General features: G+C 65.7%; 103 protein-coding genes, 1 tRNA gene and 1 pseudogene (2 of these 105 only partly in view). 63 read left to right on the forward strand and 42 right to left on the reverse strand.

Annotation, left to right across the window (positions count from 1 at the left end):
• Positions 1-1,167, reverse strand: the 5' portion of a protein-coding gene (locus tag VSR71_RS01840) for a serine/threonine protein kinase (protein ID WP_342912234.1). The gene continues 888 nt to the left of window position 1, outside the view; only the first 1,167 of its 2,055 coding nucleotides appear in the window; the start codon lies at positions 1,165-1,167; the stop codon falls past the left edge of the window.
• A gap of 426 nt (positions 1,168-1,593) precedes the next feature.
• Here VSR71_RS01840 and VSR71_RS01845 point away from each other — a divergent pair, with 426 nt between their 5' ends.
• The 5 genes from VSR71_RS01845 (at position 1,594) to VSR71_RS01865 (ending at position 5,816) form a co-directional block, all read left to right on the forward strand.
• Positions 1,594-1,863, forward strand: coding sequence for a hypothetical protein (locus VSR71_RS01845; RefSeq protein ID WP_342912235.1), 270 nt, complete (start codon positions 1,594-1,596; stop codon positions 1,861-1,863).
• 51 nt (positions 1,864-1,914) lie between these two features.
• The gene (locus VSR71_RS01850; RefSeq protein ID WP_342912236.1) at positions 1,915-2,184 is read left to right on the forward strand and encodes a hypothetical protein; all 270 of its coding nucleotides are present in this window, start codon (positions 1,915-1,917) and stop codon (positions 2,182-2,184) included.
• A gap of 91 nt (positions 2,185-2,275) precedes the next feature.
• Entirely contained in the window at positions 2,276-2,548 is a 273-nt protein-coding gene (locus VSR71_RS01855) for a hypothetical protein (RefSeq protein WP_342912237.1), read from the forward strand.
• A 195-nt stretch (positions 2,549-2,743) separates the two neighbouring features.
• Positions 2,744-2,995, forward strand: coding sequence for a hypothetical protein (locus tag VSR71_RS01860; protein ID WP_342912238.1), 252 nt, complete (start codon positions 2,744-2,746; stop codon positions 2,993-2,995).
• Between the two features lie 859 nt (positions 2,996-3,854).
• Entirely contained in the window at positions 3,855-5,816 is a 1,962-nt protein-coding gene (locus VSR71_RS01865; protein ID WP_342912239.1) for a DEAD/DEAH box helicase, read from the forward strand.
• 93 nt (positions 5,817-5,909) lie between these two features.
• Here VSR71_RS01865 and VSR71_RS01870 read toward each other — a convergent pair whose 3' ends face one another.
• Together VSR71_RS01870 and egtD are read right to left on the reverse strand one after the other, a co-directional pair.
• Positions 5,910-7,169, reverse strand: coding sequence for an SUMF1/EgtB/PvdO family nonheme iron enzyme (locus VSR71_RS01870; RefSeq protein ID WP_342912240.1), 1,260 nt, complete (start codon positions 7,167-7,169; stop codon positions 5,910-5,912).
• A 136-nt stretch (positions 7,170-7,305) separates the two neighbouring features.
• Positions 7,306-8,412 (reverse strand): L-histidine N(alpha)-methyltransferase, encoded by a 1,107-nt coding sequence (egtD, locus tag VSR71_RS01875; RefSeq protein ID WP_342912241.1) that lies wholly within the window; start codon positions 8,410-8,412, stop codon positions 7,306-7,308.
• A 535-nt stretch (positions 8,413-8,947) separates the two neighbouring features.
• Between egtD and VSR71_RS01880 the strand changes: the two genes are divergently transcribed.
• From VSR71_RS01880 to ilvA, 4 genes are all read left to right on the forward strand, one after another.
• Positions 8,948-9,652, forward strand: a complete 705-nt coding sequence (locus VSR71_RS01880) for a TerC family protein (protein WP_209759915.1) — start codon at positions 8,948-8,950, stop codon at positions 9,650-9,652.
• Between the two features lie 131 nt (positions 9,653-9,783).
• Complete coding sequence (locus VSR71_RS01885; protein WP_342912242.1) at positions 9,784-10,578, forward strand: thymidylate synthase; 795 nt, start codon at positions 9,784-9,786, stop codon at positions 10,576-10,578.
• Complete coding sequence (locus VSR71_RS01890) at positions 10,575-11,075, forward strand: dihydrofolate reductase (protein WP_342912243.1); 501 nt, start codon at positions 10,575-10,577, stop codon at positions 11,073-11,075. Before VSR71_RS01885 ends, VSR71_RS01890 begins: the two co-directional genes overlap by 4 nt.
• 215 nt (positions 11,076-11,290) lie before the next feature.
• Positions 11,291-12,898: a threonine ammonia-lyase, biosynthetic gene (ilvA, locus tag VSR71_RS01895; RefSeq protein WP_342912244.1), complete on the forward strand. Its 1,608-nt coding sequence runs from the start codon at positions 11,291-11,293 to the stop codon at positions 12,896-12,898.
• A gap of 81 nt (positions 12,899-12,979) precedes the next feature.
• On the opposite strand, the gene pmbA is transcribed toward ilvA, so the two are convergent.
• Complete coding sequence (gene pmbA / locus VSR71_RS01900; protein WP_342912245.1) at positions 12,980-14,347, reverse strand: metalloprotease PmbA; 1,368 nt, start codon at positions 14,345-14,347, stop codon at positions 12,980-12,982.
• 56 nt (positions 14,348-14,403) lie between these two features.
• Between pmbA and yjgA the strand changes: the two genes are divergently transcribed.
• Complete coding sequence (gene yjgA, locus VSR71_RS01905; RefSeq protein WP_428979332.1) at positions 14,404-15,018, forward strand: ribosome biogenesis factor YjgA; 615 nt, start codon at positions 14,404-14,406, stop codon at positions 15,016-15,018.
• Positions 15,015-15,662, forward strand: a complete 648-nt coding sequence (gene mog, locus VSR71_RS01910; RefSeq protein WP_342912247.1) for a molybdopterin adenylyltransferase — start codon at positions 15,015-15,017, stop codon at positions 15,660-15,662. Before yjgA ends, mog begins: the two co-directional genes overlap by 4 nt.
• Before the next feature lie 78 nt (positions 15,663-15,740).
• On the opposite strand, the gene VSR71_RS01915 is transcribed toward mog, so the two are convergent.
• Both VSR71_RS01915 and orn read right to left on the reverse strand, forming a co-directional pair.
• Positions 15,741-16,622 (reverse strand): AEC family transporter, encoded by an 882-nt coding sequence (locus tag VSR71_RS01915; RefSeq protein WP_342912248.1) that lies wholly within the window; start codon positions 16,620-16,622, stop codon positions 15,741-15,743.
• A gap of 90 nt (positions 16,623-16,712) precedes the next feature.
• Positions 16,713-17,348: an oligoribonuclease gene (orn, locus tag VSR71_RS01920; protein ID WP_342912249.1), complete on the reverse strand. Its 636-nt coding sequence runs from the start codon at positions 17,346-17,348 to the stop codon at positions 16,713-16,715.
• Between the two features lie 96 nt (positions 17,349-17,444).
• On the opposite strand from orn, the gene VSR71_RS01925 reads away from it, so the two are divergent.
• The 3 genes from VSR71_RS01925 to VSR71_RS01935 are packed head-to-tail and all read left to right on the forward strand — an operon-like array spanning position 17,445 to position 20,006.
• Positions 17,445-18,692 (forward strand): M48 family metallopeptidase, encoded by a 1,248-nt coding sequence (locus tag VSR71_RS01925; RefSeq protein ID WP_342912250.1) that lies wholly within the window; start codon positions 17,445-17,447, stop codon positions 18,690-18,692.
• Entirely contained in the window at positions 18,689-19,669 is a 981-nt protein-coding gene (rsgA, locus tag VSR71_RS01930; protein ID WP_342912251.1) for a ribosome small subunit-dependent GTPase A, read from the forward strand. Before VSR71_RS01925 ends, rsgA begins: the two co-directional genes overlap by 4 nt.
• 31 nt (positions 19,670-19,700) lie before the next feature.
• A complete protein-coding gene (locus VSR71_RS01935; RefSeq protein WP_342912252.1) occupies positions 19,701-20,006 on the forward strand; it encodes a putative signal transducing protein in 306 nt (101 codons plus the stop codon).
• A gap of 30 nt (positions 20,007-20,036) precedes the next feature.
• On the opposite strand, the gene VSR71_RS01940 is transcribed toward VSR71_RS01935, so the two are convergent.
• Positions 20,037-21,029 carry a CobD/CbiB family protein gene (locus tag VSR71_RS01940; RefSeq protein WP_342912253.1) on the reverse strand — a complete coding sequence of 331 codons (993 nt, stop codon included), beginning with the start codon at positions 21,027-21,029 and terminating at the stop codon, positions 20,037-20,039.
• 169 nt (positions 21,030-21,198) lie between these two features.
• A complete protein-coding gene (locus VSR71_RS01945) occupies positions 21,199-21,897 on the reverse strand; it encodes a pirin family protein (RefSeq protein WP_342912254.1) in 699 nt (232 codons plus the stop codon).
• Positions 21,898-22,058: 161 nt separating this feature from the next.
• Between VSR71_RS01945 and VSR71_RS01950 the strand changes: the two genes are divergently transcribed.
• A complete protein-coding gene (locus VSR71_RS01950) occupies positions 22,059-22,982 on the forward strand; it encodes a LysR family transcriptional regulator (protein ID WP_342912255.1) in 924 nt (307 codons plus the stop codon).
• Between the two features lie 10 nt (positions 22,983-22,992).
• A complete protein-coding gene (gene gluQRS, locus VSR71_RS01955) occupies positions 22,993-23,898 on the forward strand; it encodes a tRNA glutamyl-Q(34) synthetase GluQRS (RefSeq protein WP_342912256.1) in 906 nt (301 codons plus the stop codon).
• Between the two features lie 30 nt (positions 23,899-23,928).
• Here gluQRS and VSR71_RS01960 read toward each other — a convergent pair whose 3' ends face one another.
• The gene (locus tag VSR71_RS01960) at positions 23,929-25,428 is read right to left on the reverse strand and encodes a DEAD/DEAH box helicase (protein WP_342912257.1); all 1,500 of its coding nucleotides are present in this window, start codon (positions 25,426-25,428) and stop codon (positions 23,929-23,931) included.
• Between the two features lie 356 nt (positions 25,429-25,784).
• Here VSR71_RS01960 and VSR71_RS01965 point away from each other — a divergent pair, with 356 nt between their 5' ends.
• Positions 25,785-25,922, forward strand: coding sequence for a hypothetical protein (locus VSR71_RS01965; RefSeq protein WP_342912258.1), 138 nt, complete (start codon positions 25,785-25,787; stop codon positions 25,920-25,922).
• A gap of 659 nt (positions 25,923-26,581) precedes the next feature.
• Here VSR71_RS01965 and VSR71_RS01970 read toward each other — a convergent pair.
• Complete coding sequence (locus tag VSR71_RS01970) at positions 26,582-26,935, reverse strand: DUF1428 domain-containing protein (protein WP_029045558.1); 354 nt, start codon at positions 26,933-26,935, stop codon at positions 26,582-26,584.
• Positions 26,936-27,266: 331 nt separating this feature from the next.
• Here VSR71_RS01970 and VSR71_RS01975 point away from each other — a divergent pair, with 331 nt between their 5' ends.
• From VSR71_RS01975 to VSR71_RS02065, 19 genes are all read left to right on the forward strand, one after another.
• Positions 27,267-27,803: a PAAR domain-containing protein gene (locus VSR71_RS01975; RefSeq protein WP_342912259.1), complete on the forward strand. Its 537-nt coding sequence runs from the start codon at positions 27,267-27,269 to the stop codon at positions 27,801-27,803.
• Between the two features lie 15 nt (positions 27,804-27,818).
• The gene (locus VSR71_RS01980) at positions 27,819-28,427 is read left to right on the forward strand and encodes a hypothetical protein (RefSeq protein WP_342912260.1); all 609 of its coding nucleotides are present in this window, start codon (positions 27,819-27,821) and stop codon (positions 28,425-28,427) included.
• Positions 28,424-29,215, forward strand: coding sequence for a hypothetical protein (locus tag VSR71_RS01985; RefSeq protein ID WP_342912261.1), 792 nt, complete (start codon positions 28,424-28,426; stop codon positions 29,213-29,215). The genes VSR71_RS01980 and VSR71_RS01985 overlap by 4 nt, the downstream gene beginning before the upstream one ends.
• A gap of 253 nt (positions 29,216-29,468) precedes the next feature.
• A complete protein-coding gene (locus VSR71_RS01990; protein ID WP_342912262.1) occupies positions 29,469-30,791 on the forward strand; it encodes an integrase family protein in 1,323 nt (440 codons plus the stop codon).
• Between the two features lie 83 nt (positions 30,792-30,874).
• Complete coding sequence (locus VSR71_RS01995; RefSeq protein ID WP_342912263.1) at positions 30,875-31,153, forward strand: hypothetical protein; 279 nt, start codon at positions 30,875-30,877, stop codon at positions 31,151-31,153.
• Between the two features lie 68 nt (positions 31,154-31,221).
• Positions 31,222-32,064 carry a hypothetical protein gene (locus VSR71_RS02000; RefSeq protein ID WP_342912264.1) on the forward strand — a complete coding sequence of 281 codons (843 nt, stop codon included), beginning with the start codon at positions 31,222-31,224 and terminating at the stop codon, positions 32,062-32,064.
• Positions 32,065-32,225: 161 nt separating this feature from the next.
• Entirely contained in the window at positions 32,226-32,435 is a 210-nt protein-coding gene (locus VSR71_RS02005; protein ID WP_342912265.1) for a helix-turn-helix domain-containing protein, read from the forward strand.
• Positions 32,436-32,509: 74 nt separating this feature from the next.
• Positions 32,510-32,776 (forward strand): hypothetical protein, encoded by a 267-nt coding sequence (locus VSR71_RS02010; protein WP_342912266.1) that lies wholly within the window; start codon positions 32,510-32,512, stop codon positions 32,774-32,776.
• Positions 32,773-32,976 (forward strand): hypothetical protein, encoded by a 204-nt coding sequence (locus tag VSR71_RS02015; protein ID WP_342912267.1) that lies wholly within the window; start codon positions 32,773-32,775, stop codon positions 32,974-32,976. The genes VSR71_RS02010 and VSR71_RS02015 overlap by 4 nt, the downstream gene beginning before the upstream one ends.
• Positions 32,973-33,800 (forward strand): DUF7146 domain-containing protein, encoded by an 828-nt coding sequence (locus VSR71_RS02020; protein WP_342912268.1) that lies wholly within the window; start codon positions 32,973-32,975, stop codon positions 33,798-33,800. Before VSR71_RS02015 ends, VSR71_RS02020 begins: the two co-directional genes overlap by 4 nt.
• Complete coding sequence (locus VSR71_RS02025; protein WP_342912269.1) at positions 33,797-34,891, forward strand: AAA family ATPase; 1,095 nt, start codon at positions 33,797-33,799, stop codon at positions 34,889-34,891. Before VSR71_RS02020 ends, VSR71_RS02025 begins: the two co-directional genes overlap by 4 nt.
• Before the next feature lie 210 nt (positions 34,892-35,101).
• Complete coding sequence (locus VSR71_RS02030; RefSeq protein ID WP_342912270.1) at positions 35,102-35,779, forward strand: hypothetical protein; 678 nt, start codon at positions 35,102-35,104, stop codon at positions 35,777-35,779.
• Entirely contained in the window at positions 35,779-36,687 is a 909-nt protein-coding gene (locus tag VSR71_RS02035; RefSeq protein ID WP_342912271.1) for a hypothetical protein, read from the forward strand. The genes VSR71_RS02030 and VSR71_RS02035 overlap by 1 nt, the downstream gene beginning before the upstream one ends.
• Before the next feature lie 3 nt (positions 36,688-36,690).
• Complete coding sequence (locus VSR71_RS02040; RefSeq protein ID WP_342912272.1) at positions 36,691-36,897, forward strand: hypothetical protein; 207 nt, start codon at positions 36,691-36,693, stop codon at positions 36,895-36,897.
• Entirely contained in the window at positions 36,894-37,808 is a 915-nt protein-coding gene (locus tag VSR71_RS02045) for a helix-turn-helix transcriptional regulator (RefSeq protein WP_342912273.1), read from the forward strand. Before VSR71_RS02040 ends, VSR71_RS02045 begins: the two co-directional genes overlap by 4 nt.
• Positions 37,805-38,203 (forward strand): phage antirepressor KilAC domain-containing protein, encoded by a 399-nt coding sequence (locus VSR71_RS02050; RefSeq protein WP_342912274.1) that lies wholly within the window; start codon positions 37,805-37,807, stop codon positions 38,201-38,203. The genes VSR71_RS02045 and VSR71_RS02050 overlap by 4 nt, the downstream gene beginning before the upstream one ends.
• Positions 38,203-38,394, forward strand: a complete 192-nt coding sequence (locus VSR71_RS02055; RefSeq protein WP_342912275.1) for a hypothetical protein — start codon at positions 38,203-38,205, stop codon at positions 38,392-38,394. Before VSR71_RS02050 ends, VSR71_RS02055 begins: the two co-directional genes overlap by 1 nt.
• On the forward strand, positions 38,312-40,993 hold the full coding sequence (locus tag VSR71_RS02060) for a glycoside hydrolase family 19 protein (protein WP_342912276.1): 2,682 nt from the start codon (positions 38,312-38,314) through the stop codon (positions 40,991-40,993). The genes VSR71_RS02055 and VSR71_RS02060 overlap by 83 nt, the downstream gene beginning before the upstream one ends.
• A gap of 275 nt (positions 40,994-41,268) precedes the next feature.
• Entirely contained in the window at positions 41,269-41,688 is a 420-nt protein-coding gene (locus VSR71_RS02065; RefSeq protein WP_342912277.1) for a hypothetical protein, read from the forward strand.
• A 5-nt stretch (positions 41,689-41,693) separates the two neighbouring features.
• Here VSR71_RS02065 and VSR71_RS02070 read toward each other — a convergent pair whose 3' ends face one another.
• Both VSR71_RS02070 and VSR71_RS02075 read right to left on the reverse strand, forming a co-directional pair.
• Positions 41,694-42,014, reverse strand: coding sequence for a hypothetical protein (locus VSR71_RS02070; RefSeq protein ID WP_029050109.1), 321 nt, complete (start codon positions 42,012-42,014; stop codon positions 41,694-41,696).
• Positions 42,015-42,201: 187 nt separating this feature from the next.
• Entirely contained in the window at positions 42,202-43,029 is an 828-nt protein-coding gene (locus VSR71_RS02075; RefSeq protein WP_342912278.1) for a lysozyme inhibitor LprI family protein, read from the reverse strand.
• Between the two features lie 310 nt (positions 43,030-43,339).
• Between VSR71_RS02075 and VSR71_RS02080 the strand changes: the two genes are divergently transcribed.
• Positions 43,340-43,627, forward strand: coding sequence for an addiction module antidote protein (locus VSR71_RS02080; protein WP_342912279.1), 288 nt, complete (start codon positions 43,340-43,342; stop codon positions 43,625-43,627).
• Positions 43,628-43,736: 109 nt separating this feature from the next.
• Here VSR71_RS02080 and VSR71_RS02085 read toward each other — a convergent pair whose 3' ends face one another.
• The 8 genes from VSR71_RS02085 to VSR71_RS02120 all read right to left on the reverse strand — a co-directional run bounded on the left by VSR71_RS02085 (position 43,737) and on the right by VSR71_RS02120 (position 53,476).
• Positions 43,737-44,846 carry a hypothetical protein gene (locus VSR71_RS02085; protein ID WP_342912280.1) on the reverse strand — a complete coding sequence of 370 codons (1,110 nt, stop codon included), beginning with the start codon at positions 44,844-44,846 and terminating at the stop codon, positions 43,737-43,739.
• Positions 44,846-46,096, reverse strand: a complete 1,251-nt coding sequence (locus tag VSR71_RS02090) for a hypothetical protein (RefSeq protein ID WP_342912281.1) — start codon at positions 46,094-46,096, stop codon at positions 44,846-44,848. The genes VSR71_RS02085 and VSR71_RS02090 overlap by 1 nt, the downstream gene beginning before the upstream one ends.
• A 322-nt stretch (positions 46,097-46,418) precedes the next feature.
• Positions 46,419-46,497: transfer RNA gene (locus VSR71_RS02095), tRNA-Ile, on the reverse strand.
• A 10-nt stretch (positions 46,498-46,507) separates the two neighbouring features.
• Positions 46,508-49,048 (reverse strand): RNA polymerase sigma factor RpoD, encoded by a 2,541-nt coding sequence (gene rpoD, locus VSR71_RS02100; RefSeq protein WP_342912282.1) that lies wholly within the window; start codon positions 49,046-49,048, stop codon positions 46,508-46,510.
• Between the two features lie 201 nt (positions 49,049-49,249).
• On the reverse strand, positions 49,250-51,070 hold the full coding sequence (gene dnaG, locus VSR71_RS02105; RefSeq protein ID WP_342912283.1) for a DNA primase: 1,821 nt from the start codon (positions 51,068-51,070) through the stop codon (positions 49,250-49,252).
• A gap of 200 nt (positions 51,071-51,270) precedes the next feature.
• Entirely contained in the window at positions 51,271-51,720 is a 450-nt protein-coding gene (locus VSR71_RS02110; RefSeq protein ID WP_342912284.1) for a GatB/YqeY domain-containing protein, read from the reverse strand.
• 150 nt (positions 51,721-51,870) lie between these two features.
• Positions 51,871-52,083, reverse strand: coding sequence for a 30S ribosomal protein S21 (gene rpsU, locus VSR71_RS02115; RefSeq protein WP_342912285.1), 213 nt, complete (start codon positions 52,081-52,083; stop codon positions 51,871-51,873).
• 133 nt (positions 52,084-52,216) lie between these two features.
• Positions 52,217-53,476: an NAD(P)/FAD-dependent oxidoreductase gene (locus VSR71_RS02120; protein WP_342912286.1), complete on the reverse strand. Its 1,260-nt coding sequence runs from the start codon at positions 53,474-53,476 to the stop codon at positions 52,217-52,219.
• Positions 53,477-53,632: 156 nt separating this feature from the next.
• Between VSR71_RS02120 and tsaD the strand changes: the two genes are divergently transcribed.
• Entirely contained in the window at positions 53,633-54,667 is a 1,035-nt protein-coding gene (gene tsaD, locus VSR71_RS02125) for a tRNA (adenosine(37)-N6)-threonylcarbamoyltransferase complex transferase subunit TsaD (RefSeq protein WP_342912287.1), read from the forward strand.
• Positions 54,668-54,732: 65 nt separating this feature from the next.
• Here tsaD and folE2 read toward each other — a convergent pair whose 3' ends face one another.
• The 4 genes from folE2 to VSR71_RS02145 form a co-directional block, all read right to left on the reverse strand.
• Complete coding sequence (gene folE2 / locus VSR71_RS02130; RefSeq protein ID WP_342912288.1) at positions 54,733-55,536, reverse strand: GTP cyclohydrolase FolE2; 804 nt, start codon at positions 55,534-55,536, stop codon at positions 54,733-54,735.
• Positions 55,537-55,782: 246 nt separating this feature from the next.
• A complete protein-coding gene (gene dxs, locus VSR71_RS02135) occupies positions 55,783-57,699 on the reverse strand; it encodes a 1-deoxy-D-xylulose-5-phosphate synthase (protein WP_342912289.1) in 1,917 nt (638 codons plus the stop codon).
• A 43-nt stretch (positions 57,700-57,742) separates the two neighbouring features.
• The gene (locus VSR71_RS02140) at positions 57,743-58,627 is read right to left on the reverse strand and encodes a farnesyl diphosphate synthase (protein ID WP_342912290.1); all 885 of its coding nucleotides are present in this window, start codon (positions 58,625-58,627) and stop codon (positions 57,743-57,745) included.
• A complete protein-coding gene (locus VSR71_RS02145) occupies positions 58,624-58,935 on the reverse strand; it encodes an exodeoxyribonuclease VII small subunit (RefSeq protein ID WP_342912291.1) in 312 nt (103 codons plus the stop codon). The genes VSR71_RS02140 and VSR71_RS02145 overlap by 4 nt, the downstream gene beginning before the upstream one ends.
• A 392-nt stretch (positions 58,936-59,327) precedes the next feature.
• Here VSR71_RS02145 and VSR71_RS02150 point away from each other — a divergent pair, with 392 nt between their 5' ends.
• The 3 genes from VSR71_RS02150 to VSR71_RS02160 all read left to right on the forward strand — a co-directional run bounded on the left by VSR71_RS02150 (position 59,328) and on the right by VSR71_RS02160 (position 62,457).
• Complete coding sequence (locus VSR71_RS02150; protein WP_342912292.1) at positions 59,328-60,431, forward strand: aromatic ring-hydroxylating dioxygenase subunit alpha; 1,104 nt, start codon at positions 59,328-59,330, stop codon at positions 60,429-60,431.
• A gap of 188 nt (positions 60,432-60,619) precedes the next feature.
• On the forward strand, positions 60,620-61,543 hold the full coding sequence (locus VSR71_RS02155; protein ID WP_342912293.1) for a DMT family transporter: 924 nt from the start codon (positions 60,620-60,622) through the stop codon (positions 61,541-61,543).
• 56 nt (positions 61,544-61,599) lie between these two features.
• Positions 61,600-62,457: a sulfurtransferase gene (locus VSR71_RS02160; RefSeq protein ID WP_342912294.1), complete on the forward strand. Its 858-nt coding sequence runs from the start codon at positions 61,600-61,602 to the stop codon at positions 62,455-62,457.
• Between the two features lie 19 nt (positions 62,458-62,476).
• On the opposite strand, the gene VSR71_RS02165 is transcribed toward VSR71_RS02160, so the two are convergent.
• From VSR71_RS02165 to polA, 4 genes are all read right to left on the reverse strand, one after another.
• Positions 62,477-63,289: a ZIP family metal transporter gene (locus VSR71_RS02165; RefSeq protein ID WP_342912295.1), complete on the reverse strand. Its 813-nt coding sequence runs from the start codon at positions 63,287-63,289 to the stop codon at positions 62,477-62,479.
• A gap of 203 nt (positions 63,290-63,492) precedes the next feature.
• A complete protein-coding gene (locus VSR71_RS02170; protein ID WP_342912296.1) occupies positions 63,493-64,371 on the reverse strand; it encodes a dienelactone hydrolase family protein in 879 nt (292 codons plus the stop codon).
• Positions 64,372-64,493: 122 nt separating this feature from the next.
• Positions 64,494-65,819, reverse strand: coding sequence for an NAD(P)/FAD-dependent oxidoreductase (locus tag VSR71_RS02175; protein ID WP_342912297.1), 1,326 nt, complete (start codon positions 65,817-65,819; stop codon positions 64,494-64,496).
• A gap of 161 nt (positions 65,820-65,980) precedes the next feature.
• Positions 65,981-68,791, reverse strand: a complete 2,811-nt coding sequence (gene polA, locus VSR71_RS02180) for a DNA polymerase I (protein WP_342912298.1) — start codon at positions 68,789-68,791, stop codon at positions 65,981-65,983.
• 4 nt (positions 68,792-68,795) lie between these two features.
• Between polA and VSR71_RS02185 the strand changes: the two genes are divergently transcribed.
• The 4 genes from VSR71_RS02185 to VSR71_RS02200 all read left to right on the forward strand — a co-directional run bounded on the left by VSR71_RS02185 (position 68,796) and on the right by VSR71_RS02200 (position 72,353).
• Positions 68,796-69,755: a TIGR00730 family Rossman fold protein gene (locus tag VSR71_RS02185; protein ID WP_342912299.1), complete on the forward strand. Its 960-nt coding sequence runs from the start codon at positions 68,796-68,798 to the stop codon at positions 69,753-69,755.
• 245 nt (positions 69,756-70,000) lie between these two features.
• Positions 70,001-70,414, forward strand: coding sequence for a hypothetical protein (locus tag VSR71_RS02190; RefSeq protein WP_342912300.1), 414 nt, complete (start codon positions 70,001-70,003; stop codon positions 70,412-70,414).
• A 142-nt stretch (positions 70,415-70,556) separates the two neighbouring features.
• On the forward strand, positions 70,557-71,549 hold the full coding sequence (locus VSR71_RS02195) for a homoserine kinase (protein ID WP_342912301.1): 993 nt from the start codon (positions 70,557-70,559) through the stop codon (positions 71,547-71,549).
• A 6-nt stretch (positions 71,550-71,555) separates the two neighbouring features.
• Entirely contained in the window at positions 71,556-72,353 is a 798-nt protein-coding gene (locus VSR71_RS02200) for a BPSS1780 family membrane protein (RefSeq protein WP_342912302.1), read from the forward strand.
• A gap of 177 nt (positions 72,354-72,530) precedes the next feature.
• Here the strand turns inward: VSR71_RS02200 and VSR71_RS02205 are convergent, their stop codons facing one another.
• Positions 72,531-73,289, reverse strand: a complete 759-nt coding sequence (locus tag VSR71_RS02205) for an IclR family transcriptional regulator (protein ID WP_115661522.1) — start codon at positions 73,287-73,289, stop codon at positions 72,531-72,533.
• A 179-nt stretch (positions 73,290-73,468) separates the two neighbouring features.
• Here VSR71_RS02205 and sauS point away from each other — a divergent pair, with 179 nt between their 5' ends.
• From sauS to VSR71_RS02225, 4 genes and pseudogenes are all read left to right on the forward strand, one after another.
• On the forward strand, positions 73,469-74,914 hold the full coding sequence (gene sauS / locus VSR71_RS02210) for an acylating sulfoacetaldehyde dehydrogenase (protein ID WP_342912303.1): 1,446 nt from the start codon (positions 73,469-73,471) through the stop codon (positions 74,912-74,914).
• Entirely contained in the window at positions 74,911-76,440 is a 1,530-nt protein-coding gene (locus tag VSR71_RS02215) for an acyl--CoA ligase (protein WP_342912304.1), read from the forward strand. The genes sauS and VSR71_RS02215 overlap by 4 nt, the downstream gene beginning before the upstream one ends.
• A 230-nt stretch (positions 76,441-76,670) precedes the next feature.
• On the forward strand, positions 76,671-77,963 hold the full coding sequence (locus VSR71_RS02220; protein WP_342912305.1) for an MFS transporter: 1,293 nt from the start codon (positions 76,671-76,673) through the stop codon (positions 77,961-77,963).
• A 123-nt stretch (positions 77,964-78,086) separates the two neighbouring features.
• A pseudogene (locus VSR71_RS02225) lies at positions 78,087-78,272 on the forward strand (BPSS1780 family membrane protein); the annotation flags it as partial.
• A 359-nt stretch (positions 78,273-78,631) separates the two neighbouring features.
• Here the strand turns inward: VSR71_RS02225 and VSR71_RS02230 are convergent.
• From VSR71_RS02230 to VSR71_RS02240, 3 genes are all read right to left on the reverse strand, one after another.
• Positions 78,632-79,375, reverse strand: coding sequence for a hypothetical protein (locus VSR71_RS02230; RefSeq protein WP_342912306.1), 744 nt, complete (start codon positions 79,373-79,375; stop codon positions 78,632-78,634).
• A gap of 3 nt (positions 79,376-79,378) precedes the next feature.
• Positions 79,379-79,915, reverse strand: coding sequence for a PAAR domain-containing protein (locus VSR71_RS02235; protein WP_342912307.1), 537 nt, complete (start codon positions 79,913-79,915; stop codon positions 79,379-79,381).
• Between the two features lie 400 nt (positions 79,916-80,315).
• Positions 80,316-82,664 carry a UvrD-helicase domain-containing protein gene (locus VSR71_RS02240; protein ID WP_342912308.1) on the reverse strand — a complete coding sequence of 783 codons (2,349 nt, stop codon included), beginning with the start codon at positions 82,662-82,664 and terminating at the stop codon, positions 80,316-80,318.
• A gap of 264 nt (positions 82,665-82,928) precedes the next feature.
• Between VSR71_RS02240 and VSR71_RS02245 the strand changes: the two genes are divergently transcribed.
• Together VSR71_RS02245 and galU are read left to right on the forward strand one after the other, a co-directional pair.
• The gene (locus VSR71_RS02245) at positions 82,929-85,796 is read left to right on the forward strand and encodes a valine--tRNA ligase (RefSeq protein ID WP_342912309.1); all 2,868 of its coding nucleotides are present in this window, start codon (positions 82,929-82,931) and stop codon (positions 85,794-85,796) included.
• A 122-nt stretch (positions 85,797-85,918) separates the two neighbouring features.
• Positions 85,919-86,809 carry a UTP--glucose-1-phosphate uridylyltransferase GalU gene (gene galU, locus VSR71_RS02250; protein WP_342912310.1) on the forward strand — a complete coding sequence of 297 codons (891 nt, stop codon included), beginning with the start codon at positions 85,919-85,921 and terminating at the stop codon, positions 86,807-86,809.
• A gap of 66 nt (positions 86,810-86,875) precedes the next feature.
• Here galU and VSR71_RS02255 read toward each other — a convergent pair whose 3' ends face one another.
• From VSR71_RS02255 to VSR71_RS02280, 6 genes are all read right to left on the reverse strand, one after another.
• A complete protein-coding gene (locus VSR71_RS02255; protein ID WP_029045528.1) occupies positions 86,876-87,103 on the reverse strand; it encodes a sulfurtransferase TusA family protein in 228 nt (75 codons plus the stop codon).
• A 28-nt stretch (positions 87,104-87,131) separates the two neighbouring features.
• The gene (locus VSR71_RS02260) at positions 87,132-87,716 is read right to left on the reverse strand and encodes an NUDIX domain-containing protein (protein ID WP_209759834.1); all 585 of its coding nucleotides are present in this window, start codon (positions 87,714-87,716) and stop codon (positions 87,132-87,134) included.
• Between the two features lie 61 nt (positions 87,717-87,777).
• Complete coding sequence (locus VSR71_RS02265; protein WP_342912311.1) at positions 87,778-88,809, reverse strand: low specificity L-threonine aldolase; 1,032 nt, start codon at positions 88,807-88,809, stop codon at positions 87,778-87,780.
• 51 nt (positions 88,810-88,860) lie between these two features.
• A complete protein-coding gene (locus VSR71_RS02270) occupies positions 88,861-89,049 on the reverse strand; it encodes a 4-oxalocrotonate tautomerase (protein WP_342912312.1) in 189 nt (62 codons plus the stop codon).
• Between the two features lie 54 nt (positions 89,050-89,103).
• On the reverse strand, positions 89,104-89,880 hold the full coding sequence (locus tag VSR71_RS02275; RefSeq protein WP_342912313.1) for a class II aldolase/adducin family protein: 777 nt from the start codon (positions 89,878-89,880) through the stop codon (positions 89,104-89,106).
• Positions 89,881-90,019: 139 nt separating this feature from the next.
• Positions 90,020-91,291 (reverse strand): YbfB/YjiJ family MFS transporter, encoded by a 1,272-nt coding sequence (locus tag VSR71_RS02280; RefSeq protein WP_342912314.1) that lies wholly within the window; start codon positions 91,289-91,291, stop codon positions 90,020-90,022.
• 141 nt (positions 91,292-91,432) lie between these two features.
• On the opposite strand from VSR71_RS02280, the gene VSR71_RS02285 reads away from it, so the two are divergent.
• The 3 genes from VSR71_RS02285 (at position 91,433) to VSR71_RS02295 (ending at position 94,674) form a co-directional block, all read left to right on the forward strand.
• Entirely contained in the window at positions 91,433-92,332 is a 900-nt protein-coding gene (locus VSR71_RS02285) for a LysR family transcriptional regulator (protein ID WP_342912315.1), read from the forward strand.
• Positions 92,333-92,437: 105 nt separating this feature from the next.
• The gene (locus tag VSR71_RS02290; RefSeq protein WP_342912316.1) at positions 92,438-93,907 is read left to right on the forward strand and encodes a nodulation protein NfeD; all 1,470 of its coding nucleotides are present in this window, start codon (positions 92,438-92,440) and stop codon (positions 93,905-93,907) included.
• A 2-nt stretch (positions 93,908-93,909) separates the two neighbouring features.
• The gene (locus VSR71_RS02295; protein WP_342912317.1) at positions 93,910-94,674 is read left to right on the forward strand and encodes a slipin family protein; all 765 of its coding nucleotides are present in this window, start codon (positions 93,910-93,912) and stop codon (positions 94,672-94,674) included.
• Positions 94,675-94,734: 60 nt separating this feature from the next.
• On the opposite strand, the gene alaS is transcribed toward VSR71_RS02295, so the two are convergent.
• Positions 94,735-97,359: an alanine--tRNA ligase gene (gene alaS / locus VSR71_RS02300; RefSeq protein ID WP_342912318.1), complete on the reverse strand. Its 2,625-nt coding sequence runs from the start codon at positions 97,357-97,359 to the stop codon at positions 94,735-94,737.
• A gap of 308 nt (positions 97,360-97,667) precedes the next feature.
• Here alaS and VSR71_RS02305 point away from each other — a divergent pair, with 308 nt between their 5' ends.
• From VSR71_RS02305 to VSR71_RS02315, 3 genes are all read left to right on the forward strand, one after another.
• A complete protein-coding gene (locus tag VSR71_RS02305) occupies positions 97,668-98,888 on the forward strand; it encodes a CaiB/BaiF CoA-transferase family protein (protein ID WP_342912319.1) in 1,221 nt (406 codons plus the stop codon).
• Between the two features lie 122 nt (positions 98,889-99,010).
• Positions 99,011-99,466 (forward strand): DUF2214 family protein, encoded by a 456-nt coding sequence (locus VSR71_RS02310; protein WP_183282504.1) that lies wholly within the window; start codon positions 99,011-99,013, stop codon positions 99,464-99,466.
• Positions 99,467-99,494: 28 nt separating this feature from the next.
• Positions 99,495-100,490 (forward strand): tripartite tricarboxylate transporter substrate binding protein, encoded by a 996-nt coding sequence (locus VSR71_RS02315; protein ID WP_342912320.1) that lies wholly within the window; start codon positions 99,495-99,497, stop codon positions 100,488-100,490.
• 235 nt (positions 100,491-100,725) lie between these two features.
• On the opposite strand, the gene VSR71_RS02320 is transcribed toward VSR71_RS02315, so the two are convergent.
• Positions 100,726-102,507: a potassium/proton antiporter gene (locus VSR71_RS02320; RefSeq protein WP_342912321.1), complete on the reverse strand. Its 1,782-nt coding sequence runs from the start codon at positions 102,505-102,507 to the stop codon at positions 100,726-100,728.
• Positions 102,508-102,882: 375 nt separating this feature from the next.
• Here VSR71_RS02320 and VSR71_RS02325 point away from each other — a divergent pair, with 375 nt between their 5' ends.
• The 3 genes from VSR71_RS02325 to VSR71_RS02335 all read left to right on the forward strand — a co-directional run bounded on the left by VSR71_RS02325 (position 102,883) and on the right by VSR71_RS02335 (position 105,508).
• The gene (locus tag VSR71_RS02325) at positions 102,883-103,344 is read left to right on the forward strand and encodes a tripartite tricarboxylate transporter TctB family protein (protein ID WP_342912322.1); all 462 of its coding nucleotides are present in this window, start codon (positions 102,883-102,885) and stop codon (positions 103,342-103,344) included.
• Between the two features lie 13 nt (positions 103,345-103,357).
• Positions 103,358-104,860, forward strand: a complete 1,503-nt coding sequence (locus VSR71_RS02330) for a tripartite tricarboxylate transporter permease (RefSeq protein WP_342912323.1) — start codon at positions 103,358-103,360, stop codon at positions 104,858-104,860.
• A 174-nt stretch (positions 104,861-105,034) separates the two neighbouring features.
• Complete coding sequence (locus VSR71_RS02335; protein ID WP_342912324.1) at positions 105,035-105,508, forward strand: YbaK/EbsC family protein; 474 nt, start codon at positions 105,035-105,037, stop codon at positions 105,506-105,508.
• 147 nt (positions 105,509-105,655) lie between these two features.
• On the opposite strand, the gene katG is transcribed toward VSR71_RS02335, so the two are convergent.
• Positions 105,656-107,920, reverse strand: a complete 2,265-nt coding sequence (katG, locus tag VSR71_RS02340) for a catalase/peroxidase HPI (protein ID WP_342912325.1) — start codon at positions 107,918-107,920, stop codon at positions 105,656-105,658.
• A 347-nt stretch (positions 107,921-108,267) separates the two neighbouring features.
• The gene (locus tag VSR71_RS02345; protein ID WP_342912326.1) at positions 108,268-109,152 is read right to left on the reverse strand and encodes a LysR substrate-binding domain-containing protein; all 885 of its coding nucleotides are present in this window, start codon (positions 109,150-109,152) and stop codon (positions 108,268-108,270) included.
• A 166-nt stretch (positions 109,153-109,318) separates the two neighbouring features.
• Here VSR71_RS02345 and VSR71_RS02350 point away from each other — a divergent pair, with 166 nt between their 5' ends.
• From VSR71_RS02350 to VSR71_RS02360, 3 genes are all read left to right on the forward strand, one after another.
• On the forward strand, positions 109,319-110,296 hold the full coding sequence (locus VSR71_RS02350) for a tripartite tricarboxylate transporter substrate binding protein (RefSeq protein WP_342912327.1): 978 nt from the start codon (positions 109,319-109,321) through the stop codon (positions 110,294-110,296).
• A 71-nt stretch (positions 110,297-110,367) separates the two neighbouring features.
• Positions 110,368-111,993: a gamma-glutamyltransferase gene (ggt, locus tag VSR71_RS02355; RefSeq protein ID WP_342912328.1), complete on the forward strand. Its 1,626-nt coding sequence runs from the start codon at positions 110,368-110,370 to the stop codon at positions 111,991-111,993.
• Between the two features lie 169 nt (positions 111,994-112,162).
• Positions 112,163-112,556: the beginning of a PhzF family phenazine biosynthesis protein gene (locus VSR71_RS02360; protein WP_342912329.1), read on the forward strand. 467 nt of this gene lie beyond the right edge of the window; 394 of the gene's 861 nt are visible here — the first part of the coding sequence; its start codon is at positions 112,163-112,165; its stop codon lies beyond the right edge, outside the window.

Consider the following 112,556-nt stretch of genomic DNA (forward strand, 5'->3'; position numbering starts at 1 on the left):
CGCGCTCATGCCGTGCAGGAAGCGCGCGACGGTTGGCGTGCGCGTGGCGCGATCCAGCGACAGTGCCTCGCGCATCGTCTTCCACTGCGTGCGGCTGAGCTGCGGCGGCTGCTGCGGCTTGACGCCCGCTTCGCGCGCCTGGTTGGCCGACATGCGCTGATATGGATGCTTGCCTGTGATCAGTTCGTAGGTCACGCAGGCCAGCGCGTAGATGTCGTCGCGCGGGTCGGGCTCGCGGTGCTCGAACATCTCGGGGCTCGCATATGCCGGCGTCATGCCGCCCAGCGAGCCGGGATCGAACACGGTGCGGTCGGACTCGTCAGCCGGCGGCAGGAAGCCGCGCGCGATGCCGAAGTCGATCACCTTGACCTCGCCGTTGTCGGTCAGGAACACGTTGGCGGGCTTGAAGTCGCAGTGCACGAAGCCGCGCTCGTGCGCATAGGCCAGTGCGTTGCCCATGCCGTTGATGATGGGCATGGCGCGCGCCATCGGCATGCCGCTGAAGCCAGGCGCCTTCAGCACATGGTTGAGCGAATTGCCCGACAGGTACTCCATGGTCAGGAAGACCACCGGCCCGTCGCGGTCGAAGTCGTAAACGGTAACGATATTCCGGTGCGCCAGGGTCTGCGCCTTGCGCGCCTCGCGCTGCAGCGCGATCAGCGACTTGGGATGGCCGCTGAACTGCAGGTTCAGCACCTTGATGGCGATATAGGGCTTGCGGTCGGACGCCTCCAGCTTGCGCAGGTCGAGCGCCTTGTACACCGTGCCCATGCCGCCCACGCCCAGGCACTCTTCCAGCACGAAGCGGCCGTTCAGCGTATCGCCCACGCCCTTGGCATGCGCCGCCGGCGGCAGCGTGCCGGCCTCGGGCGAGGTCGCGTAAAGCGAACCCGTCTGCGGCCCGGTGGCCATGCGCGTGGCTTCGGTGACGCCCTCGAACTGCGTGGCGCTGCGGCGCTCGATGCGCCGCATCACTTCGGCATAGACCGCGGGCGGGAACGGGAAGCGCGTGTTTTCCTCGATCACCACGCGCGCCGCCTGGCTGGGCGAGGTGGGGTCCTGGGCCAGTGCCGTCTCGAACGACGCAACGAATTCGTCGTCGGACAGTCCTCCGTTCTGGAACTTTCGGATCAGGTCTTTAAGACTGGCCACGGCTCGCCCTGACATGGTTTTCGGGCAGGGTTGCGCGCGCTGTGTGCAGTGCGAAGTTGCCCTGTCTTCGATGGATACTAGTGCGCACCCATGGCATGCGCAATCCGTGCGCTTGCGCTGCGCTGCCGGCACGCAACGCCATGCGCTTGCGGCGCCGGCGTGCGCCGGCCGCGATCGGCGCCGACTGTCGCTGCCGCGCCAACAGCGGTGCCGCGGGTGTTGGCCCGGCACCGCCATACAGCGTCCCGCAATGGCGCACACGAGCGGTGGCGGCAAGTCGACATGCTCGTCAAAAACCCCTTGTTTTCAGGCATTTGCGTGCGGCGCGAGCAGCTCGCCGCGGTGCTGGCACGCTCCCTGCGATATCCCAACCGAGCGCGACACCAACCCGATGCTCGAATCCAAACCCAAACGCAATACCTTCCGCCATTGGAGACCATCATGACCACGCTGACTATCAAGGACCTGTCCTCCGCCGAAACCCTGGACCGCAAGGGCATGCAAGCCGTGCGCGGCGGCTTCGCCTACGTGCCGTTCGTCGCCGCCTACATGCCGCTGAAGCTGTCGATCGACAAGAGCATCACCGCCACGCAGGAAATCGCGCAAATGCAGACCGTCACCAACCTGAACGGCAATGGCTCGGCCTTCCTGGACCACGTCAAGTCGAACGTCCACACCAACCAGAACGCCACCAACAACATCTACGGCTGAGCCCCGCGCCATAGCTGCCCACGCACCCATACCGATACCCGGAGAACGATCATGACCACGCTGACCATCAATGACCTGTCCGCCGCCGAAACCCTCGACAGCAAGCGCATGCACGCCGTGCGCGGCGGTCTCAGCTACATGCCCTTCGCGGCGGTCTACGCCCCGATCAAGCTGGCGTTCGACAGCAGCATCGACGCCAAGCAGTCGATCGCGCAGATGCAGTCCGTCACCAACCTGAACGGCAACGGTTCGGCCTTCCTGGATCACGTCAAGTCCAACGTGCACACCAACCAGAACGCCACCAACAACATCTACGGCTGATTTAGCCACGGCCGCGGCGCGCGGTGGACTTATGCAACCTCCGCGCCTGCCGCCCCGGAACACTCATCGAATCACCTGAAGGAGCACCATCATGTCATCGATCATCGTTCGCGACCTCGCCGTCAGCAAAGACCTCGACCGTGCCTCGCTGCGCGCCGTGCGCGGCGGCAATTCCTGGCTCAGCCGCGGTGTCGGCAGCGTCGGCCCGCTGGCCAACGTGACCGTCAACGTCAACCAGAACATCGCCCAGTTGCAGAGCATCAATGTCAATACGCTCAACAACAGCTTCGTCGGCCACGGCGTCGGCCCGGTGAAGGTCGATGTCAACCCGTCGCAATGGGCCGGCAACTTTGCCGCGGTCTGAGCGCCTGGGTACGGGGAGGGGCGTCGGCCCGCGGGGAGCACCGCGGGCTGTGTTTTGGGGCGGTAATTTTGGCGGGGTTTGTGGCGCTGGGGTTGGGGGTGGGGGGTGGGCGGGGGGTGCGCCCGGGGGGCCGACGCCTATACTGAAGCGGTCCCGCGGCCGCATGGCCGTGGCGCCGCATTACCGGAGACAGCCATGGCAGTAATCGTCATCAAGGATTTGTCCGACAGCATGGATCTCGACCGGCAGGCCATGACCGCCATCTTCGGCGGCGGACGCACTGCCGGCGGCCAGGGATGGCATGGGCTGCGGCGCAGCGGACCGGCGCGCATCGTCGATTACCCGGGCGGCCTGCCCGGCAATCGCCATGTGATGCCACGGGAGGTCCCGCTGGGCCGGTTGCCCAGAAAACCGGCAGGACCGGCAGACGAGGGCACGGGCGGCTAAGCGCGGGCGGCAACGGGTAGAGAGAAACGGTCAATCAAAATGAAAAGCCCGCCAGTAACTGGCGGGCTTGGTTGCGGACGGGCCCGGACCTTCTCGGTCACGCGGTCAACAGTTCGGTCATTCTTTGCCAGGCAGGCTTCCCATGATTCCGCCCATGAAGCGGACGCCCATCCGGACCACCCGGAGAGTCGCAGGAAGACTGGCGCTTGGGGCAATGACCGCAATGCTTGCCGCTAGCAGTGGCGCAATGCCGCTGGAGGAGGTCAAAGCGGGAACGTTTTCGTCCGCCCCGTGCGGGCACCTGTATGCTCGCGACTCCAGTATAGGCAGGAGCCGCGGCCTTTCAACCCGGCTGGCGCCTGCGGAGCGCCAGTGTGGCGCGGGCGGCGCATGCAGGTGACGCCAGGCTGACATATCTGGTTACGTTTTCGCGGTGCAACAAAAATTTCTCACTCTGCTATAATCCGCGCCGTGAGTTTCGCAACTGTGAGATCCGCCAACCGCCCGGCACCGGCTTCACCTCAATGCCGCGGCGAATCCGCTGCCCTCCCAAGCTCTGTTTCCTCGCTGCCGGACGCCTAGTTGTTGTTTGCGCCAGCCGCCCAGCAGAACGCACCGCTCACCTGACGTCGCCTCGTCTCCGATCCTGTTGAACAGCCTGAAACCTGAGCTGTTTGCCTGCCAGGGACATGGCCGGACCGCCTAGCGGAACCAGCCAACACCCTGCCTGCCGCCGTACTGCCAGCTGTGTCTGTCGTAACGGCCTCACCGATTGGCGCCGAAGCCTTTTTAAGACTTTGCACTGCGCCCACCCCATTCTGCGTTTCGGGGTGCCATGCATTTATTTGTTCATTACGACATGACCCAGCACGACATTCGTGCGGAGCAAGCTATTGCCTCCGCGACCGACGCTTCGATCACTTCCGACGCTGCCCAGATTATCGAGAGCCCGCTCGACAAGCTCGACGCCATGCTCAACGGCAGCCCGGCAGCCGAAGTCCAGGCCGCCACTGAAACCGCAGCCACCGAAAGCGGCTTTGCGAAGCTTGGCCTCGACGCGGCCATCCTGCGCGCGCTTTCCGAACTGAACTACAACACGCCGACCCCGGTGCAGGCCCAGGCCATCCCCGCCTTCCTGGCCGGCCGCGACCTGCTGGTGTCGAGCCAGACCGGCTCGGGCAAGACCGCCGCGTTCATGCTGCCCGCGATCCAGCGCATCAGCGAAATGCCGGCGCCGCAGCGCTCGACCGAACCCGCCAAGCGCATGAAGGGCAAGCGCCCCCGTCCGTCGCCGGCCCAGCCCGCACTGCTGGTGCTGACCCCGACGCGCGAACTGGCGCTGCAGGTAACCGAGGCCGCCGCCAAGTACGGGCGCAACCTGCGCCGCATCGTCTGCGCCAGCATCCTGGGCGGCATGCCCTACCCCAAGCAGCTGGCCGCGCTGTCCAAGATGCCTGACATCCTGGTGGCAACGCCGGGCCGCCTGCTCGACCATATCGACGCCGGCCGCATCGACCTGTCGGCACTGCAGATGCTGGTGTTCGATGAAGCCGACCGCATGCTCGACATGGGCTTTGCCGACGACATCGACGCCATCGTCAATGCCACGCCGGCTTCGCGCCAGACGCTGATGTTCTCGGCCACGCTGGATGCGCGCATCGCCCAGCTCGCCTCGCGCCAGCTGAAGGATCCGCAACGCATCGAGATCGCCGCGGCCCGCGCCGACCAGAGCCATATCGAGCAGCGCCTGCACTACACCGACGACATGTCGCACAAGGAGCGCCTGCTGGACCACCTGCTGCGCGACGTCGGTCTCAAGCAGGCCATCGTCTTCACCGCGACCAAGCGCGATGCCGACTCGCTGGCCGAGCGCCTGTCCGACACCGGCTTTGCGGCCGGCGCGCTGCACGGCGACATGACCCAGGGCGCGCGCAACCGCACGCTGACGGCACTGCGCCGCGGCAACCTGCGCATCCTGGTGGCCACCGACGTGGCCGCACGCGGCATCGACGTGCCCGACATCACCCACGTGGTGAACTTCGACCTGCCCAAGCAGGCCGAGGACTACGTGCACCGCATTGGCCGTACCGGCCGCGCGGGCCGCTCGGGCATCGCCATCAACCTGGTCAACCACGGCGACGTGTTCCAGTGGCGCCGCATCGAGCGCTTTACCAACCAGCGCATCGACGCTTCGGTGATCGAAGGCCTGGAGCCGCGCCGCTCGCCCAAGCCGCGCTCGAACTTCGGCGGCAAGCCGGGCGGCCGTGGTGGTGATTTCCGTGGCAATGGCGGCGGCTACCGTGGCGGCGAACGCAGCTTCGGCGACCGCAAGTTTGGCGGCAACGGCGGCGAGCGCAACTTTGGTGAGCGCAAGTTCGGCGGCGAAAGCCGCGGCTTCGGCAACCGCACGGAAGGCGCGCGCCCGTTTGGCGACGACAACCGCGGCGGCTTCGGCAACCGTGAGGGTGGCTACCGTGGCCAGGGCGGCAACGCCGGCAATGGTGGCTATCGTGGTGCCAATGACGGTGCTCGCGGCTTCGGCAACCGTGAAGGCGGCCGCAGCTTTGGCGACGACAACCGCGGCGGCTTCGGCAACCGCGACGGCGCGCGCAGCTTCGGCGACGAGAACCGCGGCGGCTTCGGCAACCGCGATGGCGCCCGCAGCTTCGGCGACGGCAACCGCAACAGCGGCGGCTACCGCGGCAACGGCGAAGGCCGCAGCTTCGGCAATCGTGACGGCAACCGCGGCTTTGGCGGCGGCTTCGGTGGCAATGGTGGCAATGGTGGCAACCGCAACAGCCGCTCGCGCTACGAGCGCTGATTGGCCGGTGCGCTGAGCGCACCTTGCCGCCAGCAGCAAAGGGGCACCCTCGGGTGCCCTTTTTTCATGCTCGCCCGGAGACGCTGGAGCGCGCTACAGCGCGCAGGTGCGGAAGCCGACGAATGCCAGGTCGTCTTCCGGCAGCAGGGCCCAGCGTGCCCGCGCATGGCGCAGCCGCGACGGGCTGGCGAACGATACGCCGCGCACTGCCTGGTGCGTGCCGAAGCGGCCGACAAACTCGCCGTCCGACGGCGCCGCGCTGAAGCCCGCGTAAGGCTCGTACGGCGTCGCCGTCCACTCGCGCAACGCGCCCCACTGCAGCCCGCGGTTCTGCGTGGCCGCCAGTTCCCATTCCGATTCCGCCGGCAGGCGCCTGCCGGCCCAGACACACCACGCCTGCGCTTCGAACAGCGACACGTGGCGCACCGCCTCGTCGGGATTTAGCGTGCGCAGCGTGCCGAAGCGCTCCACCATCCATTGGCGCGAGTCCGGGTGGCGTGACCAGTAGCGCGGGCACGAGCGCTCCTGCGTCATCAGCCACTGGCGGCCCGACGCCGACCACCACGCGGGCCGCTCGTAGCCGCCGTCTTGTATGAATTCCAGGAACTGCGCGTTGCTGACCGGCGCGACATCCATCTCGAAGGCCGGCACATAGGTCGGTTGCGGCGGCAGTTCGTCGGGCCACGCAAAGCCGTCGGGCTCGCTCCAGCCAAGCGTGAAGCGCCCGCCCGGAAACTGCAGCGTGCCGCCCTGCCCGGCCGGCCGGGCACTGCCCGCGGCTGGCGCCGATTCCGCGGGCGCCATGCCCAGCGCCTGCAGCAGCGCGGCCAGCCCCTCGCCCTGCGCATCTTCATGGAACAGCGCGCGGCGGTACGGGTACAGGGTCAGGTCGCCGTCGTCGGGCAGCAAGGCCACCCGGCGCAGCAAGCCGTCGAGCACATCGGCGGCATAGCGCTTGACCACGGCCACGTCGGGCAGCGTGACTTCCCAGCGCTCGTCCGGGCCGATGCGGTCGGGATCGAACCATTCGTCGGCGCCGTCGAGCAGCGAAGGCTCGGACGCCACCGGCACCGGCACGCCGCCGCGGTCTACCTGGCGCACGCCGCGCAGGCACCACCACTCGGCATGCCAGGCGACATGGCCCAGAGTCCACAGCGGCGGGTCGGCATCGTACTGGCGCGGCACGTCCCAGGCGCGGCGCGTCTGGCCAAACGGTGCCAGCCATGCCAGCGTACGGCTGCGCGTCTCGACCAGCGCCTGCGCCAGGCCTTCGCGCGGCAGCCGCCGCGGATCGGACCAGGCTGCCTTGCCGCCGGTGAAATAGAGATCGGGAAGCATGGGAAAGCCGCTCATCGACAGGTCCGCGCAGGGAGATGGAGTGGGAAGGCAATGGCCGCACCGGCGTGCAGCCTGCAGCGCACGCCGGTGCGGCCATTATGACATCACCTGCCGGCCCTGCCCCGACCCCGCCCGAGTCTTGCCGGCAAGCTCAGCCGCGCGCGTGGAACACCGCGAACCAGCCTTGCGGATCGGTCCAGCAGACCGGGTCTTCAAATCCCGCGGCCTCGAGCAGCAGCGCGAAGTCGTCCGGCTTGTACTTGTAGGAGTCCTCGGTATGGATGCGCTCGCCCGCGCCGAACTCGCGCGCGCCGCCCTCCCACTGCACGCGCACGTCACGGCATGCCTCCAGGTGCATCTGGATGCGCGACGCCTCGCGGTCGAAGCTGGCCACGTGGCGCCAGTCCGCCAGTACGAAGTCGGTGCCGACGATCCGGTTCACGTTGCGCAGCATATTGCGGTTGAAGGCGGCCGTGACGCCCAGCGCATCGTCATAGGCGGACACCAGCGCGGCCTCGTCCTTGTGCAGGTCGACGCCGATCAGCACGCCATCGCCGCGCCCGGCCGCGCCGCGCAGCCGCTGCAACAGCGCCAGCGCTTCCATCGGCGAGAAATTGCCGATGCTCGAGCCCGGGTAGAAGAACAGCCGCCTGCCGCGTTTGACGTTGCGCGGCAGGTCGAACGGCGCGCACAGGTCGGCGCCCAGCCCCAGCATCGGGATGCCAGGATGCTGCTGCTGCAGCGACGACAGCGTCGCGCGCAGGAAATCGACCGAGATATCGAGGGCCACGTATTGCGCCGGCCGCAGGCTGCCGAACAGGCGCGCGGCCTTCTCGCAATTGCCGGCGCCCAGGTCCACCAGCACGCAGCCGCTGCCGGCGCGAGCCGCAATGGCGGGGGCGGCGCTGGCAAAGATGGCCGCCTCGGTGCGCGTCGGGTAGTACTCGGGCAGGTCGGTGATCGCCTCGAACAGGCGCGAGCCCAGCACGTCGTAGAAGAACTTGGGACTGATCGCCGCCGGCTCGGCGCACAGTCCCGCCAGCAGCTGCCGGCGCAGGGCGCCGCTGTCCTCGCAATACTGCTGCACGAACTCGGGCTGGGGAGGCGGGCGGTGCGCCTGGCCGTTGGCCAGTCCGACCAGCGCGGGCTGGGCGCCGGCCGCCGGCGCTATGGCATGCCCGTTGTGATGGTGGTTGTGGAGAGTGGTCTGCGGGGTCTGCTGGGAAGAGGCGTTCGGCGGGTTCTGGACAGCCGGCATGACGTTTCCTTGTGTGGTCGCGAATGGTTACTGCTTCACTGCGTATTCCCCAAGGCCGCGCTGTGCATGTCGTGCGCGCCGGTCTCCGCAACCCGCCCCTGTGCTGTCTGGGGCGCATCGGTCGGATCCGAGCTTCAAGGATAGGTGCATCCGGCGGATTGCGCACCGTTGCACGCCGGAATGGGCACGATGCAGCACACGCCACAACTTGAGTCAGTATCTCCCCCAATAAGCCACACCGGCAACAGTTCGTTTATAATGCCGCCCAGCGCGGCCTCAGTGGCCCGCGACCCTCAAAGGGGAGTAGCTCCGGGGCTGATGCCCTTAGCACAATCGTCATTCCGGGACTCCGTCTCCGGTTGTGCTGACCGCCGGCGCGCATACCGCGCTTGTGGTCGAGCAAGACCTTTGCAACCTGGACTTCATGGTTTGCAAAGGCGCCCCCATGCCCCGTGCTCCGCGAATCCAGGCGAACCAACGTTAAGCGTGCGCATCTGCGCTGTTTTGTACCCTGATTTGTACCTGAGGAGAGTTCATGGAGTGGTTTACCGATCTGTTCACGATGCAGTTCCTGACGGCCCTGCTGTCGATTGTCGTCATTGACCTGGTGCTGGCCGGCGACAATGCCATCGTGATCGCCCTGGCGGCACGCAACCTGCCCCCGCACCTGCAAAAGAAAGCCATCATCTGGGGCACCATCGGTGCCGTGGTGGTGCGTTCGGCCATGACGATCGGCGTGGTCTGGCTGCTGAAGATCCCGGGGCTGCTGCTGGTCGGCGGCCTGGCGCTGGTGTGGATCGCCTACAAGCTGCTCTCCGACGAAAGCGGCGAAGAAGGGCACGGCTCAGGCGCCGCGACCCTGTGGGGCGCGATGAAGACCATCATCATCGCCGATGCGGTGATGGGCGTGGACAACGTGCTGGCCGTGGCCGGCGCCGCGCACGGCAGCTTCCTGCTGGTGGTGCTGGGCCTGCTGATCAGCATCCCCATCGTGGTGTGGGGCTCGAGCCTGGTGCTCAAGCTGATGGCTCGCTTCCCGGCCATCATCTACGTGGGCGCGGGCGTGCTGGCGTTCACGGCGGTGAAGATGATCGTGCACGAGCCGCTGGTCAAGGCCTTCTTCGAGGCCAACCCGGTGGTCAACTGGGGCCTGTACGTGCTGATCATCGGCGGCGTGCTGGGTGCCGGCTACCTGGTGCAGAAGCGCCGCGACCAGCAGGAACCGGCTGGCAGCCACTAAGGCTTGCCGCCGCGCCGGGGCAGCCGCCCCGGCCTGCTGAAGGAAGGGCCGCCCGGAAGGGTGGCCCTTCTTGCTTTAAAATGCCTGCTTTGCGGGTCCAGCGCCCGCGTCACATCCCCTGCCCCGCGCCGATGAAACAGTATCTCGACTTCATGCGCCATGTGTACGAGCATGGCACCGACAAGGCCGACCGCACCGGCACCGGCACGCGCTCGGTGTTCGGCTACCAGATGCGCTTCGACCTGCGCGAAGGCTTCCCGGTGGTGACCACCAAGAAGCTGCACCTGAAGTCCATCATCCTGGAACTGCTGTGGTTCCTGCAGGGCTCGACCAACGTGCGCTGGCTGCAGGAAAACGGCGTCAGCATCTGGGACGAGTGGGCCGACGAGAACGGCGAACTGGGCCCGGTGTACGGCTCGCAGTGGCGCTCGTGGCCAGCGCCGGACGGCCGCCATATCGACCAGATCACCGACCTGATGGCGCAGATCCGCGCCAACCCGGACTCGCGCCGGCTGATCGTGTCGGCCTGGAACGTGGCCGATATCCCGCGCATGAAGCTGCCGCCCTGCCACGCGTTCTTCCAGTTCTACGTGGCCGACGGCAAGCTGTCGTGCCAGCTGTATCAGCGCAGCGCCGACATCTTCCTGGGCGTGCCGTTCAATATCGCCAGCTATGCGCTGCTGACGCACATGATCGCGCAGCAGGCCGGGCTGGAAGTGGGCGACTTCATCTGGACCGGCGGCGACTGCCATATCTACAACAACCACTTCGAGCAGGTGCAGACCCAGCTGGCGCGCGAGCTGCTGCCGCTGCCGCGGCTGAAGATCCTGCGCAAGCCCGACAGCATCTTCGACTACCGCTACGAAGACTTCGAACTGGACGGCTACCAGTCGCATGCCGCCATCAAGGCACCGGTGGCGGTATGACGATCCTGACCCTGGTTGTCGCGAAGGCCCGCAACGGCACCATCGGCCGCGACAACACGCTGCCGTGGCGCCTGCCGGAAGACCTCGCGCATTTCAAGCGCACCACCATGGGCGCGCCCGTGATCATGGGCCGCAAGACCTGGGACTCGATCGGCCGCCCGCTGCCGGGCCGGCGCAATATCGTGGTCAGCCGCAACCCGGACCTGCACATCGAAGGCGCCGAAGTGGCAACGTCGCTGGAAGACGCGCAGCGCCTGTGCGTTGGCGTCGACCAGATCTTCCTGATCGGCGGCGCGCAGCTGTATGCCGAGGCGATGCCATGCGCCGACCGGCTGGTCGTGACCGAGATCGATGCCGACGTGGAAGGCGACGCCTTCTTCCCGCCGATCGACCGCACGCAATGGCTGGAAACCGCGCGCGAGACGCACCATTCCGAGGCCAACGGCTTCGACTATGCGTTCGTCACCTACGATCGCCCGCCTTCGGAAGAATCCTGAGCCCGGTGCCGCCGGCATTGACAAATCCCGCCGCATCGCCCAAAGTCTGGCCCATGGACCGCCGTCACTTCCCCATCGCGCGAATTATTCGCACCATTCTCCGAATGGTGGGTTAGCGCGCGTCCAGAACCAGATTTCCGCAAACACCCGCCCTGCAGGCGGGTGTTTTGTTTTCCGGCTCCAGGGCAATCGACAACGAACCCCGGAGCCTCCCCATGCACGCCACCACCGACGCCGCCGCTGACGACGCCACTGAAGTCGCCACTGAAGTCGCCACATCCGCCGCGTCCGACGATCATGCCTACCTGAAGCGCATCCTGACCGCACGCGTCTACGATGTGGCGCGCGAAACCGAGCTGGACTTTGCCAGGCACCTGTCCGCCCGGCTGCACAACCAGGTCTACCTCAAGCGTGAAGACACCCAGCCGGTGTTCTCGTTCAAGCTGCGCGGCGCCTACAACAAGATGGCGCAGCTGAGTCCCGAGGCGTTGCGGCGCGGCGTCATCACGGCTTCGGCCGGCAATCATGCGCAAGGCGTGGCACTGTCCGCGGCGCGGCTCGGCGTGCGCGCGCTGATCGTGGTGCCGACCACGGCGCCGCAGGTCAAGGTCGACGCGGCGCGCGCGCATGGCGGTCCCACCGTCGAGGTGGTCCAGGCCGGCGACTCCTATACCGATGCCTACCGCCACGCGATGCGGCTGCAGGCCGAGCAAGGACTGACTTTCATCCCGGCATTCGATGACCCCGATGTCATCGCCGGCCAGGGAACGGTCGCGGCGGAAATCCTCAACGCGCACCGCGGCCCGATCCACGCGATCTTCGTGCCGATCGGCGGCGGCAGCCTCGCCGCGGGCGTGGCCACCTACGTCAAGGCGGTGCGGCCGGAGATCAAGGTCATCGGCGTGCAGACGGAAGACTCATGCGCGATGGCGCAGTCGGTCCGCGCGGGGCGGCGCGTCGAGCTGGAGGAGGTGGGACTGTTTTCGGATGGCACCGCGGTCAAGCTGGTCGGCGAAGAGACCTTCCGGCTGTGCCGCCGCTACCTGGACGAGATCGTCACCGTCGACACCGACGCGCTGTGCGCGGCGATCAAGGACGTGTTCGAGGACACGCGCAGCGTGCTGGAGCCGGCCGGCGCGCTGGCGGTGGCCGCAGCCAAGCAATATGCGGCGCGCGAGGGCCTGCGCAACCAGACGCTGGTGGCGGTCACCTCCGGCGCCAATATCAACTTCGAGCGCATGCGTTTCGTCGCCGACCGCGCCGAACTTGGCAACGCGCGCGAAGCCATGTTCGGCGTCACGCTGCCCGAGGCCTGCGGCGCGTTCCGCCGCCTGTGCGCCCGGGTGAGCGACCGGTTTGGCGACCGGCAGATCAGCGAGTTCACTTACCGGATTGCCGATGCACAGGCCGCGCACGTCTTTGTCGGCATGCAGCTGCGCACGCCCGGCGAGGCGACAGAGATCCTCGACACGCTGCACGCCGACGGCTTCCCGGCGATCGACCTGACCGCCGACGAGGTGGCCAAGGAGCATGTGCGGCATATGATCGGCGGCCGCTCACCGCTGGCGCGCGGCGAGCGCCTGTTCCGCTTTGAATTCCCCGAAAAGCCGGGGGCATTGATGGCCTTCCTGTCGGCGCTGGCGCCGGACTGGAACATCAGCCTGTTCCACTACCGCAACCAGGGCGGCGATACGGGATCGGTGCTGGCCGGCATCCAGGTGAGCGACGGCCAGGTGCAGGCTTTCCGCGAGCGGCTGGCCACGCTGGGCTATCCCTGGCAGGAAGTCAGCGACAATCCGGCGTATCGCATGTTTCTCGCGTAAACGCGAGCGAGCCGCCCGCAGGCGGCTCGCCAGTCCATCATTTGCCGATCAGGTGCCAGCCAGTCGCCGATCAGGTGCCGATCAGTTGCCGGCGATGGTCATCTGCTCGATCAGGATCGAGCCGGTTTCCTTGGTGCCGCGGATCAGCGAATCGGCGCCGATCGCGACGATCTGCTGGAACATCTCGGCCATATTGCCGGCAATCGTGATTTCCTCCACCGGGTACTGGATCACGCCGTTCTCGACCCAGTAGCCCGACGCACCGCGCGAATAATCGCCGGTCACGTAGTTGACGCCCTGCCCCATCAGCTCGGTCACCAGCAGGCCGGTGCCGAGCTTGCGCAGCATCGCCGGGAAGTCGTCGCCGGGGTCGGTAAGGTTGCTGTGCAGCGTCAGGTTATGCGAGCCGCCGGCGTTGCCGGTGGTCTTCATGCCGAGCTTGCGCGCCGAATAGGTCGACAGGAAATAGCCCTGCACCACGCCGTCGCAGACCACATCGCGCTCGCGCGTGCGCACGCCTTCTTCGTCGAACGGGGCGCTGCCCATCGCGCCCGGGGTGTGCGGCTGCTCGTGGATCTGCACGTGCGGCGCGAACACGGCCTTGCCCAGCGTATCGCACAGGAAGGTGGACTTGCGGTACAGCGCGCCGCCCGACACCGCCTGCACGAAGGCGCCCAGCAGGCCGGCGGCCAGCGGCGCCTCGAACAGCACCGGGCAGCGGCGCGTGGACAGCTGGCGCGCCTGCAGCCGCGCCAGCGCGCGCTCGGCGGCGTAGCGGCCGATATCCTCGGGGTTGGCCAGTGCCAGCGGCGAGCGCTTGGACGAGTACCAGTCATCGCGCTGCATGCCGCCGCCGCTGCCGGCGATCGGCGCGCACGAGATGAAATGGCGCGAATACGGATAACCGCCCGAGAAACCGCGCGTGGTCGCCAGCACGAACTGCGAGTGCTGCGCCGACACGCTGGCGCCGTCGCTGTTGCGGATGCGCGGCGACACCGCGAAGGCGGCGGCCTCGGCGCGGGTGGCGATGTCGATGGCGGCCTCGGCATCGATGGTCCAGGGATGGAACAGGTCCAAATCCTGCGGCGAGCGCTCCAGCAGTTCTTCTTCGGCCAGGCCCGCGCACTCGTCTTCCGCGGTGAAGCGGGCGATGTTGTAGGCCGCCTCGGCAGTGGCGCGCAGCGCTGCCGGCGAGAAGTCCGAGGTGCTGGCGTTGCCGCGGCGCTTGCCGATCATCACCGTGACGCCGACCACCTTGTCGCGGTTCTGCTCGATCGTTTCCACCTGCCCCTTGCGCACCGATATGGACAGGCCGCTGCCTTCGGAGATCTCCGTGGCGGCGTCCGTCGCGCCCAGCTCGCGTGCCACACGCAGCACATCGGCGGCCATCTCGCTGAGCTGGGCCTGGGTGTAGGTGAAATGCGCGGTCTGTTCTGCGATCTGGTCCATGGGGGATCCGTGCCTGGGGTCATCAAAAGTCCAAGCGGCAATCATAGCAAGATAAAATGCCGGTCATGATGCGAAATTCCCGTAATTCCCAAGGCTCGCGCTTCCCCGGCGCGTTTTCGCCGGAGCCCGAAGACGACGAACCGAAAAGCAAGTCGCAGCGCAAGCGCGACATGACCGCCCTGCAGGACCTTGGCGCCGAGCTCGAGGCGCTGCCCAAGGACCGGCTGGCGCGCGTGCCCATGCGCGAGTCGCTCGCCGACGCCATCCACGAGGCGCGCCGCACCACCAGCCATGAGGGCAAGCGCCGCCAGATGCAGTTCGTGGGCAAGGTCATGCGCGGCCTGGACGACGACGAGGTCGAGGCGATCCGCGCCGCGCTGGAAGGCTTCAAGGGCACCAGCAAGGCCGAGACCGCGCGCATGCACCTGATCGAGCGCTGGCGCGAGCTGCTGCTGGCCGACGACGCGGCGCTGACGCGGTTCCTCGGCGAGCACCCGGTCGCCGACGTGCAGTCGCTGCGCAACATCATCCGCAACGCACGCAAGGAGAAGGAGCAGGCCAAGCCGCCGCGCTACTTCCGCGAACTGTTCCAGGCCATCAAGGCAGCGCTCGACGCCAAGGACGGCGCGGCCTCCACCGACGCAGCCCCTTCCCCGGAGCCCGAGGCATGACCCAGACCACGCAGTCCACGCAGCCGGTATCCCGCAACCATCCCGACGAACTCGTCGTCGGCTTTGTCTCGGTCTCGGACCGTGCCTCGGCCGGCACCTACCAGGACGAAGGCATTCCGGCGCTGCGCGAGTGGTTCGGCCGCACGCTGACCTCGCCGTGGCAGGCGGTGGAGCGGCTGATTCCCGATGAGCAGGCGCAGATCTCGCGCACGCTGATCGAGCTGGTGGACGTGGCCGGCTGCGACCTGGTGCTGACCACCGGCGGCACCGGCCCGGCGCGGCGCGATGTCACGCCGGAGGCCACGCTGGCGGTGGCCACCAAGGAAATGCCGGGCTTCGGCGAGCAGATGCGGCAAGTGAGCCTGCACTTCGTGCCGACCGCGATCCTGTCGCGCCAGGTGGCGGTGATCCGCGAGACCGCCAGCCGCGCCGCGCTGATCATCAACCTGCCCGGCCAGCCGCGCGCCATCCGCGAGACGCTGGAAGGCCTGCGCGATGCCGACGGCAAGGCGGTGGTGCAAGGCATCTTCGCCGCGGTGCCGTACTGCATCGACCTGATCGGCGGGCCTTACATGGAAACCGACGAGGCCGTGGTCAAGGCCTGGCGGCCGAAGAACGCGGTGCGCGCCAAGCCTGCTGCCTGAGTCACGGAAATCACGGAAATCACGGAAACCTTGCCGCCGGCGCCTGCCGGCGGCTAGCCCTTCCCTCTCTCCCGCGCCTCAGCGCAATCCCAGGTACAACCCCGCCGGCACGAACACCACCGCGGCAATATTGCCGAGCAGCACGATTGACGCGACCTGGTCGGGCTCCTGCCGGAAATGGTCGGCGATCAGGAAGTTCAGCACCGCCGGCGGCAGCGCCGCGAATACGAACAGCAGTCCGCGCTGCAGTTCCGTCAGCGGCACCCACTGCGCCAGCAGCAGCGCCACCGCGATGCCGGTCAGCGGGCACGCCACCGCGCCCACCACGCCCATGCCCCAGTTGCGCAGGCTTACGTCCTTCATGCGCACGCCCAGCGCGAACAGCATCAGCGGCACGGTGGCGTCGCCCAGCAGCTTGACCGACTGGTACACCGGGTCCGGCAACGTGAACCAGGGCCGCGCCAGCGACAGCCCGACACCGGCCACCGTCGCCAGCACCATCGGGTTGCGCGCGATCTGCGCCATCGACGCATGCCGGTTGACGATCTTCAGGCCGAGGGTGAAGTGCATCAGGTTCGACGCCGCGAACAGCGCCACCGCCGGTGCCAGCCCGGCGTGGCCGAAGGCAAAGACCGACAGCGGCAAACCCATGTTGCCGCAGTTGTTGAACATCATCGGCGGCACGAAGGTGCGGGGATCGACCTTGAGCAGCCGCGCCACCGCCCACGCCAGCACGCCCGAACCCAGCACCACCGCCACCGCGCAGACCAGCAGCACCAGCTGGTCGGCCAGCACGAAGTCCTTGCTGACAAAGGCCGACACCACCAGCAGCGGCGCGATCACATCGAGCGTGGCGCGGTTGATCCCGGCCATGTCCGGATGGGCCTTGCGCCCGTACAGCCACCCGACCAGGATGATCAGGATGACCGGCGTGATGATGGAAACGATGCGCTCGAACATGGCAGGCTCGACGGGAGGTGCCCGGAAGGGCAGCGCGCGCCCCGTCGGTGGTGGTTGGTTGTTGTTGCCGTCGCGGGCCGGGAACCCGGCTTATTGCGCCGGGGTGTCGGCAGCAGGAGTGTCGGCAGGCGGAGTGGCCGCCGGGGCGCCCGGCGGCGTGTGACGGATAAAGTGGGTGCGGTAGTAGCGCAGCTCTTCCACCGATTCCAGGATGTCGGCCAGCGCCGTGTGCAGCTGGCGCTTGACGAAGCCCTTGTGGATGACCGGCTCCCAGCGCTTGCACAGCTCCTTGAGCGTGGACACGTCCAGGTTGCGGTAGTGGAAGAACGCCTCCAGCTTCGGCATGTAGCGCGCCATGAAGCGGCGGTCCTGGCAGATCGAGTTGCCGCACATCGGCGACTTATTGGCCGGCACCCAGCGCTTCAGGAAGGCCAGCAGCTCGGCCTCGGCCTGCTCCTCGGTCAGCGTGGACGCCTTGACCTTGTCGATCAGGCCGGAGCGGCCGTGAGTGCCCTTGTTCCAGTTGTCCATGCCGTCGAGCACGGCATCGCTCTGGTGGATCACCAGCACCGGGCCTTCGGCCAGGATATTGAGTTCGGAGTCGGTAATGACGACCGCCACCTCGATGATGCGGTCGGTATCCGGCTGCAAGCCGGTCATTTCCATGTCCAGCCAGATCAGGTTGTTTTCGCTTTTGACGGATTTGGCGGTGGCGTGGGTGGTCATCTGGACTGCTGAGATAGGGATTTGGGGAAGCGGCCGCGGCGGAGGCGGACGCGAACAACTTATAATTCTCGCATATCCGTCCCAAGGCTCTTGCCGATGTTCACCTTTGTCTTCCTCGCCGCGCTGGTGCTGATGGTGCTGACCAAGCTCTGGCTGGCCGCGCGCCAGGTGCGTCATGTGGCACAGCACCGCAACGCGGTGCCGGCTCGCTTTGCCGACACCATCACGCTCGCCTCGCATCAGAAGGCGGCCGACTACACCATCGCCCGCACCCGGCTGTCGATGCTTGAAGTGCTGGCCGGCGCCGCGGTGCTGATCGGCTTCACCATGCTGGGCGGGCTGCAGTGGCTCAACCAGTTCTGGCTGGAAACCTTCGGCCCGGGCTATGCGTATGGCGTGGCGCTGGTCGCCAGCGTGGCGGTAATTGGCGGGCTGGTGGACCTGCCCTTCTCGCTCTACGGCCAGTTCGGCATCGAGGAGCGCTTTGGCTTCAACAAGATGACCTTCGGCCTGTGGCTGGCCGACATGGTCAAGATGCTGGCGGTCGCCAGCGTGCTTGGCCTGCCGCTGCTGCTGGCGGTGCTGTGGCTGATGGAACGCGCCGGCTCGCTGTGGTGGCTATGGACATGGCTGGTGTGGATGGGCTTCAACCTGTTCCTGCTGGTGGTCTTCCCGACCTTTATCGCGCCGCTGTTCAACAAGTTCGAGCCGCTGGCCGACGAATCGCTACGCCAGCGCATCGAGGGCCTGATGCAGCGCTGCGGCTTTGCCAGCAAGGGCCTGTTTGTGATGGATGGCAGCAAGCGCAGCGCGCACGGCAACGCCTACTTCACCGGCTTCGGCGCGGCCAAGCGCATCGTCTTCTTCGACACGCTGCTGGCACGCCTGTCGGGCGACGAGATCGAGGCGGTGCTGGCTCACGAGCTCGGCCACTTCAAGCGCCGCCACGTGGCCAAGCGCATCGCCGTCACCTTTGCACTGAGCCTGGTGTTCCTGGCGCTGCTGGGCTGGCTGGCGACGCGCACGTGGTTCTACACCGGCCTCGGCGTGGCGCCCAACCTGGGCGTGTCCAACCACGCGCTGGCACTGGTGCTGTTCTTCCTGACGCTGCCGGTGTTCACTTTCCTGCTCGGGCCGCTGTCGAGCCAGTCGTCGCGCCGCCATGAATTCGAGGCCGACGCCTTCGCCGCCGACCAGACCAACGCCGGCCACCTGGTGTCGGCACTGGTGAAGCTGTACAAGGACAACGCTTCGACCCTCACGCCCGATCCGCTCTACAGCGCCTTCTACTACTCGCATCCGCCCGCCGCGCAGCGGATCGACCGGTTGCTGGCGCACGCATGAGCCGCACCTCCCGACACCGCGGCGCCGGCGGCGCCAATACCGGCACGAATGCAGGCAAAAGCGCCGAGCCCGCACTGATCATCGCCGCGCACGGCCGCCACTACGTAGTCGAGCTGGCCGACGGCACGCGCATGCATGCCTTCCCGCGCGGCAAGAAGAGCGACAGCGCCGTGGGCGACCATGTCAGCGTCGAGCGCGCCGCGGCGGACCAGTGCGTGATCACCAAAGTCCAGGCGCGCAAGAACCTGCTGCACCGTTCCGACCAGTTCAAGTCCAAGCTGCTGGCGGCCAATATCGACCAGGTCATCATCGTGCTGGCGACCGAGCCGGGCTTCTCCGAGGACCTGCTTGGACGCGCGCTGGTATCGGCAGAGGCGCTGGAGATCCGGCCCCTGATCGTGCTCAACAAGACCGACCTGCCCGAGCGGCTGGACGAGGCGCGCCGGCGCCTGGCGCTGTACCGCGAGCTGGGCTACGACACGCTGGAACTGTCGGTGCGCGCCGATCCGGAGCAGGCGCTGGCGGCACTGCGGCCGCGGCTGGCGGGGCTGTCCAGCATCCTGATCGGGCAGTCGGGCATGGGGAAGTCGTCGCTGCTGAACCTGCTGATCCCGGGGGTGGATGCGCAGACGCGCGAGATCTCGGCCAAGCTCGATTCCGGCAAGCACACCACCACCTTCACGCGGCTGTACCACCTGCCGGCGGACTGGGGCACGGTCGATGGGCGCCAGGGGGCGCTGATCGACTCGCCCGGCTTCCAGGAATTCGGCCTGTACCACCTGAGCGAAGGCATGCTGGAACGCGCCTTCCCGGAGTTCCGGCCGCGTCTGACCGAGTGCCGCTTCTACAACTGCCACCACACCAACGAACCCGGCTGCGGCGTGCTGGCTGCGGTGGCATCCGGCGCGATCGCCGAGCGTCGCCACCAGCTCTACGCGCAACTGCTGCACGAATCCAGCCAGCAGAAGCCGTGGTAAGGTAGGTGCACTGGGTAACCGGCGAGTCGCCATGAAACTGCTGCTGTACGCCACCTCGCTGGTTCACGCCGCCCATTGCAAGAACGTCCTGCGGGCCGCCGGCATCCGGGCGGAGCTACGCAACACCTGGCTGGGCGGCGCTACCGGCGAGATCCCGTTCCGGGAAAGCGCGCCGCAGGTCTGGCTGCTCGATGACGAGATGGAAGCGCAGGCGTGGGCAGCGCTCAATGCCGCCGCGAACCCGGTCCCAGGTCCGAGCTGGCAATGCCGTCACTGCCACGAATGGCATGAGGCGCAATTCGGCGCCTGCTGGCGCTGCGGCGCGGCCCGCGACTAGCGCCGGCGCCCGTATTCACCTACGCCGGGATCAGCCCACCCACAGCGCCAGCGACAGCATGGCGAGCAGCAGCATCCACAGCACCACCGCTCGCCAAACCAGCCCGACTGCCGACTGCAGCGTGCGCACGCCTGGTTCGGCACCGAATTCCGGCGCCGACGGCTCGGGGCCGTTGTCCTCTTCCATGCCGGGTGCATAGTCAATCGCCGGACCGGCCACGCTGGTGCGCAGCACCACGGTGGAATCGTCCTCAGCCAGCGGCGTGCCCAGGCGCACGCCCAGCGCCCCGCCGCCGCTGGCGAGCAGGATGCCGTTGACCGCATCGTTCCACTTGCGCGCATGGTTGCGCCACGCATACACCGCATCCTCGAAATTGCCGACGATGGCAAAGCCGATCGCGGTCAGGCGCGAAGGAATCCAGTCAAGCAGGTAGAACGCGCTCGCGGCAAAGCGGCCCAGCGCGGGACTGCGTTCGGTCGACGGCTCGTTCCAGTGGCGCCCGAGGTATTCCGCGACTCGGTACAGCACCACGCCGCCGGGCCCGATCGGCACCAGGAACCAGAAGAACACGCCGAACACATGCCGGTGCACGGCGATGATCGCCGCCTCCAGCGTGTGCCGCACGATCTCGGTGACCGGCATGTCGACCGTATCGATACCGGTCCACTCATGCAGCAGCGTGCGCGCGGTATGGACGTCGTCGCGGTTCAGCGCTTCATGGATATCGGTGAAGTAGTGGCTGAACTGGCGGAAGCCCAGCGTCATGTACAACACCAGCACGTTCCACGCGAGTGTCAGCGCCACGCTGATCGATGCGAGCAGATAGTGCACCACGACCACTGCCAGTGTCAGCGGCAGCACCACGGTGAACCAGGCCAGCGCGGCATCGCGGGGGCGGCCGGTGTCGAAGGCGTGCTCGGCTCGGTCGCCCAGCGCGCGCACGATCTCGTGGATCGGGTTGTTGCGGCCCAGGGCGCGGAACTGCTCGGCGATCAGCGCCAGGAGAATGGAAACAAAGGTCATCTTGGTACGGGTGTTCCAAGGGGGCGCGCCTTGCACCGATGTGCCGGTGCAGGCGCAATGCATAGCGAGAAGATAGCACAGCGGTACCTGACCCTACCCGTTGCGACACAAAAAGCAAAAGCCCGCCGGTGGGCGGGCAGGATTACTTCAACGAATCTTCGCGTGGTGGTCAGGGCAGGTCGAACACCAGAACCTCGGCGTCGTCACCGCCTGACAGCACGACCTCGCCGGCCGACTCGAGCTTGGCCGCATCGCCCGCTTCCAGCGCCTTGCCGTTGACCAGCACGCGGCCACGCGCCACATGGACATAGGCGCGGCGACCCGGCGCGAGGGCCAGCGTGGCGGCTTCCTCGCCGTCGAACAGCCCGGCGTACAGGCGCACGTCCTGGTGCACCACCACCGAACCGTCGGCGCCGTCCTGGCTGGCCACCAGGCGCAGCTTGCCGCGCTTGTCGGCCGCCTCGAAGTGCTTTTCCTCGTAGCCCGGCTCGATACCAGTCTGCGCAGGCATGATCCAGATCTGCAGGAAATGGGTCGTATCGTGCGCCGCGTGGTTGTACTCCGAGTGCCGCACACCGGTGCCGGCGCTCATGCGCTGCACGTCGCCGGGGCGGATCACGCTGCCGTTGCCCATGCTGTCCTTGTGCGCCAGTTCGCCTTCGAGCACGTAGCTGATGATCTCCATGTCGCGGTGGCCGTGCGTACCGAAGCCCATGCCCGGCGCGACGCGGTCCTCGTTGATGACGCGCAGCGGCCCGAACTGCACATGCTGCGGATCGTAGTAGTCGGCAAACGAGAACGAATGATAGGACTTCAGCCAGCCGTGATCCGCATAACCGCGCTCTGCAGACTTTCTGATTTCAATCATTTTGATGGGCCTCCTTGGCCTGTTTCCGTGTCGCCACCGGCATCCGAACTGCTTGCAGCCGTTTGGCGGCATGTGCTGCGTTGTTGATGCTAGGAAGTTTAGGCCCCGAGGCGTATATTTACGGGGACCGCCTTAGAAGCACTCATTCAGTTTTTCTGAATATGCCACTTTCACTCGAATCCCTTGAAGTCCTGGACGCCATCGAGCGCAAGGGCAGCTTCGCCGCCGCCGCCCACGAGATGGGCAAGGTGCCCTCCGCGCTGACCTATGTGGTGCGCAAGCTGGAAGAAGACCTCGACGTGCTGCTGTTCGACCGGCGCCGCCACCGCGCCGAACTGACGCCGGCAGGACGCGCACTGCTCGACGAAGGCCGTCACCTGCTGCACGCCGCCGACGACCTGGCGCGCCGCGTCAAGCGGCTGGCCACCGGCTGGGAAGCCACGCTGACCATCGTGGTGGACGACCTGATCAATTTCCGCGCGCTGCTGCCGGTGATCCACGATTTCTATGCCGAGAACACCGCCACGCGGCTGCGCTTTGCCAAGGAAGTGCTGGGCGGCGCCTGGGACGCGCTGGTCAGCAACCGTGCCGACCTGGTGATCGGCGGCGCCTACGACGCGCCGAGCACGCAGGGCTTCCAGATCCGCCCGCTGGGCACGGTGCCGTTCGTGTTCGCGGTGGCGGCGCACCATCCGCTGGCCACCGAGGAAGGCCCGCTCACCACCATCCAGATCGCCAGGCACCGCATCGTCGCGGTGGGCGACACCTCGCGCAACCTGCCGGCGCGAACCCATGGCGTGCTGGCCGGCCAGGACGTGCTGGTGGTGCCGACCATGCGCGACAAGATGGAAGCGCAGATCCGCGGCCTTGGCTGCGGCTGGCTGCCGGCGCCGATGGCGCAGCCGCATATCGAAAGCGGCGTGCTGCAGGTGCGCGAGACGGTCGAAGTGCGTGCCCCGGGCAATTTCAAGGTGGCCTGGCGCACCAGCAACCGCGGCAAGGCACTGCAGTGGTGGGCCGGCAAGCTGGAAGACCCGCGCCTGGCGCAGGCGCTGCTGCTGCAACAACCTGACTTCGCCGGCTGAGGACTTGCGCATGGCAGTGATGGCTGCAACGTTTGCCTCGGCGTCTGGCTATCGCGGCCGCTTCGCCCCCTCGCCGACCGGCCCGTTGCATATGGGTTCGCTGGTCACCGCACTGGCCAGCTGGCTGGACGCGCGCGCGCACGGCGGCCAGTGGCTGGTGCGCATCGAGGACATCGACATGCCGCGCTGCGTGCGCGGGGCCGACCAGGACATCCTGCAGACGCTGGCGCGCCTGGGCATGACGCCGGATGAGCCGCCGGTGTGGCAGAGCCGGCGCGAAGCGCATTACGCCCGGGCGCTGCGCCAGCTCGACGCCGCCGGGCAACTCTACCCCTGCGGCTGCTCGCGCAAGGAAATCGCCGATTCGCTGGTGCACGTGCGGGAGCGGCACCAGACGCTGGGCTACCCCGGCACTTGCCGCCACGGCCTGAACGGCAAGCTGCCGCGCGCGTGGCGCGTGCGCGTGCCAGATGGTCCGGCCGCCACGATCTGTTTCGAGGACCGCTGGCAGGGCCGCCAGTGCCAGGACCTTGAGACCGAGTTGGGGGACTTCGTGCTGCGCCGTGCCGACGGGCTATGGGCCTACCAGCTGGCGGTGGTGGTGGACGATGGCCTGCAAGGCATCACGCATATCGTGCGCGGCGCTGACCTGCAGGACTCGACGCCGCGGCAGATCCACCTGCAGCACCTGCTGGGCCTGCCCACGCCGAGCTACCTGCATGTGCCGGTGGTGGTCAATGAGATCGGGGAAAAGCTGAGCAAGCAGAGCGGCGCGCAGGCGATCGACACCGGCGCGCCGCTGGAGGCGCTGCGCCAGGCCGGCATGCACCTGAGACTGGAAAACAACGAGGGAAATGTGCAGGACTGGCTGGCGCACGCCACCGAGAACTGGCGCCAGCGGATGGCAGCGGCCTGACCCGCAGGCCGCCTCAGGCGGGTCGCCCGATCAGGACTTGCGCGGCACGCCGCCCAGCAGCGCCGCGACCGGGCGCTTGGGCGCCTGGCGGCCACGGTTCAGCGCGGCGGCGATTTCCTCCGACGGCTTGACCTGCGAGCTGCTGGCGCTGGGCTCGTACGGGCGCGAGAAGAACGGATCGTCGGAGGGACGGAACACCTGGCGGCTGCCGCTGTGCTCGTGGCGGCGCGGGCGTTCCTCGCCTTCGCCGTTGCCGCGCGTGCGGCGCAGCTCACCACGCTGGCGGCGGCGCTCGGCTTCTTCCTGGCGCGACTTCTCGCCGGTCGGGTCAAAGCCTTCCAGCTTGCCGCGCGGGATGCTGCGCTTGATCAGCTTTTCAATATCCGACAGCAGGCGCTCGTCATTGCCTGGCACGTAGATCGACAGCGCATCGCCGCTGGCGCCCGCGCGGCCGGTACGGCCGATGCGGTGCACGTAGTCCTCCGCACTGTACGGCACGTCGAAGTTGATCACGCACGGCATGTCGGGGATATCGAGCCCGCGCGCCGCCACGTCGGTGGCAACCAGGGCGTCGATGGTGCCGCTCTTGAAACCGTCCAGCGTCTGCATGCGCTCGGTCTGGGTCTTGTCGCCGTGGATCGCGGAGGCATTGATGCCTTCGCGCTCCAGGTGCCGCGCCAGGCGCGAGCAGCCGATCTTGCTGTTGACGAAGACGATGCACTGGCGCGACAGCCCCTGCTCGGCACGCTGCTTGAGCAGGTGCACCACCGCCGCCTGCTTGTGGCCATCTTCGACCTGGTACACGGTCTGGCGCACGTTCTCGTTGGTCGAGTTGCTGCGCGCCACCTCGATGGTGACCGGCTGCTTCAGGTAGCTGGCGGCCAGGCGCTTGATTTCCGCCGAGAACGTGGCCGAGAACAGCAGCGTCTGGCGTTGCGCCGGCAGCAGGTTGATGATGCGCTGCAGGTCCGGCAGGAAGCCCATGTCGAGCATGCGGTCGGCTTCGTCCAGCACCAGCATCTGCACCTGCGACAGGTTGACCGACTTCTGCTGCACGTGGTCGAGCAGGCGGCCCGGTGTGGCTACCAGGATCTCGACGCCGCGGCGCAGGGCGTCGGTCTGCGGATTCATGTCGACGCCGCCGAAAACCACCGTGCTGCGCAGGTCGGTGTGCTTGGCGTAGCGGGCGACGTTGTCGTAGACCTGGTCGGCCAGTTCGCGCGTGGGCGTCAGCATCAGCGCGCGCACCGGGTGGCGCGCCGGTGAGGCGCTGGCGTTGGCCAGCGGCAGCAGGCGCTGGATGATCGGCAGCGCGAAGCCGGCAGTCTTGCCGGTGCCGGTCTGCGCGGCGCCCATCACGTCCTTGCCGAGCAGCACGACGGGAATGGCCTGCGCCTGGATCGGCGTGGGCGTGGTGTAGCCCTGGTCGGACAAGGCACGCAGGATGCGCGCGTCCAGGCCAAAGCTTTCAAAGGTCTGCACCGCGGTCTGCCCGGCGGTGGTAGGTTCTGGTGCGGTCGTAGTGGTCATGGGTATCGGTGTCTGGCGGGAGGCGAACCCGGCACAAACGGATACGCGTCTGGAACTCATCTCGCCCGGGCTCTCGGCTGGCGCTCGCCTGGCACTGGGGGAGGCGCCGTTGCGGCCATGCCACTTACACAGAGCTTGCAGTTTTGGCCAAGAGAATCAAAGACTTACATTTTAGCATTTCTGCCCGCACAGTGACCAGTATGGCGCGGGCGTGCGGGCGCCGCGACAGTGCGATGCCGCGCCGGAGCGTTTTCAAGAAGCTGTCACATCGGCGATGGATGATGCCGGCGGCGCCGTTGACAAGGCGAACCCGAACCGGCCGCGCGGACGCCACCCTCCGATCACCGAGACCAAATATGGACTTCGAGCAATTCCGCCAGACCTGCCAGCAATTCCTGCGCACTTCGAGCCAGTTCCTTGGCCTGGCCACCGTCCTGCCCTTGCCGGCGCGGCCGGCGAGTCCGCCGGCACAGCCTGCCCAGCAAGCGGCCTGACACGGCGATCCATTGGACCGCCAGCGCGGCATCCAGGTGACCCAGTCGCCGCGGATGCCGTCGTCCTGGATTTACCTTCCTGCAGCCACCCAAGTTCCGTCATTGGTCCAGCTGGCACCTGCCAATGAAAAAGCCCCGCGTGCCGGGGAGGGCAGCGGGGCTAGTGGTAGCGGGGCAACCTTCCGATTACCCACGCAGTGATCTTGTCCGATCGAGCCAGGACCCACATCACCCAAATGTGGGTTTTCGTACGGCCGACAACAGAGCGCCGCGCGGTGCCCGCCTGACGCCACCTGCAAAGCCTGCCAATCATCACTCGCACTCGCCAAGCCCGAAATCCGGGTTTTCTCCGAGCGGGTTTCCGCCAGCTTCCGGTCTCGCCGCGCATGAGGTCTACTGGTATCACATTGACACGGCACCGCCAACGCGGCGGATCGCCGCAGTCGATGGAGCGCCAAGACGATTCCAATGACCGGGAGACAGACCATGGTGACGAAGAAAGAAGATGCATTCGTACTGAAGAACCTTCTTGCCCTCGCAGCAGTGGAGACCGTAGGCGGCGCGATCGCCCTCAGCATGGTCTTCCACCTGATCTGAACTCACCGGGCACCGCGCCGCCACGACGGCGCGGTGATTGCTGCTACGGCAATTTAGGGGCCTTACTCGTCAACAATCACCTCGAAGCCGCCGTAGATCATCCGTTGACCATCGAACGGCATCGGGTCCATCCCTTCCTTCAGGCGCGGATCCTCCATCGCCGCCTTCATACCGGTATCGCGCTTCTCCTTTGACGGCCATACGATCCAGGAGAACACCACCGCCTCATCGTCCTTGCGCTTGACCGCCATGGTAAAGGACGTCACCTTCCCTTCCGGCACGTCGTCACCCCAGCATTCCACCACCTTCAGCGCGCCGTGCTCCTTGAACACCGCAGCGGCCTTCTGCGCCACCTGGCGGTAGGTTTCGCGATTGGCCTGCGGCACGGCCAGCAAGAATCCGTCGATATAAGACATGGATCTGACTCCTCGTCGGGTTGAACGGTTTCGAACGGGTTGCGTCCGAATACCTTAGTCCATCGTTACGCGGGCCAAAGTTCCTTTTATTATCAGCTTCCCGTACAACGCCTTCACGCGGAACACCTAATTGCACTGTCCCGAGCCAGGCGTCTCCCACGCCGCTGTTTCAGCCAGATCGGCTTTTTATTCTGCCGACTCCCAACATCCATTTACTTTACTGCGATTCGGAAGAATCCGATGGTTAGCGGATCCCGGTTCTGGAAAGATGAGACGCATTTGCAGCCTTCAAGGCACTGATGAGTTCCAGATATTTCTGATAGGAGAGGTGATGTCGGATATGCGCTATGCGCTGCGAAACGGAGATAAAACGAGTGTGGGCGGAAAGCTCATTGCCACCGGTCAAAGCCTGTTTCACCATGACAGGACAATAGGCATAGAAGGCGACCATGCAACTTGCCCGACATGCAAGACCGGCGGGCCTGTGATGAACGACTGCCATCCTGATTTTGACATAGGCGGAAAACAGATTTTGGTGAGCGGTGCTCGAGTCTATTGCAAATGCAGCATACATCCGACCGTCATCCATAGCCAAACGAGTTTCACGGTTCAGGTAAACCGAGGCGGACGACGCATCGCGCCAACGGAAGAAATACATACCAGATCCGGATATACAGGCCTGTCGGCCGATCTGGAGCAGTTTTTCGAGTTGGTTGATGTCAATACTAATACTCCGATTGAAGGATATCGTTACGATCTTTATTCAAGCGGAGAACTGATAGCGAAAAACAAGGTGATGACGGATGGCCGTACGCATTCAGTAAGCGGTACCCACGACGTGCGTGCGGTGATATGGCTGGGCGAATAGGCATCGGCACCGGACATGACCAGTAAACTTGACAGCGACACCCGTTTGCTTGCCGCAGTTGCATACGGAGAAGCGTCGTCGGCAAACGACGCTCAGGAAATCGGCGGAATCGCCTTTGCCGTAGCGAATCGATGCCGCGCGTGGCACGGCAAGGCAGTCAGCCAACTACGCGCCGCAGATCCGAACTATGCGTACGCCTGGGATGGGTCCAATGCAAGATTTAACAAGCTGATGCAGGCCTCCGACCGTCAACTAGAAGGAGAGCCCGGAATGAAGCTGGCTGTTGAGTGGGCTCGCAAAGCTTGGGCGAATGAGGGAGACGACCCGTCGCGAGGTGCGTTCTGGTGGGATGGACTCGATTTCAAAACGAACCCCAGGCACCGCAAGATACAAGACGGATTTAAATGGGGAAGCCCCGCTCACAATATCTTCGGTGTCGCCGAGCATAGACGCGACATTGTCGTTCGGTGGAGGATTGTCGATAGAAGAACGGGAAAAGTGGAGGGCAGTGAGCGCGGCCGTTACGACTCGGTGTGGATATCAACCTCCGCGCACGGCAGCACCATTTTCTGGCAGCATAATCCAGACTATCTGAAGGCAACCGGCGGAAAAGCGTACCGATGAAATTTATAACATCCGTGCTGGTGTTGATCCCCTTCCTCGGTGGTACCGCGCAGGTTGCGGAAGCATATGATGATTATAATGCATTCTATGCAAGCCGGCCCGGCGCGATCTTTGACCAACCAGTCGAAGCAGATCACGACACCCTTTACTCCGACAGAAAGGGAATTCACGCAACCTTAACAGGGCCTATTAATGGAAAGATTGCACACATCTCCGTTTATGCGAATCATGTGACGATTAACGGAAAATCCTTTTCCTATTCGCGCGCGATAACGTTCCCGGGCGAGCATGCTTCTCCGATTGACCCTGGTAGCGCCGCTGTATTCGTTACCTCTCGAACTCGCGCTCGCCCATCCGTTCTCTGCGTCGAAGGGGATAGCAATGGGTCTGGCGAAGCTGATCGTCACAAGCAAATCTACCTGCTGATAGACCCGCTGGCCCATCAGGGAAAGCCAAGCTTCTTACATCTGCCCAGCCTGTTCTCATCCTGCCGGGCGATCAGAAAAACGAAGAATACGCGACTTGCATTTCCGAAGAACACCTATCTCTTCGATAGCGCAGAGAAGTCACGTGTCGGCTTGCTGATTTCCTACTACACATTCACGAACCAGCGTTTTGTGCCGACCCCAGACGCGATTCGATTGCGATTCGCGCAGCCCGAGATTCCGTTCGAGTTTTCATTAGAAGCGGACAAGGAGTCCCTGGACACCGACATTGGCGCTGAAAATAGAACCAGCGTCGGGGCATCGTTGACAATACAAACGACAAGGGGTTACGTATCAACGTAACCCCTTGTGTTTTCGGAAATATGGTGGGCCTCCCGTGAGTCGAACACGGCACCAACGGATTATGAGTCCGACCTGACAAGTTGTCATTGCGTGATGTCGACTGACAGAACCAAATTATTCCCACATAAAATCAATCAGTTATGTGCGCGCATACAATTCATAACTATTGATCTTTTTGCATCGTTTGACGCACAATTGGGTTACATGGCGGTTCCATGAAGGTCATGTAACTCAATCCCGAAGGGTACAAACGATGGCAAAGGTCAATTTCACAGCGCGGCGCATTCAGGAACACGCCTGTCCAGAAGGCAAAGAACAAGCCTTCCTGTGGGATGCCAACTCTCCGGGCCTTGGCCTGCGCGCCACCGCCAATGGAGCGAAGTCCTATATCTTCCAAGGCAAGATCCACGGAAGAACCGTGCGCCTAACCATTGGCAGCCCGCGAAGCTGGGGCATCGATCAAGCCCAGGAAGAAGCGCGCCGCCTGCAAACGCTCATTGACGCAGGCAAAGACCCCCGCGAGGTAAAGGCCGAGCAGCGCGCAGCCCATGAGGCACGACTTGCAGCAGCAGCCGCGCACGCCGTCACCGTGGCCGAAGCCTGGGCAGCATACCTTGAGGACCGCCAGCCCTATTGGGGCGAGCGCCATTACACCGACCATGTGAGCAAGGCTCAGGCAGGCGGCATCCCGTCCGTACGTGGCACCCGTGGGCGCGGTGTAACCATCGCCGGACCGCTCTACCCGCTGATGAGCATGAGACTGTCCGGACTGGACGCGACTACCGTGGAGGAATGGGCAGTGCGGGAGGGCAAGAAGCGCCCCACGTCCGCCCGTCTGGCGTGGCGCCTGCTGAAAGGGTTTCTCACCTGGTGCGCCGAACAGCCGGCCTATGCCTCAGCTGTCATGGGGAACCCGGCCAAGACGAAGAAAAGCCGGGAGGCACTGGGCACGGCGGGGGTAAAACAAGATGCATTGCAGCGTGAGCAACTGCCCGGTTGGTTCGCCGGCGTGCGCCAATTGCCGAACCCCATTGTGTCTGCCTACCTGCAAACGTTGCTGCTGACGGGCGCTAGGCCAGGCGAGGTACTGGAGATGCGGTGGGAAGACGTGAATACCAAGTGGAATGGGCTGACCATCCGAGACAAAGTGGAGGGCGCGCGCACGATTCCCCTCACGCCGTACGTATCGAATCTCCTCGCCGCCCTGCCCCGGCGCTCCGAATGGGTGTTCTCCAGTTCCGTCAGCATCCCTGGTCGAGCTCCCAAGCCCATCAGCAAACCCCATCAGATGCACGACCGAGCGTGCTCCATCGCCGGCATTGATGGTCTAACTCTGCACGGTATGCGCCGGTCCTTTAAGAGCCTGACGGAGTGGCTAGATTGCCCGGCCGGCGTGGTCGCGCAAATCATGGGACACAAGCCCAGCGCAACCGCCGAGAAGCACTATACGGTGCGACCACTGGACCTACTGCGCGTGCATCATGAACGTATCGAGGCATGGGTATTGCAACAGGCTGGTATCGCGTTTCAGCCCGGCCTAGTCAAACCATATTTGACCCTAGTTACCGCCGCCTGACGGTCTCAGGAAAAGCGGCGGCACGGGTGCTGTCACACCTCGCGCCGCCTAACCAACCCCAAAGCTTAGAAGGAGCTTTCGAAGTGGCTGCACAAGATTTTAGCAACACCCTCATTGCCGCCCAAGGCAATCCCGCCACCCTGTTTGCGCTCGCAAGCGCGCGACTTGCCGAAATTTCCCGCAAGACCGACCAGTTGGCGAGCCTGGGCCTGGCTGGCGCGAAGCACGCGGAGCCCGAGGACGCCGTATCTGCCGGGGTCTTCCGCACAATTGCGGACGTGGCCGGCGACGCTCGCGCCTTCTATGAGCTGCAGGCGCTCCTGGACGCCATGCGCGGCGCGACCACTGGTCAACCCCGGTAACAAGCTCACTCGATACCCGGCGCGGCCCACCGTCCCGCGCCAAACCTTCCATGGCTTGCGCCGTCCTTATGTTCCCAAAGAAACTTGAACAAGCCGCCAATCGTCTAGGTGAAATTTTCGATGAGGAATCTCAGGAATCCACAGTTATCAACCTCTTGGGACTCGCAGCGCTAGGCGTCATTCGGCTGCGTATCTTGCTGCCAGGGGACTTCACTTACGCCAGTAAGAACCATGTGAGCTACCGGCCAGGCCGCGAACAGACCGACCAGGCAAGGCCGCTGCCGCGCTTTCCGAAGGGTTTCAGCCACCCCCTCTACATTAGCCAATCCACGGCATATAACCTTGGGCTGCACGGCGGGAAATCTGTAGACCTGACGACAGTCGTTAACTACAGGCAGGATGGAGAGAGAGACGAGTTCTATGCCGAGCCCGGCGCGGCGCATCTCCAGGTTTCGATTGACGACCTGCGCATCGATGAGGATGAGCTTGATCGGCTCATCCGCAAGATGAAGGCAAGTGGCGCGTCCACGGTGAGCGTGCAGCCGTTACCCGACCAAGACCTGAGCATCCAGGCCGGCGCCGAGCGGGCAAGTCCCGAGCGCACCGAAGAAGCCAGCCAAGGCGTGCTCGATGCCAGCGATGAGCAAACGGGGGATAGCCAGAATGGCGAAGTTCCCCGCCTCGCTGTTGGACGAAATTCGCGCACGGCGGTCATGGCCTATGTTGCCCACAAAGCGCGACAGCTGCGCGAAGGGCGCGACAGGCTGCCCAATCTGGCAGGGAAGATTCTCGACACGATGAAAGGGTGCCAAAACGAGCGGGGCGAGGAGTATTCCGTGGCCACTATTGTGCGAATGATTCCTGCCGGCGCTACTGGGGGGCGAGCAAAGAACGGACGGCGGAAAAAGTGAATTGGCGCGCCAATTCAACACTGCGCCAGACTACTACGCCAAATCAAAATCACCCGCAAACCCGCGCCAATACTGGATTTTCCGACTTTGCCCTGAACGCTTGATTGGCACACACGCCAATTTTGAAATCTCTTCATACCAACTCATGACGAGGTTTCAAGATGAAGCTGATCAACGGCCTGATGGATCGCGCTGGCCTCCCGGAAATCGTTCCGACCAACCAAGCCGCCGCCCTCCTCAATCGCAAGCCCCGCACGCTCTACGCCTGGTCATGCCTAGAGAACGGCCCCATCCGCCCCGTGCGCGTCCATGGCCGCCTCGGCTGGCGCGTCGATGACATTGACCGCCTCCTCAACGGGGGCGAGCAGTGATCCCCTCCGCCACCTGTCAATCTGACCTTTTCGCCGGGACGGGCACGGACGCAACCCCGGCGAACCACGTTCACATGCTGGTGAACCCGCGCAAGCGCCGCGCGCTCCTCGCGCTGATGAGTGGTCCGCTCACCCGCGAGGAATTCGACCACCAGGTCGGCTGCAGCAACGGCCCGGACCTTGTCCTGGCCCTGCGCCGCCTGGGCTTCAACATTCCTTGCGCCCTGAAATCCCGCCGCGACCGCGACGGGCGCGAGGTCCGCGTGGGCATCTACTCATTGAGCGCTGCCGACAAGGCCATCGTTGCACGCTGGCTGTCCAACGCGGGAGGCAAGGCATGACCCAGTCCGCCCGCCGCGCTACCCAGCGCAACATATTTGCCCAGACGCACCGCCTGGCCGCCTACGTACAGGAACTGAAGTATCTGGGCTGGCCAGTTCTCTCCGCTCCGGTGTTCCCTGGCTGCAAACGCCCCATTGCTGAATACTGGCTCGCCCCGTGGGCCATCGTGGCGGCGCGCACTATGGGAGGAGAAGCGTGATTGCCTGGACTCATTTCGACGCCGGCAACCACCGCATCCCGTGCCCGGCCTGCGGACGCGGCGAGCGTGACAAGACCCTGGGCCTGACCATCGAGGCGGACGGTAAAGGTGTGGCGCACTGCTTCCGCTGCAACTTCACGGAGAGCTATCGACCCGAGCGCGGCGCACGCCAGCAAGCCCCGTTCAAGCCCCGCATCAAGGCCGTGGCAACGCGCAAGCATGAGGTGCTGTCCGACTATGGCCGCGACCTGTGGAGCGCCTGCGAGCCGCTCTCGGGCGCGGCTGTGGCCTATCTCAAGGCCCGCCGCTGCCGCATCCCGCCCGCTGATGGCGACCTGCGCTATCACCCCGCGCTGCAGCACCCATCCGGGTACACCGGCCCCGCGCTGGTGGGTTTGATTACGGATGCGGTGACGCGCAAACCCATGAGCCTGCATCGCACCTGGATTCAAGCCGATGGCCGCAAGGCCGATGTTGACCCGCCGCGCCTTCTGCTGTCCGGGCACCGCAAGGCGGGCGGCGTCATTCGCCTGTGGCCTGACGATGCCGTAACGAGCGCCATCGGCCTCGCGGAGGGCATCGAGACCGCGCTCAGCCTCGCATGGGGCATCGAACCCACGTGGAGCTGCGTTGACGCCGGGAACCTGGCTGCATTTCCGGTGCTGTCAGGCATCGAGGTCCTGACTATCGCGGCTGATGACGACCCTGCCGGCATCGCTGCTGGCCGTGAGTGCGGGGAGCGCTGGGCGGCTGCAGGCTGCGAGGTCTTCCTGGTTCGCCAAGAGCAGGCCGACCTCAACGACGCTGTGCAGGAGGCCGCATGACTGAGGCCGATATCGTGAGGGGCCTCATCGAAAAAGCCGAACGCATCGCGAAGCCGGCGCCGCCGACGCGCTTCCGCCTGCAGTCTTGCGATGAGCTGCTGAGCGCGCCGCCGCTGCGCTGGCTTGTGCGTGGCGTCCTGCCCGCCGATGGCCTGGCCGCCCTGTATGGCCCGTCCGCCTCAGGCAAATCCTTCCTGGCGCTGGACCTGTGTGCCGCCATCGCTGAAGGTGCGCCGGAATGGTTTGGTAAACGCGTGACCGCTGCCCCTGTCACGTATGTCTGCCTGGAGGGCGAGCGCGGCCTGGGCAAGCGCGCCCAGGCGTGGAGCATCAAAAATCACCGCCCGCTGCCTGCGCGCCTGCGCTTCGTCACGCAGGGATTGGACCTGCGCCAAGATGATGACATTGCCGACCTGGCTGCTGCCGTGCTCGCCGCTGGTGGCCGAAATGGCCTACTGATGGTCGATACCCTGAACCGCGCCATACCAGGGGCCGACGAAAACTCAGGCAAGGACATGGGCGATGCTATCGCGGCGTGCAAGGCGCTGCAGGCGCTCATCGGCGGCGTGGTCCTGCTGGTGCACCACACCGGCAAAGACGGTACGAAGGGGCTGCGTGGCCATAGCAGCCTGTTTGCCGCGCTGGACGCCGCTATCGAGGTTTCGCGCGACGGTGCACGCCGCGAGTGGTCCGTTGCCAAGAGCAAGGACGATGCAGACGGCGAGCGCAACGCCTTCGAGCTTCGAGTGGCGGAGCTGGGCGTCGATGAGTACGACGAGCTGATTACGTCCTGTGTCGTGGGGCCAGGCGACAGCGCCGACGAGGTGCATCGCGTGAAGCTGCCGCAGGGCGGCAATCAACGCATCGCGCTTGACGCCCTGGCGGACCCGCTGCGCCATTCCGAGGACTTCGGGAAAGGCGACGCGCCGCCGAGCCATCCCTGCCTCGAATTGGAGGCCGCTGTACCGATTGTGGCCGCCCGCCTGACCTGCGACCCCAAGCGGCGGACAGAACGCGCCAGAGAGGCGATTACAGGCCTTGTTGCGCGTGGCCTGTATGGGGCAAAGGACGGCTGGCTGTGGCGCGTGTGACCTCCGGCAATTCCCGAAAACCTTCCCGAAATTTACCCGTCCCCCTAAAGGGGGAACGGGAAATTTCGGGAAAGGTGGGTTTGTCCCATAAAAGTCCGTTTTCGGAAAAACCGGGAAATTTCGGGAAGAGCCTGGAAACGACCACCTGAACTTCCAAAGCTCCCAAAGCTGGAAAACGGCCCCCGTTCACTCGGAATCCGCCGCCGACAATTGACCTATCCATTCAAGTTCAAGGAATTGAAGATGACCAAGCAAGTTGACCACTACGTCTCCACGACTGTCCTCCTCGACCACGATGCCTATCCGGCTTCGCTCAAGCGCCTTTACGTTGAAGCGCTGCGCAACAAATCCATCACGTACGCGGTCGAAAACGTTGTCGCCGCCCGCCAGGCGCTGCTCGATGAGGCCGGGTTCACCAGCGAACTGCAGCACGCCGTCCTTGCAGCAGCGAACGATGGCGACCGATTCCACCTTGCCGTTCTTGAGACGCTGCACGAGCGTGAGCTGGACTTCCTGGCGCTGCGCGAAGACGCACGCGAAGCTCAGCGCGCCTGGAAGGCGAAGTGCGAGGCGCGCTATGAGGAAATCCGCCCGACGCTGACTGGCGTGATGCGCGAGCTGCTCGACCTCGACCCTCAGGCCAAGGCAATCGAGGCGCGCATTTCTGGCTTTGCACGCGCCCAAGCGGACACCCGCGAGCGATACCAGACTGCCGGCCTCAGCGAAGCCGAGATTGATGCCATCGGCGTGAAGCCCGGCGAGGCTGACCTTGCCGAGTGGCGCCGTGAGCTGGCGCGGATTCGCGAGCGCGAGGCGCAGCTCGACTCGTTCATCAAATCCGGGCCGTGGTATGACGAGAGCATCCTGGGCACGGAAGCGAGCGCCTGATGTCCCTGTTCGATTCCATCTCCGGCAGCGTTGCCGCGAAAGTCACCGGCGCCATCAAGGGCGCCATCGCCGGCAGCCCGGTTGGCAACCTGCTGGGCCCGGCGAGCACGATGATGGGCGGCTCCAAAGTACTCACGTCGCAGTGGGGCGAACTCAGCCCGCACCTGATCGCACGGTTCTACCCGGTGCGTCGCATGTTAGACGGCTCGGGCTGGGAGCGCAGCAGCGGCACGCGCGAGATTTCCGCCGCCGACACGTTCGTCGTGGATGACGACTATGAAGTGTGGTGCCCGATCATGGACGGCACCAGTGAAATGACGCTCAACTGGCAAAGCCCGTTCGAAAATACAGGGCCTGACTCCAAGGCGCCGACCCTCTCCGCGATGATGCAGTCCGGGTCGCTGACGCCAGTCGCGCAGGCGGTGCTAGATGGTACGGGCAGGGATTCAGCTGCGGTCGCGGCGCTGCAAAGCGCGACGGGGCGCGCCGGAATCACAAAGCTCAACTCGACGCAGGTGTTCTCTGGAATGCCGCCCGTCAAGCTGTCGATGACCCTGCATTTCCGCGCGCTGATCGACCCGGCGTCAGAAGTGCGCGCCCCGCTGGCCCAGCTCAAGGAGTGGGCCCTGCCGCAGTTCCTTGCCGATGACGGGTTCATTGCCAACGCCGTCAAGAACGGTGGCAATCAATCGATTAGCCAAACGGTCTTCCCCTCGATGACACCCCAGATCATCGGCATGAAGTACGGCGACATGACCCTACAGCCGCTGGTGATCGAAAGCCTTTCCGAACCCATCACCGCGCCGCGCTCCAGCGATGGCGTCATCATCGCGGAGAGCGTCCAGGTGACGCTGGCCACGCTGACGGCACTGGACCGGCGCGATGTGCAGCGCATCTACCGGATCTGATCCATGAGCGTTCGACTCAGCCAGAATGCATGGATTGCCATCAAGTCGGCATACCTGCAAGGCCGCACTGCGAGGGACCTGGCACAGCGATTCGGCGTTACAGCCGGCACAATCCACAAGCGCTCGTCGCTGGAGCGCTGGCGTGACGGGGTTCCCGTGCCGCCTGGCCCGGTGGCTTCCGAAAACTTGACTGCAAAGGAGGTCGCGTGAACCTTGGACCGATGGGAAAAAAGCGCGGTGCGCACGCAGCGCACGCCTCCGCGAAGGCCAATCGCGTCTGGCGCGACGTGAAGAGCAAACTCGTGGAGCAGGCTGCCTGGTGCAGCTCCAAGCCACAGGGCGGTGACGAGCCAGAGGAAGCCAAGCCAGAGGGATCGGCGACGCCGGTGGCGGCTGCAATGCCGGACTCGCAGCGCGAGCACCACGTCAAGCGGGCGCTGACCCGCTTCGCGCGCAACAAGAACAAGCCCGAGGAGCTTGAGACGCTGCGCTACAACCTGATCGCGGCCCGCATCATGTCCGGCATGACCGCCGTGGACGCCGCCAAGCGGTTCGGCTACGCCAACAGCACGCAGATCAGCCTGATCGAGTCCGGCGCCCGCCCGACGCCCAAGGATCACCAGTTTCTGCGCCAGGCCGCGCGCGTGTACGCCGTGAGCACGGATTTCCTGCTTGGCCTGAGCCCGCATATGGAATTCGACTCCAAGGTGGCGCAGCAGCACGCCCTGATGCGCCACACGGAGGATCTAGTGGGCGGCCTCGCATCGCAGCTCGCAACGGCGTTGATCCGCTTCTCGGAGGATGAGCAACTCACTGCCGGCGAGGTTGAGCGCTTGGGCGCTGCTGCGCTGCGCGTGGACGAGACGCTGGACCGTCTGCGAACCCGATTCGGTTTTGACGACATGCCGGGCACTGCTCCGCACCTCGCCGCCGTTGAGCAGCTGATCGAGGCAGCGGAGCCCGTCCGCCGCAGACTGAAGAAGCGCCAGACACTGCAGGAATATGTCCAGGATGTGCGCGCGGGCCTGCTCCCGCTCATTCCGGCCGTTCGAGAGCGGTATAGCCAAGCGGCTGTGCGCGCCCAGGTGCTAGGCGCGTCAATCGATTCGGAGAACTCATGACGCAACCGATGAGCCTGGCGGAGTTCACCAGAATCTCCCTCGCAGCCCGGAAGAAGCGCCTCCGTGGGGAGAATGTGCGCAAGCACGCGACGACCCGCCGCGCGCCGGGGTGGGATGAAACGCTCCCCCCCGTGGTCTTCTCCATCACCGAGACGGCCAAACGCCTGAGATTGCGCCGAAACGAGATGTTCACGTGGCTGGAGGCGGCCGGCTGGATCCGCTGGGACGCGGCCACCCAGGCATGGGCCGCGTGCGACACCGCAATTGAACCCGGGTGGATGGCGACGCGCCGTAAGACCATCGGCTGGAGTTCGTATGTCTATCAAGCGGTGATAACACCGGCCGGCCTAGCCGAACTTGTTCGCGCAGGCATCGCTGGGGCGGGAGAGAGCTGATGACCAGCAACGCTGAACGCCTTGAGGCGCACAAGGCCCGGCTCCGCAAGGCCGGGTTCAAGCGCCTGAACATCTGGGTTTGCCAGGAGCTGGCCCAGCTGTTGGCAGATGCGCGAGAGCCGCAGGAATGCTGCGGACGAACGCTCGAGCGCCTGCTGTTGGGCCAGGCCAAGCAGCGGCCCCAGAACTGATGAACACCGTACTTTCCTTACCCCTATGGGCGCGCGCCCGCGCGTGGGGGCGGAAATGCGATTTCCCAATCAAGACATGAACGCACCTTCTTTGAGGGCCGATTCCAGGGGCTTCCTGATTGCCGACTCGGCCACCGATATCCACGACCTGGGCGCCACCATGGAAGGCGTGCACAGCGATACCGGCGCCATCCTGGCACTACTGAAGTCCAGCACCAGGGCCGGGCTGCTGCAACGCCAGAAGATCACCAACCCCAACGGGCACGCCATCCAGCGCGCCGCCCGCGAGGTGCCCGGCCAGGCCAGCCTGCCGGCGAGCGCCGTCGCACGCGGCGCAATCGCCCGCGTTGCGCCCCCGCGCGAGCGCGACAGCCGTGGCCGCTTCGTTGCTGGCGCTCAGCAGCCGGCCGCTGACCTGACGCCAGTAGTGAAGGCGGTGGATTCCCTCACCCGCCAGCAAGCGGAGCAGCGCGCTGAAGAAAAGCGGGCGCAGGCCGCACGCGAGGGGCGCACTGAAGCCGCGCCGGCCGGCGCAGGCCGGTTCCGCGACAGCCAGGGCCGCTTCGGATCAGGTGTCAGCGCGGGCGGCAGCGACCGTGGCGAGAATGGCGGCATGTCGCGCTGGCTAGCGCGTGCGAAGCCGGCATTCTCCGGCATTTCCCGTACCACCTCCGACCTGGACAAGGTAGACCCGACGGTGGAAGCGGCCAAGGAAGCTGGGCAGCTGATCGCAACGCCGCTCAAGGCCGTGGGCGCCGTGGCAAAGGTTGCCGGGCGCGGGTTCAACCTGGGGCCCGCCAAAGACGCCGCCGTGCCCTGGTACCGCCGCATGTGGCAGGAGCTGCGGCAGTCGCGCCGCCAGGATAGCGACTTCAACCTGGCGCAGATGCGCATGCTCAAGGAAATCGAGCGCAAGACCGGGGGCGGATCGGGCGGCGACAAGCCTGGCCTCCTGGGTGGGCTTGGCGGGATGCTGGGCGGTCTGCTGGGCAAGGGCGGCGGCCTCATGGGTGGACTGATGGGAGCCGGCAAGGGCATGCTCAAACGACTGCCAATGCTGGGCGCCCTATTCGCCGGGGGCTCCGCGCTGGCGTCCATCTTCGGCGGCGACGACCCGACAAAATCGGCAGAGGAGAACCGCAAGGACCGCTTCACGGGCGCCGGCAGCGGCATCGGCGCGCTGGTCGGCGGCGGCCTAGGTATGCTCCTGGGCCCCGTGGGTGCCATCGTCGGCGGCGTCATTGGCGACAAGGTAGGCGAGCTGGTCGGCGGCTGGCTGTCCACCGTGGACTGGGCCGCAGTCGGGCAGCAAATTACGGGCGCCTGGGATTCCACCGTTGGATTCTTCCGGGATACCTGGAACGCCGCCACGGGCAAGCTGTCCGAGTTGGCGAAGACCGTAAGCGACGCCTGGAAATCCATCATTGCTGGCGCCAAGTCCTTCCTCAAGGACAAGTTCGGCATCGACATTGACGCCATCACGGCCAAGGCTGAGGCGCTGGCCGCTCCTGTGGTTGATGCCACCAAGAAGGCGGCGGCGCCGGTGGTGGATGCGGCCAAAGCCGGCTATGAGGCCGCCAAGGGAGGCGCCAAGGCGGCGGTGGACTACGGCAAAGAGCGCGTCGAGAAGATGGCCGCGCCGATTGGTCGCGCCGCAGGCAACGCGGCTGATGCCGTCAAGGGCGTATTCGGCGGAGGCTCCAAGGGCAACAAGGCCGCGCTGATGCAGCAGGCCACCACCATTGCAGACCCGACCGAGCGGGCCATGTTCATGGCGCAGATGGATCACGAGAGCGGCGGATTCCGGTCCCTTGAGGAAAACGTCAAGTACAAACCGGCGCAGTTCCTCAAGATGTACGGCAAGCGCGCTGGCATCACGACCGAGGACCAGGCCAAGGCTATCCTGAGCCAGGGCGAGGGCGCGACGGCGGAGGCCATGTACGGCGGCACCTGGGGCGCGAAGAACCTGGGCAACACCGAGGCCGGCGACGGCGCCAAGTTCAAGGGGCGCGGCTTCACGCAGCTGACGGGGCGCGCGAACTACACGGCGGCAGCAAAGGCCACTGGCCTGGACCTGGTGAACCACCCTGAGCTGGCATCGGACCCGGCCAACGCTGCCAGAATTGCGATGTGGTACTGGCGGAGCCGTCAGGGACTGGCCGACGCTGGCAAGGCAGGCGACGTGCTGGCCACTACGAAGAAGATCAACGGCGGCACCAACGGCCTGGACGACCGCAAGGAGAAATTTGGCAAGTACCTGGCGGAGACAAGCAAGCCGGGGTTTGCTGCCGGCGCCACATCCGCCGCCGCCGCGCCTGGCGGGCCGACCGCCCCCGCGACCGTGGCGCAGGCCGCTGCACCGTCCGCCCTGCCCCCGGTGGCTGCCGTGTCCGCACCCGCCGCGCCGCCGCACGTGAGCACGCCGTCCGTGAGCCTGCCGGCTGCCCCATCAGTCCCGCCAACGGCCCAGGCATCCATTCCAGTGCCGATGAACAGAAAGGCGCCGATGCAGGTCACGATTGCTGACAACCGCCCGGTATCTCGGGATCTGCGCGACCGACGCCTGGCCATGATTGCTACTGGTGGGCTGAGCGGATGATCTCGTGAATCGTGAATATGGTTCAAGGGGGGCGGCGATACGCCGCCCCCGGTTGTTAGGTTTTGTTAGGTCCGCGCGGGCTCTGTATCTGTGCAAACTATCGTTCCCGACATCCCCACTACTCTCGTGAAACCCGCACCACATAAGGGTTTGCGGGGTATCGGCATCGCCCAGAGGCCCCGATTTCTGCTAAGTTTTGCTAACCCCCTGGCGCATTCCGACTGTTAACTTCTGTTAACTCACAGCGCTACCGGGCCAAGCGCATCCGCGAGCTGATGGGCCGCAACGAGGACGCGCAGGACCGGCTGCTGGGCATGTTCGTGGACATGGCCTATGCGGACGCGCGCGAGCTGTCGGAAATGCGCGTGGGCGCCTGCCGCTGCTGCTATGGCGAGGGCCACCGCTACCAGTTCACGACGCTGGAGTGGGAGCGATACCAGGAGGCGCATGAGAAGGCGCTGCGCAAGGCGGAGGCAAAGGGCGAGGAGGAGCCCGAGTTCGACCCCAAGGGCGGGCCCGGCTTCACCCTGACGCGCGAGCCCAATCCGGAATGCCCGGAGTGCGGTGGGGAAGGTAAGCCCCGCGTGGTGTTCAAGGACACGCAGCGCCTGTCGCCGGGTGCTGTGTCTCTGTATTCCGGCGCCAAAAAGACAAAGGCCTCGCGATTTTGCGAGGCCTTTGTTATTTTAGCGTGACGTAATTAGGCTGCGATAGCTGCGCCAGTCGGTGCAATTCCAAGCTTCATCCGGGCGAACTCATTCTCGGAATCGGATCCGGCCAGTACGTAGTTGCGCTCGACGAGCATGCGGGTCATGTACTGCTTGTTGTAGAGGAACGACATGACGATATTCCAGCCGCCGAACGTCACCAGGCCGAACAGCAAGTGCAGTGCGGCCGTACCGAGTTCGCCGCGAATGAGCGGTACCCAAAAACCGAAGAACAGATAAGTCCAGCTGTACCCATAGTAGCCCTTTTTAAGCATTCCGCTTGCTGGATGCTTCAGCATGATCTTGGTGGCCATGATTTCCCCTGAAAAAAAGTTGTTTGCGTTTGTATGAGAGCGACCTGTGCAATACCCGTTCATGTGCAAAGATGCCGACGTGCCTTATAGCACGTAGTCTACAGTGTCATGAATGCCTAATGAGAGGGGTGTAGATTTCTTTATTTGTTCCGCATGTGGTCAGTTTCCCGCCCTCTGGGCCCATCTTTTAACGGAATTGTGCTGGTTTGTTGTAGTACTGGCTCATGGTGATCAGATTATCGATCCGGTCACGATAGGCTTTTGCCATGCATGCAGCGGCAGAGCACGCGTCTCGCTCATTCTTTCTCCAGCTATTTTGTTCTTTCTTCACAGAATCCTTGTCTGGAGCCGCACTCAGGAGTCGCTTATATGCCTGAACGAGTTCGACATCGAGTTCTGCTAGCTCTTGATTGGAGCAAATGAGCCGCTCCGGGCCATTGGATGCTTTTGCGCAATCAAAGCTCGGAGCAAAGGCAGTTGCCGGGGCCGGGGTTGCGACTACATTCAGGGCTGCCGGAGCTTCGGCCTGTGCTTGAGGCAAATTGGTCTCTGGCGTCGCCGGAGGTGGCGTCACAACAGAGGCGGTAGCGGCAGCCACCTGTTGCGCCGGCTGAGGAGAGGGAGCTGGCTGCGATTTGACCTCAAGGCTGGCAATCCGGTTTAGGTCATCGGTCGATATTTTTCTCACGAAACCGAATTCCTCTTGACTCCCATCGTGAAGGGTAATCCCCAAATGGAAGCTGGTCTTTTCCTTGTTGTCCCAGATTTGACGAACAGTCCAGACACCAGGCTTTCCGGTTGCCGACTTGACATTAAAATTGACGGTTCGATTTTGTTCATCAGTGTCGCCAACGGTGACCGGGATGAACGTGTCGTCAAACAGCAATCGGACCTTCTTGTCCGTGTACTGGATGGTCATGAGGGCGTTCTCGCCTTTTGCCTTCCAAACCCCGGAAATATCGTCGAGCAATGATGTTTTCTTCTCTTCGCCGCATCCTGCCAGACCCAGGGCCACGATGACTAGAAGTGTTCCAAGTAGCTTCCTTAACATGAGCAGACCGTCCTTATGAGAAATTCCAGCGACGCGTTTAGCGCCCGAAAGCGGCTGGCTTCTTGTGTGTTCGCGCCGCGCTGGACCCTATCATTGAACTCGTCAAACGGCGAATCCCCCTTCAGAGGGGCGAACTGTAAGCGAAGGCGTTCAAGAAGTGGGGCACGCCCGAGGTGCCATCGTTGATCCGCAAGAACAACTATCTGCTTCCACCGATGCCAAGCGTGCCATACCATCGCACCTGAAACGATGCGCCATGCTTGGGAGACGGGAAGTGAAGATCAGCGAGCTAAAGGAATTTGACGCAGCTGAAGTGCTCACGGACGATGAGTCCATCCTGCACTATCTGAAATTGGCGTTCGAGGAAGGCAATCCTCGTGAGATTCAGGGGGCGCTCGGTGCGGTGGTACGCGCACGGGGTCTGACTGCACTGGCGCGCGACCCCGATATTGAGCGGGAAGCGCTTTATATAGCTCTGTCCCGGGATGGGAATCCGGATTTTGCGACCATCATGAAGGTGATCGGGGCGCTCGGAATCAAGCTGGTGCCGGCAGTGGCATGAAAGAGTCCCCCCAAAGGGGGCGGACGTACTGGGGTACGCCGCACCGCGAATCGCCTTCACGGCTAATAGTCAGGAAGCCACCCTCGGAGTTTAGGGACGACTGCACTGGTTAAGCGCCGGCCGCACCAGCGGCATTCGCTGGACTTGCGGGTGCAAACATCTGCGGTCGAGATGCCAACACCCGTTTTCTATCTCTGCCAAAGTGGTCAGAAAGGGTGCCCATGACGGCTTGCGCGGGCACAGACAACTCAGCAGGGAAAGGCGCCTGCAATGCATATGCCGCCGCCTCAAATTCACGAGCGACTTCAATGATGGTGCCCTGTGCACCAGCCTTCGCAAAGAATTCGCCAAGCACTTCTGCGCGAACACCGGAAAACTGCTGCCGAAGCTCTCTTTCAACGATGTCCATAGACGCTGCCTCCCCCGTCGCTGCCGAGACAAGCCGTGAGGCAACACGGACGATTCCCTCCGCAGACGCTTTGCCGTTCTTGCCGTAACGGAAGCCTTCAGTCAGGTAGTAGCGCCTCTGATCGGTGTCCATACTCAGGCATCCCTGCATCAAAAAGTCGACTGCAACGAGGAACATCCCGACGTTTGCGTATGCCAGCCGCAATGCTGCGTCCCCCTCAACGGGACCCGACAGATGCACGTCAAGTAGCGTGGCGATTTCGTGCAGCCATTGATTTGCGCCGTCGAAATCGAGACCTGAGAGCACCCGCGCCTTGCTGCGCTCGTAACCGCCCTTCCAGTCCCCACCGATTTTGCCAAGACAAGCGCGGTCAACCAACTCCATCAGTTGCTCTTCAGTCAGACGGGTCGTTGCCGACCGTGCGCTTTTTTCGAGTCGTGAGAGGAAAGTCCCATCGAGCACAGTGACCTCGTGAGCATGGCCAAAGGCGGCCACATCGGACCTTGGGTCCGTGGTAGCCACAATACATCGCTCCAGCCCGAGGACGCGCTGAATACCTTTCGCCCAGAATATCCGCTCAAGGGCTTGGGGCGTCTTCTTGTTCTTGATGTCGACGTTGCAGCGCTCGCGCGAAATGGGCGTTGGCCGGAGGTACAGCCAGAGGTCCACGTCAGTTACATCAAAGCGGTTGTAAGTAAACTTCACGCCGCGAAGTACGTAGTAGCCGAGGCTCAGAAAATAAGCGCGCAAGCGCTCTTCCATGTCTTGGCCTTTGCCGCCAGGAACAGCGGACTTAAGCTGTGCCGCCATCAATATGCTCCCGTGCGGAGATCATCGAGGAGGGAGGCAACGCCGCTCTTCAACTGCGGCGTTACGTTCTTGTGTCGGGTTTCCACTCGGTTCCTTTCTGGCCCCGTGAAGGCGCTGACGCTTGCCCCTGGTAGCAAGGGCGACGGACCGGGCATCACACCGCCCTCCTCCAGCACTGCCAAGGCAAGCCTGCCAACATCCGGCTTCAAGAGGCGCATTGAAAAAAGACCGTTCGATTCCTGTCGAACCTCAATCACGCGCTTGAATTCAAGCACCCGGTAGTCCTGCCCAATGGCGGTTGCGGGCCCCACGAAATGGCCTCCAATAAGACGCCTCATCAAGGCGGTCAACGCCATGATTCGACCACGACCCTGCGTGCTCTTGGTCATCCCATAAGTTAGCGCGGCGACGAGCGCCTTCGCCAAATCAAGCGCATCATCGGCGATTGAGTTGGTAAATTTAGAGAACGCTGCCGGCGAAGTTACGAAGTGGTGCTGACCCGCATCGTTCCCAACGCTACTCACGTCTATCAGTCCGATGGCTTGGAGTTTCCGGAATAGGGTCTCGCCGGTCGTCGTCACCGCCATCTCGACAGGCACACAGCCATGTTGCTGCAGCTGCTCCTGCAGCGTCGTCAAGCCGGTACGCTCTGGTGCAGACAGGCTATCCAAAGCTGCTTGCACTTTCTTGACGCCATCCTTTCGAAAGAGATTTCCGTTGAAGTAAATGCGCTCATCAGGGCTCAATTGCTCGGAGTCAAAGAAACCGATTTGTGATGCGGTTGTCAAGAAGTCCTTCGCCGCGCTGGAGGACAACTTGAAGTTATCCTGCAATTCGGTAAAAAAATCTACTTCCCGCTTTGGCTGCGCCGAAACCACGTCCGCAACCTCGACGGCAGCAAGTTCGTGTGGCGCTGGGTCAGACTCATGAAAAATCTTTGCTGCGTGCTCAATGACGGCTGACGAGGACACGCCCAGGACTTCAATCCCAGTCGCGCCTCGATCAATCAATTTCTGCCGCACAAGTTCTTCGAGGATTGCTGGAAGCTCGGTCCTTTGGGCAATGCCGTTGGCCTTTGCAAGGCTCTTGACCTTGTCGTGGCTCAGCGAATCCTGTTGAGACGTTGAAAGGGCGGAAAGGAGAATGGCTGACTTCCCCGCAAAGGCCACATTGTCGAAGTCCTGATTGGTCGTGACTTGAATCTTCTGTGCATGGTGGACGAGCCATGCCCCTGTGGTCCGGTCTTCCATTATCCCCTCCTGAATATGCTCAAAACTCTAACCTTTGCCAGCCGGCTGACAGCAAATTGGCCGACTCACGGTCTGCCAGCTGCCAATCAATGCCTGAGACCTTGAACAAGCTCGAACCCGCAAGGGTAGCCCATCTTCACCTGGTCGTGGCTGGCGCGTGACCTGTTGGCTCTTGGCCTATCCGATGCCGGCTTCTTTCATTTACGGCGGCCGGCGCTACCGGGTGGCCTACGTTGGATAAAATTCGCTTACAACGTAGTTACACGGAGGCCAAAATGAACAAGGGGCTACAGCGCAAAACGCTGCAACCCCTTGATTTGTATGGTGGGCCTCCCGTGAGTCGAACACGGCACCAACGGATTATGAGTCCGCTGCTCTAACCAGGCATGAGCTAGAGGCCCTTGGAAGCGTTTAGTTGCCTTCCAGGAAACTCTTCAGCTTGTCCGAGCGGCTCGGGTGGCGCAGTTTGCGCAGTGCCTTGGCCTCGATCTGGCGGATCCGTTCACGCGTGACGTCGAACTGCTTGCCGACCTCTTCCAGCGTGTGGTCGGTACTCATTTCGATGCCGAAGCGCATGCGCAGCACCTTGGCTTCGCGCGGCGTCAGCGAGTCCAGCACGTCCTTGACGACGTCGCGCATGGAGCCGTGCAGCGCCGCTTCGGCCGGGGCCAGCGTGTTGGTGTCCTCGATGAAGTCGCCCAGATGGGAGTCGTCGTCGTCACCGATCGGCGTTTCCATGGAGATCGGTTCCTTGGCGATCTTCATGATCTTGCGGATCTTGTCTTCCGGCATCTCCATCTTCTCGGCCAGCGTTGCCGGATCCGGTTCATTGCCGGTTTCCTGCAGGATCTGGCGCGAGATGCGGTTCATCTTGTTGATCGTCTCGATCATGTGCACCGGGATACGGATGGTGCGCGCCTGGTCGGCGATCGAGCGCGTGATGGCCTGGCGGATCCACCACGTGGCGTACGTCGAGAACTTGTAGCCGCGGCGGTATTCGAACTTGTCCACAGCCTTCATCAGGCCGATGTTGCCTTCCTGGATCAGGTCGAGGAACTGCAGGCCGCGGTTGGTGTACTTCTTGGCGATCGAAATCACCAGGCGCAGGTTGGCCTCGGTCATCTCGCGCTTGGCTTCGCGGGCACGACGCTCGCCTTCGGCCATCTTGCGGTTGACGCCCTTCAGTTCCTTCAGCGGCAGCACCACGCGCGACTGCAGGTCGATCAGCTTCTGCTGCAGCTCATGCACGGCCGGCACGTTGCGCTCGACGATGCCGCTGTAGCCCTTGCCGTCGGCCACCACGGTGCTGATCCACTCCAGGTTGGTCTCATTGCCCGGGAAGCGGGCGACAAATTCCGAGCGCGGCATGCCGCACTTGTCGACCACGATATTCAGGATCGAGCGCTCGAGCTTGCGCACTTCGTCCACCTGGCCGCGCAGCGTGTCGCACAGACGCTCGACATTGCGGGCGGTGAAACGGATCCCCATCAGTTCGGCCTGGATGGCTTCCTGGGCCTTGACGTAAGGCTTGGACTTGTAGCCCTCCTTCTCGAAGGCACGGCGCATCTTGTCGAACTGCTCGGCGATCACGCGGAATTTTTCCAGCGCGTTCTGCTTCAGCTCTTCCAGCTGGCGCGCGGAGGCACCGGCGCCGGCTTCGCCTTCGTCGTCCTCGTCCTCGTCGCCTTCCTCGTCGTCGTCGGACTCGATATCCTCGTCTTCGGACGCTGCGGCCGCGGCCGAGGGTGCTTCCGGGGCTTCGTCGGCGTTCGGGTCGATCAGGCCGTCGACGAACTCGTCGATCTTGATCTCGTCGTTGGCCACGCGCTCGGCGTGGGCCAGGATCTCGGAGATGGTGACCGGGCATGCCGAGATCGCCATCACCATGTCCTTCAGGCCGGCTTCGATGCGCTTGGCGATCTCGATCTCGCCCTCGCGGGTCAGCAGCTCGACCGTGCCCATTTCACGCATGTACATGCGCACTGGGTCGGTCGTGCGGCCGAACTCGGAGTCAACCGTGGACAGGGCCGCCTCGGCCTCTTCCTCGGCTTCTTCCTCGCTGGTGGCCGACGGCGCGTTGTCGTTGAGCAGCAGCGTCTCGGCATCCGGCGCCTGTTCGTAGACGGCGATGCCGATGTCGTTCAGCGTGGCGACCAGCGTGTCGATCGTTTCCGAATCGACCATGTCGTCCGGCAGGTGATCGTTGATCTCCGCGTAGGTCAGGTAGCCGCGCGACTTGCCGAGCTTGATCAGCGCCTTGAGCTTCTGGCGACGCAACTCGAGCTCCTCTTCGGTCCCCTGCTGGGTCGAGGCGAACTCCTTGAGCAGGGCCTTTTCCTTGGCCTTGCGGTCCTTGGCTTTCTGCTTTTCGGTCTTCGGCGCGGCTGCGGGCGTCGCAGCACGCATGTCGTTCTCGTAAAACTCTTCAGTCACGTCGTCTGTTGTGCTGTCGTCGTGCTGCATCTCGGCCTTGGGCTTGCGGCCGCGCTTTTTCGGCTCCGGCTTGATTGCCGGGGCAGCGGGACGCTCGGATGCAACGGATGCAGGGGTCGCGGTGCGCGCCTTGGATGCCGTCGCGGTGCTGTCCGCATTGGCGGCTCCGCTCTTGGCGCCGGCTGCTGCCGCTCGCTTGCTCTCGACTTCGGTATTCTGCTGTTTCGCCACGGTGATACTCTTGCCTTTCACTGGTGCAGACACGGCAACCTTGCCGCTCGTACTGGCGCCCTCGCGTGCCGAAGTCGAGGCCTGTGTTTCCTTGGATGTGCGAGTCCTGGCAGGAGTCGTCACGGCGGGCGCTTGCGCGCTACGCACGGACTTGGATGGCGCAGACCGGGCTGGTGTCCTGACTGGCGCGGTCGATGTCTTCGCCGCCGTCGTTTTCGCAGACGCCTTGCCGCTCCCTGATTGGGGAGCCTTCGTTGTAACCTTTTCGGTTGCTTTGGCCTTTGCCATTGGCACGCTCACTTTCACCAGAACTGGGAAGAAAGATTTCGCAATCCAAACCGGCTATTGTAGCACGCCACGGATAGCCGGCTTCCTGTCAGGTGGGGTTTTCACCTGAAAAATCAAGGCTTAAGCTCGGCGGTGCCGGCCTAGCCCCTCATCCAACGCCTGATACTGCCTCCCGGTTGATAGCCGTTGCGCCGCGACGCTTCAGCCAAGTTGGCGCCGCCGGTGGATCTCGCCCACCAGCCAGCGCATGCGCTGCTTGGCCGCCTCATCGGCGGTCCCTGCCACCACTTCGGCCTGCAGCATGTCGAGTTCGCGCCGCAGCGGCTCGGCCAGCAGCTTGGTGATGGCGGCATCGAACTCCTGCGTGGCAGGCGCCTCTTCGATCTCTTCCTTCAGTACGGCGGTGCGCGCGGCCGCATAAAGCTCGGCGTATGGCGACTGGGCCAGCTGCTCGCTGAGTGCCGCAAAATTCACTTCGCCCTGCAGGCCGTCGCAGGTCGACACCAGGTGCGTCAGCACTTCGCTCTCTCCGCCCATGCCGCCTTCGCCATCCAGCAGCAAGGCCCGCGCGTCTTCGTCGAGTCGCGCGGACAGTGCCGGATAGCACATCAGCAACTGGATCACGCGCTGCTCGAGGCCGGTCGGTGCCTGCCGCCGTGCCCGCGGGCGCGGCTTCTCGAAGCGGCCCACACGGGCCGGATCGCTGCGCAGGCCGCAGATGGCTTCGATCTCGGCTGGTGTCGTACCCGTTGCATCGGCAAGTTCACGCACAATCTGTAGCCGCAGGCCGCCCGCCGGCATCGCCTGCAGCAGCGGCTTGGCCTCGTACTGGGCGCGCGCGCGGCCCTCGGGCTGGCGCAGGTCAAGCTCCTCGGTCACCGCCTGCAGCAGAGAGCGCGACAGCGGCATGGCGTTGCGCACCTGCGTTGCAAAGGCCTCCGTGCCCTCTTCGCGCACGTAGCTGTCGGGATCGTGCTCGGCCGGCAGGAACAGGAAGCGGATGGTCTTGTTGTCGGCCACATGCGGCAGGCAGGCCTCAAGTGCCCTTCGCGCCGCACGGCGTCCGGCGGCATCGCCATCGAACGAGAACACCACCGCGTCGGTCTGGCGCAGCAACTTCTGCACGTGCACTGGGGTGCATGCCGTGCCGAGGGTAGCGACGGCATTGGCAAAACCGAGCTGGGCCAGTGCCACGACATCCATATACCCTTCGACCACCAATACGTATCCGGTTTCCCGGATGGCATGGCGCGCCTCGAACAGGCCATACAGTTCGGTCCCCTTGCTGAATAGCGGGGTTTCGGGCGAGTTCAGGTACTTGGGCTCGCCCTGCCCCATCACGCGGCCGCCAAAGCCGATCACCGCCCCCTTGGTGTTGCGGATGGGGAACATGATGCGGTCGCGGAAGCGGTCATAGCGCCGCGGCTTCCCGTCGGGATCGCGCTTGTCGCTTTCGATCAGCAGTCCTGATTCGACCAGCGGCGCAGCGATATTGTCGTCGCGATAGCTGCCGAACACCGCTTCCAGCCCCTGCCAGTCGTCTGGCGCGTAGCCCAGGCCGAACTGCGCGGCGATCTCGCCGGTCAGCCCGCGCCCCTTCAGGTACTGGATCGCCTGCGGCGCGGTGCGCAGCTGCCGGCGGTAGAAATCGGTCGCGCGGGTCATGGCGTCGGACAGCGCCACCGAGCGGGCCTGCTGTTCGGCGCGCTGGCCCGGCGGCAGCCGGTCGCGCTCTTCCGGCACGGTCATGCCGACCGACTGGGCCAGTTCACGCACCGCCTCCGGGTACGACTGACCGGAATACTCCATCAGGAAACCGATGGCCGAGCCATGCGCGCCGCACCCGAAGCAGTGATAGAACTGCTTGGTCGGCGAGACGGTGAAAGACGGCGATTTCTCGTTATGGAAGGGGCACAGCCCCATGAAATTCGCGCCGCCCTTCTTCAGCTGCACATACTTGCCCACCACATCGACAATGTCGACACGGTTGAGCAGGTCCTGAATAAAGGATTGCGGAATCACCCGACTGACCGTCCTGAGGCTTGGCCGTCCCGCGACGGGAGGCAATTTCTAGGAATGCGTGACCGGTGCGGCGCCCGGTTGCTATCGGAATATTGTAGTGCAGCGTGCCCAAACCGCCCGCGATGTTATCAACTCCGTGCATCTACTCCGAATCCGACGGATCCGGCATGCATCACGCCTATATCTGATTAAATCAGCACTTACTTCGGAGCCAGCGCCGCCTTGACCAGTGCCGACACTGCCGTCATATCGGCACGGCCGGCGAGCTTGCCCTTGAGCACGCCCATGACCTTGCCCATGTCCTGCGGCCCGGTCGCCCCGGTGGCGGCAACCGCCTGCTGGACTTCGGCGGCGACTTCTGCCTCGGACAGCGCGGCGGGCATATAGACCTTCAGTACCTCGACCTCGGCCAGTTCCTTGTCGGCCAGGTCGTTGCGGCCCGCCTGCTGGAACTGGGAAATCGAATCCTTGCGTTGCTTGATCAGCTTCTCGACCACGGCCAGCACGGCGGTATCGTCAAGCTCCGTGCGCTCGTCGACCTCGCGCTGCTTGATCGCGGCCAGCAGCAGGCGGATGGTGCCAAGGCGCTCCGTTTCGCGGGCGCGCATGGCGGTCTTCATGTCTTCGCTGATACGGGCTTTGAGGGACATCGTGATCTTCCAGAAAGTGGGCGGACACTCACAGGTGGCGGCGAGAGCCGCCGGCTGCAAGGCCCGTAACGAAACCAATAATGCAACCAATAACGCAAAAACCCGCCGAAGCGTGCGCCACAGCGGGTTGATGCAAGCGTGAGGCCCCGTTCAGTACAGCTTATTCGGCAGCATCTGGCTGCGGATACGCTTGTAATGGCGCTTTTCAGCGGCGGCCTTCTTGCGCTTGCGCTCGGCGGTGGGCTTTTCGTAAAACTCGCGTGCCCGCAATTCAGGGATCAGTCCGTTCTTTTCGATGGTGCGCTTGAAACGGCGCAAGGCGACTTCAAAAGGCTCGTTTTCCTTGAGACGGATCGTAGTCATTTGGCCAGAAAATTAGGATTTTCGGGATAGCGGCTCTACGAAGTTCTGGATTGTAGCACCAAGCCCCGAGCGCGGAAGTGGCGCGCAACGGACACTGAAAAAGCGACGTTCCGGCCCCAAACAGGGCCGATGATCAGGCCACGGATTGCCCGGCGGCCGCGCTGCGGCTGGCCTCGGCCACCGCCTTGCCCGCGGCGACGCCGGACGCCCAGGCCCATTGGAAGTTGTAGCCACCCAGCCAGCCGGTCACATCGACGACCTCGCCGATGAAATAGAGCCCTGGAACCTCGCGCGCCATCATCGTCGTCGAGGACAGCGCGCGCGTATCGACGCCGCCGATTGTCACTTCAGCCTTGCGATAACCTTCGGTGCCCGACGGCACGATGCGCCAGCCATTGAGCGATGCGCCAAGCTTGCGCAGTCCCTTGTCCGTGACATCGTGCAGCGGCATGGCGGCATCGACGCCGGCGGCCGCGCACCATGAGTCGGCCAGCCGCGCCGGCAGCCGCTGCGCCAGCAGGTTGCCGAGGTGCTTGCGGCTGCCGCCCTTCTGCTCCAGCAGCCAGGCCGCGGCGTCTTCACCGTCGAACAAATCGATGGCGATCGGCGTGCCCGGCTTCCAGTAGCTGGATATCTGCAGCACCGCCGGCCCGGACAGCCCGCGGTGCGTCCACAGCAGGTCTTCCCGGAACGCGCCGGCGGTCTTGCCGTTGCCGGTGGCGACATCCACTTCCAGCGACACCCCGGCCAGCGGCGCGAACGGGGCCCAGTCCTTGCCGTCGAAGGTCAGCGGCACCAGCGCCGGCCGGGTTTCGACGATGCCCAGCCCGAACTGGCGCGCGATGCGGTAGCCGAAGTCGGTGGCGCCGATCTTGGGGATCGACAGGCCGCCGGTCGCCACCACCAGTGCGCCGGCGCGGATCGTGCCGGTGGAGGTCAGCAACACGAAGTCCTCGCCCTCGCGGCGGACTTCCGTCACTGAACAGCCGGTCTGCCAGCGTACCCGGCCGGTGTCGCATTCGGCGCGCAGCATGGCGATCACCTCTTCGGCACTGTCATTACAGAACAGCTGGCCCCGATGCTTTTCATGCCAGGCGATGCCGTGGCGGCGCATCAGGTCGAGGAAATCCTGCGGTGTGTAGCGCGCCAGCGCCGAACGGCAGAAGTGCGGATTGGACGACAGGTAGTTGGCCGGCCCGGCCTGCAGGTTGGTGAAGTTGCAGCGGCCGCCGCCGGAGATGCGAATCTTCTCGGCGAGCCTGGTGGCATGATCGACCAGCACCACGCTGGCCCCGTTCTGGCCGGCGATGGCGGCGCACATCATGCCGGCCGCGCCCGCGCCCAGCACAGCCACGTCATACCGGCCCGTCCGGGTGCCCGTCGCCCCGCTCATTGCTCGCCTCGCCAATCCATCTGTTGCCACCGCTCAAGAAAGGGCAGATTGTAGCGAAAAGCACGCCGCGCGCCGCTGTGCTACCCTGCGCGCTTCCTGCAACCTGTTGTTTCGACGGCCGTTTCGCCTGCTGCGGCGGCCTTCGGCTTCTTCCTCATGCTTGTCCTCGGCATCGAATCTTCCTGCGACGAAACCGGGCTGGCCCTCTACGACACCGAGGCCGGCCTGCTGGCGCATGCACTGCATTCGCAGATCGCCATGCACCGCGACTATGGTGGCGTGGTCCCCGAACTGGCCTCGCGCGACCATATCCGCCGCGTGCTGCCGTTGCTCGAGCAGGTGCTGGCAGATGCCGGCCGCACCCGCCAGGACATCGACGCCATCGCCTTTACCCAGGGGCCGGGCCTTGCCGGCGCGCTGCTGGTCGGCGCCTCGGTGGCCAATGCACTGGGCTTTGCGCTGAACGTGCCGATGGTCGGCGTGCACCACCTTGAGGGGCACCTGCTGTCGCCGCTGCTGACGCGCGAGCCGCCGCCGTTCCCGTTCGTGGCGCTGCTGGTGTCCGGCGGGCATACCCAGCTGATGGACGTGCGCGGCGTCGGCGACTACACGCTGCTGGGCGAGACCCTGGACGATGCCGCGGGCGAAGCCTTCGACAAGACCGCCAAGCTGCTCGGCCTGGGTTATCCCGGCGGGCCGGAGGTGTCGCGGCTGGCCGAGTTCGGCACGCCGGGCGCGTTCACGCTGCCGCGGCCGATGCTGCATTCGGGCAATCTCGATTTTTCCTTCGCAGGGCTGAAGACCGCGGTGCTGACGCAAACCCGCAAGCTGTCCAATACCTGCGAGCAGGACCGGGCCAACCTGGCGCGGGCCTTTGTCGACGCGATCGTCGATGTGCTGGCGGCCAAGTCGTTCGCGGCGCTGAAGCAGACCGCCCACAAGCGGCTGGTGGTGGCTGGCGGCGTCGGCGCCAACAGGCAGCTGCGCGAGCGGCTGGACCAGCTCGGCAAGCAACGCAGGGTCGAGGTGTTTTATCCGGACCTGGCGTTCTGCACCGATAACGGCGCGATGATCGCGTTTGCCGGCGCAATGCGGTTGCAGGCGGCGCCGGAGCTGGCGCGGCGCGAGTATGGATACGGCGTGACGCCGAGGTGGGACCTGGCGGATATCCGGCTGCCATCGGCGGCCTGACGGTTCCCTCGCCAAAGAAAAAGCCACCGCATGCGGTGGCTTTTTCCATATCGGCGACAACCGGATCAGTTCACCCGCTTGTCCCGCTCGATCACCGCATACGCGCTGTGGTTGTGGATCGACTCGAAGTTCTCCGCCTCCAGCATATAGGCCACGATGCGGTCATCCGCATTCAGCCGCATCGCGATATCGCGCACCAGGTCTTCGACGAACTTGGGGTTTTCGTACGCGCGCTCGGTGACAAACTTCTCGTCCGGACGCTTGAGCAGCCCCCACAGTTCGCACGACGCCTCTTCCTCGGCCATCCGCACCAGCGCTTCCACCGGCAGCTCTGCGGCCAGTTCCACGTCCATCGTGATGTGCGAGCGCTGGTTATGCGCGCCGTACTGCGAGATCTTCTTCGAGCACGGGCACAGGCTGGTCACCGGCACCATTGCCTTCAGGAACACGCGCGTCTGGCCGTTGCGCACTTCACCGGTCAGCGTGACCTCATAGTCCAGCAGCGACTGCACGCCCGACACGGGCGCGATCTTGCTGATGAAGTACGGGAAGGTGACCTCGATGCGGCCCGCCTCGGCTTCCAGCTTTTCCAGCATCTTGTCGAGCAGCAGGCGGAAGCTGGCCAGTTCCAGCGGCGCACGCTCTTCTTCCAGCAGCGCGACGAAGCGCGACATATGCGTGCCCTTCTGGTCCGCCGGCAGGTGCACGTCGAGGTTGAAGGTACCCACGCTCGGCACGATGCCGGTCGGGGTCTTCAGGGTCACGGGATATCGCACGCCCTTGACACCGACACGCTGGATGGGGATCTGGCGGGTGTCGAGGCTCGACTGGACGTCGGGCATCACGAAGGCGGGATTGATGTCATTCATCTACGGTTTCCTCCAGGGCTGCGCCAGCGGCGGCACAGATCCTTACGGTCGCGGCATTTTCGCAGTCCATCCATGCCGCGCAACGAGTGTGAAACCACGGGTTCCGGCACAGGGCGCGCCGACCCGCAGCTGCGAACACAAAAAAGGGGGAGTTTAAGGGAATTTGGACGCACTCGTTGCCGAGGGCCGAATCCCCTTAGCCGGCGCGGGTGATCTCAGCCACCCGCGCGGTAATACCGGCAGCGGTCAGGCCACGCGCGAAGCGACAGTGACCTTGGGCTGGTCCAGGCCGAAGCGCTGCCGCACCGAACGCTCGATGCCGGCCGCGTCCAGCCCGCACTGCTGCAGCAGGTAGGCCGGGTCGCCATGGTCGACGAAGCGGTCTGGCAGGCCCAGCACCAGCACCGGGATGTCGATGCCGGCTTCGGCCAGCGCTTCGAGCACGGCGCTGCCTGCGCCGCCCATCACGCTGCCTTCTTCCACAGTGACCAGGAAATCGTTCTCGGCGGCCAGGCGCTTGACCAGTTCCACGTCGAGCGGCTTGACGAAGCGCATGTCGGCGACGGTCGCATCCAGCGCCTCGGCGGCGCCCAGGGCCGGATGCAGCATCGAACCGAAGGCCAGGAAGCCGACACGCTGGCCGGCGCGCGCGTCGCCTTCGCGGCGCACCACGCCCTTGCCGACCGGCACGCCGGCCAGTTCGGCGGCAATCGCCGCGCCCGGGCCGGAGCCGCGCGGATAGCGCACCGCGGTCGGGCAATCCTGGTGGATCGCCGTGGTCAGCAACTGGCGGCACTCGTTTTCGTCCGACGGCGTCATCACCATCATGTTGGGGATGCAGCGCAGGTAGGCGATATCGTAGGCACCCGCATGGGTGGCGCCGTCGGCGCCGACCAGGCCGGCGCGGTCCAGCGCGAACACCACCGGCAGGTTCTGCAGCGCCACGTCGTGGATCAGCTGGTCATAGCCGCGCTGCAGGAAGGTGGAGTAGATCGCCACCACCGGCTTCAGGCCCTCGCAGGCCAGGCCGCCGGCGAAGGTCACAGCGTGCTGCTCGGCGATGCCGACGTCGTAGTAGCGGTCCGGGAAGCGTTTCTCGAATTCGACCATGCCCGAGCCTTCGCGCATTGCCGGGGTGATGCCGACCAGGCGCTTGTCGGCGGCGGCCATGTCGCACAGCCAGTCGCCGAACACCTGCGTGTAGGTCTTGCGCGCCGGCTTGGCGGCCGGGCGGATGCCCTCGGCCGGGTTGAACTTGCCCGGGCCGTGGTACAGGATCGGGTCGGCCTCGGCCAGCTTGTAGCCCTGGCCCTTCTTGGTCACGACGTGCAGGAACTGCGGGCCGGCGCCTTCCAGCGCGCGCTCGCGGATGTTCTGCAGCGTCGGCACCAGCGAGTTCAGGTCGTGGCCGTCGATCGGGCCGATGTAGTTGAAGCCGAATTCCTCGAACAGCGTCGCCGGCACCATCATGCCCTTGGCGTGTTCCTCGAAGCGCTTGGCGAATTCCAGCACCGGCGGCGCCACCGACAGCACGCGCTCGATGCCCTTCTTGGTGGCGGCGTAGAACTGGCCGCTCAGCAGCCGGGCCAGATGGCGGTTGAGCGCGCCCACCGGCGGCGAGATCGACATGTCGTTGTCGTTGAGCACCACCACCAGCGGCAGGTCCTTGTACACGCCGGCGTTGTTCAGCGCCTCGAAGGCCATGCCCGCGGTCATGGCGCCGTCGCCGATCACCGCCACCGAGACGCGTTTTTCGCCCAGCGTGCGCGCGCCCAGCGCCATGCCCAGCGCCGCCGAGATCGACGTCGACGAATGCGCGGTGCCGAAGGTGTCGTACTCGCTCTCGCTGCGGCGCGGGAAGCCCGAGATGCCGCCCCACTGGCGCAGCGTGCCCATGCGCTCGCGGCGCCCGGTCAGGATCTTGTGCGGATAGCTCTGGTGGCCCACGTCCCACACCAGCCGGTCATCGGGAGTGTTGAAGACGTAGTGCAGCGCGATGGTCAGCTCGACCGTGCCGAGGTTCGAAGACAGGTGGCCGCCGGTCTGCGAGACCGACTCCAGCACATAGGCGCGCAGTTCATCCGCGAGCGTCTGGAGCTCGCGCCGGTCGAGCTTGCGCAGGTCTGCGGGGGCGTCAATCTTCTTGAGGAGTGCGTAGGTCATGATTTCCGTTCGGCCGCCGGTTTCTTTCGTCCGGCTCGTCATTTCAGTGTGTGCGCAGCACGATCAGGTCCGCCAGGTCGGCCAGGCGGGCCGCGCGGCTGCCGAAGCCGGCCAGCGCCGCATGCGCCTCGGTGCGCAACGCCCCGGCCAGGTCGCGCGCCGCCGCCAGCCCCATCAGCGACACGTAGGTCGGCTTGTCGCGCGCGGCGTCCTTGCCGGCGGTCTTGCCCAGCGTGGCAGTATCCGCGGTGACGTCCAGAATATCGTCAACCACCTGGAACGCCAATCCCACCGCCGCCGCATACTTGTCCAGCTCGGCCAGCCCGCTGGCGTCGATTTCGCCACACAGCGCGCCCATGCGCACACTGGCGCGCAGCAGCGCACCTGTCTTCATCCGGTGCATGGCCTCGAGCGCGTCGCGCGTCATCGCGCGGCCCACGTTCTGCAGGTCGATCGCCTGGCCGCCGGCCATGCCGGTCGAGCCCGATGCCTGCGCCAGCTCCGCCACCAGCTTCAGCCGTGCGGCGGGCGCGACGGCCTCGGCGCCGGCCAGCACGATGAAGGCCTGGGTCTGCAGCGCGTCGCCCACCAGCAGCGCGGTGGCCTCGTCGTACGCCTTGTGTACGGTGGGCCGGCCGCGGCGCAGGTCATCGTCGTCCATGCACGGCATGTCGTCGTGGACCAGCGAGTAGGCGTGGATCATCTCCACCGCGCAGGCCGCGGCATCGCAGGCGGCCGGGTCGGCCCCGCTGACCTCGCCGGCAGCGTGCACCAGCAGCGGCCGCACGCGCTTGCCGCCGCTTAGTGCAGCATAGCGCATGGCTTCGTGCAGCGTATGTGGCACGGTGTTGGCATCGGGCAACGCCGCCTGTAGCGCGGCTTCGGTACGGGCGCCCTGCGCCTGCATCCACTGGGCGAAATCGGTCATGCCTCGTCCGCCTCCTGCACGCCTTGGATCCCGTTGCCGCCGTTGCCTTCGCCGGCGAGCGGCTTCAGTACCTCGCCTTCCAGCACCCTGACCTGCTGCTCGACGCGCTCCAGCTTCTGCTGGCAGTAGCGCACCAGCTCGGCGCCGCGGCGGTAGGCCGCCAGCGAGGCCTCGAGCGGGAGTTCGCCGCTCTCCATGCTGGCCACCAGGGTCTCGAGCTCGGCCATCGCCGCTTCATAGGAAGCGGGCGGCGCGGAGGCCGTGGTGGTGTCTTCGGTCTGGACCGCAGCGGTCGTCGTCTTTGGCATGTAGGGCCCTGAGAATATGGCGCCGGGGGCAAAACCCGGATGGGGAAGCCCGGATTTTACGCCAAAGCAGGCGCTTGCCCCATCCTCGAGCATGCGCGAGTGGACAGCAATGGCGTGGCAACGGAGTGCAGTCGGGGCATATGTGACTTGTGCGCTCGGGTCGTCTTTCCGAATGCGGCCGGTACGGCACCCCGATGACGACCCGGGTCGACTTTTTCGCTAAAAAGGCAAAAAAATCAGTCCCTTAACTTTTCGGGTCGGGTACAATCCCCCGTTCGCCGCAGGGGTCCCGATGGAATGCTTCCACCCCGCGGCCGTGTTTCCCAAATCGATTCCATTTTCGATGGTTGGGTTGTTCACTGCTTTCACCTGTTCATCTGGGAGTGGGGATAATGTCCAATCTCAGCACCGCGCTTAAGCTGGCGCCGGCTGATACGCAACTGCCCGTTGGCGTCTACTTCGACGAAACGCTGCATCAACAAGAACTGGAACTGCTGTTCAGGCAAGGTCCGGGTTACGTCGGCCACGAACTGATGGTCCCCGAGGTCGGCGACTACCACACGCTCAAGGCCGAGGACGAGGGCCGCATGCTGGTGCGCAATGCCGCCGGCGTGGAACTGATGTCCAACGTGTGCCGCCACCGCCAGGCCATCATGCTCAACGGCCGCGGCAACAAGCAAAACATCGTCTGCCCCCTGCACCGCTGGACCTACGACCTGAAGGGCGAACTGCTCGGCGCGCCGCATTTCGACCAGCAGCCGTGCCTGCACCTGAAGCGCTCGCCGCTGCAGAACTGGAACGGGCTGCTGTTCGACGGCAAGCGCGACGTGCGTGCCGACCTGGCCAGATTGGGTGTGGCGCAGGACCTGAACTTCGACGGCTACATGCTCGACCACGTCGAGGTGCACGAATGTGACTACAACTGGAAGACCTTTATCGAGGTCTATCTGGAGGATTATCACGTCGTGCCGTTCCATCCCGGGCTCGGCAGCTTTGTCTCCTGCGACGACCTGAAATGGGAGTTCGGCGAATGGCACAGCGTGCAGACCGTGGGCCTGCATGCGGGCCTGAAGCGCCCGGGCAGCCCGACGTACCAGAAATGGCACGACGCGGTGCTGCGCTTCAACAACGGCGTGCTGCCCAAGCACGGCGCGATCTGGCTGACCTACTATCCCAACATCATGGTGGAGTGGTACCCGAACGTGCTGGTGATCTCGACGCTGCACCCGCTGGGTCCGCGCAAGACCCGTAACGTGGTGGAGTTCTACTACCCCGAGGAAATCGCGCTGTTCGAGCGCGAGTTCGTCGAGGCCGAGCGCGCCGCCTATATGGAAACCTGCATCGAGGACGACGAGATCGCCGAGCGCATGGACGCCGGCCGCCTGGCACTGCTGAAGCGCGGCACCAGCGAGGTCGGCCCCTACCAGTCGCCGATGGAAGATGGCATGCAGCACTTCCACGAGTGGTATCGCCGCGCCATGTCTTACCAGGGCTAGTGCGATAACCGCACGGCTTGCGCCATCACGGACCGCCGAGGCGGTCCGTTTTGCTTTGGGGCGCGATGTGCGCTGATAGAATCATTGCTCCGCAATGCCGGGCCGGCCGTCGCCGCCCGCGCTTTCGCAAGACCCTCGGCAAGACCCTCGCAACACCACGCCACACCTCGCTCTCCGCGCCCCCGCTCATGCAATCGCTCTGGATGCTGTTCGCCGCCTTCTCGTTCTCGTTGATGGGGGTGGGCGTCAAGCTGGCATCCGACCTGTACACCACCGGCGAGATCGTGTTTTACCGCGGCCTGATCAGCGTGGTCATCATGTGGGCGCTGCTGTCGTCGCGCGGCGTGCCGGTGCGCACGCCGTACATGCTGTCGCATATCAAGCGCAGCGTCTTCGGCGTTACCGCGCTGATGCTGTGGTTCACCTCGATCACGCTGCTGCCGCTGGCGACCGCGATGACGCTGAACTACATGTCGCCGGTATGGATCGCGCTGATCCTCGGCGCCAGCGCCGCCCTGGCCGGCACTGCCGGCAATGCCGACCGGCGCCTGGTGCTGGCGATCCTGCTGTCCTTTGCAGGCGTGATCTGCCTGCTGCAGCCGTCGGTTGGCAAGGATCAGCTCACCGGCGGCCTGGTCGGCCTGATCTCCGGCGTCTTCACCGCGCTGGCCTATGTCGAGGTGCGCCAGCTCGGCCAGCTGGGCGAGCCCGAGGGCCGCATCGTGTTCTATTTCTCGCTGGTCGGCATGATCGCCGGCCTGGCCTGGATGCTGATCAGCGGCGTCAGCCCGCATACCTGGTATGGCGTCGGCCTGCTGCTGGCCATCGGCATCCTGGCGACGCTGGGCCAGACCGCGATGACGCGTGCCTACAAGCGCGGCAACACCCTGCTGACCGCCAACCTGCAATATGCCGGCATCGTCTTTTCCAGTGTCTGGGGCATGCTGATCTGGTCCGACAGGCTCAACTGGCTGTCGTGGCTGGGCATGGGGCTGATCATCGCCAGCGGCATCGCCACCACGCTGATGCGCGCCCGCCAGGGCACCGACGCCAAGCCGACGCCGGCCACGCCGGTCAAGTCGCCCGAGGCGGAGGTGCATCCCGAGGTGTAGCATCCCGAGGTGCACTATCGATTAAGCTGTCCTTCTTCGCTCGCTACAGGATTCCCATGCAGAAACCGCTGATTTCCGTCACCGCACTGCAGGCGCTGCTGGCCGGCAACGGCCGCTGCGTCTTGATCGACTGCAGCTTCGACCTGGCCAACCCCGCCGCCGGCCGCGAGGCGTACCACGCCGGCCACCTGCCTGCCGCGTTCTACCTGCACCTGGACAACGAACTGTCGGGCCGCAAGACCGGCAGCAACGGCCGCCACCCCTTGCCCGACGCCGACGACTTCGTAGCGCGGCTGCAGGCGCTGGGCGTGGAAGACGACACCCCCGTGGTGGCCTACGACGCGCAGGGCGGCATGTTCGCCGCGCGCCTGTGGTGGCTGGTGCGTCGGATCGGCCATGGCGAGGTTGCGGTGCTGGACGGCGGCAAGGACGCCTGGATCAAGGCGGGCATGCCGCTGGAGCATGAGGCCACCCCGGAGCCTGAGTTTCCCGGCAAGATTTCGCGCCGCGAATCGCTGGTGCCGACGGTGGACGCAGCCGCCCTGCTCGACAACCTCGACCGCGCCGCGCTGCTGGTGGTCGACGCACGCGCGCCCGACCGCTTCCGCGGCGAGAACGAGACGCTGGATCCGGTCGGCGGCCATATCCCCGGGGCGGTCAACCGCTTCTTCAAGGACAACCTCGACGCCGAAGGCCGTTTCAAGTCCCCGGAAACGCTGCGTGCGGAGTTCGGCGCGGTGCTGGGGCAGCGCGCGCCCGCGCAGGCGGTGATGCAATGCGGTTCCGGTGTCACGGCCTGCCACAACCTGCTGGCGCTGGAAGCGGCCGGCCTGGGCGGCGCGGCGCTCTATCCGGGCTCGTGGAGCGAATGGTGCGCCGACCGGGCGCGTCCGGTGGCGACCGGCGCCGCCTGAGGATCCGGCTTGGTGCGGCCTAGTGCGAAGTTGCCACCGGCGCGGCGCTGCCGTGCCCGTGGCCGTGCCGCTCGTGCACGCCGTTGGTGATATAGACGATCGCCGAAATCCCCGCCGCCACCAGCACCACCTGGATCGCCGACTCGCGCCAGCGCGGCTTGCGCTGCATCTGCGGCATCAGGTCGCTGACGGCGATATAGAGGAAGCTGCTGGCCGCAATCACCAGCACGTACGGGATCCAGCCGCTCATCTCGTCGAGCAGGAAGTACCCGACCAGGCCGCCGGCGATGGCCGCCACGCTCGACAGCAGATTAAAGGCGAAGGCGCGCGCCTTGGAGAACCCCGCGTTGAGCAGCACGATGAAGTCGCCCACTTCCTGCGGGATTTCGTGCGCGGCAATGGCCAGCGCGGTGACCACGCCGATATGCGGGTCGGCCAGGAACGCCGCCGCGATCACGATGCCGTCTGCAAAGTTATGGAAGGTGTCACCCACCAGGATGGTCAGGCCGCTGCGTCCCGCTTCTTCGCGGTCATGGCCGTGGTGGTGGTGGTGCCCGTCGCCCTCGTGGTGGTGCGAGTGGCGCAGCAGCGAGATCTTCTCGAGCAGGAAGAAGCCCAGCAGCCCCGCCAGCAGCGTGCCGAACAGCGCGCGCGGGTCGGCGCCGGACTCGAACGCCTCCGGCAGCGAATGCAGCAGCGCGGTGGCGAGCAGCACGCCCACCGAAAAGCTCACCATGCGCTCGACCACGCGGGACGCCACCGTCAGCGACAGCAGCGCCGCCCCGAAGATGCTGCCCACGCCCGAAATCGTGGCGGCGAGCAGGATGTACAAAAGGGTCGAATGGATGATGGGCTCCCAGGTGGCGACGCTGCCGGCCTTTCAGCCATCCCGTTAAGGACGTCAGGCAGCTCCGCCGTTCCGCCCGCATTGCGTCGGACGGCTAACGCAACAATGTTGCAATAACTCAAAGGCCGCATTGTACGTATCCGCCGGGACTTTGCAATCCTGCTGTCGGCCGGGCCACCCGGAAAGGATCACGCCACGCCGTGCTGCTTGAACCAGGCCAGGCACTTTTGCCAGCCGTCCTTGGCATCCGCCTCGCGGTAGCTGGGCCGGTAGTCGGCATGGAAGGCGTGGCCGGACTCCGGGTAGACATTGAAGCGCGAAGCCTTGGCGGCCGGGTCGGGCGAAGCCGCCAGCGCCGCCTTCATCTTCTCCACATGCTCCAGCGGGATGCCGGTGTCCTTGCCGCCGTAGAGGCCGAGCACCGGGGCCTGCAGCTGGCCGACCAGGTCGATCGGGTTTTTTGGCTTCAGCGGCGTCGGCTCCGGCGACAGCTGGCCGTACCAGGCCACGGCGGCCTTGAGCTGCCGGCTGTGCGCGGCAAACAGCCAGGCGATGCGGCCGCCCCAGCAAAAGCCGGTGATGCCGAGCCGCGAGACGTCGCCACCGTTGGCGCGGGCCCACGCCACCGCGGCGTCGAGGTCGCCCATGACCTGGGCGTCCGAGACCTTGGCGATCACCTCGCGCTGCAACTCCTGGATGGAACCGAAGCTCTGCGGGTCGCCCTGGCGCGCGAACAGCTCGGGCGCGATCGCCAGGTAGCCGAGCTTGGCGAAGCGCCGGCAGGTATCGGCGATGTATTCATGCACGCCGAAGATTTCGCTGACGACCAGCACCACCGGCAGGTTCTTCTTGCCTTCCGGCTGGGCCCGGTAGACGGGCATGCTGAAGCCGCCGGACGGAATCGTGACTTCACCGGCGGTCAGGCCGGCGAAATCGGTCTTGATGGCTTGCTGGGCCATCACCGGCAAGGCAGCCGCGGCAAAGGCGGAACCGAGCGCGGTCTTGACGAAGCCGCGGCGGTCGAACGTCTGGCCGGGGACGAGGCTTTCCACTTCAGGTTTGAGCATGCGTGTCTCCAGGAACATGGGTGGCTGGCGCGCCAAAAATCGCCAGCCACCGATTCTAAGCAGACATGACGCTTCGTGCGCATGCTTGCACGACGTTCCCTCGGTACAACCTTGCTGCAGCCTCAGTGCAGTTTGACCCGCGGGCTGGTCTTGCTGCGCAGCCAGTGCGACACGGTGTCCAGCGCCATGCCGACCGCGCCGTGCAGCGCCATCACGTGCATCCGGTACAGCGAGGTGTACATGACGCGCGCCATCAGCCCCTCGATAAACATCGAGCCGCCGATCAGCCCGCCCATCAGGCTGCCCACCGCACTGAAGTGCCCCAGCGATACCAGCGAACCGAAGTCCTTGAAAGCGAATGACGGCAGCGGCTTGCTTTCGAGCCGCGCGCACAGCGCCTGGTAGAGGAAGGTAGCCTGCTGGTGCGCCGCCTGCGCGCGCGGCGGCACCGCGGTCTGCTTCTCCGGCCACGGGCAGCTGGCGCAGTCGCCGAAGGCGAAGATGTCGGGATCGCCCTCGCTCTGCAGCGTCGGCCCAACCACGACCTGGCCCTGGCGGCTGGTCGGCAGCCCCAGCGTGGCCAGCACCGGCGGCGCGGTAATGCCTGCGGCCCATACCGTCAGGTCGGCATCGATGGTCTTGCCGCTGGCGGTCAGCACGGACTGGGGCGTGACCTCGGTGACGCGCTCGCTGGTAAAGACATCGACATCGAGCTTCTTCAGCAGCTTGGCGGTCTCGGCGGAGACGCGCTCCGACAGCGCCGGCAGGATGCGCGGGCCGGCCTCGATGACGTGGATGCGCACGTCGCGGCGCGGGTCGAGGCGGTGCAGGCCATAGGCGCTGAGTACATGCGCGGTGTTGCGCAGCTCGGCCGACAGTTCGACTCCGGTGGCGCCGGCACCGATGATGGCCACGTCCACGCGCGGGCGGCCGTCCTCGCCCATCCGCCCGCGCCCGTTCTGCGCGCGCACGCAGGCGGCGATCAGGCGCTTGCGGAAGCGTTCCGCCTGCGCCACGGTATCGAGCGCGATGGCGTGTTCGGCGGCGCCCGGCACGCCGAAGAAATGGGTGACGCAGCCGATTGCCAGCACCAGCGTGTCATACGGCAATTCGCGCGCGGGCAGCAGCTCGGCGCCGTCCTGGTCGTGGCAGGCGGACACCGCGATGGTCTTGCGCGCGCGGTCGATGCCGGTCAGCTCGCCCTGCTGGAATTCGAAATGGTGCCAGCGCGCCTGCGCCGCGTACTCGAGCTGGTGCGTGTTGGGATCCATGCTGCCGGCGGCAACTTCATGCAGCAGCGGTTTCCAGATGTGGGTGGGCAGGCGGTCCACCAGGACCACCTGCGCCGTTCCCTTTTTGCCAAGCTTGTCGCCAAGCCTGGTTACCAGTTCCAGCCCTCCTGCCCCGCCGCCGACGACAACGATGCGGTGCGCCTTTGCTTCTGTCATGGTCTACCCGATGCGTATTGTGAAATCCGTGCCTGAGGCATGACCACAGTCTGCTGCATTGCAGCATGCATGGCAAGCCGCATAACCCGACTCAGCAGTCGCTTCAATCGATACCACCATGCAACGCGGGCGGAGGTTGTCAGGTCAACTTCAGTGCGGCTTCAGTGCGCTTCTTCCCAGTTGGCGCCGCTGCCCACCTCGGCCACCAGCGGCACGCGCAACTGCGCCACCGTGCACATCAGCTCCGGCAGGCGCGCCTTCACCAGTTCCAGCTCATGCTCGGGCACTTCCAGCACCAGTTCATCGTGCACCTGCATGATCTGGCGTGTCTGCAGCCCGTCGCGCTCAAGCCAGCCCTGCACCGCGATCATCGACAGCTTGATCAGGTCGGCGGCCGTGCCCTGCATCGGCGCGTTGATGGCCGCGCGCTCGGCGGCCTGGCGGCGCGGGCCGCTGCCGCCGTTGATATCGGGCAGCCATAGCCGGCGGCCGAACACGGTCTCGACATAGCCTTGCTCGCGCGCGGTCTGCCGGGTTTCTTCCATGTAGTGCGCCACGCCGGGGTAGCGCATGAAGTAGCGGTCGATATAGTGCTTGGCCGCTTCGCGTTCGATGCCCAGGTTGCTGGCCAGCCCGAATGCGCTCATGCCGTAGATCAGGCCAAAGTTGATGACCTTGGCATAGCGGCGCTGCTCGCTGCTGACCGCGTCGCGCTCCACGCCGAAAATCTCGGCGGCGGTGGCGCGGTGGATGTCCTCGCCGTTGGCGAAGGCGCGCAGCAGGTTCTCGTCGCCCGAGATATGGGCCATGATGCGCAGCTCGATCTGCGAGTAGTCGGCCGACACGATCACGCTGCCCGGCTCGGCGATAAAGGCTTCGCGGATGCGGCGGCCTTCCTCGGTGCGCACCGGGATGTTCTGCAGGTTGGGGTCGGTCGATGCCAGCCGCCCCGTCACCGCGGTCGCTTGCCCGTAGCTGGTGTGCACGCGGCCGGTGCGCGCATTGACCATCTTGGGCAGCTTGTCGGTGTAGGTGGACTTGAGCTTCGCCAGGCCACGGTAGTCGAGCAGCAGCTTGGGCAGCGGGTAGTCCTCGGCCAGCTTCTGCAGCACCTCTTCATCAGTCGACGGTGCGCCGCTGGCGGTCTTCTTCACCACCGGCAGCTTCATCTGGTTAAACAGGATCTCGCCGATCTGCTTGGGCGAGCCCAGGTTGAACGGCTGGCCCGCGGCCTCGTAAGCGGACTGCTCCAGCGACAGCATGCGCTGCCCCAGTTCGGCGCTCTGCGCGGCCAGGCGTTCGGCGTCGATCAGCACGCCGTTGCGCTCGATCTTCTGCAGCACGACCGAGACCGGCATCTCGATCTCTTCGTACACATGGCGCAGCCCTGCGGCGCCTTCCACCTGCGGGATCATCTTGCGATGCAGGCGCAGCGTCACGTCGGCGTCTTCGGCGGCGTACTCGGTGGCGCGCGCCAGGTCGATCTGGTCGAAGCCGATCTGGCCGGCGCCCTTGCCGCACACTTCCTCGTAGGTGATGGTCTTCAGGTTGAGCAGCCGCTCGGCCAGGCTGTCCATGCCGTGGTTGCGGTGCGAGGCCAGCACGTAGCTCTGCAGCATGGTGTCGTGCGCCACGCCGCGCAGCGTCACGCCATGGTTGGCGAAGACGTGGATGTCGTATTTCAGGTTCTGGCCGAGCTTGGGGCGGCTGGCGTCTTCGAGCCAGGCGCGCATGCGCTCCAGCACGAATTCACGCGAGAGCTGCCCGTGCTCGGGCAGGCCGGCCACGTCCGGGCCGCGGTGCGCCACCGGAATGTAGCAGGCTTCGCCCGGCGTCGCCGACAACGAGATGCCGACCAGTTGCGCCTGCATGGGGTCGAGCGAATCGGTCTCGGTATCGATCGCCACCAGCGGCGCGGTCTCGATGCGCCGCATCCAGTCTTCCAGCATGCCCTGGGTGGTGACCGTCTCGTGGCGGATCTCGGTGGGAGCGCTCTCTTCCGTTGCCTGGACCACATTGTCGGCGGACGCGGCCGGCGCATCGAACAGGCCGCCCTGCGCCGGCGCCGCGGCCGCGCGGGCCTGCGCGCGTGCGTCGGGTAAGCGTTCGCCGGTGGCTTCGCGCAGCCAGGTCTTGAAGCCGTAGCGCTGGAAGAATTCGACCAGCTTGTCCTTGTCCTCGCCGATTTCGCGCAGCGCGTGGAAATCCGCCACGGCCTTGCTCAGGTCGCAGTCGGTTTTGACCGTGACCAGCTTGCGCGCCATCGGCAGCCAGTCGAGCGTATTGCGCAGGTTCTCGCCCACCACGCCCTTCATGCCCGGCGCGGCGGCCATCACGCCGTCGAGCGAGCCATGCTCGGCCAGCCATTTGACCGCGGTCTTGGGGCCCACCTTGGGCACGCCGGGGACGTTGTCCACCGCATCGCCGATCAGCGACAGGTAGTCGATGATGCGCTCGGGCGGCACGCCGAACTTGGCCGCCACGCCCGGGGGATCGAGCACTTCGCCGCTCATGGTGTTGACCAGCGTGACCTGGTCATTGACCAGCTGCGCCAGGTCCTTGTCGCCGGTGGATACAACGGTACGCACGCCCTGCTCGGTGGCCTGGCGCGAGAGCGTGCCGATCACGTCATCGGCCTCGACGCCGTCGACCACCACGATCGGCCAGCCCAGCGCGCGCACGGCTTCGTGGATCGGCTCGATCTGGCGGGCCAGGTCTTCCGGCATGGACGGGCGGTGTTCCTTGTAGGCCGGATACATGTCGTCGCGGAAGGTCTTGCCCTTCGCGTCGAACACGCAGGCGCTATACTCTGCCGGGTAATCGTTGCGCAGCTTGCGCAGCATGTTGATCATGCCGTAGATTGCCCCTGTGGGCAGACCCTCTCCATTCCTCAGGTCCGGCAGAGCGTGATAAGCGCGATACAAATAGCTCGATCCGTCGACGAGCAAGAGTGTTTTTGGACTATCCGACATTCCCATGGACTCAAAATTGACTGGTGCCGCTGCGGGCGGTGCTTCGACCGCCCCCCTTGCTGATCCGGATGTTTCCGATATTTCCGGCGATACCGTGCAACCCCCGCCGGAGGCAGCGTCCGAACACGCCGCAGCCGTAGCTGCCGCGGCCGATGCCGCCGCCGCTGGCCATCCGCCCGAAGTGGCCGCTCAGAAATCGGCAGAAGCAGCCGCCGCGGCGGCCGCACGCGCCAATCCGCGCAAGATGATCCCCAGCCTGCGTGCGCTGGCCGACGAAGACCGCGCTACCGCGAAGAAGGCGCGCGCATCGTGGCAAATGTTCACGATTATGGCAGAGTTCATCGAGGCGACCGAGTACCTCTCGGAGATCCGCCCGGCCGTGTCGATCTACGGCAGCGCACGCCTGCGCGAGGATTCGCCCTATTACCAGCGCACCATCGAGATCGCGCGGCTGTTCTCCGATGCCGGCTTCGCCGTCATTTCCGGCGGCGGTCCCGGCATCATGGAAGCGGCCAACAAGGGCGCGCACGCCGGCAAGTCGGCCAGCGTGGGCCTGAACATCGAACTGCCGCACGAGCAGCAGGGCAATCCCTACCAGGACATTGCCATGCGCTTCCGCCACTTCTTCACGCGCAAGGTCACCTTCGTCAAGAACTCCGACGCGTTTATCGTGATGCCGGGCGGCTTCGGCACGCTGGACGAGCTGGCCGAGGTGCTGACGCTGGTGCAGACCGGCAAGTCGCGCTCGGTGCCGGTGATCATGTTCGGCAGCCGCTTCTGGAAAGGCCTGCTGGACTGGTTCCGCTTCACGCTGCTGCCGATGGGCCTGATCGCCGAGCACGACCTCGACCTGATGAAGATCGTCGACGAGCCGCATGAAGTACTCGAAGCGGTCTACGACTACTACGAGCGCCGTGGCGGCGACAAGCCGATCCCGCCCAAGGAAGAGATGTTCTACCTGTAAGCGCACCGCCGGGCCCGGGCCGGCCGGCTTGCGCCGCAAGCCACGCGTCAGGCACACCGGGCGTTGCGCGGGTGCGCCGCGGGGCACGGCCCGGCCTCCGGGCACGGCAGAATTGCTAGAATGGAACCTGTCCGTTCTGCCAAGCCCGGCGCCGCCGGGTTGCAGCCAACCGCCGCATGCCGCGGCGTCGCCCGCCGCCCCTTGTTGCCCTTATGGAGCGCCGCGACGCCGCACAGGAGCCCCTGATGACCTCCCGTTCCACCCGGTCGTGCCGTTCTGCCCGGTCCGACGACCCTCTGCCCGCAGGCCTGCGCCTGATGGCCGCGGCTGCCGCCACATTTGCGCTGGCAGCGCCCGTGCTGGCCCAGGGCAACCAGGAAAGCAGCGCACTGTCGCAGCAGGAACTGAACCAGATCAACAACCAGCCGATCGCGCCGGCAGCCAAGACGCAGCTGAACCAGCCGCGCCAACCGAGCTTCCAGCTCAACGAGCGCGACGGCACGCAGGTGCGCGAGTACCGCGACAAGGGCCGGGCCACCGATATCCAGGTCAAGTCCGGCTTCGGCACCAAGTATGAGATGAGCAAGCCCGAAGACAGCTCGCCGCGGATCCGCGAGCACGATGTCAACCGCGTGCCCTCGGTCAACCTGAAGTTCTGACCACGCAAGCGCCCTGCCGCAGCGGCGGCGGGACGCTGACCCACGGCCCGGCGTGACCGGGCCGCGCCGGCCCTCCGGCAGTCATGCCGCGGCGGCGGCCTTTGTTTTGCCGCCGCTTTCCGATTCGCTTCACACAACGAGTATGGCCGTATTCACCACGGTCTCGCAGGACGAGATCGCCAGCTGGCTGCATGATTTCGACCTTGGCGAAGTGCGCGAACTGCGCGGCATCGCCTCGGGCATCGAGAACAGCAATTTCTTCCTTACCATGGAGCAGGATGGCCAGGCACGCCAGTACGTGCTGACCATCTTCGAGCGGCTGTCGTTCGCGCAGCTGCCTTACTACCTGCACCTGATGGCGCACCTGGCCGAGCGCGGCATCCGCGTGCCGGCGCCGATCCCGGCGCGCGACGGCGAGATCCTGCGCCCGCTCAAGGGCAAGCCCGCCACCATCGTCACCCGCCTGCCCGGGGCCTCGCAGCTGGCGCCGGACGCGCAGCACTGTGCCGAAGTCGGCGACATGCTGGCGCGCATGCACCTGGCCGGCCAGGACTACCCGCGCCGCCAGCCCAACCTGCGCAGCCTGGCCTGGTGGCGGCAGACCGAGCCCGAGATCCTGCCTTTCCTCGACGCCGGCCAGCGCAGCCTGCTGCAACAGGAAATCGCGCACCAGGCGGCGTTCTTCGCCAGCGCCGACTACGCCAGCCTGGGCGAAGGCCCGTGCCATTGCGACCTGTTCCGCGACAACGTGCTGTTCGAGGAAGACAGCAGCGGACGCCACCGCCTCGGCGGTTTCTTCGACTTCTATTTTGCCGGCAACGACAAGTGGCTGTTCGACCTGGCGGTCACCGTCAACGACTGGTGCATCGACCTGGCCAGCGGCGAACTCGACCACGCGCGGGCGCAGGCGATGCTGCGGGCTTATCATGCGGTCAGGCCGCTGACCGACACCGAGGCCGCGCACTGGCAGGACATGCTGCGCGCGGGCGCGCTGCGCTTCTGGGTGTCGCGGCTGTGGGACTTCTACCTGCCGCGCGAGGCCGACATGCTGCAGCCGCACGACCCCACTCATTTCGAACGCATCCTGCGCCGGCGCCTGGACGCCAGTCCCGCGCGCCCGCTTCCCTGGATCTGATCCGTCATGCAACTACTGGAAGTTCCTGCCAAGGAAGGCTACGTCTGGTTCCGCCAGGGTATCTGGCTGTTCCGCAAGAATCCGCTGACTTTCCTGATGCTGCTGTTCGTCTACCTGATCGCCGCGCAGCTGGCCATCGTGGTGCCGCTGATCGGCATCATCGCGCTGCTGGTGGTCACGCCGGGCCTGTCGGTCGGCGTGATGACCGCATGCCGCGATGTGATCCAGAACAAGCGCGTACTGCCCACCGTGCTGCTGGCGGGCTTTCGCGCCAACGGCAAGGAAGCCACGCGCAACCTGCTGGTGCTGGGCGGCATCTACGCCGGGCTGGTGTTCATGCTGGGGCTGATCGCCGGCGCCGTGGTCGACATGAGCGCGCTGGTGCCGATCGTGCTGAAGGAAGAAGCACCCTCGGCCGAAGCGGTGCGGCAGCTGTACTACGCGATGATGATCGGCGCCCTGCTGTACACGCCGATCGCGATGATGTTCTGGTTCGCGCCGCTGCTGGCGGCCTGGCACGGCGTGCCGCCGGTCAAGGCGCTGTTCTTCAGCTGGACCGCGTGCTGGCGTAACCGTGGCGCGTTCTTTACCTACATCGTGCTGTTCGCGATGCTGCTGGTGGCGATCCCGTTCTTCCTGGAAGCGGTGTTCAGCGCGTTCGGGGCGGAGACGGTGCTGTCGTTCCTGGTGACGCCGTATTCGCTGCTGATGCTGGCGATCCTGTATTGCTCGTTCTATGCGACGTACCGCGGGTGTTTCAACGTGACGCCGCCGGGGGTGGAGCCGGCCGCGCCGGTGGTTTAAGTCCGCATTTTCAGCGCTGATGGTTTGCTCCCTCTCCCGCTTGCGGGAGAGGGTTGGGGTGAGGGCCGGTGTATCGACGAAGTGCAAGCTGTCGAAATTGCCGGCGCCCGCCCTCACCCCCGGCCCCTCTCCCGCAAGCGGGAGAGGGCAGCATACCGGCGGCAAACACGCACACAATTACTCCCCAAACGTCTTCACCATCGCGTCCGCCGCCATCCGCAGGTCGGGCACGAATCCCATCAGCCGGTCCATCGTCATACGCGCCAGCGGCGCCTGCACCGCGATCGCCGCGCACGCGCGGCTGCGGTTGCGCATCACCGGCACCGCCACCGCAATCATCCCCTCAAGGTTTTCCTGGTTGTTGATGCCCAGGCGCCGCCGCCGCGTCTCTGCCAGCTCCGCGTGCAGTGCGGCAGCGTCGGTGATGGTACGAGCCGAATGCGCGCGCAGCGGCAGATTGGCCACCAGACGCTCGCGCTGCGCGCATGGCAGGAATGCCAGCAACAGCTTGCCGCTCGCGGTGCAGTGCAGCGGCACGCGCGAGCCCGGCTGCAGGTGCATGCGCAGCGGCCATTGCGTTTCGACTCGGTCCAGATAAACCACGTCGTCGCCAGACAACATGGTCAGGTTGCAGGTCTCGCCAACCTTGTCGACCAGCTGCTGCAGGATCGCGTGCCGTGCCGCCGCCGGCCCCGCCTGCATCAGCACGTTGACCGCGAGCTGGCGCACGCGTGACGAACATTCATAGCCGGGGCTGCCCGCCGTGCGCGATACCAGCCAGGTGCTTTCCAGCTGCTTGAGGATGCGGTGGACGGTCTGCTTGGGTAAGCCGATCTCCTGCACGATGGCCGACAGCGGCATGGGCCCGTCGGCTGCGGACAGGATCTCCAGGATGCGGAAGGCGCGCACCGCAGCGGCGTTCGAGTGATTGCTCATGGATGCAATTTAGCGGATTCCGGGACACCCTGGCGTCCCGAAATCTGCATTACCGGTTGCAGCCCGCAGTCGTGCTCGCGAAAGCGCACAAATTGGGACGGCATGCCTGTCTGGGTTCACTAGATTCGATCCGGGGCCGCCGCGGCGGACCTACCCGATCCAACCCCGGAGCCGAATCCATGAGTGTGCAGATACTGCAGCGCCAGCAGTCCCACCCCACCGATGTGCCCGTGCTGGAAGACCAGCTCGATGCGATCGTGGCACGCGCCCGGCAGGCGCAGCGCGCGTTCGCGTGTGCCGGCCAGGCCACCGTCGACACCGCCGCGGCCGCCGCCGCGTGGGCCATCATGGAGCCAGCGCGCAACCGTCAGCTGGCCGAGCGTGCCGTGGCCGACACCGGCCTCGGCAACGTCGACGACAAGATCCGCAAGAACCATCGCAAGACACTGGGCCTGCTGCGCGACCTGCACGGACGCAAGACCGTCGGCGTGATCGCACGTGACACGGCCACCGGCATCACCGAGATCGCGCGGCCAGTCGGCGTGGTCGCTGCGATCACGCCGTCGACCAACCCCGGGGCGACGCCGGCCAACAAGATCATCAATGCGCTCAAGTGCGGCAACAGCGTGGTGGTCGCGCCCTCGCCCAAGGGACAGGGCACGTGCGAGCTGCTGCTGTCGTTCATCCACGCCGAGTTCGCGCGCGCCGGCCTGCCTGCCGACCTGGTGCAGATGCTGCCCGCACCGGTGTCGAAGGCATCCACCGCCGAACTGATGCGCCAGGCCGACCTGGTGGTTGCCACCGGCTCGCAGGCGAACGTGCGCATGGCCTACACCTGCGGCACGCCCGCGTTCGGCGTCGGGGCCGGCAACGTTGCCGCCATCGTCGATGGCAGCGCGGCGCTGGCCGATGCGGCGGCAAAGATCGTCCGCTCCAAGACCTTCGACAACGCCACCAGCTGCTCGTCGGAGAACAGCCTGGTGATCCACGACGCGGTCTACCAGCCCATGCTCGAAGCGCTTGCCGCCGTCGGCGGCGTGCTGCTCACCGCGGAGGAAAAGGCCCGGCTGCAGGCGCTGATGTGGCGGCATGGCAAGCTCGCCGGCGACATGACCGGCCAGAGCGCGCTGCGCATGGCCGAGTTGGCGGGCCTGGCGCGCGTGCGTGCGCTGCAGCCGACCATGCTGCTGGTGCCGGAGACCGGCGTCGGCAGCAACTATCCCTTCTCCGGCGAAAAGCTCTCGCCGGTGCTCACGCTCTATCGCGCCGCCGATTTCAACGCCGCAGTGGCGCGCGTGGCGAGCCTATACGACTACATGGGCGCAGGCCACTCGGTCGGGCTGCATACGGCCGATCCGCAGCAGGCGCTGCAACTCGGGCAGGAACTGCCGGTGGCGCGCGTGATCGTGAACCAGGCGCATTGCTTCGCCACAGGCGGCAATTTCGACAACGGCCTGCCCTTCTCGCTGTCGATGGGCTGCGGCACCTGGGGCGGCAACAACTTCTCGGACAACCTCGGCTGGCGGCAGTACCTCAACATCACCCGCATCGCAGAACCGATCGCCGAGCGCGTGCCCGACGAGCGCGAGCTGCTGGGCGACTATTTCGCGAGGGTCGGCCAATGAACGCGCGCATCCGCCCCGAAGTGCTCGACACCGTGGCCACACTGCTGGCCGCCCGTGCCGCGCAAGCCCCCGACAAACCCTACCTGCTGTCTCCCGACAGCGGCCGCGCGCTCAGCTTCGGCACCCTGGCTGCCGACGCCGATGCGCTCGGCCGCCGCTACGCCGAGGCCGGCCTCGTCAGTGGACAGACGGTGTCGGTGTACCTGCCCAACGGCGAGCAGACCGCGCGGCTGCTGCTTGGCACCATGGCGTGCGGTCTGGTGGCCAATCCGATCAACCTGCTGTGCCAGCCCGCGCAACTGCGCTACATCCTCGGGCACTCCGACACGCGGCTCGTTTTCACCTCGCCCGAAGGTGAAGCCGCGATCCGCACGGCGCTGGCCGAAGCCGGCGTCGAGGTGCCAGTGGTGGTCACCGCGCCGGACGGCAGCGTGTTGCCCGCGCTGCCGGAAATGGAGCCCGGCGCAGCTCCCCTTCCGCCACCGCAGCCCCACCACCCGGCGCTGCTGATGTACACCTCCGGCACCACGGGCACCCCCAAGGGCGTGCTGCTGACCCACCGCAACCTCGCCGCCAACGGCGCCAGCGTCAGCCGCGAGCATGCGCTCGGCGCGGGGGATCGCGTGCTGGCCACGCTGCCGCTGTACCACATCAACGGGCTGGTGGTGACCGCAATCGCGCCGCTGGTGCACGGCGGCTCGGTGGTGATGCCGATGCGCTTCTCGGCCAGCGCGTTCTGGCACGACATTGCCCGCCATGGCTGCACCTGGCTCAACGTGGTGCCGACCATCATCGCCTACCTGCTCAACGATCCCGACGGCCGTGCGCCGGCCGGCGTGCGCTTCTGCCGCTCCGCCTCCGCCGCGTTGCCGCCCGAGCACCATCGCGCGTTCGAGCAGCGCTTCGGCATCGGCGTGATCGAGACCATGGGCATGACCGAGACCGCGGCACCGGCGTTCAGCAATCCGCTCGACCCGCAGCAGCGGCGCATCGGCAGCATCGGCCGGCCCTCCGGCATGCAAGCGCGCGTGCTCGGGCGCGACGGGCAACCACTGCCCGACGGCGAGATCGGCGAGATCGTGCTGCAGGGCGAGAGCGTGATGGCGGGCTACTACAAGGCCCCCGACATCACGCGCGAGGCCTTCACGCCCGACGGCTGGCTGCGCACCGGCGACCTCGGCTACCGCGATGCGGAGGGCTACTTCTACATCACCGGCCGCGCCAAGGAACTGATCATCAAGGGCGGCGAGAACATCGCGCCGCGCGAGATCGACGAAGCGCTGCTGCGCCATCCCGGCGTGCTGGAAGCGGCGGCCGTGGGCGTGCCCGACCCGGCCTACGGGCAGGAGATCGTCGCCTTCATCGTCAGGCGCGAGGCCGTGGCCTGCGACGACGCGGCGCTGCGCGCGCACTGCCTGCGCGAGCTGGGCCGCTACAAGACGCCGAGGGAATTCCGCTTCATCGCGGAATTGCCGCGCGGGCCCTCCGGCAAGGTGCAGCGGCTGAAGCTGCTGGACCCTGCCTGACCTGACGCCTCTTCCCTTCCCCCAACCCTCGCCAAGGAGCCCAATCACCCGCCACCACGATTTCCGGAGACACATACAGAGACACACAGCTGTTTGCTCAAGGACGGGGCAGCGCGGCCAGGACTTACCACTGGCGCGCCCCTGACGAGCCGCAAGCGCATGGCAATGGACCATGCGCCGGCCGCCGCCCCGTTAACACCACGCGCGCCCGCCGCGCATAGGAGGTGGTTATGCAGCAACGCATCAAGACCCGGCACATGATCCTCGGCGTTATGTGCCTGATGTATTTCATCGCCTATATCGACCGCGTCAACATCTCGGTTGCCGCCCCGCTGATCCGCGAAGAGATGGGGCTAACGTCCTCGCAGCTGGGGCTGGTGTTCTCGGCCTTTGCCTACCCCTATGCCGCCATGCAGATCCTCGGCGGCTGGATGTCCGACAAATTCGGGCCGAAGAAGGTGCTGATCGTGCTGTCGCTGATCTGGGGCGTGGCGACGGTGCTGACCGGCTTTGCCGGCAGCGTGATGATGCTGGTGGTGCTGCGCTTCGTGCTGGGCATCGGCGAAGGCGGCGCGTTCCCGACCGCCACGCGCGCCTTCACCTACTGGATGCCGGTGGCGGAACGCGGCTTCGCGCAGGGCATTACGCACAGCTTCGCGCGGCTGGGCGGCGCGATCACGCCGCCGATCGTGCTGGCCATCGTCGCCGCGGCGGGATGGCGCGAGGCCTTTGTCGTGCTGGGTGTGGTGAGCCTGGGCTGGACCGTGCTGTACGCGATGATGTTCAAGGACTCGCCCGACAAGCACAAGCGCGTCACCCCGGAAGAACTGCAGGAGATCGGCTACCGGCGCGGCGATTCGCAGCAGGCGGCCAAGGCGCCCACGCCGTGGCGGCGGCTGTTCCGGCGCATGTGGCTGGTGACCTTCGTCGACTTCTGCTACGGCTGGTCGCTGTGGGTCTACCTGACGTGGCTGCCGTCGTACCTGAAGGAAGCGCGCGGTTTCGACCTGAAGCAGCTGGCGCTGTTCACCGCGCTGCCACTGATGGCGGGGGTGGTCGGCGATACGCTCGGCGGCGTGCTGTCGGACCGCATCTACCGGCGCACCGGCAACCTGCGCCTGGCGCGCGGCGCGATCCTGTTCGTGGGGCTGGCCGGCTCGTTGATGTTCATCGCGCCGATGACCTTCACCGCCGATGCCGTCAACGCCGTGATTCTGCTGTCGCTGTCGTTCTTCTTCCTGGAGCTGACCAATGCCGTGCTGTGGAGCCTGCCGCTGGACATTGCCGGCAAGTACGCCGGTACCGCGGGCGGCATGATGAACACCGGCTTCGGGCTGGCCGGCATGGTGTCGCCGGTGGTGTTCGGCTACCTGATCGAGCGGACCGGCAGCTATGACCTGCCGTTCATGATCTCCGGGGCGTTGCTGGGCGTCGGCGCGGTGGCGTCGCTGTTCATCAATCCCTTGCTGACCGTGGACAGTCCCGAGCCCAAGACCGGCGAAGTGCGGCACGCCCTGTCCTGAGCTTGCGGAACCAGTCGCCGCCCCAGGCGTTGTCGCGTTCGTGGCGGCGCACGCCGCCATAACTCTGCACCGCCGGCGTCAGCCACTTGACCGCTTCTTCGGGCAATTGCTCGAAGAAGCGCGAGCGCCTGGCACGGCGTGCCACCGGTCAAGGTGCTGTTCTTCAGTTGGACCGCATGCAGGCGCAACCGAGGCGCGTTCTTTACCTACACCGTGCTGTTCGCGATGCTGCTGGTGGCGACCCCGTTCTTCCCGAAAGCGGCGTTCAGGGCGTTCGGAGCGCAGACGTTGCTGTCGTTCCTGGTGACTCGATCAAGGAACGTGTTCCCTTAAACACGGGCACCGGTACATCCCATTTCCCTATACTCTCGTGTACCGACCTGTCGCATATGACGTTCACATGTTCACCGGCACGCCCCCGGTGCTTGTCCAGCCATGCCGATCTCAATGGAACGGCACAGCGAGGCACCAGAGTCTTTGCGTTCGGATCAGCGACCACGTAATGGCTACCGTGCTCGGCATTCCATTTCTTTACAAAGGCACGCGCCTCCTCCCTCACCTCATACAGTCCTTGCACATTACCGCGGGTTCTATCGGCATCGATGACTGTCTTGGGTAGGCCTTGAGCCGCGGCGCACCCTGCCCCTAATAGAAGCAGGCTCAAAGCCCTACTCAATCGCGATGACCCCAACATATTTGCCCTCGGCATCGAGTCGATTTGAAATCAAATATTTGTACAGGCTTTCCCACATCTCCAACTGGTACATCGTCACACAGCCCTCCGACAAATGTCCAACATGTACGAAATTGCTGTAATTGGTGGGTGCATACTCCACCAGGAACCATACCGTATGATAATTTACACCGTAGAACGCTGTTGCACTGGCGCTTCCGGCTGCCTCAGGGGCGCGGATTTTATAAGTCCCCTTTGGTAGTGGCTTTGAATGTTTAATCCCTATTTCTTGTCGCGTCTGCGAATCAAATTCCCTGAAGTCGACATCCGAATCCAGAGTAATCGTGGCTTTTTTACCATCAAAATAAAGCACCGCAAGCAGTTGGTTACTGGAATCACCCCTCTTGTCGGAGTGGAGTAATTTTCTGCCCTGGATCTTTGCAACCAGCTTCGCGCCGGCCCCGCGCGTCGATGAAATCAGGCATCTTTCTTTGTATTCACCCTTGAGGCTCGCGAGCTTTCCTTTGTAGCGCCCTTCAAGGACCGTGAAATAATAGCGACGGTCCTTCGTCCCCACCCCAGATACCTTCACGAACTCCGGGACAGTGACAATCCCTTCATCTACACGAATCGCAAGCCATCCGCTCTGGTCAATTGATTTCGTGTAAAGCACCTTGTGAAGTGAATCCTGAACACTTCCGCTGTTGCTATTACTTGTTCCGGTTGGTCTTTGAGCCATGCGCTATTCCTCAAAGTGACCAAGATGGACGATAAGGGGCTCGGGCTCGATAGTGTAGTAGCGACGCGTCCTTCCTTGCTCATCAGTGATGCCGCGCACCATAGCTCCATCCTTAAATTCAATGGTGTACGGCATCGCCGCAAAGATTTCGCATGTATCGTGATCCCTGAGAATGAATTGCTCGTCGTAATCGCCATAGCCAAAAGAACTATCGGAACTGCAGGCGGCAGGCTGAGCGCCTGAGCCCTTGCGGTTGACCTCAATGGTGAAACCTGTTTGCGAGTGGAGCACGACAGGGCGATTTTGGCATCTGCAATGGACGCGCGCACCGCTCACCAGCACTTGTTTTCCACCTATGTCGAAGGCGGGATAACAGTCGTTCTTGACCGTACCGCCCGCCTTGCATGCCGGGCATGTCGCATAGTCGCCTTCGACGCCAATGGTCGTGTCATGGTGAAAGACACTGCGGCCGCTACCGATGAGTATTCCGCCTGTACTGGTGTGATCGCCATTTTTCAGCGCAAAGCGCATATCAGCCATGCAAGCGTCTCCCGTTTCGACACAAGGAACCGGACCGCTTATCAAGGGACCGGTAGTGACAGAGGGATGCAAATCCTCCGCCGCAAACGAGAGTGTCAGATAGTGCGCGAATGCGTTATCAGAGGGTTCCTAATTTCGTCGGCGATTCTTCCAAAACTTCCGAGCACCCCGCAATATGAACAAGCGAGCTGACCGACACAAAAAGGAGCGTGGGGCCCTTTACGAGAAAGCGCCCCGCGCTTGTTGCAGCCTGATCGGAAGAAATACGGCTCGCGAATTTATTGTTTTGCTACTGGGACGATAGGATCCGCCACACGGAATAGGAACTGCGCAACAGTACAGCTCTCGAAAAGCACGGAGATGACTGTCACTAGCGGCTCACACCAACCTCGGCGATGCCTCAGTCGATCGCGTCCAGCTTCGCCACCGACAGCGCCAGCCACTTGGCGCCGTGGCGCTTGAACTTGATATTGGCGCGGGCGTCGTTGCCTTCGCCCTCCAGCGCGGTGATCACGCCTTCGCCAAACTTGTTGTGGAACACCGACTGGCCCACGCGCAAGCCGGTGCCCGCCTCGCGCTTGGCGTCGGCATAGCCGTTGCCCTTATCCATGCCGCCGGTCGGGCGCGTGCCGGTGTAGGGAACATCCTCCGGCTTGCGGAACCAGTCGCGGCCCCAGGCGTTGTCGCGGTCCTGGCGGCGTACGCCGCCGTAGCTCTGCACCGCGGGCGTCAGCCATTTGAGCGCTTCCTCGGGCAGTTCCTCGAAGAAGCGCGAGCGCACGTGGTACTTGGTCTGGCCGTGCAGCACGCGGCTTTGCGCGAACGACAGGAACAGGCGCGCGCGCGCGCGCGTGATCGCCACGTACATCAGGCGGCGTTCTTCTTCCAGCCCGTCGGGGTCCATCATGCTGTTCTCGTGCGGGAACAGCCCTTCTTCCAGGCCGGTGATGAAGACCACGTCGAACTCCAGGCCCTTGGCCGCGTGCACCGTCATCATCTGCACCGCGTCCTGGCCGGCCTGGGCCTGGTTGTCGCCAGCCTCCAGCGAGGCATGCGTCAGGAACGCGACCAGCGGCGTCATCACCACCGGCAGCGCCTCGGGGTCGAGCACCTGCTGGGACTGGTCGCCGTCGGCGAGCACCGGCATTGCGGGCGCACGGTCCGCGGGAATCACCGCGGCGAGCGCATCCAGCCCATAGCCTTCCTCCACGACGAAGGCCTGCGCGGCGGTCACCAGTTCCTGCAAGTTCTCGATGCGGTCCTGGCCCTCCTTCTCGCCCTGGTAGTGGGTGATCAGGCCGCTGGTGTTGATCATGTACTCGACGGTCTCGGCCAGCGTCATGCGGCGGGTGTCGTCGCGCATCTTGTCGATCAGGCGCGTGAACGCGGCGAGCTTGCTGCCGGCCGCGCCGGGCACGTAGGCCACGGCCTCAGACAGCGCGCAGTCATACTGGCGCGCCATGTCCTGCAGCACCTCCAGCGAACGCGCGCCGATGCCGCGCGCCGGGAAGTTGACCACGCGGCCGAAGGCGGCATCGTTGCGCGGGTTTTCCAGCAGCTGCATATACGCCAGCGCGTGCTTGATTTCGGCGCGCTCGAAGAAGCGCAGGCCGCCATAAACGCGGTACGGGATGCCGGCGGAGAACAGCGCGTGTTCGATCACGCGCGACTGCGCGTTGCTGCGGTACAGGATCGCGATCTCGGCGCGGCTGGCGCCCTGCGCGATCTGGTCGCGGATCTCCTCGATGATCCAGCCCGCTTCCTGGCCGTCGGAGCCGGCCTGGTACACGCGCACCGGCTCGCCGTGGCCGGCGTCGGTGCGCAGGTTCTTGCCCAGGCGGCGCGCGTTGTGCGAGATCAGGTGGTTGGCCGAATCCAGGATATGCCCGTGCGAGCGGTAGTTCTGCTCCAGCTTGATCAGCCGGCGCACGCGGAACTCATGCTCGAAGTCGCGCATGTTGCCGACATTGGCGCCGCGGAAGGCGTAGATGCTCTGGTCGTCGTCACCAACGGCAAAGACCGCGGCCGGGTTCTGCGTGCCGTGGCCGGCCAGCAGCTTGAGCCACTGGTACTGCAGCACGTTGGTGTCCTGGAACTCGTCGACCAGCACATGGCGGAAGCGGTGCTGGTAGTGCTGGCGGATCGCGTCGTTGTAGCGCAGCAGCTCGTAGCAGCGCAGCAGCAGTTCGGCAAAATCGACCACGCCCTCGCGCTGGCACTGCATGTCGTAGGCGGCGTAGAGGTCGACGAAGCGCTTGTTGAAGTCGTCGTTGGCCTCGACGTCGGCCGGGCGCAGGCCCTGCTCCTTGGCGTTGTTGATGAAGTACTGCAGGTTCTTGGCCGGGTACTTCTCGTCGTCGACGTTGAGCGACTTGAGCAGCCGCTTCAGTGCCGAAAGCTGGTCCTGGCTGTCCAGGATGGCGAAGGTCTGCGGCAGGCCGGCGTCACGGAAATGCGCGCGCAGCATGCGGTTGCACAGGCCGTGGAAGGTGCCGATCCACATGCCGCGGGTGTTGATCGGCAGCATCGACTGCAGCCGCGTCTGCATTTCCTTCGAGGCCTTGTTGGTGAAGGTCACCGCCAGGATGCCCGCCGGCGAGACCCGGCCGTTCTGCAGCAGCCAGGCGATGCGCGTGGTCAGCACGCGGGTCTTGCCGCTGCCCGCGCCAGCCAGGATCAGCGCCGGCTCATCAGGCAGGGTGACGGCGGCAAGTTGTTCGGCATTGAGGTTGGCGAGCAGGTCGGACATCGGAGGGGCCTTGTGGAATGGCGCCAATTATACCGGGGGGCCCTGTCCGATCCGTCACATCCGAGGGGCGGAACCTGCCCCGCATGCGGACGCGCGCCGGCCCTGGCCAGCCTTTCCCGGCCGGGGCCGCTGTCCGCAAAATAGGCAGCGACCGGCCCGCCCCCGTATAATTTGGGGTTTCACTGGCGCAAGGCCGCCAGGCGCAGGCTGCCGCACCCCGCTGAGCCCTGCGACGCATCCAGACGCCAACCTCGACATCCCAGCATGACCGCCCAAGACCAATCGCTTGCCAAGAGCTTCGAACCCACCGCCATCGAGGCGAAATGGGGCCCCGAGTGGGAGAGCCGCGGCGTTGCCAGGCCGACCTTCGACCCTGCCCGCCCGGACTTCGCGATCCAGCTGCCGCCGCCGAATGTGACCGGCACGCTGCACATGGGCCATGCCTTCAACCAGACCATCATGGATGGGCTGGCGCGCCACGCGCGCATGCTGGGCGCCAATACGCTGTGGGTGCCGGGCACCGACCACGCCGGCATCGCCACCCAGATCGTGGTGGAACGCCAGCTCGAAGGCGAGGGCGTGTCGCGCCATGACCTGGGCCGCGAGAAGTTCACCGAAAAGGTTTGGGCCTGGAAGGAAGAATCGGGCTCGACCATCACCCGCCAGGTGCGGCGCATGGGCGCGTCGATCGACTGGAGCCGCGAATACTTCACCATGTCGCCGGAGATGTCGGAGGCGGTGACCGAAGCGTTCGTGCGCCTGTACGAGCAGGGCCTGATCTACCGCGGCAAGCGCCTGGTCAACTGGGACCCGGTGCTGGGCACCGCCGTGTCGGACCTGGAAGTCGACAGCGTCGAGGAAGAAGGCTCGCTGTGGCATATCCGCTATCCGCTGGTCGAAGCTGACGCCAAGCGCGGCCTGACCCACCTGACCGTGGCCACCACGCGTCCGGAAACCATGCTGGGCGACGTGGCCGTGATGGTCCACCCGGAAGACGAGCGCTACGCGCACCTGATCGGCAAGTCGGTGCACCTGCCGCTGACCGGCCGCCAGATCCCGGTGATCGCCGACGAATACGTCGACCGCGAGTTCGGCACCGGCGTGGTCAAGGTGACCCCGGGCCACGACTTCAACGACTACGCCGTCGGCCAGCGCCACAACCTGCCGCAGCTGTCGATCCTGACGCTGGACGCGAAGATCGTCGCCGACGCGCCGGCCGCGTACGCCGGCCTGGACCGCTTCGACGCGCGCAAGGCCATCGTCGACGACCTCGACAAGCAAGGCCTGCTGGCCGAGGTCAAGAAGCACAAGCTGATGACCCCGCGCAGCGAACGCACCGGCAGCGCGATCGAGCCGATGCTGACCGACCAGTGGTTCGTCGCAATGAGCAAGCCGGCGCCGGAAGGCACCTTCAACCCCGGCCGCTCGATCGCCGAGGTGGCGCTCGAAGCCGTGCAGAGCGGCGAGATCAAGCTGGTGCCGGAAAACTGGAACAGCACCTACAACCAGTGGCTGGGCAATATCCAGGACTGGTGTATTTCGCGCCAGCTGTGGTGGGGCCACCAGATCCCGGCGTGGTACGACGATGCCGGCAACTGCTTCGTCGGTCGCACCGAAGAGGAAGCGCTCGCCAAGGCCAGGGCCGCCGGCAGCACCGGCGCGCTGCGCCGCGAGGAAGACGTGCTCGACACCTGGTTCTCGTCGGCGCTGGTGCCCTTCTCCTCGCTGGGCTGGCCCGGGGAAACCCCGGAGATGAATCACTTCCTGCCGTCGTCGGTGCTGGTCACCGGCTACGACATCATCTTCTTCTGGGTGGCGCGCATGGTCATGATGACCAAGCACTTCATCGGCAAGGTGCCCTTCCATACCGTCTACGTGCACGGCCTGGTGCGTGATTCGGAAGGCAAGAAGATGAGCAAGTCCGAGGGCAACACGCTCGACCCGGTGGACCTGATCGACGGCATCGACCTCGACACGCTGCTGAAGAAGCGCACCACCGGCCTGCGCCGCCCCAAGGACGCGCCCAAGATCGAGAAGAAGACCAAGAAGGAATTCCCGGAAGGCATTCCGGCCTTCGGCGCCGACGCGCTGCGCTTTACCTTCGCCTCGCTGGCGACGCTGGGCCGCAACATCAACTTCGACACCGGCCGCTGCGAAGGCTACCGCAACTTCTGCAACAAGCTGTGGAACGCGACCCGCTTCGTGCTGATGAACACCGAAGGCCATGACTGCGGCATGGGTCCGTGCAACAACGACTGCGGCCCGGACGGTTACCTGCACTTCTCGCAGGCAGACCGCTGGATCGTGTCGCTGCTGCAGCGCGTGGAAGCCGAGGTCGAGAAGGGCTTTGCCGAGTACCGCTTCGACAATATCGCCAACGCGATCTACAAGTTCGTCTGGGACGAATACTGCGACTGGTACCTGGAACTGGCCAAGGTGCAGATCCAGACCGGCACCGAAGCCCAGCAGCGCGCCACCCGCCGCACGCTGCTGCGCGTGCTCGAGACCGTGCTGCGCCTGGCGCACCCGATCATCCCGTTCATCACCGAAGAGCTGTGGCAGAAGGTGGCCCCGCTGGCCGGCCGCGCCAAGGGCGACGGCAGCGAAACCATCTCGCTGCAGTCCTACCCGCTGCCGGCCGTCGCCAAGATCGACGAAGACGCCGAGCAATGGGTCGCGCGCCTGAAGGAAGTGGTCGATGCCTGCCGCAACCTGCGTGGCGAGATGAACATCTCGCCGGCCCAGCGCATCCCGCTCTATGCCGAAGGCGACAGCGAATTCCTGAAGGCGGCCAGCGCACATATCCAGGCGTTGGCGAAACTTTCCGAGGTGCGCGTCTTCGAAGACGAGAGCGCCCTGCAAGCCGAAGGCGCCGGTGCCCCGGTAGCCATCGCTGGCGGCAATCACCTGCTGCTGAAGATCGAGATCGACGTCGCCGCCGAGCGTGTGCGCCTGTCCAAGGAGATCGAGCGCATCGGCGGCGAGATCGGCAAGTGCCGCGGCAAGCTGTCCAACGAGAGCTTTGTCGCCAAGGCGCCGCCCGCGGTGGTGGCGCAGGAGACACAGCGCCTTGCCGACTTCGAGCAAACGCTGGCCAAGCTGCAGGGCCAGCTGCAACGGTTGCCGGCCTGACCGGCAGCCGATGACGCCCCTGCCAGTCTGGTATCCGTCCGGCGGCGTCGGACGGAACCGGACAGACGGCGCCGAAAATGGCTGGCAGGGTTATGAACCAGAATCTGAGAGGTACACCTGATATGGAAAATCGCGTCACCAAGGCCGTCTTCCCGGTCGCGGGCCTGGGCACCCGCTTCCTGCCAGCCACCAAGGCCAGCCCGAAGGAAATGCTGCCGGTGGTGGACAAGCCGCTGATCCAGTACGCCGTGGAAGAAGCCATGGCCGCCGGCATTACCGAGATGATTTTCGTCACCGGCCGCTCCAAGCGCGCCATCGAAGACCATTTCGACAAGGCCTTCGAGCTGGAAGTCGAGCTGGAAGCCAAGAACAAGCAGGCGCTGCTGGACGTGGTGCGCTCGATCAAGCCCGCCAACGTGGAGTGCTACTACGTGCGCCAGCCCGAGGCGCTGGGCCTGGGCCACGCGGTGCTGTGCGCGGCCAAGCTGGTCGGCGACACCCCGTTCGCGATCATGCTGGCCGATGACCTGATCGACGGCAACCCGCCGGTGATGAAGCAGATGGTGGATACCTACAACCACTACAACTGCTCGGTGCTGGGCGTCGAGGAAATCACGCCGGAACAAAGCCGCTCCTACGGCGTGGTCGATGGCCGCGAATGGGATGAAGGCGTGATCAAGTGCTCGGGCATCGTGGAAAAGCCTGCCCCGGAAGATGCGCCGTCCAACCTGGGCGTGGTCGGCCGGTACATCCTGACGCCGCGCATCTTCGACCACCTGCGCGAGCTGAAGCCCGGCGCCGGCGGCGAGTTCCAGCTGACCGACGCGATCCAGTCGCTGCTGGGCCAGGAGCAGGTGCTGGCCTACCGCTACCAGGGGCGCCGCTATGACTGCGGCAGCAAGCTCGGCTACCTGAAGGCGACGGTCGAGTTCGCGCTCAAGCACGCGGAAGTCGGCGCCGAATTCAGCGCCTACCTGGAATCGCGCGAGCACCTGACACGGCCGAACAGCTGAGCGGTCGCCTCGCCCGCCAAAAGAAAAAGCCGCTTTCGAGCGGCTTTTTCTTTGTTCCTTGTTCGATCAGCGGCGGCGCATGTAGAACACGAACACCTTGTCGACTTCCGAATGCGACAGCAGCTCGTTGCCGGTCTGCTTGGCAAAGGCCTGGAAATCGCGCGTCGCGCCGGGATCGGTCGCCAGCACTTTCAGCACTTCGCCGCTGGCCATGTCGGCCAGCGCCTTCTTGGTGCGCAGGATCGGCAGCGGGCAGTTCAGGCCGCGCGCATCCACTTCTTTCTGAAACTCCATTCGTCTCTTCCTTCGGTTTCTGAGGCTGTTACCAGCGGTATTGTAGCGAAGCCCCGACCTGGCTGAAGTCATGGGGGCGGCGCGGGTCCGGAATATCCTCGCCGGTCTGCCGGTCGAAGAAGCGCACCGGGTAGCCGCGCGCGGCCAGCCAGTCGGCCACGGCAAAGCCGGTGCCTGCCGACCACACGCGCACGTCCTCGGGCGCCACCAGTTTGTATTCGGCCAGCTCCTCGGACAGCTGGACAGTGCCGGTCGCCTTGACGTGGTAGGCGATGATCAGCTCGTTCTTGCGCATGAACTCGTAGACGCCGATCAGCGAGACCGACTCGGTATCGAGATTGGTCTCTTCCTTCAGTTCGCGCGCCACGCCCAGCTCGGGCGGCTCGTCGCGCTCCAGGAACCCCGTCACCAGCGCAAACATCTGCTGCGGCCAGGCGGCGTTGCGCGCCAGCAGCAGCTTGTCCTGGTACTCCACCACCGCGGCCAGCACCGGCAGCGGGTTGTTCCAGTGCACGAAACCGCATTCATGCTGCACGCAGGCGTGGCGTTCGCGCCCGGACAGCGGCAGCACCTCGAGCGGCGCGCCGCACTGCGGGCAGAATCGGTATTGCATTTGGGGCTCCTGTAGGTGTCTCGTTATCAGTATGGTCGCGCTGCCGCGTTCAGGCACCCGCTCAGGCGCCACACGCCGCGCGCATGTCGGCGGCGAGCGCCTCCACCGTCTGCGGCTGCAGATCCCAGGAACACATGAAGCGGCAGCCGCCGGCGCCGATGAAGGTATAGAAGCGCCAGCCCCGGGCGCGCAGCGCCTCGATCGCCGGCAGCGGCAGCTCGGCGAAGACGGCGTTGGACTGCGTCGGGAACATGATGCGCACGCCGGGGATATCGGCAATGCGCTGCTGCAGCAGTTGCGCCATCGCGTTGGCGTGGCGCGCGTTGGCCAGCCAGACATCGTTCTCGAGCAGGCCCAGCCAGGGCGCCGAGATAAACCGCATCTTCGACGCCAGCTGCCCTGCCTGCTTGACGCGGTAGGCAAAATCCTCGGCCAGGCGGCGGTCGAAGAACACCACCGCCTCGCCCACCGGCAAGCCGTTCTTGGTGCCGCCGAAGCACAGCACGTCGACGCCGGCGCGCCAGGTGATCTCGGACGGATGCACGCCGAGCGACGCCACCGCATTGGCAAAGCGCGCGCCGTCCATATGCACGCGCAGCTGCCGGCGCTTGGCGATGGCCGCGATCGCGCGCACTTCTTCCACGCTGTAGACGGTGCCGACCTCGGTCGACTGCGTCAGCGACACCACCTTGGGCTTGGGGTAGTGGATGTCGGAGCGGCGCGTGACCAGCGCCTCGACCGCATCGGGCGTGAGCTTGCCGTTCTCGCCGGGCGCGGTCAGCAGCTTGGAGCCGTTGGAAAAGAACTCCGGGCCGCCGCACTCGTCGGTCTCGATATGCGCCAGCTCATGGCAGATCACCGAGTGGTACGACTGGCACAGCGCCGACAGCGCCAGCGAATTGGCCGCCGTGCCGTTGAACACGAAGAAGACTTCGCAATCGGTCTGGAACAGGTCGCGGATGCGGTCGCACACCTTCTGCGTCCAGCTGTCGTCGCCATAGGCCTGCTCGTGGCCGCTGGCGTTGGCTTCCAGGAAGTACTTGAGCGATTCCGGGCAGAAGCCGGCGTAGTTGTCGGAGGCGAAGTGCTGCATGGTGTTCAGTCTGGACCGCGAGGTAGGGGCGCCGAGGGAGGACTCGGCGGATTACTTCTTGTCGGCCCAGAGTTCGCCGCCGGTGGCCCAGTTCTCGCGCTTGACATCGGTGATGATGATGTCGACGGCCGAGGCCGAGCAGCCCAGCGTCTCGCAGGTGACGCGCGTCACTTCCTCGACGAACTTGCGCTTCTGATCGACGGTACGGCCCTCAAACATTTCGACGTGGAAAGTCGGCATGCAATGCTCCTTGTGATGATTGGTGTTCTGGAAACCCGCCACGGGACGTGGAAATCAGTCCCGGTAGGAAGGATCGATTCTATCGAGTTTGCGCAGCAGCGCGGGCCACTCCATCACACCCTCGACCGCGCCATTGTCGAACAGCTGTTCCGAAGCCTTGTGCGCGACGGCGGCGTCGGGCTGCACCAGCGCGCCGCCTGCCTGCGCGGCGATCTGGATCTCGCAGGCCTTGATCAGCGTCGCCATCAGCACGTAGGCTTCGGCCACGGTGCGGCCCACGGTCAGCGTGCCATGGTTGCGCAGCAGCATGGCGGGGTGCTCGCCCAACGACGCGGTCAGCCGCCCGCCTTCGGCCGGGCTGAAAGCCAGACCCTCGTAGTCGTGATAGGCGATGCGGCCGTAGAAGCGCATCGCGTGCTGCGACAGCGGCAGCAGGCCGGCGGCCTGCGCCGACACCGCGATGCCGGCGGTGTTATGCAGGTGCATCACGCACATCGCGTCGGGCCGGGCCGCGTGCACGGCGGCGTGCAGCGCGAAGCCGGTGACATTGACCGGGTGCACCGTCTCGCCGACCACCTCGCCGCGGCCGTTGATCTTGACCAGGTCGCCGGCGCGGATCTCGTCGAAGGCAAAGCCGAACGGGTTGATCAGGAAATGGTCGGGCTCACCGGGCACGGTGGCCGAGATATGGGTGTAGATCAGATCATCCCAGCCCTCGCGCGCGGCCAGCCGGTAAGCGGCAGCGAGGTCGACGCGCACGCGCTGCTCTTCGGCGGAGACAGGCTGCGGGGAGGCGCCCGCGGCACGCGCGGGCTGCAAGGCAAAAGACATGGGGCTCGCTCCTGCGCCGCCCGGTCTCGCGTGCCGGGGTCGGCCCCGGCCTTCTGTGCTGCGCCACGGGCCGCGGCGCACGCGCGGCAGCCGCGATGCGTGGCGCGTCAGGCGGCAAAGGCGATACTGTAGCGCACCTTCATGATCCGCTCCTCGCGGGCGCCAGCGGCCAGGCGCGGCGCATCCAGGCGAACACCAGCGCGCCCACCAGCAGCGACGCCGCCGCGCATGCCAGCGAGCTGGCGAAGCCGCCCGTGCGCGCCACCAGCGCGGTCGCCAGCGGCGGCCCGGCGATCTGGCCAAGGCCGTACGACGCGGTCATCAGTCCCATCAGCCGCGGCGCGTGCGGCCCCCAAAGGCGCCGGGCCTCGCGCATGGCGAAGGCCACCAGCGCGGTGAACGGCAGGCCGGCCAGCAGGCTGCTCAGCGCAAACCCAGCGACCGTCGGCCACAGCACCGCGATCGCGACGCCCAGCGCCTGCATGCCGTAGGAGAGCGTCAGCAGCTTGCGGCTGTCGTGCGCCATGCTGACCCGCGTCGCCAGCACCGCGCCGACGGCCACGCTGGCGCCGAAGATCGGCCAGAACAGGTCGGCCCACACCGTGCCCGGCAGCGCTTCGCGCGCAATCACAGGCAGGAAGGTGGCGGTGATGATGTAGCCGAAGCCGGCCAGGCCATAGGCCAGCGTCAGGGTCCAGGTCTGGGCGTCGAGCCGCGCGGCGGCACCGGCTGGCGGCGCGGCGTCAGGCGCTGGTCCATGGCCGGCGTCGCCGGCGATCGGCGTGGCCACGAAAGTGCGCCATACCAAAGCCGCAAGCACCGCGGCCAGGACGGTGAAGGCCAGCCAGCCATGATCGGCATGCCACCCGGCGCCGACCATGCCGGAGGCACCCAGGCCCGTGGCAACGATGCCAAGCCCCGGCCCGCAGAAGATCAGCCCGCCCAGTTGCGGCTGGCCGAGCTCGGCCAGCCGCTGCAGGCACCAGCCGGCGGTATAGACCAGCACCACCGCGCTGGCCACGCCGGCGGCGAAGCGCCACAGCGACCACGCCGGCATGCCGCCCGGCAGCGCCATGCCCAGCGTCAGCAGCACCGTCGCCACCAGCCCCCAGCGCACCATGCGCAGGGCGTCCGGGCGGATAAACATGCACAGCGCGGCACCGAGGAAATAGCCGATGTAGTTGACCGTCGCCAGCCAGCCGCCCTGATGCAGGTCGACGATGCCGTCGTGCAGCATCATCGGCAACAAAGGCGTAAAGGCGAAACGGCCGATTCCCATCACCACCGCCAGCGACACCAGTCCGGCCATCGCCACCGCCATCGGACCGGCGTGACGCGCCCGCGCTGCCGCTATCGGGCTGGCGGCGCCGGCGGCGGCCTGGTCGGGGTCGAGACTGTGGAGCTTGGACATGGCTCTGGCTGTTGGCGCAGCGGTTGCATTGCGGTCCCTGTATGCTACGCTGTACGAACCATCCCGAAAAATGAATTATCAAGATGCAATGCATCCTGAGTCGAGATGGATGTCGGATTCACGCTCCCGGAGCCGGTGGCCATGGACCTTGCCGCACTTGAAATCTTCCGTGCCGTCGTCGATGCCGGCGGCATCACCCGCGCGGCCGAGCGGCTGCACCGGGTGCAGTCCAACGTCACCACCCGCATCCGCCAGCTGGAGCAGTCACTCGGCGTCGAGCTGTTCGTGCGCGATGGCCGGCGCATGGTGCTGACGCCGGCGGGACAGACCCTGTTCGACTACGCCTGCCGCATCCTGCAGTTGACCGAGGAAGCCCGCCAGGCGGTACTGCCGGCGCGTCCCAGCGGCCGCCTGCGCATCGCCTCGATGGAAAGCACCGCCGCCAGCCGGCTGCCCAATGTGCTGGCGGCGTACCACCAGGCATGGCCGGAAGTACAGCTGGAGCTGGTCACGCTGGCGACGCGGCAGGCGCTCGATGCGCTGGCGCGCTTCGAGGTCGATTGCGCCTTTGTCGCCGAGCCGCTTTCCGAGTCCGGGCTGGCCGCCATTCCCGCCTTCGAGGAAGAGCTGGTGGTGATCGCGCGTGCGGGCCATCGCCCGATCCGCTCTTCCGCCGACCTGGAAGTGCCGACGCTGCTGGCGTTCGAGCCCGGCTGCAACTACCGCGCGCGGGTCGAGGCCTGGTATGCCGGCGGCGAAGCCGCGCCACCGCCGCGCGTGCTGGAGCTGGGCTCCTACCATGCCATCGTCGCCTGCGCCGCGGCGGGCATCGGCGCCGCGATCGTGCCGCGCTCGGTGCTCAGCCTGTACCGGGACCTGCCCGCCATCAGCCAGCACAGCCTGGGGCGCGCGGGCCGCGTGCGCACCATGCTGGCCTGGCATCCGGCCATGGCCGGCGCCGCGCTGCATGCGCTGGTCGATATGCTGCGGGCGCACGCGCCCCCCGGGCCGCGGGGCGAGACCGAACTGGCCGCGGCCTGAGCGGCCGGGCCGACACACCGGCGGCATCGCCGCCATGCAAGATGTGCCCGGTGGCCTACACTGAAAGTGGCGCCACCCCGGCACCCTGCGTGCCCCGCCCTTGCGATGAAACCTGTCACCGCGCCCATGCGGGCGATTCGGCTGCTGGCCGGCCTGTTGCTGGCGTGCAGCGCTGCACTGGCCGTCGGCCTTGCCGCCCTGCATGCGCGCGCCGCGCCCGCCTCCGCCCCTGCGCCCGCCGCCACGGCCACCGCGCCGGTTTACGTGATCCCGCTCAAAGGCGCGGTCAGCCCGGCCAGCGCGAGCTTTATCCTGCGCGGCATGGCGCGCGCCCGCGAGGCTGGCGCGCAGCTGGTAGTGCTGGAGATGGACACGCCGGGCGGGCTCGATGCCTCGATGCGCGAAATCATCCAGGCGGTCCTGGCATCACCGGTGCCGGTGGCCAGCTACGTCTATCCGGGCGGCGCACGCGCGGCCAGCGCGGGCACCTACATCCTCTACGCCAGCCACATCGCGGCCATGGCGCCGGGCACCAACCTCGGCGCGGCCAGCCCGGTGCAGATCGGCATCGGCGGGCCGCAGAAGCCGGACGCCCTGCCGGGCGCGACGCCCGCCTCGGCGCCCTCAAGCGAACCTGCCGCGGCCGACACCATGGCCCGCAAGCAGATGCACGATGCCTCGGCCTATATCCGCGGCCTGGCCCAGTTGCGCGGACGCAATGTCGAATGGGCCGAGCGCGCCGTGCGCGAAGCCGTCAGCCTGTCGGCCGACGAAGCACTGGCACAGAAGGTGATCGACGTGGTCGCGCCGGACCTGCCGGCGCTGCTGCGCCAGGTCGAGGGCCGCAAGCTGGCCACCGCCGGCGGCAAGGCCAGCGAACTCCGCACGCGCGATGCGCCGGTGGTGACGCTGGAACCTGACTGGCGCAACCGCTTCCTGGCCGTCATCACCGAGCCCAGCGTAGCGCTGATGCTGATGATGATCGGCATCTATGCGCTGATCTTCGAGTTCTCCACGCCCGGCATGGTGGTGCCCGGCATCGTCGGCGCGATCTGCCTGCTGCTGGCGCTGTTCGCGCTGCATATGCTGCCGGTCAACTATGCCGGGCTGGCGCTGGTGGTGCTCGGCATCGGCTGCATGGTCGCGGAGCTGTTCCTGCCGACCTTCGGCGCGCTGGGCGTCGGCGGCATCATCGCCTTTGCCTTCGGCGCGGTGATGCTGATCGACACCGACGTGCCGGGCTTCGGCGTGCCGCTGTCGATGGTGGCGGCGCTGTCGGCGATGTCAGCTGTGTTCGTATTCGGCATGTCGGCGCTGCTGCTGCGCTCGCGCAGGCGGCCGGTGGTCAGCGGCGCCGACACGCTGGTCGGCAGCCGCGGCGAACTGCTCGACGACGTGCCTGGCGCATCCGGCCAGGAAGGCTGGGCAGCGGTGCACGGCGAACGCTGGCGCGTGCGCAGCGCGGGTCCGCTGGCGCGCGGCACGCCGGTGGTGGTAACTGCGCGGCACGGACTGGTGCTCGAAGTGGTCGCCGCGCCCTCTTCTGCTCAATCGACTCCAGACAAGGGAGCGTGAACATGGCATTCGGATTCAGCTTCGGCGGTTTGATCTTCCTGCTGGCATTGCTCGTCATCACGTCGTTCCGCGTGCTGCGCGAGTACGAGCGCGGCGTGGTCTTCATGCTTGGGCGCTTCTGGAAGGTGAAGGGCCCGGGCCTGGTGCTGATCATTCCCGCCGTGCAGCAGATGGTGCGGGTGGACCTGCGCACGGTGGTGATGGACGTGCCGCCGCAGGACGTGATCTCGCACGACAACGTGTCGGTCAAGGTGAACGCGGTGGTGTATTTCCGCGTGGTCGATCCGGAGCTGGCGATCATCCAGGTGGCGAACTTCCTCGAGGCCACCAGCCAGCTTGCACAGACCACGTTGCGTGCGGTGCTCGGCAAGCACGAACTGGACGAGATGCTGGCCGAACGGGAAAAACTCAACCTCGATATCCAGAAGGTGCTGGATGCGCAGACCGATGCGTGGGGGATCAAGGTCTCGAACGTCGAGATCAAGCATGTCGACCTGAACGAGTCCATGGTGCGCGCGATCGCGCGGCAGGCCGAAGCCGAGCGCGAGCGGCGCGCCAAGGTGATCCACGCCGAGGGCGAGCTGCAGGCATCCGAGAAGCTGCTGGAAGCGGCGCAGATGCTGGCGCGCCAGCCGCAGGCGATGCAGCTGCGCTATATGCAGACGCTGACGCAGATCGCCGGAGACAAGAGTTCGACGATCGTGTTTCCGTTGCCGATCGATTTTTTGACGACGCTGCGGAGTACCACGGGAACCACCGAGAAGTAGGAAAGCAGAAGGGGCGCCACTGGCGCCCCTTCTTCATCGGCTTGCGGTACGGTCAGGCCATCAGACCTTCGCGGCCACCCACTCGCTGACGCCCGCCAGCGCCTGCGGCAGCTTGGCCGGTTCGGTGCCGCCAGCCTGCGCCATGTCCGGACGGCCGCCGCCCTTGCCGCCCACCTGCTGGGCGACAAAGTTGACCAGTTCGCCGGCCTTGACCTTGCCGGTCGCATCGGCGGTGACGCCGGCGATCAGGCTGACCTTGCCGTCGGCCACGGCCGCCAGCACGATCGCCGCGCTCTGCAGCTTGTCCTTGAGCTTGTCCATGGTCTCGCGCAGCGTCTTCACGTCGGCGCCGTCGAGCTGGGCCGCCAGCACTTTCAGGCCCTTGATGTCGACAGCCTGCGCCGCCAGCTCATCGCCCTGCGAAGCCGCCAGCTTGCTCTTCAGGCGCTCCAGTTCCTTCTCCAGCGCGCGCACCTGGTCCTGCACCTGGCCGATACGCGGCACCAGTTCGGACGGTTGCGCCTTCAGCACGGCAGCGGCTTCGGTCAGCCTGGCATCCAGGTTCTGCAGGTAGTGCAGCGCGTTGTCGCCGGTGATCGCTTCCACGCGGCGGATGCCGGCGGCCACGCCGCCTTCCACCACGATCTTGAACAGGCCGATGTCGCCGGTGCGGTGCACGTGGGTGCCGCCGCACAGTTCCTTCGAGGTGCCGATCGACAGCACGCGCACGTCGTCGGCGTACTTCTCGCCGAACAGCGCCATCGCGCCGCCCTTGACCGCGTCGTCGAACGGCATGATCTCGGCATGCGTATCGTCGTTGCGCAGGATCTCGGCGTTGACGATCTCTTCCACCCGGCGGATCTGGTCTTCCGTCAGCGCGGCGTTGTGCGAAAAGTCGAAGCGGGTCTTGTCCGCATCCACCAGCGAGCCCTTCTGCTGCACGTGCGAGCCCAGCACTTCGCGCAGGGCCTTGTGCATCAGGTGGGTAGCCGAGTGGTTGCGCACGGTGCGCGCGCGGCGCAGCGCGTCGACCTGCGCCGACACGGCGTCGCCGACCTTCAGCGCGCCGCCTGCCAGCGTGCCCTGGTGGCCGAACACGTCGGCCTGGACCTTGGTGGTGTCGGCCACGGCAAACACGGCATTGCCGGCTTTCAGCACGCCCTGGTCGCCAGCCTGGCCGCCCGACTCGGCGTAGAACGGCGTGTTGTCCAGCACCACCACGCCGGTCTGGCCCGGCTGCATGGCGTCGACTGCGGCGCCATCCACATACAGCGCGGTGACCTTTGCCTGCGGCAGCTCCAGCTTTTCATAGCCATGGAACACGGTCTTGTCGCCCGTGTACTCCAGGCCCGCGGCCATCTTGAACTTGCCGGCGGCACGCGCCTGCTCGCGCTGGCGGCTCATGGCGGCGTCGAAGGCGGCTTCATCCACGCCGATTTCCTGCTCGCGGCACACGTCCTGCGTCAGGTCCAGCGGGAAGCCAAAGGTGTCGTGCAGCTTGAAGGCCAGTTCGCCGTCCAGCGTCTTGCCGCCCTTGAGCTTCAGCTCGGCCAGCGCGGCGTCCAGGATAGCCATGCCGTTCTCGATGGTCTCGAAGAAGCGCTCTTCTTCGGCCTTCAGCACTTCGGTCACGCGCGACTGGGCTTCGGCCAGCTCCGGGTAGGCCTCGCCCATCTGCGCGACCAGGTCCGGCACCAGCTTGTGGAAGAACGGGGTCTTCTGGCCCAGCTTGTAGCCGTGGCGGATGGCGCGGCGCACGATGCGGCGCAGCACATAGCCGCGGCCTTCGTTGCCGGGGATCACGCCGTCGACGATCAGGAACGAGCACGCGCGGATATGGTCGGCGATGACCTTCAGCGAGTTCTGGTTCAGGTTGTCGATATGCGTTTCGCGCGCAGCGGCCTTGATCAGCGCCTGGAACAGGTCGATCTCATAGTTGCTGTGCACGTGCTGCAGCACCGCGGCAATGCGCTCCAGGCCCATGCCGGTGTCCACGCACGGCTTGGGCAGCGGCGTCATGTTGCCCTGCTCGTCGCGGTTGAACTGCATGAACACCAGGTTCCAGACCTCGATGTAGCGGTCGCCGTCTTCCTCGGGCGATCCCGGAGGGCCGCCCCACACTTCCGGGCCGTGGTCGTAGAAGATTTCCGAGCACGGGCCGCATGGGCCGGTGTCGGCCATCTGCCAGAAGTTGTCCGAGGCGTAGCGCGCGCCCTTGTTGTCGCCGATGCGCACGATGCGCTCGGCCGGCACGCCCACTTCCCTGGCCCAGATGTCGTAGGCCTCGTCGTCTTCCGCGTAGACCGTCACCCACAGCTTCTCCGCCGGCAGCTGGTAGGTCTTGGTCAGCAGTTCCCACGCGTACTGGATGGCTTCGCGCTTGAAGTAATCGCCAAACGAGAAATTGCCCAGCATTTCGAAGAACGTGTGGTGGCGCGCGGTGTAGCCCACGTTCTCCAGGTCGTTGTGCTTGCCGCCGGCGCGCACCGAACGCTGCGACGAGGTCGCGCGGGTGTACGGGCGCTTGTCGGTGCCCAGGAACACGTCCTTGAACTGCACCATGCCGGAGTTGGTGAACAGCAGCGTCGGGTCGTTCGCCGGCACCAGGCTGGACGAGCGGACCACGGTATGGCCCTTCGATTCGAAGAACTGCAGGAACTTGCTGCGAATGTCTGAGACTTTCATGGGATGGCGGACGCTCCTGCGGCTGGGCCGGGCGCGACGAGTCAGTTTTGGATTTGCAAACCGTTGATTATACGGGCAAGCCAGCCCCAAAAGGACATGCCGGGCAGTCCAGGCGCCGCGCCCCGGCAGCGGCCGGCTATCGCCCAAATCCAATACCGTGAAGAGGCTTTTGCATCACTCTGCGGCTTGCCTCGCCGGGCCCGGGTGATACAGTGCAGGCACCCCGCGCCGGCCCGTTTCGCGCCGCGGCGCCGGCAGCCGGTTTTCCGATCCTTCCCCCGCACCACCTCAGAATTTCTTCTACCGCCATGGGAGCTTTAAGCCATCTCCGCGTGCTCGACCTGACCCGCGTTCTCGCCGGTCCCTGGTGCGCCCAGAACCTTGCCGACTTCGGCGCCGATGTGATCAAGATCGAGCGCCCCGGCGCCGGCGACGACACCCGTACCTGGGGCCCGCCCTGGCTCAAGGACGAAGACGGCCGCGACACCGCCGAGGCCGCCTACTACCTGGCCGCCAACCGCAACAAACGCTCGGTCACCTGCGACATCAGCACGCCCGAGGGCCAGCAGATCGTGCGCGACCTGGCCGCGCAGAGCGACGTGGTGCTGGAGAACTACAAGGTCGGCCAGCTGAAGAAATATGGCCTGGACTACGACTCGCTCAGGCAGGTCAAGCCTGACCTGATCTACTGCTCGGTCACCGGCTTCGGCCAGACCGGCCCGTACGCCGCGCGCCCCGGCTATGACTTCATCATCCAGGGCATGGGCGGATTCATGAGCCTGACCGGCGAGCGCGACGACCTGCCCGGCGGCGGCCCGCAGAAGGCCGGCGTGGCGATTTCCGACCTGATGACGGGCCAGTACGCCACCATCGCCGTGCTGGCGGCGCTGGCGCACCGCGACCGCACCGGCGAGGGCCAGTACATTGACATGGCGCTGCTGGACGTGCAGGTGGCCATGCTCGCCAACATGAATACCAACTACCTGGCCAGCGGCGAGGCGCCGCGCCGCTGGGGCAATGCGCACCCCAACATCGTCCCCTACCAGACCTTCCAGGCCGCCGACGGCTGGATCATCGTCGCGGTTGGCAACGACGGGCAGTTCCGCAAGTTCGTCACCGACGGTGGCCGGCCAGAGCTGGCCGACGACCCCCGCTTTGCCAAAAACCCGCAGCGCGTGGCCAACCGCGACGTGCTGGTGCCGATCCTGGCCGAGATGGTGCGCCCGCGCACCCGCGCGCAGTGGATCCGCGACCTGGAGGCCGCGGGCGTGCCGTGCGGCCCGATCAACACGCTCGACGACGTATTCGAGGACGACCAGGTCAAGGCGCGCGGCTTGCGCGTGGACCTGCCCCACCCGAGCGCCGGCGAGGTCAAGCTGGTCGGCAGCCCGATCAAGATGAGCGCGACGCCGCCGCAGGCGCTGCGCCACCCGCCACTGCTGGGCGAGCACACCGACTCGGTGCTCGGCAACACCCTGGGCTACAGCGCCGGGCAGATCGCCGCACTTCGTGCAAAAGGTGTGCTGTAAGATTCTCCTCCTGCCTGCGGCAAACCAGCCCGCCGCAGGTGCTTTCCGGAAGTTCAGTCCCCACTGAAGTATTTTCCCCGGGCCCGCGCCCGCGCAGGCCCGCGCAAAGCAAAGGAGAATCCATGCTGACCGACGCCATCCTGGCCTTCCTGCATTTCCTTGCGATCTTTGTCCTGATCACGCTGATGGCCGCCGAGGCCGTGGCACTGCGCCCGGACCTCACTCCGGCCACCGTGCGGCGCCTGTCGCTGTACGACCTGTTCTATTTCCTGTCGGCAATGCTGGCGCTGGCGACCGGCCTGCTGCGCCTGTTCTACGGCGCCAAGGGCGTCGACTTCTACCTGCACAACCCGTGGTTCCACGCCAAGATGGGCGTGTTCGTGCTGATCGCGCTGTGCTCGCTGCCGCCGACCTTTGCCATCGCGCGCTGGCGCAAGCAGGCGCGCAGGCTGCCCGATTACGTGCCGCCGCCGTCCGAGATCAAGGCGGCGCGGCGCTGGGTCATGATCGAATCGCACCTGGTGATCCTGCTGCCGCTGTGCGCCGTGATGATGGCGCGCGGCATCGGGGCCCGCTAAGAATCCCAATCCCTCTGTCATCCGCAACATGCTGAAGAAACTGCTTGCCGCCGCGCTGACCGCGGCGCTCATGCCAGCCGCCGCCGTGGCGGCCACCAACGCCTACCCCACCAAGCCCGTCCGCTTCGTGGTGCCCTATCCCGCCGGCGGCCCGCTCGACACCGTGGCGCGCGCCATTGGCGACAAGCTGCGCGACAGCCTGGGCCAGCCCGTGGTGGTGGAAAACAAGCCGGGCGCCGGCGGCAACCTGGGCGCGGACTACGTCGCCAAGCAGCCGGCCGACGGCTACACCATCGTCATGGGCGCGGTGGCCACGCATGCCATCAACCCGACGCTGTTCAGCAAGATGCCGTACGACCCGGTCAGGGACTTCGCGCCGATCACGCTGGTCGCCGACGTGCCCAACGTGCTGGTGATGCACCCCGGCAAGGCCGCCGAGCTGCGCATCGACAATGTGCGCGACCTGGTCGCCTACGCGCGCAAGAATCCGGGCAAGCTGGACTACGCCTCGGGCGGCAACGGCAGCGCCGGGCACCTGTCGGGCGAGCTGTTCAAGAGCATGGCCAGGATCAGCATGGTCCATATCCCCTACAACGGCGCGTCGCCCGCGCAGCTGTCGGTGCTGTCCGGCCAGACCGACCTGATCTTCGACAACCTGGCTTCGGCGTCGGCCAATATCAGGGCAGGCAAGCTCAAGGCCTTCGCCGTGACCACCGCCGGCCGCGCTGCGGCGTTCCCCGACCTGCCGACCATTGCCGAGGCCGGCAAGGGGCTGGGGCTGGAAGGCTTCGATATCTCGACGTGGTTCGGCGTGTTCGCTCCCGCCAATACGCCGCGCGACATCGTGGAGAAGCTGAACCACGAGATCGTTGCGATCCTGAAGACGGACGACATGAAGGCGCGCCTGGCCCGCATCGGCGCACAGCCGGCGCCGACCACGCCGGAGCAGTTCGCGGCGCTGATCCAGAAGGAACTGAAGAAGTATGCCCAGATCGTGAAGGTATCGGGGGCGAAAGTCGATTAAGGGCAAGCCCTGGCAGCGCCAACGGTTTTGGGTGCTCCCAGGCGGCCTGAACTAGCCTAGGCAAGGTGTTCTCCCTCTCCCCTCACGGGGAGAGGGCTGGGGGGAGGGGCGGTTCAGCTAGGAACCACATCAAGCAAGGCCAAGGGTTTTAACCCACCGCCCTCAGCCTTTGAGCCTCCTGCCCTCACCCCCTGCCCCTCTCCCGCACGCGGGAGAGGGGAGCAAACCGGCGCGATCAGACATGCTCGCGGCCCGCTTCTTCCCTGCGCCTCCGCACCCACAGCTTCCCGCCGGAATCCCCGTCCAGCCGCGGCAGCAGCAATCCCACCTGCACGATCTCCGCGCCCTCCATCCGCGTTACCGTCAGCGGCAGCCCCGCGATCTCGACGCTGTCGCCCTCCACCGGCGGCGAAGTGAACACGCGCTGCATCGCGCTTTCCAGCGTCAGCGGCTCTTCCTCCGGCGTCAGCTCGCGCATGCCATAGAGCGCGGCCACGTCGCGCAGCGGTGCATCGCCCGACAGCAGGAAATCGTGCGACACCTGCTCCCAGGTGGGCGCCCGGCCCGGCGTCTGGAACAGCGTCGACAGCATCGGCAACGAGATGGTCGGCCCCAGCACGCAGACGGCGTCGCCAGCGCGCAATACGGTCTGGCCCGGCTCGGCCAGCGCGTCGTCGCGCGCCACCGTGAGCAGGCGGCAGCGCGGCGGCAGTTCGAGCTGGTCGGCGCGCACGTTTTCCACGGGCGCATTCGGCCCCACGCAGAACTGCATCACCTCCAGGATCGGCGCGCGCGTGCCGCGCAGCCGCGAACGCGCCACCGGCTCCGGATAACCGGGCCGGCGCACGCGCGCCAGCCGCGCCGCGACCGATACGGTGGTGCCCTGGAACAGCAGGCTGGCCAGCACCACGGCAAAGGCAATGCGGAACAGCAAGCCGGCCTCGGGCGCCTGGCGCAGCAGCGGGAACAGCGCCAGCACGATCGGCACCGCGCCGCGCAGGCCCATCCACGCAATAAAGCCCTTCTCGCGCGCGTTGAAGCGGAACGGCAGCAGCGCCACCCATACCGCCACCGGGCGGGCCACCAGCATCAGGAAGGCGGCGACCGCCACCGCGGGCCCGGCCACTTCCAGGATCCGGTGCGGCGCCACCAGCAGGCCGAGCAGCAGGAACATCGCCGACTGCGCCAGCCAGGCCATGCCGTCCATCGCGCGCATGACGTCGGCGGTGACGGCGCGCTCGCGGTTGCCGATCAGCATGCCGGTCAGGTACACCGCCAGAAAGCCGCTGCCGCCGGCGGTCTGCACCAGCGCGAACACCGTGGCACCACCTGCGCACAGCAGGATTGCCTGCAGGCCTTCGGCCACGTGGATGCGCTCCAGCACATGCGCCAGGCAATATCCCAGCGCCAGCCCGAGCGCGCCACCCACGCCGAACTGCACCAGCAGCCTCGTCGCCAACCCCAGCGGCGTCAGCCCGCCGGGCGCGGTGATCCATTCGATCAGCGTCAGCGTCAGGAAAATCGCCATCGGGTCGTTGATGCCCGACTCGATCTCCAGCACGCTCGCGACCCGGTCCTTGAGGCGGATGCCGCTGCTGTGCAGCATCGAGAAAACCGCCGCCGCATCGGTCGAGCCGACGATGGCGCCGAGCAGCAGCCCGAGCCGCCAGTCGATACCGAGCAGCCACGCCGCGAACACGCCCACCAGCCCCGCCGTCACCAGCACGCCTACGGTCGCCAGCGACAGCGACGGCTTGAGCGCAACCCGGAAAGTGGCGAAGCGCGTGCGCAGGCCGCCGTCGAGCAGGATCACCGCCAGCGCCAGGTTGCCGACCAGGAAGCTGAGCCAGGTGTCATTGAAACGGATGCCGCCCGGGCCGTCCACGCCGGCCAGCATGCCGACGGCCAGGAATACGAGCAGGAATGGCACGCCGAAGCGTGCCGAAAACGCCCCCAGCACGATGCCCAGCGACATCACGATGCCGCCGATCAGGATGACGTGGTCGATGCTCTCCAAGCTGCTCCTTGCGTCACGTTAAGGTTGCTTGCCGGAACCCTTTCAAACCTTACAAAACCTTCAGGCCGGCGCCCCCGCGAAGACCGCGGACCCGATACCCGGGCTGCCCCGGATGATAGCGCAGCACTCCCTTTGCATCGCCCGCCAGCCCGCCTCCAGCCTGACTTTGCGGATCGCCCAGGCGCCTTTTAAGCGCCATCTCACTAGGGGATACCCCAACCATGACCCTGTTTGCAGACATCTGAAAGGTAGCTGAAAGGTCGCCCCCTTAACTTCCACCCTGCCCGCAGGAGGGCCCTTCGTTGCAGACCGCATTGATGCGGCGCAACAAAGGGTCAACCGCAGATTTCAAGCGTCTTTTCGAGGAGATTCACTTTGCGCATACGTAGCCAAAAGGACTTCGCCTCCGGCCTGATGTTCATCCTGGTCGGATTCGGCTTTTCCTGGGTCGCACGCGGCTATTCCATGGGAACCGCCGCAAAAATGGGACCCGGATACTTCCCGTTCTGGCTCGGCATCGTGCTCGCCCTGCTGGGCGTGCTGGTGCTGTGGGGCTCGCTGTCTTCCAAGGCGGAAGAAGACAGCCTGGCCCGCTGGGACATCAAGACGCTGTTGTGGATCCTCGGATCGGTGGTGCTGTTCGGCCTGCTGCTCAAGCCGCTGGGCATGGTGCTGTCGGTGCTGGTGCTGGTGCTGGTGTCGTCGATGGCCAGCCATGAGTTCAGCTGGAAGGGTGCCATCCTCAACTCGATCATCCTGGTGCTGATCAGCCTGGGCGCGTTCGTGTACGGCATCAACCTGCAGATGCCGGTGTGGCCGGCTTTCCTGGCAAGCTAAGGAGGCCGCCAACATGGAACTACTTGCTAACCTGGGCCTGGGCTTCTCCACCGCCCTGACCTTCCAGAACCTCGCGTATGCCTTCCTGGGCTGCGTGCTGGGCACCCTGATCGGCGTGCTGCCGGGCCTGGGGCCGCTGGCCACCATCGCCATGCTGCTGCCGGTGACCTACACGCTGCCGCCGGTGGCCGCGCTGATCATGCTGGCCGGTATCTACTACGGCGCCCAGTACGGCGGCTCGACCACCGCCATCCTGGTGAACCTGCCCGGTGAATCGTCCTCGGTGGTGACAACCATCGACGGCTACCAGATGGCAAGGCGAGGACGAGCGGGGGTGGCACTGGCCACCGCTGGCCTGGGCTCGTTCTTCGCCGGCTGCGTGGCCACCATGATCCTGGCCGCCTTTGCCGCGCCGCTGTCGGAACTGGCCTTCAAGTTCGGCCCCGCCGAGTACTTCTCGCTGATGGTGCTGGGCCTGATCGGCGCCGTGGTGCTGGCCTCGGGCTCGCTGGTCAAGGCCATCGCCATGATCGTGCTGGGCCTGCTGCTGGGCCTGGTGGGTACCGACGTGAACTCGGGCGCCGCGCGCTTCTCGTTCGACGTGCCGGAACTGACCGACGGCCTGAACTTCGTCTCGGTGGCAATGGGTGTGTTCGGCTTTGCTGAAATCATCGCCAACCTGGAGCAGAAGGAACACCGCGAGACCTTCACCGACCACATCACCAACCTGTTCCCGACCAAGGAAGACTTCAAGCGCATGATCCCCGCCGTGCTGCGAGGCACCCTGCTGGGCTCGGCGCTGGGCATCCTGCCCGGCGGCGGCGCCTCGCTGGCTTCGTTCGCAGCCTACTCGCTGGAGAAGAAGACCTCCAAGCATGCCAATGAATTCGGCAAGGGCGCGATCGAAGGCGTGGCGGGTCCGGAATCGGCCAACAACGCGGCTTCGCAGACCTCGTTCATCCCGCTGCTGACGCTGGGCATTCCGCCCAACGCGGTGATGGCGCTGATGGTGGGTGCGATGACCATCCACAACATCCAGCCCGGCCCGCAGGTGATGACCAGCAACCCGGCGCTGTTCTGGGGCCTGATCGCCTCGATGTGGATCGGCAACCTGATGCTGGTGGTGCTGAACCTGCCGCTGATCGGCATCTGGGTGAAGCTGCTGAAGGTGCCTTACCGCTACCTGTACCCGGCCATCCTGACGTTCTGCTGCATCGGCGTGTACTCGGTCCAGAACACCACCTTCGACGTGTTCCAGACCGCGGCCTTCGGCGTGATCGGCTACCTGTTCATCAAGCTGCGCTGCGAACCCGCTCCGCTGCTGCTCGGCTTTGTGCTGGGGCCGATGATGGAAGAAAACTTCCGCCGCTCGCTGCTGCTGTCGCGTGGTGACTTCAGCGTGTTCGTGACGCGTCCGCTGTCGATGGGCCTGCTGATCGCCGCCGCGGTGCTGGTGGTGATCGTGGCGCTGCCGTCGATCAAGGCCAAGCGCGAAGAAGCGTTCCAGGAAGAATAAGCAGGACTTGCCGCCGGCCTGCGGGCCGGCTCGCAATGCAACACTGAGGGCACCGCGAGGTGCCCTTTTTTTGTGCCGGGAATTGACACGGTGACCCGCCTCCGCCGGGCCCGCCGCGACCTATAGTATTAGCACTCGGACAACTGTCGCGATGAGCGCGTCGGAGGTTACATCATGACCATGGCTAATACGCTGGCGAAATGCCTGAGCAAGAAGCACAGCCAGTTCGACACCGTTCGGCACCCCTACAGCCTGAGCAGCATGGCCACTGCACACGCTGCGCACATTCCCGGAGACCGCCTGGCCAAGACCGTCCTGCTGGAAGACGACAGCGGCTACGTCGCTGCGGTGATTCCTTCCACCCACCACCTGAAACTGGCGGAGATCCGCGAGCAGACCGGACGCAACCTGTCGCTGGCGCACGAGGATGGCGTGCGCGAAGTGTTCAGGGACTGCGACCATGGCGCGATCCCGCCGGTCGGCATGGCGTACGGCACGCAGACCTGGCTGGACGACAGCCTGCTGACGCACGCCGACGTCTATTTCGAAGCGGGCGACCACCAGGAGCTGGTGCACATGAGCACCGACCAGTTCATGACACTGATGGCCGATGCAAAGCGCGGGCACTTCGCGCACAGGATGATGTAGAGCGAAGCCACCTCGTCGCGGCCGGCGCCTGCCGGCCGTTTTTTTTGCCGTCTGCATGACGGCGGCGGGCATGCTCAAACCCCGCCAGGGCATCAATGCCGTGGCGGGGTCGCGCTGCCGCTAAGGCAACAGGCGTCAAGACAGGCGTCAGTCCAGCAGGTCGAAGCGGTCCAGGTTCATCACCTTGGTCCAGGCCGCGACGAAGTCCCTGACGAATTTCTCCTGCGCATCCTCGCTGGCATAGACCTCGCAAAGCGCGCGCAACTGCGAGTTCGAACCGAACACCAGGTCGACACGCGTGCCAGTCCACTTCTTGCCACCGGTCTTGCGGTCGCGCCCTTCGAACAGCTCGCGCTCGTCCGACAGCGGCTTCCATTCCAGACCCATGTCGAGCAGGTTGCGGAAGTAGTCGTTGGTCAGCGTTTCCGGCCGGTCGGTAAGGACGCCATGCCCATCGGGCCCGGTATGCACGTTCAGCACGCGCAGGCCGCCGATCAGCACCGTCATCTCGGGCACGGTCAGCGTCAGCAGCTGCGCCTTGTCGATCAGCAGGTGCTCCGACGGGATGCTGTACTTCGCCTTGACGAAGTTGCGGAATCCGTCCGCCTTCGGCTCGAGCGCGGCCATCACGTCGACGTCGGTCTGTTCCTGCGACGCATCGGTGCGGCCCGGCGAGAATGGCACCGTGACCTTGTGACCGGCCTTCTGCGCCGCCTGCTCGATGGCCGCGCCGCCGGCCAGCACGATCAGGTCCGCCAGCGAGATCTTCTTGCCGCCAGACTGCGCGCCATTGAACTCGGCCTGGATGCCTTCGAGGACCTTGAGTACCTTGCCCAGTTGTTCAGGCTCGTTCACGGCCCAGTCCTTCTGCGGCGCCAGCCGGATGCGCGCGCCATTGGCGCCGCCCCGCTTGTCCGAACCGCGGAAGCTCGATGCCGACGCCCACGCGGTCTGCACCAGCTGCGACAGCGGCAGGCCTGACGCCAGCACCTTCTGCTTCAGCGCGGCGACATCCTGATCATTGACCAGCGGATGGTCGACCTCCGGCACCGGGTCTTGCCAGAGCAGTTGTTCCTTCGGAACTTCCGGGCCGAGATAGCGCGCGCGCGGACCCATGTCGCGGTGGGTCAGCTTGAACCAGGCGCGGGCGAAGGCCTCGGTGAGCTGCTCGGGATGCTCCAGGAAACGCCGCGAGATCTTCTCGTACACGGGGTCGAAGCGCAGCGACAGGTCCGTGGTCAGCATCGTCGGACGCAGCTTCTTCGACGGATCGAACGCATGCGGGATGGTTTCGCCGCCATTCTTGGCCACCCACTGGTTGGCGCCCGCAGGGCTCTTGGTCGGCTCCCAATCGTGGCCGAACAGGTTTTCCAGATAGCTGTTGCCCCACTGCGTCGGCGTCTTGCTCCAGGTGACCTCCAGCCCGCTGGTGATGGTATCGGCGCCCTTGCCGGTCTGGAAGCTGCTCGACCAGCCCAGGCCCTGCAGTTCGAGATCCGCGCCTTCCGGTTCGGCCCCGACATTGTCCGCCGGCCCGGCACCGTGCGTCTTGCCGAAGGCATGCCCGCCGGCGATCAGCGCGACGGTTTCCTCGTCGTCCATGGCCATGCGCGCGAAGGTCTCGCGGATGTCGTGCGCCGCGGCAAGCGGGTCCGGGTTGCCCTCCGGGCCTTCCGGGTTCACGTAGATCAGGCCCATCTGCACGGCGGCCAGCGGGTTTTCCAGGTGGCGGCCGTTGTCAGTGCGGCTGGCCTCGGCGCCATGCATGTCCTCGTCGGCAACCAGCACGCCGGCGTCGTCGTACTTGCCCGCGGCACCTTTGCCGTAGCGCACGTCGCCGCCGAGCCAGGTCTTTTCATCGCCCCAGTACACGTCGCCGTCAGGCTCCCAGGTGTCTTCGCGGCCACCACCGAAGCCAAAGGTCTTGAAACCCATGGTCTCCAGTGCAACGTTGCCGGTCAGCACCAGCAGGTCGGCCCACGAGATGTTCTGGCCGTACTTCTGCTTGATCGGCCATAGCAGGCGGCGCGCCTTGTCCAGGCTGACGTTGTCCGGCCAGCTGTTGAGCGGCGCGAAACGCTGCTGACCGCGCCCGGCGCCACCCCGGCCATCGCCGATGCGATAGGTGCCGGCGGCGTGCCACGCCATGCGGATGAACAGCGGCCCATAGTGGCCGAAGTCGGCCGGCCACCAGTCCTGCGAGTCGGTCATCAGCGCCGCCAGGTCCTTCTTCACTGCGGCGAGGTCCAGGTCCTTGAACGCTTTACGGTAGTTGAAGTCCGGGCCCAGCGGGTTGGACTTGCCGGAATGCTGGCTGAGCAGGTCGAGCCGCAACTGCTTCGGCCACCACTCGCGATTGGTCGTACCGCCGCCGGCGGTATGCGTGAAGGGACACTTTGCTTCGTTGGACATACGTTCTCTCCTTATGGGGACGTACTGCATACGCCTGCCGCGACGGCTTCAGCGGTCGCTCGATTGCGTGTTATTGCACGATAGCTGTCTGACTTCGAAGATCCCGCTCCGGTGGGTACTGCTCGCCGGATGTTCTGCAACGCAAGCCGGCTAGTTGCCGCCGGTGCGCGGACGCGCGCGGGCGCGCACCGGCGTGACGATCCGGGCGCGCGCAGGGCGAAGCCGCGCTGGTCTGACCTCCGCGGCGGGTGTCCGCAACCAAAATATATGCACAGCTCGGCCCGAGGAGAATGCGATTCTGTCTATCTGGCCGATAGACCGCGCTTATAGCGCCAGGGCGACCTGCATCAGGCGCCAAACAATTCGCTGCACGCTGCCCGCACCGCTGCCGTCACTTGCCCGCGTCCGTGGTCGCGCCGCTCCAGCATGCCGATGTGGCGCATGACCGGCTCGCCGTTGACCAGCAACGGCAGGATGCGCAGCGCCTCGTCGTCGTGCCAGCGCGCGCGCCGCAGCAGCGGCACCACCGTCACGCCCACTTCCTGGCGCACCAGTTCGACCAGCGCCTCGATGGCGTTCAGCTCCAGGAACTCGTTGACCTTGAGGTGCGCGCGGCGCAGCGCGCGCTCGACCAGCACGCCGGTGCGCTGGCTGCGGTCGAAGCGCAGGTAAGGATTCCTGGCAAGCGCCTCGCGCGCATCACGGCCGGGACTGCCGCGGGCCGCGATCGCCACCAGCGGCTCCTGGTACAGCGGCGTCCAGCGCAGCGTGCCGGGGATGCGCGTGGCGCCTTCCACCAGGATCGCCGCGTCGAGCTCGCCGGCCTCGACCTGTGCCGCCAGCTCGATCGACTTGGCGCCGACCAGGCGCACGTCGAGCGCCGGGTAGGTGCGCTTCATGCGGGCCACCGCGTGCGACAGCCCGCCCATCACCGACACCACCGCGCCCACGGCCACGGCGCCGGCCATGGCCTGGTCCGATGCCAGCGGCAGTCGCATCTCGTCGTACAGCGCGAGCAGGCGCCGCGCCTGCGGCAGCAGCGCACGGCCATCGGCATTGAGCACCGCGACGCGGCCGTTGCGGTCGAACAGTTCGCGCCGCAGCTCGCTTTCCAGCGCGCGCATCTGCAGGCTGACAGCCGCCTGGGTCAGCGCCACCTGGCCGGCGGCCGCGGCGAAGGAGCCTTGTTCGGCCACGGCAACGAAGGTACGGAGGAATCGGATAGTGCTCATCGCCGCACGTGCGGAAAGGTTGCGGGGCTGCGCCGTTGCTTAAATTTTTCTTGTGTCATCGGCAAGAAATATTAGCTTTCTTTGTGAGCGGCGGCACGGAATAATTAAGCGAGCTCTTCAATCCAATCCATCCCTGCCCGCCTTTCGCCTGACTCCGGAGACAAGCATGAAATCCTGGCTGCGCCTCGCCGGCATCGCCGCTGCCTGCGCCATGTGCCTGGGCGCCACGCCCGCACTGGCCGACAACTATCCCGGCAAGCCGATACGCCTGATCGTGCCCTTCCCGGCAAGCGGCGCGACCGACCTGCTGGCGCGCGCCATCGCGCAGAAGGTCGGCACCGACATCGGCCAGCAGATCGTGGTGGACAACCGCCCGGGCGCCGGCGGCGCGATCGGTTCCGACATGGCGGCCAAGGCCGCGCCGGACGGCTACACGCTGCTTATCGCGACCACCAGCACGCACTCGATCGGCCCGTACATCAACACCCGCCTGCCGTACAACACCGAGACCGACTTCACCCCCATCGGCCAGGTGGCGATCGCCACCAATGTGCTGGTGGTGCCTAACAGCCTGCCGGTCAAGAATGTGCGCGAGCTGGTCGACTACGCCAAGAAGCACCCCGGCGAGCTCAACTACGCCTCCAGCGGCAATGGCACCGTGGTGCACCTGACCGCCGAGGCGTTCAAGGCACAGGCCGGCGTGTTCATCACCCATATCCCGTACCGCGGCACCGCATTGGCCGTGCCCGACCTGATCTCGGGCAAGGTGCAGGTGCTGTTCGACAGCATCGTCTCGGGCCTGCCGCACGTGAAGGACGGCAAGCTCAAGGCGCTGGCAGTGACCAGCGCGAAGCGCTCGCCGCTGGCACCGGAGATCCCCACGGCCGGCGAATCGGGGCTGCCCGGCTTCGAGTCGGATACGTGGTTCGGCATCTACGGCCCCAAGGGGATGCCGGCGGATATCGTCAATCGCCTGAACGCCGAGTTCAACAAGGCCATCCAGTCGCCGGAGGTCAAGGATCGTCTGGCCAAGCTGGGCGCCGAGCCGGTCGGCGGCACCCCGGCCCAGTTCGCCGCCATGGTGAAGAAAGACAGCGCGCGCTGGGGCAAGCTGATCAAGGATCGCAAGATCACGGCAGAATAACGGCGCAGCGAGCGCCAGTGCGGCCGGCCCCGGCAACGGCCCGGCCGCTTCCTGAAACGACAGACAAAGCCATGCAGAACTTCAACTGGACCAACCCCTACCCCTCCGTGCGCATCCCGCTGTTTGCACGCAACGTGGTGTCCACCTCGCACCCGCTGGCCGCGCAGGCCGGCCTGCGCATGCTGCTCAAGGGCGGCAATGCCGTCGATGCGGCCATCGCCGCGGCGGCCGCGATCACCATCGTCGAGCCGGTATCGTGCGGCCTGGGCAGCGATGCCTTCGCGATCCTGTGGGACGGCAAGGAACTGCACGGCCTGAACTCCTCCGGCGTGGCCCCGGCCGCCTGGAACCCGGAGTACTTCAGGAACAAGTACGGCACCGACGCCAATGGCCTGGCCAACCGCCCGATCCGCGGCTGGGATTCGGTCACCGTGCCCGGCGTGATTGCCGGCTGGGCGGCGATGCATGAGCGCTTCGGCAAGCTGCCGTTCGCCGACCTGATGGAGCCGGCCATCGAGATCGCCGAGCGCGGCTACGCCGTGCCGCCGGTGGTGGCGCACAAGTGGGCCGCCGCGGTGCCCGAGCTGAAGGACCAGCCGGGCTATGCCGAGACCTTCATGCCCAACGGCCGCGCGCCGCTGGTCGGCGAAAAGTTCACCATGAAGGCCGCCGCCGAGACGCTGCGCAAGATCGGCGAGACCCGCGGCCGTGCCTACTATGAAGGCGAGATCGCCGAGAAGATCGCCGCCTTCAGCAAGCAATGCGGCGGCGCGATGACGCTGGACGACCTGCGCAATTACCGCCCCGACTGGGTCAAGCCGATCAGCAAGGCCTACCGCGGCTACGAGCTGCACGAGATCCCGCCCAACGGCCAGGGCATTGCCGCGCTGGTGGCGCTGGGCATCCTCGGCCAGTTCGACATGGCCTCGATCCCGGTGGACTCGGTCGATTCGCAGCACCTGCAGATCGAAGCGATGAAGCTGGCCTTCGCCGACCTGTACCGCTACGTGGCCGACCCGCGCAGCATGGAGGTCACGCCCGAGCAGATGCTGGATGACGCCTACCTCAAGTCGCGCGCCAGACTGATCGACATGCAGCGCGCCACGCATTTCAACTTCGGCATGCCCAAGGTGGGCGGCACCATCTACCTGACCGCCGCCGACGAGAACGGCATGATGGTCTCGTTCATCCAGTCGAACTACATGGGCTTCGGCTCGGGCGTGGTGGTGCCGGGCACCGGCATCAGCCTGCAGAACCGCGGCGTGGGCTTCTCGATGGATCCCAGGTCGGCCAACGTCGTAGCGGGCGGCAGGCGTCCGTTCCACACCATCATCCCGGCCTTCCTGACCAAAAACGGCCACCCGGTGATGAGTTTCGGCGTGATGGGCGGCGACATGCAGCCGCAGGGCCACCTGCAGACGGTGGTGCGCATGCTGGACTACAACCAGCAGCCACAGGCCGCATGCTGCGCGCCGCGCTGGAAGGTCAACCGCGATTTCACGCTGGACGTGGAAGGCACCATGGACCCGGCCACGGTCGCAGGGCTGAAGGCGCGCGGGCACCAGTTGAAGTCGGTGGACGATCCTTATATGGACTTTGGCTCGGGCCAGTTCATCTGGCGCCTGTCGGACGATCCGGAGCAAGGGTACGTGGCCGCCAGCGACAGCCGGCGCGACGGGCAGGCGGTTGGGTTCTGACCCCACCAGCCTGAGCTGTCAACGACATGCAGAACGCCCCAAAAGGGGCGTTTTTGCCATCGCCTCCGCATCGCGCAACTGGCCCGCTCGAGATCGCGGCAACTGTGCATGGCACTGGCGCGATAGCTCCGTACACTGACTTCCCGACAAACCTCCGTCAGCCCGCACCATGACAACCTACGCCTTCCGCCTGCTCAACGTCTTTGCCGAATCCACCTTCGGCGGCAATCCCCTGTGCGTGTTCGAGGACGCGCGCGGGCTGGGCCAGGCCACCATGCAGGCGCTGGCGCTGCAGTTCAACCTGTCGGAGACCACCTTTGTCTTCCCGTCCGACAACGCCAGCGCAAAGGTCCGCATCTTCACCCCCGGCTATGAAATGCGCTTCGCCGGCCATCCCACGCTGGGCACCGCGCACGTGGTCCGCGAACTGGCCGGTACCGGCGATGCGCTGACGCTCGAATTCCTCGCCGGCGTGGTGCCCGTGACGGCGCAGGACGATGTCTGGACCTTCACCGCACCGCATAGCGGCGAGCCGAAGGTCGCGCCGGCCGGCCTCCCAGATG

Source organism: Cupriavidus oxalaticus, assembly GCF_038900635.1.
Lineage (GTDB): Bacteria > Pseudomonadota > Gammaproteobacteria > Burkholderiales > Burkholderiaceae > Cupriavidus > Cupriavidus oxalaticus_B.

What these genes read in the sequence shown, in the direction of transcription:
- VSR71_RS02175 (WP_342912297.1), bottom strand. Translation starts at nt 65,819, where the DNA reads ATGACAGAAGCAAAGGCGCACCGCATCGTTGTCGTCGGCGGCGGGGCA.
- ilvA (WP_342912244.1), top strand. Translation starts at nt 11,291, where the DNA reads ATGCACGCCACCACCGACGCCGCCGCTGACGACGCCACTGAAGTCGCC.
- mog (WP_342912247.1), top strand. Translation starts at nt 15,015, where the DNA reads ATGACCCAGACCACGCAGTCCACGCAGCCGGTATCCCGCAACCATCCC.
- VSR71_RS02220 (WP_342912305.1), top strand. Translation starts at nt 76,671, where the DNA reads ATGCAGCAACGCATCAAGACCCGGCACATGATCCTCGGCGTTATGTGC.
- VSR71_RS01965 (WP_342912258.1), top strand. Translation starts at nt 25,785, where the DNA reads ATGGACTTCGAGCAATTCCGCCAGACCTGCCAGCAATTCCTGCGCACT.
- VSR71_RS01855 (WP_342912237.1), top strand. Translation starts at nt 2,276, where the DNA reads ATGTCATCGATCATCGTTCGCGACCTCGCCGTCAGCAAAGACCTCGAC.
- rpsU (WP_342912285.1), bottom strand. Translation starts at nt 52,083, where the DNA reads ATGACTACGATCCGTCTCAAGGAAAACGAGCCTTTTGAAGTCGCCTTG.
- VSR71_RS01845 (WP_342912235.1), top strand. Translation starts at nt 1,594, where the DNA reads ATGACCACGCTGACTATCAAGGACCTGTCCTCCGCCGAAACCCTGGAC.
- VSR71_RS02170 (WP_342912296.1), bottom strand. Translation starts at nt 64,371, where the DNA reads ATGCTCAAACCTGAAGTGGAAAGCCTCGTCCCCGGCCAGACGTTCGAC.
- VSR71_RS02010 (WP_342912266.1), top strand. Translation starts at nt 32,510, where the DNA reads ATGCTGGTGAACCCGCGCAAGCGCCGCGCGCTCCTCGCGCTGATGAGT.
- sauS (WP_342912303.1), top strand. Translation starts at nt 73,469, where the DNA reads ATGAGTGTGCAGATACTGCAGCGCCAGCAGTCCCACCCCACCGATGTG.
- VSR71_RS02195 (WP_342912301.1), top strand. Translation starts at nt 70,557, where the DNA reads ATGGCCGTATTCACCACGGTCTCGCAGGACGAGATCGCCAGCTGGCTG.
- egtD (WP_342912241.1), bottom strand. Translation starts at nt 8,412, where the DNA reads ATGCCGGCTGTCCAGAACCCGCCGAACGCCTCTTCCCAGCAGACCCCG.
- rsgA (WP_342912251.1), top strand. Translation starts at nt 18,689, where the DNA reads ATGAGCCGCACCTCCCGACACCGCGGCGCCGGCGGCGCCAATACCGGC.
- VSR71_RS02305 (WP_342912319.1), top strand. Translation starts at nt 97,668, where the DNA reads ATGGGAGCTTTAAGCCATCTCCGCGTGCTCGACCTGACCCGCGTTCTC.
- VSR71_RS02270 (WP_342912312.1), bottom strand. Translation starts at nt 89,049, where the DNA reads ATGCCGACTTTCCACGTCGAAATGTTTGAGGGCCGTACCGTCGATCAG.
- VSR71_RS02145 (WP_342912291.1), bottom strand. Translation starts at nt 58,935, where the DNA reads ATGCCAAAGACGACGACCGCTGCGGTCCAGACCGAAGACACCACCACG.
- VSR71_RS02230 (WP_342912306.1), bottom strand. Translation starts at nt 79,375, where the DNA reads ATGGCTCAAAGACCAACCGGAACAAGTAATAGCAACAGCGGAAGTGTT.
- folE2 (WP_342912288.1), bottom strand. Translation starts at nt 55,536, where the DNA reads ATGAATGACATCAATCCCGCCTTCGTGATGCCCGACGTCCAGTCGAGC.
- orn (WP_342912249.1), bottom strand. Translation starts at nt 17,348, where the DNA reads ATGACCACCCACGCCACCGCCAAATCCGTCAAAAGCGAAAACAACCTG.
- VSR71_RS02060 (WP_342912276.1), top strand. Translation starts at nt 38,312, where the DNA reads ATGCGCGAGAGCCGCAGGAATGCTGCGGACGAACGCTCGAGCGCCTGC.
- VSR71_RS01970 (WP_029045558.1), bottom strand. Translation starts at nt 26,935, where the DNA reads ATGTCTTATATCGACGGATTCTTGCTGGCCGTGCCGCAGGCCAATCGC.
- VSR71_RS02205 (WP_115661522.1), bottom strand. Translation starts at nt 73,289, where the DNA reads ATGAGCAATCACTCGAACGCCGCTGCGGTGCGCGCCTTCCGCATCCTG.
- VSR71_RS01980 (WP_342912260.1), top strand. Translation starts at nt 27,819, where the DNA reads ATGACCAGTAAACTTGACAGCGACACCCGTTTGCTTGCCGCAGTTGCA.
- VSR71_RS02040 (WP_342912272.1), top strand. Translation starts at nt 36,691, where the DNA reads ATGAGCGTTCGACTCAGCCAGAATGCATGGATTGCCATCAAGTCGGCA.
- VSR71_RS01960 (WP_342912257.1), bottom strand. Translation starts at nt 25,428, where the DNA reads ATGACCACTACGACCGCACCAGAACCTACCACCGCCGGGCAGACCGCG.
- VSR71_RS02015 (WP_342912267.1), top strand. Translation starts at nt 32,773, where the DNA reads ATGACCCAGTCCGCCCGCCGCGCTACCCAGCGCAACATATTTGCCCAG.
- VSR71_RS01935 (WP_342912252.1), top strand. Translation starts at nt 19,701, where the DNA reads ATGAAACTGCTGCTGTACGCCACCTCGCTGGTTCACGCCGCCCATTGC.
- rpoD (WP_342912282.1), bottom strand. Translation starts at nt 49,048, where the DNA reads ATGGCAAAGGCCAAAGCAACCGAAAAGGTTACAACGAAGGCTCCCCAA.
- VSR71_RS02005 (WP_342912265.1), top strand. Translation starts at nt 32,226, where the DNA reads ATGAAGCTGATCAACGGCCTGATGGATCGCGCTGGCCTCCCGGAAATC.
- VSR71_RS02260 (WP_209759834.1), bottom strand. Translation starts at nt 87,716, where the DNA reads ATGCAATACCGATTCTGCCCGCAGTGCGGCGCGCCGCTCGAGGTGCTG.
- VSR71_RS02330 (WP_342912323.1), top strand. Translation starts at nt 103,358, where the DNA reads ATGGAACTACTTGCTAACCTGGGCCTGGGCTTCTCCACCGCCCTGACC.
- VSR71_RS01885 (WP_342912242.1), top strand. Translation starts at nt 9,784, where the DNA reads ATGAAACAGTATCTCGACTTCATGCGCCATGTGTACGAGCATGGCACC.
- alaS (WP_342912318.1), bottom strand. Translation starts at nt 97,359, where the DNA reads ATGAAAGTCTCAGACATTCGCAGCAAGTTCCTGCAGTTCTTCGAATCG.
- katG (WP_342912325.1), bottom strand. Translation starts at nt 107,920, where the DNA reads ATGTCCAACGAAGCAAAGTGTCCCTTCACGCATACCGCCGGCGGCGGT.
- yjgA (WP_428979332.1), top strand. Translation starts at nt 14,404, where the DNA reads ATGCCGGTCATGATGCGAAATTCCCGTAATTCCCAAGGCTCGCGCTTC.
- VSR71_RS01990 (WP_342912262.1), top strand. Translation starts at nt 29,469, where the DNA reads ATGGCAAAGGTCAATTTCACAGCGCGGCGCATTCAGGAACACGCCTGT.
- VSR71_RS02065 (WP_342912277.1), top strand. Translation starts at nt 41,269, where the DNA reads ATGGGCCGCAACGAGGACGCGCAGGACCGGCTGCTGGGCATGTTCGTG.
- VSR71_RS01880 (WP_209759915.1), top strand. Translation starts at nt 8,948, where the DNA reads ATGGAGTGGTTTACCGATCTGTTCACGATGCAGTTCCTGACGGCCCTG.
- VSR71_RS02050 (WP_342912274.1), top strand. Translation starts at nt 37,805, where the DNA reads ATGACGCAACCGATGAGCCTGGCGGAGTTCACCAGAATCTCCCTCGCA.
- dxs (WP_342912289.1), bottom strand. Translation starts at nt 57,699, where the DNA reads ATGACCTACGCACTCCTCAAGAAGATTGACGCCCCCGCAGACCTGCGC.
- galU (WP_342912310.1), top strand. Translation starts at nt 85,919, where the DNA reads ATGGAAAATCGCGTCACCAAGGCCGTCTTCCCGGTCGCGGGCCTGGGC.
- VSR71_RS01945 (WP_342912254.1), bottom strand. Translation starts at nt 21,897, where the DNA reads ATGATTGAAATCAGAAAGTCTGCAGAGCGCGGTTATGCGGATCACGGC.
- VSR71_RS02150 (WP_342912292.1), top strand. Translation starts at nt 59,328, where the DNA reads ATGTCCAATCTCAGCACCGCGCTTAAGCTGGCGCCGGCTGATACGCAA.
- VSR71_RS02000 (WP_342912264.1), top strand. Translation starts at nt 31,222, where the DNA reads ATGTTCCCAAAGAAACTTGAACAAGCCGCCAATCGTCTAGGTGAAATT.
- polA (WP_342912298.1), bottom strand. Translation starts at nt 68,791, where the DNA reads ATGTCGGATAGTCCAAAAACACTCTTGCTCGTCGACGGATCGAGCTAT.
- VSR71_RS01865 (WP_342912239.1), top strand. Translation starts at nt 3,855, where the DNA reads ATGACCCAGCACGACATTCGTGCGGAGCAAGCTATTGCCTCCGCGACC.
- VSR71_RS02280 (WP_342912314.1), bottom strand. Translation starts at nt 91,291, where the DNA reads ATGTCCAAGCTCCACAGTCTCGACCCCGACCAGGCCGCCGCCGGCGCC.
- VSR71_RS02200 (WP_342912302.1), top strand. Translation starts at nt 71,556, where the DNA reads ATGCAACTACTGGAAGTTCCTGCCAAGGAAGGCTACGTCTGGTTCCGC.
- VSR71_RS02295 (WP_342912317.1), top strand. Translation starts at nt 93,910, where the DNA reads ATGGCATTCGGATTCAGCTTCGGCGGTTTGATCTTCCTGCTGGCATTG.
- VSR71_RS02245 (WP_342912309.1), top strand. Translation starts at nt 82,929, where the DNA reads ATGACCGCCCAAGACCAATCGCTTGCCAAGAGCTTCGAACCCACCGCC.
- VSR71_RS01870 (WP_342912240.1), bottom strand. Translation starts at nt 7,169, where the DNA reads ATGAGCGGCTTTCCCATGCTTCCCGATCTCTATTTCACCGGCGGCAAG.
- VSR71_RS02140 (WP_342912290.1), bottom strand. Translation starts at nt 58,627, where the DNA reads ATGACCGATTTCGCCCAGTGGATGCAGGCGCAGGGCGCCCGTACCGAA.
- VSR71_RS02255 (WP_029045528.1), bottom strand. Translation starts at nt 87,103, where the DNA reads ATGGAGTTTCAGAAAGAAGTGGATGCGCGCGGCCTGAACTGCCCGCTG.
- VSR71_RS02025 (WP_342912269.1), top strand. Translation starts at nt 33,797, where the DNA reads ATGACTGAGGCCGATATCGTGAGGGGCCTCATCGAAAAAGCCGAACGC.
- VSR71_RS02235 (WP_342912307.1), bottom strand. Translation starts at nt 79,915, where the DNA reads ATGGCTGATATGCGCTTTGCGCTGAAAAATGGCGATCACACCAGTACA.
- VSR71_RS02290 (WP_342912316.1), top strand. Translation starts at nt 92,438, where the DNA reads ATGAAACCTGTCACCGCGCCCATGCGGGCGATTCGGCTGCTGGCCGGC.
- VSR71_RS02035 (WP_342912271.1), top strand. Translation starts at nt 35,779, where the DNA reads ATGTCCCTGTTCGATTCCATCTCCGGCAGCGTTGCCGCGAAAGTCACC.
- VSR71_RS01850 (WP_342912236.1), top strand. Translation starts at nt 1,915, where the DNA reads ATGACCACGCTGACCATCAATGACCTGTCCGCCGCCGAAACCCTCGAC.
- VSR71_RS02265 (WP_342912311.1), bottom strand. Translation starts at nt 88,809, where the DNA reads ATGCAGCACTTCGCCTCCGACAACTACGCCGGCTTCTGCCCGGAATCG.
- VSR71_RS01940 (WP_342912253.1), bottom strand. Translation starts at nt 21,029, where the DNA reads ATGACCTTTGTTTCCATTCTCCTGGCGCTGATCGCCGAGCAGTTCCGC.
- VSR71_RS02110 (WP_342912284.1), bottom strand. Translation starts at nt 51,720, where the DNA reads ATGTCCCTCAAAGCCCGTATCAGCGAAGACATGAAGACCGCCATGCGC.
- VSR71_RS01915 (WP_342912248.1), bottom strand. Translation starts at nt 16,622, where the DNA reads ATGTTCGAGCGCATCGTTTCCATCATCACGCCGGTCATCCTGATCATC.
- VSR71_RS02285 (WP_342912315.1), top strand. Translation starts at nt 91,433, where the DNA reads ATGGACCTTGCCGCACTTGAAATCTTCCGTGCCGTCGTCGATGCCGGC.
- VSR71_RS02085 (WP_342912280.1), bottom strand. Translation starts at nt 44,846, where the DNA reads ATGGCGGCACAGCTTAAGTCCGCTGTTCCTGGCGGCAAAGGCCAAGAC.
- tsaD (WP_342912287.1), top strand. Translation starts at nt 53,633, where the DNA reads ATGCTTGTCCTCGGCATCGAATCTTCCTGCGACGAAACCGGGCTGGCC.
- VSR71_RS02055 (WP_342912275.1), top strand. Translation starts at nt 38,203, where the DNA reads ATGACCAGCAACGCTGAACGCCTTGAGGCGCACAAGGCCCGGCTCCGC.
- VSR71_RS01985 (WP_342912261.1), top strand. Translation starts at nt 28,424, where the DNA reads ATGAAATTTATAACATCCGTGCTGGTGTTGATCCCCTTCCTCGGTGGT.
- VSR71_RS02310 (WP_183282504.1), top strand. Translation starts at nt 99,011, where the DNA reads ATGCTGACCGACGCCATCCTGGCCTTCCTGCATTTCCTTGCGATCTTT.
- VSR71_RS02315 (WP_342912320.1), top strand. Translation starts at nt 99,495, where the DNA reads ATGCTGAAGAAACTGCTTGCCGCCGCGCTGACCGCGGCGCTCATGCCA.
- VSR71_RS01860 (WP_342912238.1), top strand. Translation starts at nt 2,744, where the DNA reads ATGGCAGTAATCGTCATCAAGGATTTGTCCGACAGCATGGATCTCGAC.
- VSR71_RS02190 (WP_342912300.1), top strand. Translation starts at nt 70,001, where the DNA reads ATGACCTCCCGTTCCACCCGGTCGTGCCGTTCTGCCCGGTCCGACGAC.
- pmbA (WP_342912245.1), bottom strand. Translation starts at nt 14,347, where the DNA reads ATGGACCAGATCGCAGAACAGACCGCGCATTTCACCTACACCCAGGCC.
- VSR71_RS02120 (WP_342912286.1), bottom strand. Translation starts at nt 53,476, where the DNA reads ATGAGCGGGGCGACGGGCACCCGGACGGGCCGGTATGACGTGGCTGTG.
- VSR71_RS02215 (WP_342912304.1), top strand. Translation starts at nt 74,911, where the DNA reads ATGAACGCGCGCATCCGCCCCGAAGTGCTCGACACCGTGGCCACACTG.
- VSR71_RS02240 (WP_342912308.1), bottom strand. Translation starts at nt 82,664, where the DNA reads ATGTCCGACCTGCTCGCCAACCTCAATGCCGAACAACTTGCCGCCGTC.
- VSR71_RS02090 (WP_342912281.1), bottom strand. Translation starts at nt 46,096, where the DNA reads ATGGAAGACCGGACCACAGGGGCATGGCTCGTCCACCATGCACAGAAG.
- VSR71_RS02350 (WP_342912327.1), top strand. Translation starts at nt 109,319, where the DNA reads ATGAAATCCTGGCTGCGCCTCGCCGGCATCGCCGCTGCCTGCGCCATG.
- gluQRS (WP_342912256.1), top strand. Translation starts at nt 22,993, where the DNA reads ATGGCAGTGATGGCTGCAACGTTTGCCTCGGCGTCTGGCTATCGCGGC.
- VSR71_RS02335 (WP_342912324.1), top strand. Translation starts at nt 105,035, where the DNA reads ATGACCATGGCTAATACGCTGGCGAAATGCCTGAGCAAGAAGCACAGC.
- VSR71_RS01890 (WP_342912243.1), top strand. Translation starts at nt 10,575, where the DNA reads ATGACGATCCTGACCCTGGTTGTCGCGAAGGCCCGCAACGGCACCATC.
- VSR71_RS01975 (WP_342912259.1), top strand. Translation starts at nt 27,267, where the DNA reads ATGTCGGATATGCGCTATGCGCTGCGAAACGGAGATAAAACGAGTGTG.
- ggt (WP_342912328.1), top strand. Translation starts at nt 110,368, where the DNA reads ATGCAGAACTTCAACTGGACCAACCCCTACCCCTCCGTGCGCATCCCG.
- VSR71_RS02345 (WP_342912326.1), bottom strand. Translation starts at nt 109,152, where the DNA reads ATGAGCACTATCCGATTCCTCCGTACCTTCGTTGCCGTGGCCGAACAA.
- VSR71_RS02070 (WP_029050109.1), bottom strand. Translation starts at nt 42,014, where the DNA reads ATGGCCACCAAGATCATGCTGAAGCATCCAGCAAGCGGAATGCTTAAA.
- VSR71_RS02185 (WP_342912299.1), top strand. Translation starts at nt 68,796, where the DNA reads ATGGACTCAAAATTGACTGGTGCCGCTGCGGGCGGTGCTTCGACCGCC.
- VSR71_RS02155 (WP_342912293.1), top strand. Translation starts at nt 60,620, where the DNA reads ATGCAATCGCTCTGGATGCTGTTCGCCGCCTTCTCGTTCTCGTTGATG.
- VSR71_RS02275 (WP_342912313.1), bottom strand. Translation starts at nt 89,880, where the DNA reads ATGTCTTTTGCCTTGCAGCCCGCGCGTGCCGCGGGCGCCTCCCCGCAG.
- VSR71_RS01950 (WP_342912255.1), top strand. Translation starts at nt 22,059, where the DNA reads ATGCCACTTTCACTCGAATCCCTTGAAGTCCTGGACGCCATCGAGCGC.
- VSR71_RS02160 (WP_342912294.1), top strand. Translation starts at nt 61,600, where the DNA reads ATGCAGAAACCGCTGATTTCCGTCACCGCACTGCAGGCGCTGCTGGCC.
- VSR71_RS01925 (WP_342912250.1), top strand. Translation starts at nt 17,445, where the DNA reads ATGTTCACCTTTGTCTTCCTCGCCGCGCTGGTGCTGATGGTGCTGACC.